General features: G+C 70.6%; 33 protein-coding genes and 1 pseudogene (1 of these 34 only partly in view). 7 read left to right on the top strand and 27 right to left on the bottom strand.

Going from position 1 to position 81,732, the window contains the following annotated elements:
* The 6 genes from ACFZCY_RS06615 to eccD all read right to left on the bottom strand — a co-directional run.
* Nucleotides 1–2,016, bottom strand: a 2,016-nt coding sequence (locus ACFZCY_RS06615; protein WP_391169927.1) for an AAWKG family protein, incomplete at its 3' end; no start/stop codon positions are given.
* 67 nt (nucleotides 2,017–2,083) lie between these two features.
* Entirely contained in the window at nucleotides 2,084–2,569 is a 486-nt protein-coding gene (locus ACFZCY_RS06610) for a type VII secretion system-associated protein (protein ID WP_391169926.1), read from the bottom strand.
* Between the two features lie 98 nt (nucleotides 2,570–2,667).
* Nucleotides 2,668–2,991, bottom strand: coding sequence for a WXG100 family type VII secretion target (locus ACFZCY_RS06605; RefSeq protein WP_391169925.1), 324 nt, complete (start codon nucleotides 2,989–2,991; stop codon nucleotides 2,668–2,670).
* A gap of 98 nt (nucleotides 2,992–3,089) precedes the next feature.
* Nucleotides 3,090–3,440, bottom strand: coding sequence for a hypothetical protein (locus ACFZCY_RS06600; RefSeq protein WP_391169924.1), 351 nt, complete (start codon nucleotides 3,438–3,440; stop codon nucleotides 3,090–3,092).
* A gap of 268 nt (nucleotides 3,441–3,708) precedes the next feature.
* Nucleotides 3,709–5,178 carry a type VII secretion protein EccB gene (eccB, locus tag ACFZCY_RS06595; protein WP_391169923.1) on the bottom strand — a complete coding sequence of 490 codons (1,470 nt, stop codon included), beginning with the start codon at nucleotides 5,176–5,178 and terminating at the stop codon, nucleotides 3,709–3,711.
* Nucleotides 5,179–5,203: 25 nt separating this feature from the next.
* Nucleotides 5,204–6,604 carry a type VII secretion integral membrane protein EccD gene (gene eccD, locus ACFZCY_RS06590; RefSeq protein ID WP_391169922.1) on the bottom strand — a complete coding sequence of 467 codons (1,401 nt, stop codon included), beginning with the start codon at nucleotides 6,602–6,604 and terminating at the stop codon, nucleotides 5,204–5,206.
* 279 nt (nucleotides 6,605–6,883) lie between these two features.
* Between eccD and eccCa the strand changes: the two genes are divergently transcribed.
* Nucleotides 6,884–10,852, top strand: a complete 3,969-nt coding sequence (gene eccCa, locus ACFZCY_RS06585; protein ID WP_391170388.1) for a type VII secretion protein EccCa — start codon at nucleotides 6,884–6,886, stop codon at nucleotides 10,850–10,852.
* A 283-nt stretch (nucleotides 10,853–11,135) separates the two neighbouring features.
* On the opposite strand, the gene ACFZCY_RS06580 is transcribed toward eccCa, so the two are convergent.
* On the bottom strand, nucleotides 11,136–12,344 hold the full coding sequence (locus ACFZCY_RS06580; protein WP_391169921.1) for a S8 family serine peptidase: 1,209 nt from the start codon (nucleotides 12,342–12,344) through the stop codon (nucleotides 11,136–11,138).
* A gap of 244 nt (nucleotides 12,345–12,588) precedes the next feature.
* On the opposite strand from ACFZCY_RS06580, the gene ACFZCY_RS06575 reads away from it, so the two are divergent.
* Nucleotides 12,589–15,900: a right-handed parallel beta-helix repeat-containing protein gene (locus ACFZCY_RS06575; protein ID WP_391169920.1), complete on the top strand. Its 3,312-nt coding sequence runs from the start codon at nucleotides 12,589–12,591 to the stop codon at nucleotides 15,898–15,900.
* A 12-nt stretch (nucleotides 15,901–15,912) separates the two neighbouring features.
* Here the strand turns inward: ACFZCY_RS06575 and ACFZCY_RS06570 are convergent, their stop codons facing one another.
* From ACFZCY_RS06570 to ACFZCY_RS06560, 3 genes are all read right to left on the bottom strand, one after another.
* The gene (locus tag ACFZCY_RS06570) at nucleotides 15,913–16,515 is read right to left on the bottom strand and encodes a YkgJ family cysteine cluster protein (protein ID WP_391169919.1); all 603 of its coding nucleotides are present in this window, start codon (nucleotides 16,513–16,515) and stop codon (nucleotides 15,913–15,915) included.
* On the bottom strand, nucleotides 16,512–17,081 hold the full coding sequence (locus tag ACFZCY_RS06565) for a hypothetical protein (RefSeq protein ID WP_391170386.1): 570 nt from the start codon (nucleotides 17,079–17,081) through the stop codon (nucleotides 16,512–16,514). The genes ACFZCY_RS06570 and ACFZCY_RS06565 overlap by 4 nt, the downstream gene beginning before the upstream one ends.
* 121 nt (nucleotides 17,082–17,202) lie before the next feature.
* Nucleotides 17,203–18,162: a WYL domain-containing protein gene (locus ACFZCY_RS06560; protein ID WP_391169918.1), complete on the bottom strand. Its 960-nt coding sequence runs from the start codon at nucleotides 18,160–18,162 to the stop codon at nucleotides 17,203–17,205.
* 61 nt (nucleotides 18,163–18,223) lie between these two features.
* Between ACFZCY_RS06560 and ACFZCY_RS06555 the strand changes: the two genes are divergently transcribed.
* Together ACFZCY_RS06555 and ACFZCY_RS06550 are read left to right on the top strand one after the other, a co-directional pair.
* Nucleotides 18,224–18,805, top strand: coding sequence for a DinB family protein (locus ACFZCY_RS06555; RefSeq protein ID WP_391169917.1), 582 nt, complete (start codon nucleotides 18,224–18,226; stop codon nucleotides 18,803–18,805).
* A 1-nt stretch (nucleotide 18,806) separates the two neighbouring features.
* Complete coding sequence (locus tag ACFZCY_RS06550) at nucleotides 18,807–19,244, top strand: VOC family protein (RefSeq protein ID WP_391169916.1); 438 nt, start codon at nucleotides 18,807–18,809, stop codon at nucleotides 19,242–19,244.
* A gap of 21 nt (nucleotides 19,245–19,265) precedes the next feature.
* Here ACFZCY_RS06550 and ACFZCY_RS06545 read toward each other — a convergent pair whose 3' ends face one another.
* Nucleotides 19,266–19,658 carry a MerR family transcriptional regulator gene (locus tag ACFZCY_RS06545; RefSeq protein ID WP_391169915.1) on the bottom strand — a complete coding sequence of 131 codons (393 nt, stop codon included), beginning with the start codon at nucleotides 19,656–19,658 and terminating at the stop codon, nucleotides 19,266–19,268.
* 62 nt (nucleotides 19,659–19,720) lie between these two features.
* Between ACFZCY_RS06545 and ACFZCY_RS06540 the strand changes: the two genes are divergently transcribed.
* Nucleotides 19,721–20,824, top strand: coding sequence for an alkene reductase (locus ACFZCY_RS06540; RefSeq protein ID WP_391169914.1), 1,104 nt, complete (start codon nucleotides 19,721–19,723; stop codon nucleotides 20,822–20,824).
* 214 nt (nucleotides 20,825–21,038) lie between these two features.
* Nucleotides 21,039–22,121, top strand: a complete 1,083-nt coding sequence (locus ACFZCY_RS06535) for a LysR family transcriptional regulator (RefSeq protein WP_391169913.1) — start codon at nucleotides 21,039–21,041, stop codon at nucleotides 22,119–22,121.
* Between the two features lie 8 nt (nucleotides 22,122–22,129).
* Here ACFZCY_RS06535 and ACFZCY_RS06530 read toward each other — a convergent pair whose 3' ends face one another.
* From ACFZCY_RS06530 to ACFZCY_RS06465, 14 genes and pseudogenes are all read right to left on the bottom strand, one after another.
* Entirely contained in the window at nucleotides 22,130–24,181 is a 2,052-nt protein-coding gene (locus tag ACFZCY_RS06530; protein WP_391169912.1) for an FAD-dependent oxidoreductase, read from the bottom strand.
* Nucleotides 24,178–24,969: an SDR family oxidoreductase gene (locus tag ACFZCY_RS06525; RefSeq protein ID WP_391169911.1), complete on the bottom strand. Its 792-nt coding sequence runs from the start codon at nucleotides 24,967–24,969 to the stop codon at nucleotides 24,178–24,180. Before ACFZCY_RS06525 ends, ACFZCY_RS06530 begins: the two co-directional genes overlap by 4 nt.
* Nucleotides 24,966–26,105, bottom strand: coding sequence for an acyl-CoA dehydrogenase family protein (locus tag ACFZCY_RS06520; RefSeq protein ID WP_391170384.1), 1,140 nt, complete (start codon nucleotides 26,103–26,105; stop codon nucleotides 24,966–24,968). The genes ACFZCY_RS06525 and ACFZCY_RS06520 overlap by 4 nt, the downstream gene beginning before the upstream one ends.
* 2 nt (nucleotides 26,106–26,107) lie before the next feature.
* Nucleotides 26,108–29,068: a 3-phosphoshikimate 1-carboxyvinyltransferase gene (aroA, locus tag ACFZCY_RS06515; protein WP_391169910.1), complete on the bottom strand. Its 2,961-nt coding sequence runs from the start codon at nucleotides 29,066–29,068 to the stop codon at nucleotides 26,108–26,110.
* Between the two features lie 212 nt (nucleotides 29,069–29,280).
* Complete coding sequence (locus ACFZCY_RS06510; protein ID WP_391169909.1) at nucleotides 29,281–30,234, bottom strand: LysR substrate-binding domain-containing protein; 954 nt, start codon at nucleotides 30,232–30,234, stop codon at nucleotides 29,281–29,283.
* Between the two features lie 32 nt (nucleotides 30,235–30,266).
* On the bottom strand, nucleotides 30,267–31,217 hold the full coding sequence (locus ACFZCY_RS06505) for a methyltransferase domain-containing protein (protein ID WP_391169908.1): 951 nt from the start codon (nucleotides 31,215–31,217) through the stop codon (nucleotides 30,267–30,269).
* Between the two features lie 22 nt (nucleotides 31,218–31,239).
* Nucleotides 31,240–32,838, bottom strand: a complete 1,599-nt coding sequence (locus ACFZCY_RS06500) for a bifunctional 3-(3-hydroxy-phenyl)propionate/3-hydroxycinnamic acid hydroxylase (protein WP_391169907.1) — start codon at nucleotides 32,836–32,838, stop codon at nucleotides 31,240–31,242.
* A gap of 24 nt (nucleotides 32,839–32,862) precedes the next feature.
* Nucleotides 32,863–33,639, bottom strand: a complete 777-nt coding sequence (locus ACFZCY_RS06495) for an arylamine N-acetyltransferase (protein ID WP_391169906.1) — start codon at nucleotides 33,637–33,639, stop codon at nucleotides 32,863–32,865.
* A 26-nt stretch (nucleotides 33,640–33,665) separates the two neighbouring features.
* Nucleotides 33,666–43,538, bottom strand: coding sequence for a type I polyketide synthase (locus ACFZCY_RS06490; protein ID WP_391169905.1), 9,873 nt, complete (start codon nucleotides 43,536–43,538; stop codon nucleotides 33,666–33,668).
* 34 nt (nucleotides 43,539–43,572) lie between these two features.
* A complete protein-coding gene (locus tag ACFZCY_RS06485) occupies nucleotides 43,573–53,820 on the bottom strand; it encodes an SDR family NAD(P)-dependent oxidoreductase (protein WP_391170382.1) in 10,248 nt (3,415 codons plus the stop codon).
* A 30-nt stretch (nucleotides 53,821–53,850) separates the two neighbouring features.
* A pseudogene (locus tag ACFZCY_RS06480) lies at nucleotides 53,851–53,904 on the bottom strand (polyketide synthase docking domain-containing protein); the annotation flags it as partial.
* Nucleotides 53,905–53,949: 45 nt separating this feature from the next.
* A complete protein-coding gene (locus tag ACFZCY_RS06475; protein ID WP_391169904.1) occupies nucleotides 53,950–63,828 on the bottom strand; it encodes a type I polyketide synthase in 9,879 nt (3,292 codons plus the stop codon).
* A 59-nt stretch (nucleotides 63,829–63,887) separates the two neighbouring features.
* On the bottom strand, nucleotides 63,888–69,569 hold the full coding sequence (locus ACFZCY_RS06470; RefSeq protein WP_391170380.1) for an SDR family NAD(P)-dependent oxidoreductase: 5,682 nt from the start codon (nucleotides 69,567–69,569) through the stop codon (nucleotides 63,888–63,890).
* Nucleotides 69,570–69,573: 4 nt separating this feature from the next.
* Complete coding sequence (locus tag ACFZCY_RS06465) at nucleotides 69,574–79,176, bottom strand: SDR family NAD(P)-dependent oxidoreductase (RefSeq protein ID WP_391169903.1); 9,603 nt, start codon at nucleotides 79,174–79,176, stop codon at nucleotides 69,574–69,576.
* A 238-nt stretch (nucleotides 79,177–79,414) separates the two neighbouring features.
* Here ACFZCY_RS06465 and ACFZCY_RS06460 point away from each other — a divergent pair, with 238 nt between their 5' ends.
* Nucleotides 79,415–80,467, top strand: coding sequence for an iron-containing alcohol dehydrogenase (locus ACFZCY_RS06460; protein WP_391169902.1), 1,053 nt, complete (start codon nucleotides 79,415–79,417; stop codon nucleotides 80,465–80,467).
* 11 nt (nucleotides 80,468–80,478) lie between these two features.
* On the opposite strand, the gene ACFZCY_RS06455 is transcribed toward ACFZCY_RS06460, so the two are convergent.
* Both ACFZCY_RS06455 and ACFZCY_RS06450 read right to left on the bottom strand, forming a co-directional pair.
* On the bottom strand, nucleotides 80,479–81,393 hold the full coding sequence (locus ACFZCY_RS06455; RefSeq protein ID WP_391169901.1) for an ROK family protein: 915 nt from the start codon (nucleotides 81,391–81,393) through the stop codon (nucleotides 80,479–80,481).
* Between the two features lie 34 nt (nucleotides 81,394–81,427).
* Nucleotides 81,428–81,732, bottom strand: partial view of a type II 3-dehydroquinate dehydratase gene (locus tag ACFZCY_RS06450; protein ID WP_391169900.1) — the 3' portion only. Its footprint extends 139 nt past the window's final position; only the last 305 of its 444 coding nucleotides appear in the window; its start codon lies off the right edge, out of view — the gene reads right to left on this strand; its stop codon occupies nucleotides 81,428–81,430.

Raw genomic sequence — 81,732 nt, 5'->3', positions numbered from 1 at the left:
CTTCTGCTGCTGCTCCGCCTGCTTCTGCTCGGCCTCCTTCTCCTTCTCCTCCTGCTTCTTCTCCTGCTCGGCCTGCTTCTGCTCCTGTTCCTGGCGGATCTGCTCCTGCTTGGCCTCTTGCTCCGCCTGCTTCTTCGCCTGCTCCTTGTCCCGCTTCTCCTGCTCCGCCTTCTGCTGATTAACCTGCTGGACCTGGAACGCCTGCGCCTGCTTCTGCGCCTCGTCCTGCTTGGCCTGCTGCTCGGCCTGCTTCTGCTCGGCCTCCTTCTCCTTCTGCTCCTGCTTGGCCTCCTGTTCCTGGCGGATCTGCTCCTGCTTGGCCTCTTGCTCCGCCTGCTTCTGCTCCGCCTCCTTCTCCTTCTGCTCCTGCTTGGCCTCCTGCTCCTTCTCCTTCTGTTCCTGCTTGGCCTGCTGCTCGGCCTGCTTCTGCTCGGCCTCCTTCTCCTTCTGCTCCTGCTTGGCCTCCTGCTCCTTCTCCTTCTTCTCCTGTTCCGCCTTCTCCTGGGCGGCCTTCTCTTCCGCCTCCTTCTTCTCCTTCGCGTACTTCTCCTCGGCCTCCTTCTTCTCCTTCGCGGCCTTGTCCTCCGCCTCCTTCTTCTCCTTCGCGTACTTCTCCTCGGCCTCCTTCTTCTCCTTCGCGGCCTTGTCCTCCGCCTCCTTCTTCTCCTTGGCGTACTTCTCCTCGGCCTCCTTCTTCTCCTTCGCGGCCTTGTCCTCCGCGTCCTTCTTCTCCTTGTACGCCTTGTCCTCGGTGTACTCTTCCTTAATGCCCTTGTCGCCCTTGGTCCGGATGGAGCCCAGATCGAAGTGCGACGATCCCCAGGCCGTGGCCAGATCCTTCAGCGCCTGCTCGGCGGGGTCGATCAGATTGGTCTTGACCGACGCCTCCCAGTCGGCGATCGCCTGATCGCCGACTTCCTTCCAGGTGCTCAGCTCCTTCATGTCGCCATAGGACCGCTGGGCACGACCGCCGGCCTTCCCGTTGTCCCAGGCGAGCTGCGTGAAGTCCGAGGTCGTGCTGTAGTCCCAGTAACCGGTGCCGCCATAAGCGCTGTAGCTGTACTGGTAGTCGGCGTCGACCTGGGTCAGATTGTTGTTCCAGGTCTGCGTGGCGATGTCCGACAACAGGTCGACGAGCCACCGCAGCGGGTTGCCCATGGCCACATTCCAGTAATCCCATTTGTTGTAGATCTTCTGGGCCTGCGTCCTGAGATCCGTCCCCGCCTGCCTGAGCGCCTTGCCCTGCTTGGACACGCTGCCGACTGCCTCCATGTCGTCGGCGTAGTGGCCGTATCGCCTGCCGAGTTCATGGATGAGGTCCCAGAAGACGCCGGCGGCCTGTCCCTTCCAGGCATCGTTCTCGTCCTTGCCCACCTTGTTCTGCCACTCGGTCATGGTGGCGTTGCTGTCCCAGAAGAATTTGGCCACCCGGTCGAAGGCATCCCCGGCCATGTCGAAGGAAGCCAGCCGCACGCCCTTGTCGAGCGGAATGGGAGGCTTCCCGCCCCAGGAGAACCCGAGGGTTCCATTGGGCTCTTCCAGCAGAGCCTTCAGCGCCTTACCCGTCCCATACGAGTAACTGGTCAGGTCGAAGGTGTTCCAGACCGTCCCGTTGTCGCTCGGCTTGAAGTGGCCACCCTCCAACTCCTTGCCGTACTTGCTCTTTCCCTCACCGCCGACGACCTCGCCACCCACCGGCTTGCCGTCCGCGATCTTGGCGCCGAGCAGCGTGAAACGAGCCTTGTAATAATCGACGTCGCCTCCGCTGTACGTATAGAACGGGATCACGAAGTCGGTGTTCTGGATGTCCCACCCGGCGTTCTCGACCATCCAGTTGAAGTCATCCGCGTCGATGGTTTCGACGCTGCCCTGCTTGGTGATCTCCACCTTCATCTGTTTGATGCCGGCGTTGCCGACGATCTGGTCGAACAGCGTGTTCCTCGCCGGCGCTTCATAGCCGGTGAAGAGCTTGACCGCTTTCCACCAGTAGTCGTCGTACTCTTTGTCATCGGCCATGGCGAGGCTCCATCAGAAGGGTCGGTTACTCAAGCAGGGAAAGACTCAACGACGTCGGTGACCGGGCTTATTTGTCGTCCCCGTCGCCCTCCTTCTCGTTCGCCGGCGTCGTCAGGTCGTCCTCCACATCCTCGAAGATGTCGACCAGCTTCTGACCCTCGACGGCATCAAGGCTCTCTCCCTGGGTCTTGAACAGGGAGTCAATGGTTTCCTCGATGGCGTCATCAATGTCATCGAAAAGTGTCACATGGCTCTTCAGAATCCCGTCGAGGAGCGTCACCATGTCCACCACGGCCTTGTTGATCGATTCCCCGTGCGTGCCCGGATCCGACGCCAGATTTCCGATCGCCAACGGAACGGGCGTGCCGAACGGAAGGTTGGGGACGCCGTCGTCGTCCCCCTTGAGCGCCTTCATCGAAGGAATCACAGGGTCCGTCTTGCCGTTCTCGGTTACCGTTTTGAGCGCCTTTTTGAAGTCCGCGAGATCGACTTTGCGGAAGTTCTCGAGCCACTCCTTGTTGAGCTGTGTCGTCGGCTGATTGGTCTCGGCCATGCTCTCGCCCTTTCTCTTACCTCACTGTCCGGATGACACAGCGGGCGGCCGCCCCACGTCTTTCCTTATGTGGAACGGCCGCCCGCACAGCGCTGAGGTCAGCCGCCAATCTTCACGTCCTGCCAGCTCTGCGTCTGGCTCTTCTCGTTCTGCGTGTACAGATCGCGGATGTGGTTCAGCGTCTGAGCATTGTCGCCGAGCCAATTGCCCATGTTGTCGACGGCCTGGTTCCAGGCGGTCTGCTTCTCGTCGTAGGCCAGGCGGTCGTCACCTTCCCAGGTGTTCTTCAGTGCCTGGAGTTCGTCATTGAGACTGCTGATGATCTTCGCGATCTCCTGAGTCTGCAGCCGCATGTCATCAACGGCGTTGTCGACGTGCGCGTAGCTGACGTAGATATATCCGTCAGTGAGGTTGTCGGACATCGGGGACCTCGTCTCGCTCTGGGGGTATGGGGGTGTGGAATGTGTTTCGACCCGTTGTCAGCCGATATCGGGCCGGTGCGACACCGGCCCGCTCCGGGTCACTTTCCGGCGGTGCTGCCCATCAGATTGTCGAAAATGGTCTGCGACTGAGAGAAGGCCTGGTTGACGGCCTCGTTCGACGACCCCTGAGTCATACCCTTGGAACGAAGCGTTTCGTTGAGCTGGTTGATCATGTCCTGCAGGTTCTTGGAGATGATTTCCGCGTGCTCGTCCCAGGAGTCCAGCAGCTTCTGGAAGGCGCCACCGTCACTGCCCTGGAGCGCCTGCATCATGCCCTGCTTGGTGCTCTCGACGTCCTGCCGACGGCTCTGGACACCCGAGAACGCCATCTCGAGGGCCTGGATGCCGTTCCGTGTCCCCTGTTCCTCTGACCGCTGCATGCCTGCCATGACGCTGCCCTTTCCGGTGGATTTCCGCCGCCAGGCCCGATGCGCTGGCGTGGCTTGCGCAACCGGATGCGGAAGCACCAACATCCAGTTGGTCCAGACAAGGATGGTAAGAGGCCGAACAAGCGATGAGCAATGCTTGCCGACAAGAAACGCCGCAACAGAAGGGTTTCAATAGTTTCCCTAGTTTTGCGCGACGCGCGCCGCTCCGACGCAAGCTCAAGCCATCCTCAAATGTCGATATGCCGATGGGGGAAGGCCCCAATTGCCCTCAGTGGCCCACCTTTTTCTTATCGTTGTCGCCGCACGGCGGCGCCGTCGCCTTGCCCCGGCCGGACACCGCGGCCGAGGGCGTCAGATCCGGGCCCGTCGGCACCATGGACAGCAGCGACGACGGCAGCCGCTGCGCCTGCCCCACGGTGTAGCCCAGCGCCTCCAGTGACTTGGCCGTCGGCACCCGGTACTTCACCCCGCTGTCCGTCACCAGATACACGGTGCTGCCGACGTTCGAGCCGTCCGCGCCGAGGGTGTGCACCAGGGCGCCGCCGCCGGGGGGCGTCACGATCCGGTTGACCGTCACACAGGCCGGGGTCAGCCCCTCGGGCGTCGCCTGCGCGGCCCGTCCGAGCTGGTCGCTCGCGGCCAGGGTCACGCTCACCCGCGTACCGTCGTCGCCGGACTGGATGCCCACGCACGGGGTCTCGCCCTCGCCGAGGTCCGCCGCCTTCGGCGGGCTCGGGGGCAGGTCCTCGGTGGTGTCGGCGTCCTCGGCGTCGGGCGCCAGGTGGCCGATCACCGCGTCGGCGCCCAGGGGGACGGCGCTGACCGCCCCGCCCCCGTACGCCTTCTGCCTGGTCTCCGGGTTGCCCATGAGCAGCGCGGCGACCGTGGCGTTGACGGGTGTCAGCCCCTCCTTGCGCAGCACGTAGTACCGGGCGTCGGCACCGGGCGCGGAGACCTGGAAGACCTGTCCGATCCGGGTCTGGCCGCCGCCCAGGGACGGCCCCCGGCCGCCGCGCAGGGGGATGTCGGGGGCGGTCAGATCGGGGCCGGTGGGCAGCGAGTTGAGCAGCGCCGCGGACACCTTCACCGAGGTACGGGAGGCGTAGCCGAGGGCTTCGCGGGCCCGGCCGGTGGTGTCCATCCGGAGCTTGCTGCCCTGCCACACCAGGTAGTCGGCCTTGTCGGGCCCGGTGACCAGCAGCCCCTCGGAGTCGCCGAGCCCGGTGCCGTCGATGTCCTGGCCGACGGCCAGGGCGGTGGCGGTGGAGCCGCCGGTGGTGCCCGAACACACCTGCCACGGGTCGGTGGTGAGGCTGTCGCCACTCGGCAGGTCGTCGGGGGCTCCGGTGATGCCGACCGGCGCGCCGTGCGGGGTGCCGCCGAGCGATGTGCTGCCGACGGAGGCGGTCTTCATCTTCGCGCCGAGGAGCAGCCGCGCCGAGGTGTAGTTGCGCACCGGGCGCAGCCGTCCGTCGAGGTAGAGGTACCGGCCGCCGGTCTCCTTGTTGACCACCAGGGTGTCCTGGGCCCGCCAAGAGTTCTTCGCACCGGGCTTGATCAGGCCGAAGACGAAGGATCCGGCGGCGATCAGGATCGCGATGATCACGCTGATGGCCACGCCCCGGTTGGTCCGGCCCTGGGGGCTCTCCGGGGCGTCGGGGTCGGCGCGCAGCATGCCCGAGGTGAGGCGCCCCATGATGAACATGTGCGCCTGGACCTGGTCGCGCTTGGACTGCACTGTGCGTTTCCTCCGGTTCGGACGGTCAGCCGTTCAGGCCGCGCAGGGCGCTGTACACCCCGAGCACCCACAGGGCCAGCGGCAGCAGGGCGATGGCGGCGGCGGTGTGCAGGATCTCCGCCGCCCGGCCCCAGTACGGCACGAGCCGTCGGCCGGGCACGGTCCACGAGGCGATGGCGATGCCCGCGGTGGCGGCGAGCAGGCTCGCGGCCAGCAGCAGCCGGCGGTCCGGCGAGTAGGACAGGGCGTTGAAGAGGACCAGGAGGAGGAAACCTCCGGCCCCGGGGAGGAAGAGGGAAAGCCGCTGCCATACGTTCCCCAGACCGCGTCCGTGCAGCAACAGCAGCAGGGAGAGCACGACGGCCATGATGACCTCGGGGAGTCCGCCGTCGTGGGTGAGCACGGCCAGGCAGACGGCGCAGGCGGCGCCCACGGCTCCGTAGAGCGAGCTCATCCAGCCGTCGGCGAGCACCGCGCGGGCGGCGACCACGGAGGTGGCGTGCGGCTCGATGCCCTCCTGGAGCTGCTGGGCGTTGGTCGGCAGTGGCGGCATGCGCATGCCGGACATCCGGAAGGACAGCGAGGGGACGAACGCGCCGAGGATGACGGCCACCAGGGCGAGGATGCCGGCCACATGGGCCGGTCCCAGGTCGGTGATGACCATCAGGGCCCCGGCGACGGTACCGAAGACCATGACCACGGCGAGACCGAGGTAGAGCGCGGCGAAGGAGGCCACGGCGGCGAGCGCGACGATCGCGCCGCCCGCGCCCGCGGCGCAGGCAGCCAGCATCCGGGCGCCCAGGACCTCGTGGCTGTGCGGGCCGTCGAAGTCGCCGCCGGGCAGCAGCCATCCGGCGAGTGCGAGGTACGGGCCGACCATGAAGCCGAGGACCGCGCCGGCTGCGGCGTCGCCGACCGCGCGGCTGGCCGAGCCCGCCCCGGCGAGCAGCAGCACTCCGGCCGCCGCCGCGCACAGGGCGCGCAGCCAGGGGGAGCCGCCGGGCAGGGCGAGCACGGCGAGTCCGGCCGCCAGGGCGGTCACCGCGAAGCCGCGCAGCAGCCGGGTGCTGGCCAGCGGGGACCAGCCGTGCGGCCGGTCCTGCATGGTGGTGGAGATGCCGTCGACCAGGTCGTCGAGGTGGACCTCGGGGAGGGCCTCGATACGCGGCCGGAGGTAGATCGTCTCGCCGTCGCGCAGGTCGTAGGAGTCGAGGGTGCGCTCCTCGTCCATCGGTTCGCCGCCGAGGCGTTGGAGCACCCAGCCGCCGTGGTCGATGCCGGTCTCCGCGAGGTCGTCGCCGCTGTAGCCGAGGACGGCGGGCAGCAGGTCGGCCACCGGGACGTCGGAGGGGACCGCGAGGTCGATGGTCTTCGCCGGCGCGCGTACGGTCAGGCGGCACAGACCGGCCACCTGGTTGTCAGTCATCGGGCTGGCTCACGCTTCTTCCGGGGGTCTGCGAGGGGGGTTCCCGGGTTTCCGTTGTGACGGAATGATGTGGGACGGATGATGCTGATGAGACACCAGCGTATGTGCGTGCCATATGTGTCTCCGGGAGGGTGCACATTACTGGCCCCGTCCCTGTACTGGTATACCGAGTTGCACAGTTGTTGTATTCCGGTTGTCTGTGCGGACGTGACGATACGCCACCGACCGAGAGCATTGCCCCCACCGTTGTCCCACCCGTGAGGAGACCATTCCTTGAGTGTGGTCCTGTTCCGCCGCCCGGCCCGTCGGCGCGGCCCCGAAATGCCCGACGGCGAGCTGAAGCTGCAGGAACCCCCCACGCTGCCCGAAGTGGTTCCGGACAGCTCCGCCATCTGGACCTATCTGCCCATGGCGCTCATGTCGGTCTCCATGATGCTGATGTTCATGAGACCGGGCATGAGCGGCGGCGGCAGCAGCCACTTCATGTACCTGGCCATGGGTCTGATGGTGCTGTCCTCGGCAGCCATGATGCTCGGTCAGATGATGCGCAAGACAAGCGAGCGCAAACAGCGTCTGAAGGGTGAGCGCCGCGACTACCTGCGCTATCTCACCCAGATCCGGCGCAAGGTCCGCACCGCCGTGACCGATCAGCAGAAGGCGTTGGCGTGGCGGCACCCGCCGCCCTCGGCCCTGTGGTCGCTGGCGGGCACCACCCGGCTGTGGGAACGCCGCCCGCAGGACGAGGACTTCGGCGAGATCCGGGTGGCCGTCGGGGAGCAGAAGCTGGGCCTGCGGCTGACGCCCACGGCGACCACCCCGGTCGAGGACCTGGAGCCGCTGACGGCGCACGCGCTGCGCAGCTTCATGCGGGCCTACTCCACCGTGCCCGAACAGCCCATCGCCATCTATCTGCGGGCCTGGGCGCGGGTGATGTTCCGGGGCGACGAGGAGCGGATACGTTCCCTCGCCCGCGCGATCATCGCCCAACTGGCCACCTTCCACGCCCCGGACGACGTGTGGGTGGCGGTGTGCGTGTCGGACGAGCGGCGCGCGGACTGGGAGTGGGTGAAGTGGCTCCCCCACAACCTCCACCCCCAGGAGAACGACGGCGCGGGAGCGGCCCGGATGTTCGTCTCCGCCCTCAACGAGCTGGAGGACCTGCTCGGCGCGGAATTCATGGAACGGCCCTCGTTCGACCCGGACGCCTCGACCGGGCGTGACGAGCCGTTCACCGTGATCGTGGTGGACGGCGGCGCCGTCCCCGGCCGGCACCGGCTGGACGGGGCGGGCTTCCGCAACTGCGTCGTGCTCGACCTGACCGGCGCGCTGACCTGGCGCCCGGGGCGGGTCACCCTGCGCTTCGACGTCAGCGAGGACTCCTTCGAGCTGGTCCGCACCGACCGCGAGCGCAAGGAGCAGACCACCCGGCTCGGCCGCCCCGACGCCTTCGGGCCGGTCGGCGCCACGGCCCTGGCCAAGCGCCTCGCCCCGTACCGGATGGGCATGGGCGGCGGCGACGCCGCCGAGCCGCTGTCCTCGGACGTCGAACTGACCACCCTGCTGGGCATCTCCGACCTGTACCGCCACGACCCGGACACCCTCTGGAAGCAGGCCACCGGGTCCAACCGGCTCAAGGTGCCGATCGCGGTCGGCCCCGACGGCACCCCGGTGGAGCTGGACATCAAGGAGTCCGCGCAGGGCGGCACCGGGCCGCACGGCATGCTCATCGGGGCCACCGGCTCCGGCAAGAGCGAGCTGCTGCGCACCCTGGTGCTGGCGCTCGCGCTGACCAACTCCTCCGAGACGCTCAACTTCGTCCTGGTGGACTTCAAGGGTGGCGCCACCTTCCTCGGCCTGGACGAACTGCCCCACACCTCCGCGGTGATCACCAACCTCGCCGGGGAGGCCGCGCTGGTGGGCCGCATGCAGGACGCCCTGCACGGTGAGCTGATCCGCCGCCAGGAGCTGCTGCGGTCCGCCGGCAACTACACCTCGGCCCTGGACTACGAGAAGGCGCGGGCCTCGGGCACCCCGCTGGAGCCGCTGCCCAGCCTGTTCGTGATCGTCGACGAGTTCAGTGAGCTGCTCGCCGCGCACCGCGAGTTCATGGAGCTGTTCGTGATGATCGGACGGCTCGGGCGCAGCCTCGGCGTCCATCTGCTGCTCGCCTCGCAGCGGCTGGACGAGGGGCGGATGCACCAGCTGGAGAGCCATCTGTCGTACCGCATCGGTCTGCGCACCTTCTCCGCCATGGAGAGCCGCGGTGTGCTGGGCGTGCCCGACGCCTACCAGCTGCCGCCGCAGCCCGGCAGCGGCTACCTCAAGTCGGGTGTGGAGGCGCTGACCCGGTTCCGCGCCGCGTACGTCTCCGGCCCGTACCAGCAGCGGCGCAGCCGGGTGAACCAGGCCCGGGTGGCCAGCCAGACGGTGCCGTGGACGGCGGCGTACGTGGTGCCCCGCCAGCTCCCCGACGTTCCCGAGCCCGAGCCGGAGCCGGAGGAGGAGACCAGCGACACCCTGCTGTCGGTGGCCGTGGACCGGCTGCTGGGCGCCGGACCCGCCGCCCACCAGGTGTGGCTGCCGCCGCTGGACCTGCCCGCGACACTGGACCAGGTGCTGCCGCCGCTGACGCCCGATCCGGAGCTGGGGCTGACCACGGTCGGCTCGCCGCTGCGCGGGCGGCTGACGGTGCCGATCGCCATCGTGGACAAGCCCTTCGAGCAGCTGCGCGACCTGCTGAGCATCGACCTGTCGGGGGTCGGCGGCCACGTCGCCATCGCGGGCGGTCCACAGAGCGGCAAGAGCACCATGGTGCGCACCATCCTGACCGCGCTGGCCCTCACCCACACCCCGCGCGAAGTGCAGTTCTACTGCCTGGACTTCGGGGGCGGCACGCTGGCGTCGCTGGCCGAGCTGCCGCACACCGCCGGGGTCGCGGCGCGGCTGGACTCCGAGCGGGTGGGCCGTACGATCTCCGAGGTCACCTCGCTGCTGGCGGACCGCGAGCGGTTCTTCCTGACCCACGGCATCGACTCGATGGCGACGTACCGCCGCCGCCGGGCCGCGGGCGAGTTCGCGGACCAGCCGCACGGCGATGTGTTCCTCGTGATCGACGGCTGGTCCACGGTGCGCCAGGACTACGACCGCAACATCCAGACGTTCGCCTCCATCGCCTCCCGCGGCCTGAACTACGGCATCCACCTCATCGTGACCACCGCCCGCTGGGTGGAGCTCACCGCGGCGGTGCGCGACCAGGCCGGCACCCATCTGGAGCTGCGGATGGGTGACGCCATGGACTCCGAGATCGACAACCGCCGCGCCTCCACCGTGCCGCGCATCCCGGGCCGCGGCCTCACCCGGGAGGGCAAGCTGCACTACCTCACCGCGCTCCCCCGCATCGACGGGATGGAGTCGGCCGAGGACCTGTCGGAAGGGGTTTCCGGTCTGGTGTCGGCGATCAAGGAGAGCTGGCCGGGCCCGGCGGCCCCGCGGGTGCGGATGCTGCCGACGGAGCTGCCCGCCAAGCAGCTTCCCCCGGCCGGGGGCGACTTCCGGGTGCCGATCGGCCTGGAGGAGGAGCGGCTGTCGGTCGTCTGGCACGACTTCAGCGAGAGCCCGCACATGGTCGTGGTGGGCGACACCGAGAGCGGCAAGACCAACCTGCTGCGGCTGATGGCCAAGTCCATCATGGACCGGTACACCCCCGCCGAGGCGCAGATCGTGCTCGTGGACTACCGCCGTGACCTGGTGGAAGCGGTGCCGGAGGAGTACCGGCTGGGCCACGCGGTGTCCATGGGCGCGCTGAAGGACATGATCGACGGGACCGCCCGCGCCGTACAGACCCGGGTGCCGGGCCCGGACATCGCCCCGGGCCGGATGAAGCAGGCCGACTGGTGGCCCGGGCCGCGGCTGTTCATCCTGATCGACGACTACGACATGCTGGGCGCCGGCATCGGCAACTCGCCGTTCGACCCGCTGCTCAACCACCTCGCGCTGGGCTGGGAGGTCGGGCTGCACATCATCGTCACCCGCTCCGCGTCCGGCGCCGGGCGCGGGCTGAACGAGATGCTCATGCGGCGGCTGCTGGAGGTCAACACGCCCGCCCTGCTGATGTCCTGCCCGCCCTCGGAGGGCTATCTGCTGGGCAACGTCAAGGGCCGGAGCCTGAACCCCGGGCGGGCCATCCGGGTCGCCCGCCGCAAGACCACTCAGGTCCAGACGGCGCTCGTGGACACGTCGGCCACGTAAGCCGGCCCAGAGGAGTAAAACCCGTAAATGGTTCCGCCCCCGGTGCTCGGCACCGGGGGCGGTTCCCGTTCTCGGCGAGGATTCCGGCGGAGATTCCGGCGGGGGCATCCGCCGGGGTATCCGCCCGGGGTTCCGGTCCGGGTATCCGGTCCGGGTATCCGGCCGGGGTGTCCGGTGGTCTTATCCGGTCGGGGTAACCGGCCGGCTCAGCGGAAAATCCGGTGCGAACATCTAGGGGATTCCCCAGAATTCGCGGCAGGGATCACGCGCGGTCCGGGCGTTCTCAGACCGCCGGCCGGTCCTCCTGGCCCGCCGGGCGCCAGCCCCGCGCCCGGCCGCGCGGGATCACCACCGCGGCGGCCGCCACGAGCAGCACCACGCCGCCGCCCGCGCCCGCGATCAGCAGCGCGCGGTGGCGCGGCTGCGGGGAGGCGGCCGGGGGAATCTTCGCGGGGGCCGGACGGGGTGTGGTGCCCTGCCGGTCGGTGAGGACGGTGGTCAGCGCCGCGTACGGGTCCAGCCGCGGCGGGACCGCCGGATAGGCCGCCGTGACCAGCTGGCGGGACACCTGGGCGGCGCTCATCCCCGGGTGCCGCGAACGCACCAGCGCCGCCGCCCCGGCGACGTTGGCCGCCGCCAGCGAGGAGCCGGAGCCGATGAAGTGCCCGGAGCCGCTCGGACCGACGCTGACCGCCACGTCCCCCGGCGCCGCCAGGTCCGCCCCGTCCATCTCCGGCGCGTTCTTCGGGCGGCTGCCGTCCGGGCCGTAGTCCATGACCGACAGCACCCCGGGCGCGGCCGCGGGCCAGTACCAGGGCGCGGGCTCGGCCGGTTCGTTGGTCTCCGGGTCGTCGGGCATCGCGTCCGGGGCGAACGGGGCGACGACGAGGGCGTCGTTCCGCGTCGCGTACGCCACGGCGGCGGTCAGCACGGACTTGCCGGTGGGCACCGCGCGCCCCACGTAGACGACCTTCGCGCCGCCGTCGACCGCGGCCCGTATCCCGCTCGCCAGCCGGTCCGCCGTGGGGTTGCCGCGGCTGTCCGTACCGCGCACCGCGAGGATCCGCGCCGCGGGCGCCGCGCCCGCCACGCCCGAGCCCTTGCCGGGCGCGGCGGCGATCAGGCCGGCGGCGAAACTGCCGTGCCCCACGCAGTCGGTGCCCGCGTCGCCGGCCGCAGTGACCCGGCCGGTCAGGGCGGGGATGTCCGTCCCCACACCGGTGTCCACCACCCCCACGGTCACGCCGTGGCCGTCCGCCAGCCGCCAGCTGCGGCTCAGGCCCAGCGCCTGCCGCGTCCACGGCTCGTCACGGGCCGTCTCGCCCGACGCCTTGGTGCACGGCGCGTCGGGGCCCAGAACGGCCGGGATGACGGGCAGTTCGACGGAGTCCGCGGCGGCGGGGGGAGCCTGGGCGGCCAGGGGTGCCGTGGCCAACAGGGCGGCGGCCACCGCCCGTGCCGCCGTACGGCGAGGAGAACGAGCACGTCGCATGGCGCGCACGATACGCGCAGGACATCACCACGAGGTAACGTGCACCGGGTACCAACTACCGTGGTGCGACCCGGGAGCGGGTCCACGGCCGGTCCTGCGGACCGGCGCCGGAGACACCTGGATGAGGGTGCCGCGGTTCCCGTAGCCTTTCCCCGCGTGGTCGTCCCTCCCTCCCCCGCTTCCAGCAAGCCCGGGCTTCGGGCACCGAGGGTCGGCAGCGGCATCACAACGAGGAGGTCCCAGCGTGTCACGGCAGTTGCTCACGGTCGGTCCGGACCAGCCGGAGGGCTTCCGGACGATCGGCGAGGCCCTGGAGAAGGCGCGCACAGGAGCGGTGATACGCGTCCGGCCCGGCCGTTACCGCGAGAACCTCACGGTCCGCACGCGCATCACCATCGCCGGTGACGGGGAGCGCGGCAGCGTGGAGATCTGCCCGCCCCGGGGCACCGCCGTGGTGCTCGTCGCGGACGCGGTGATGCTCACCGACCTGACCCTGCGCGGCGGCAACGAGGACCTGCCGGTGGTGGACGCGCCCCGGGGCCAGGTGGCCATGGACGGCTGCACCGTGGTGGGTTCGGGCTGGACGGCCGTCCTCGCCCGCGAGAACGGCTCGGTGGCCATCCGGGACTGCCGGATCTCCAACCCCGAGGGCGCCGGGGTCGTGGACACCGCGCCCACCGGCAGCGTGGTGGCCGACTCGGTCTTCGAGCACCTGGGCACCTCCGCCATCGTCCTCGGCGAGCAGGCCCGCACCACCGTCCGCGGCTGCCGGGTGCGGGACGCCCAGGGCAACGGCATCCTCGCCAACGGCGAGGCGCAGGGCCGGGTGGAGGACTGCGACGTGTCCGGCACCGAGAAGCCCTCCATCGCCCTCGAGGGCAAGTGCTCCACCCATGTGCTGCGCGCCCGCGTGCACGACACCTCGGTCGGCGTCTACATCACCAGCAGCTCCCGGCCCACCCTCGAAGAGGTCACGGTCACCGACACCTCCGGCCCCGGCATCGTCCTCTCCTCCGGTGCCGACCCGGAACTGCTGCGCTGTGTCACCTCCCGCACCAAGGGCAACGGACTCGCCGTCACCGAGCGCTCACGGGGCACCTTCCAGGACTGCGCGTTCGACGCCGCGACCGCCCCCGCGATCCGGGTGATCGGATCGAGCGCGCCGCTGCTCACCGGCACCACCGTGCGCGACTGCGCCGACAAGACCGCGTCCGTGCTGCTGGCCGAGGGGTGCTCGGCGGAGTTCGACCGGCTGGAGGTGGCCGACGCCGCCGGGGTCGGCATCTCCATCCGTACCAACGCCAATCCGCTGCTGAGCCGGGCGCGGGTGGCCGACGCCCGCGGCCACGGCCTGGAGGTGGCCGAGGACGGCCGCGGGCGTCTTGAGGTGTGCACGATCGAGAACGCGGAGGGCGTCGGCATCCGCATATCCGACGGCGGCGCCCCCGACATCCGCGACTGCGCGGTGCGCGGGACGGGCCAGGCCGGGATCGCGGTCGGCTCCGGGGGCCGCGGCACCCTCAGCGACTGCGAGGTCCGCTCCAGCGCCACCTCGGCCCTGCACGTGGAGGGCGGCGGCGAGGTGACCGCGCACCGCCTCCACCTGGCCGAGTCCGGCGCGCACGGCGTCCTGGTCGCCGAGGGCGCCCGGGCCACGCTGGAGGCATGCCAGGTCACCGGCAGCACCGGCGACGGCATCCGGGTCGACAGCGCCGAGAAGGTCACCCTCACCGGCTGCACCACCCGGGACAACCGTGGCGCGGGACTCAAGCAGTCCCGGCCCAGCGACCGGCTCACCGTCGAGGGGCTGGACAGCAGCGGCAACGTCGCCGAGGACGCCTGGGGCGAGACCGCCGGGGGCACCGGCGCCGAGACGGCCGCGGGCGGCGGGGCGAAGACGCCGGAGGGCCCGCTGGAGGAGCTGGAGTCGCTCATCGGCCTGGCCGACGTCAAACACCAGGTCCGCACCCTGATCAACCTCAACCAGCTCGCCCAGCGCCGCGCCAGCCTCGGCATGCCCGCCCCGCCGATGAGCCGCCACCTGGTGTTCTCCGGCCCGCCCGGCACCGGCAAGACCACCGTCGCCCGGCTCTACGGCGGCATCCTCGCCGACCTCGGCGTGCTGCGCTCCGGCCATCTGGTGGAGGTCTCCCGGGCCGACCTCGTCGCCCAGATCATCGGCGGTACGGCCATCAAGACCACCGAGGCGTTCAACGAGGCCCTGGGCGGGGTGCTGTTCATCGACGAGGCGTACACCCTGCTCTCCGACAGCAAGGGCTCCGGTGCCGACTTCGGCCAGGAGGCCATCGACACGCTGCTGAAGCTCATGGAGGACCACCGCGACGACGTGGTCGTCATCGCCGCCGGATACACCGACCAGATGACCACCTTCCTCAGCTCCAACCCCGGTCTGGCCTCCCGGTTCACCCGCACCATCGAGTTCGCCAACTACTCGGTGGACGAGCTGGTCACCATCACCGAGTCCATGTGCGGGACGCACCGGTACGAACTCGACCCGAGCACCCTGGACGCGCTCGCCCGCCTCTACGAGCGCATGCCGCGCGACTCCACGTTCGGCAACGGCCGTGCGGCACGCCGGGTGTTCGAGGAGATGGTGGACCGGCAGGCGTTCCGCCTCGGGTCGATGGCGAACCCGGCCGAGGCGGACCTCACGCTGCTGCTGCCCGAGGACGTCGCCGACGACGCGTCCGTCAGCGGCGCGGACAGCCCCCGTAACTCCAAGGACCTGCTGGCCGAGCTGGACGCGATGGTCGGCCTCAACGCCGTCAAGCACGAGGTGACCGACCTGGTCAACCTGCTGGAGGCCACCCGGCAGCGGCAGGCAGCGGGCCTGCCGACGCCGAAGATCAGCCACCATCTGATCTTCTCCGGCCCGCCCGGCACCGGTAAGACCACCGTCGCCCGGCTCTACGCGGACCTGCTGCACTCCCTCGGCGTGCTGAACACCGGTCAGCTGGTGGAAGTGGCCCGCGCCGATCTGGTCGGCCGCTACGTGGGACACACCGCGCAGCTCACCAAGGAGGTGTTCGAGCGCGCCTTCGGCGGGGTGCTGTTCATCGACGAGGCGTACACCCTCACCCCCGAGGGCGCGGGTTCCGACTTCGGTCAGGAGGCCGTCGACACCCTGCTGAAGCTCATGGAGGACCACCGGGACGAGGTGGTGGTCATCGCCGCCGGATACACCGAGGAGATGCGCCGCTTCTTGGCCTCCAACCCCGGTCTGGCCTCGCGCTTCAGCCGCACCGTCGAGTTCGAGCACTACAACTCGGAGGAGCTGGTCACCATCATGAGCGGCTACGCGGCCGCCTCCGGCTACGACTGCCCCGAGGAGACCCTGGCGGCGCTGCGCGCCTATGTGGACCTCATCCCGCGCGACCGTTCCTTCGGCAACGCGCGCACCGCCCGCCAGCTGCTGGAGGCGATGATGACGCGGCAGGCCCGGCGCATCGGCACCATGGCCGCGCCCGGTCTGGAGGACCTGCGGCTGCTGCTGCCCGGCGACCTGCCGGCGGGTTCCGCGCAACCCGCCGGCTGATCGGCGCCGCCGCTACGGGGAGGCCGTCTCCGCCGAGACGGCCTCCGTGTCCTCCCCGGGGGCGGTGGCCAGGATGAACTCGTACAGGTCCTCGTGCGTCAGCCCCAGCTCACCGCCGTCGATCCTGGCGTTCCACCGCTCCACCAGGTCCAGGTGCTCGCGCCAGGCCGCCCGGTTGCGCATGATGTCGCGCCGGTAGGTGACCAGGTCCATGGTGGCGAGGTTCCAGGAGTCCGGGCCGCCGCACAGGGTCTTCGCACGGATGCCCACCGAGCCCTGGTCGAGCGCGGCCGGGAAGGTGGCGCACACCATCGGGCGGTGGACGTACGCGCCGCACCGGGCCTTGCCGGGGGCGATCTCCATCAGGAACACGCACCCCTTGGTATCCGGCCGGTGCCGGAGGTGGAGGTCGTACAGCGGACCGCCGGGCCGGAAGCGGAAGTCGCTGTTGTCCTCCTCCTTGCCCTCCTTCAGGTAGACGAACTCCCTGGGGTGGACGGCCATTCCGGACGCCAGCCTGCGGACGTCCGCGACGGTCACATGGACGTTGTACTCCCGGCAGCACCTGCCCCCGCAGTCGGCGCAGCCCGCCAGGTTCGCTCCGCCGCCGTTCACGCGACCACGTCCTCGGGCCAGGGCGCACCGGCTTCGCGCGCGGCCTGCGCCTCCAGCAGATAGCGCTGGAAGTCCTCGGCGTCCGGCGGGGTTTCGGCCTTCCCGGCCAGCGTGTTCCAGCGGGCGACCAGCTCGAACCAGTGGTCCCGGTCGGCGGTCCACTGACGCTCGGCCTCGGCCAGCTCCTCCTCGTCGAGCCGGTGTCCGGGCCCGTCCGTGCGCTCGGCCTTCGCACCGGGCAGCGAGGGGAACATGCGGCAGGACACGGGCGCGAGTTCGCCCAGCCCGCAGCGGCCGGTGCCCTCCAGGGTGCGTATGTGGAAGACGCAGCCGTGGGCGGCGTTGGCCACCCGGACGTTCACCCGGCGCCGCGCGTTGTCCAGCACCACCCCGGTCGGATCGTTGGCGGCGGCCGGCGCGGTCTGCGTGAAGTGCCACGGCTCGAGTGCCAGGGTGCGGGCGATACGGACGAGGTCCGCACCGGTGACGTAACGGGGTCCGCGATAGCACAGCGCCTTCGCTCGGGAGGTCTGCCATTGGGCTTCGGGGCCCGCGAGGCTGTCCACAGTCAATCCATCGTCCCCTTCGAACAGGGCGAAACGAGAAGCTTTTTCAACGTAGTCGCCAGTGAGCGTAGTCGAACGGATCTGTGAATCTCCCTGGAAAACCTTGTACGGCGACGCGTCGTCAGGCAGGCCCGCCCATGGCCGCGATGCGGCGGGCGAGCCGGGCGGCGGCCTGCCGCAGCTCCGGAGGGTCCAGCACCTGCGCCTCGAAGCCCAGCCGGGCCACGTGGACGGCGAGCCAGTCCAGGTCGTCACCGCCGGCGACGAGCACGCACCAGCCGTCGCGGTCGTCCTCCACGCGGCCCACCTGGGGCGGGACCAGCTCGCGCACCCGGTCGGGCGGGGCGTGCAGCCGCACCCGGGCGAGGTAGCGGTACGGCGCGCCGGTCACGGACCGCTGTACGTAGGCGACGGGGTCCGGATGCTCCCGCGGCCGGAAGCGCCAGGTGGTGGCCACCGCCTCGCGCATCCGGTCCAGCCGGAAGGTGCGCCAGTCGTCGCGGTCGGTGTCCCAGGCCATCAGGTACCAGCGGCGGCCGGTGGTGACCATCCGCACCGGCTCGACCGTGCGCTCGCGCTCGTCGCCGCCTCGGGCGGCGTACCGGAAGCGCACCCGCACGGCGTCGCGGCAGGCCCGGGCGAGGGTCACCAGCAGCTCCGCGTCGATCTCGACGCCGGGGCCGACCAGGGTCTCGGTGGCGCCGTGCACCGCCCGCACCTCGGCGCGCAGCCGGGGCGGCATCACCTGGTCGAGCTTGGTGAGCGCCCGCAGCGCCGCCTCGCCCGCCCCGGCGACCGTGCCGCCGGACGCCAGCCGCAGCGAGACCGCCGTCGCGATCGCCTCCTCGTCGTCGAGGAGCAGCGGCGGCAGCCGGGTGCCCGCGCCGAGCTGGTAGCCGCCGCCGACGCCCGCCGTCGCGTGGACGGGGTAGCCGAGCGTCCGCAGCCGCTCCACGTCGCGGCGCACCGAGCGGTCGGTGACGCCCAGCTCGGCGGCGAGTTCGGCGGCGGTCCACGACGCCCGGCGCTGGAGCAGCGCCAGCAGCCGCAGCACCCGTTCGGTCGTGCCCTCGACGGTCATGCGCTCATCCTTCCACCGATCACGGAACGATCCTGTCCGCGATGTGCGCAAGGCTGCGCTCATGACCGACCAGATGTGGAACCCCCTGCTGCGGGACCAGCTCGCCTGGCACTGGACCCACCAGCTGCGCGACCGGCTCGACGGACTCACCGACGACGAGTACTTCTGGGAACCGGCCCCCGGCTGCTGGAACGTGCGCCCGCGCGGCACCGGCACCGCCCCGGTGCGGGCCGGGTCCGGCGCGATGACCATCGACTTCGCGATGCCGGAGCCCGACCCGCCGCCGTTCTCGACGATCGCCTGGCGCCTCGGCCATGTGATCGTCGGCGTCCTGGCGATGCGCAACGCCGCGCACTTCGGCCGTACGCCCACCGACTACCAGTCGTATCCCTACGCCGCGACCGCGGCCGAGGCGCTGGCCCAGCTCGACGCGGAGTACGCCACCTGGCAGGCCGGGGTCGAGGCCCTGGGCGAAGCCGGGCTCGCCCGCCCGTGCGGGGCGGCGGAGGGGCCGTACGCCGACCATCCGATGGCGGCGCTCGTGCTGCACATCAACCGCGAGATGATCCACCATCTGTCCGAGGTGTGCCTGCTGCGCGACCTCCATCTGCACACCCATCGGACCCCACGGGAGGCGAGCTGAGATGGCCCGCGACGTTCAGATCACCTTCGACTGCGCCGACCCGGCCGGGCTGGCCGCGTTCTGGGCCGAGGCCCTGGGCTACCGGGTGCAGGACCCGCCCGGGGGCTTCGAGTCCTGGGATCAGGCCCTGGAGGCGATGGGCGTGCCGCCCGGGAGACGCGGCGACGCCTCGGCGCTGCTCGACCCCGACGGCTCCGGGCCGCGGCTGTTCTTCCAGCGGGTGCCGGAGGGCAAGCGGGCCAAGAACCGGGTGCACCTCGACGTACGGGCCGCGCCCGGGCTGGAGGGCGACGCGCGGATGGCGGCGCTGGAGGCGGAGGCCGAACGGCTGATCTCCCACGGCGCCACCCGGCTGGAGCGCCATGAGCCCGCTCCCCCGCTCGGCACCGGGCACCTGGTGATGGCCGACCCCGAGGGCAACGAGTTCTGCCTCGACTGACCAGGGGGACTGCCGGGGCTGTCAGCCCCGGTCGGACGGCTCCGGGCGGGGCGTCGAGGCGTCCGCGGCCGCGTCGATGACCTCGCCCAGGGTCGCCCGGGAGCGCTGCAGGTCCCCGATCATCCGGTCGATGCGGTCGCGCTCCGCCAGCAGGTCGGTGACCAGCCGGGCGTCGGCGGTGGCGGAGGGTCCGCCGTCCGCGTCCCGCATGCAGGGCAGCAGCTGCGCGATCTTGGAGCTGCACAGCCCGGCCGCGTACAGCTCCTGGATGCGGACCACGCGGTCGACCGCGCCCTCGGTGTAGTCGCGGTGCCCGCCGGGGGTGCGCTCCGCCGTCAGCAGGCCCTGCTCCTCGTAGTAGCGCAGGGACCGCTCGCTCACCCCGGTACGCCTGGCCAGCTCACCGATCCGCATGACGCACCTCACTGCCTTCGCGGTTGAACCTGACACTGATGTTAACTCCTAGCTTGGCGGGCATGACGGACACACACCTGGCCCCGAACCTCTTCGCCCCCGCCCGCCTCGGCCCGCTGCGCCTCGCGAATCGCCTGGTCATGGCGCCGATGACACGCAACCGCGCCACCGCCGACGGCGTTCCGACGCCCCTCATGGCCACCTACTACGCCCAGCGCGCCTCCGCCGGGCTCATCATCGCCGAGGCCGCCACGCCCAGCGCGGTCGGCCAGACCTACCCGAACATCGCCGCCATCCACAACGCCGCGCAGGTGGCCGGATGGCGCCGAGTCACCGAAGCGGTGCGCGCCGCGGGCGGCGGGCAGATGTTCCTGCAGCTCCAGCACGGCGGCCGGAACGGCCACCCCGACACCAGCGGGCTCACCCCGATCGCGCCCTCTCCGATCCCGCTCCCCGAGGCGATCCACACCCCGGCCGGGAAGCAGCCCGCGGTCACCCCGCGCGAGATGACGGCCGACGACATCCGCACCACCGTGGCCGACTTCGCGACCGCCGCGCGCAACGCACTGGAGGCGGGCTTCGCCGGTGTCGAGGTGCACAGCGCCAACGGCCATCTCCTCCACCAGTTCCTCGCCCCGAACACCAACCGGCGCACCGACGCCTACGGCGGCCCGATCGACCACCGCGTCCGCTTCGCCGTCGAGGTCGCGGACGCGGTGGCCGCCGAAATCGGCGCCGAGCGGACGGGCTTGCGCATCTCCCCCGGCAACACCGTCAACGGCATCGAGGAGGGCGAGGAGACCGGCGACCTGTACGCGGCGCTCGTCTCGGCACTGGCCGACCGCGGTCTGGCGTATCTCCACATCGGCTTCGCCGACCCGGACTCCCCCGTCTACCAGGACATCCGCAAGCGGTGGCCGGGCACGCTCATGGCCAACCCCGTGCTGCCCGCCGACCGGATCCCCGCCGACGGCGGCAGGCACGCGGCCGAACGCCTGCTGGCCGCCGACGCCGACCTCATCGCCCTCGGCCGCCCGTTCCTCGCCAACCCCGACCTGGTCGAGCGGCTGCGCGACGGCAGCGCCGTCAACCCGGTCCGGGACCGGTACCTGATGTACGTGGGCGGGGAGACCGGCTACACCGACTACCCCGTCGCCGGCGCGTAGCGGGCACCGCTCGGATCAGCTCCAGGACCCGTACGCCGTACGCGTCCAGCCCGACCTCGGCGACGGGTTCGCCCGTCGCCGAGGTCGTGCGGTTCCCGTCGCCAGGCTGCCGCCGCGGCGGATGGCCCGGCGGAAGGAAAGTAAGGAACTTGCTAGGGACTGTGCCCGCTTAATGCTGTAGGGGGCAGCAGCTCGGGTTCACTTACGGAGAATGATGCGGCAGCACACGTTCGGGGCAAGCGAGAGTGGTTCCACGCCCTCCGCCGAGGAAGTGGTGTCGGGGGCGGAAGAGGCGTCTTCTCTGCTACGGCGCAAAATCGACATCAACCTCATGATTCCGCTGCACGCCCTGCTGACCGAAGCGAACGTCACACGCGCCGCCGAGCGGACCATGGTGGGCCAGCCGGCCATGAGCGCGTCGCTGGCGAAACTGCGCAAGCACTTCGGCGATCCCCTGCTCGTGCGCGATGGCCGCACGATGGCCCTGACCCCGCTGGGGGCGTCCCTTCGGGGGCCGGTGACCAGGGCGATCGAGTCCATCCACGCGGTCATGGACAGCACGTCCTGCTTCGACCCGGGCCTTCTGGACCGCACGTTCACCGTCGTCGCCAGCGACTACATATCCATCGTCCTGCTGAAGCCCTTTCTGCGGACGATCGCGGACGAAGCGCCGCGTCTGCGGCTGAACATCGTCGCGCCACGCGACGGCATGGTGCCGTTGGTGCGGCGTGCTCAGTGCGATCTGCTGGTGGCACCGGGCCCGCTCATGCCGAAGGAGATCCTCAGCTACCGGAACCGGGATCTGTTCACCGACGAGCTGCTGGTCATCGCCGACCAGGACAACGACCGCATCGGTGAGACCGTCGGCATCGACGAACTCCACCGGCTCGGATACCTGGAGGCGATTCCGCGGGTCCTCCAGGAGTCCGGTCCGGAAACCCCCGCCACGAGCGCCGGACGCATCCTCTCCGGGGGTTATTGCTCGGTGGCCATGCACGTGGTCGCCGGGACGCGGCTGGTGACCCTGGCGCAGGCCCGGCTGTTCTCGCTGATCGGGCCGGCGTGCGGGCTGCGTGCGGTGAGGCTGGACGCGGAGCTGCCGCCGTTGGTCCACACCATGTACTGGCATCACCGGCACACCGCCGACCCGGCGCACATCTGGCTGCGGGACAAGCTCGCCGAGGCCGCGGCGGCGCTGGAGCCGCTGGGGAGCGTACTGGCCGGGCTGCCGCACGTCCGGCGGCCCGGCGCCGCCCTCACACCCCGCCTCGCGCCCCCGGCCCTCGGCGGGATGTGAGCCCGTCCTCACGGCGGGCCCATGGCGTACTCGGACGCGACGGACAGGCCGTCCGCGGTGGCCAGCACGGCGTCCAGCCCCTTCGTGACGCGGGCGCCGCCGATCACCCGGTGGTCGATCCCGGCCCAGCGCAGGAGCCCGCCGAGGGCCGATTCGCGCTCCTGGCCCACCGCGATGACGACCGTGTCCGCCGCCACGACGGCTTCCTCCCCGGCGGCGTCGACCGTGTGCACGCCCTCGGCGGTGATCCGTGAGCAGTGCACCCCGAACACGGTGCGCACCCCCCTGCGGCGCAGCGCGTCGAGCGCCACCCATCGGCTGGAGCGTCCCAGCGCGGCTCCGAGACGCTCACCGCGGTGCAGGATCGTGACGCGCCGCTCGGGTGTCGGCACCTCCGGCGCCGCGCCCGGAACGAGCCCGTACTCGCGGCGGAACCGCTCCGCCGGGTCGGCCGGGTGTGCGGCCTGGCGAGCCGTACGGGCTTCGGTGTGGGCGGCGAAGTGGGCGAGGTCGACGGCGACCCCGCCGCCACCGATGATCGCCACCCGCTCGCCGAGCACACCGGGGGCGAACGCCTCCGGGTAGGGCAGGACATGGGGCAGGCCGGCCCCGGGGATCGGCGCCGTGCGCGGCCGGACGCCCGTGGCGATGAGCACCCCGTCGTAGGACCGCAAGAGGTCCAGGTCCGCCCCGGTGATGCGGCGGCCGAGGCGTACGGTGACGCCGAGCCGGCGCAGTTCCTCATCGAGGTGGCCGATCGCGGCCGCGTAGTCGGCCTTGCCGGGGACCCGGGAGGCCAGCCGGAACTGGCCGCCGAGCCGGGCTTCCGCCTCGTACAGGTCGACCCGGCACCCCGACTCGGCGAGGGTGCGCGCGGCCTGGAGACCGGCCGGTCCGCCGCCGACCACCGCCATCCGCCGCGGCCGGGGCCGGCGGACCCGCGGAAACTCCAGCTCCCGCGCGGCCCGCGGGTTGACCAGGCAGCTCACCTCGGCGTCGGACAGGGAGCGGTCGATGCACGCCTGGTTGCAGCCGATGCAGATGCCGCTCGACCGGTGGTCCCGGGCCCTGGCGATGAACTCCGGGTCGGCCAGGAACGGCCGGGACATCGAGACCAGCGCCACATGGCCCGCCGCGAGGATCGACTCGGCCTGCTCGACGCGGTTGACCCGGTTGCCCGTGATGACGGGCAGGGGAGCCACGGCATGCGCCAGGTCCTCGGCCATCGGCGTCCACACCCCGGGCGGCACCACGGCCTGCACGGTGGGCACCGGCGACTCGTGCCAGCCCACGCCGACGTTGAGCGCGTCGGCGCCCGCGGCGACCAGTTTCCGCGCGAACCGTTCGACGTCCTGCGGGCCGGTGCCGCCGTCGAGGAAGTCGGCCCCGGTGAACCGTACGATCACCGGGAAGTCCGGCCCCACCGCGGCGCGGACCCGGCTCGTCAGCTCCGCGCCGAACCGGGTCCGCCGCTCGGCGTCGCCGCCCCAGCCGTCGTCGCGGTGGTTGGTCAGCGGGGAGAGGAACTGGTCGACGAGATAGCCCTCCGACCCCATCACCTCGACCCCGTCGAACCCCAAGGCGCGGGCGTACGAGGCCCCTTCGGCGAAGTCGGCGAGCGTGGCCTCGATCTGCGCCTCGGTCAGCGCGTGCGGTGTGCACCGGGAGACCCGGCTGTACACCGCCGACGGCGCCACCGGGTGCGGCCCGACGGCGCTCGGGCTCGCGTACCGCCCGGCGTGGAACAGCTGCAGGGCGATCAGTCCGCCCGCCTCGTGGACCGCGTCGGCCACCCGGCCCAGACGGGACCGGAAGGCGGGGTCGGACAGCACCCCGTAACCGGCCCCGCCCGCGCCCACCCGGCTGACCGCGGCGCCACCGGTGACGATCAGCCCGGCGCCGCCCCGTACGCGCTCGGCGTAGAACGCGGCCAGCGCGGCGCCGCCGTCGTCACGGGCCTCCAGGCCCAGGTGCATGGGGCCCATGACGATGCGGTGCGGCAGGGTGAGCGTGCCGATCCGCGACGGCTGGAAGACATGGCGGAAGCGCTCGGTCGTCACGGTACGAGCGGCGGTGTCATGTCCTCCATGTACGGGGGCACCGCCACCGACAGGCCGCCGTCGACGACGATCGTCTGGCCGGTGATGTACTCCGCCCCCGGGGACAGCAGGAACGCCACCGTCTCCGCCATCTCCGCCACGGTGCCCGGCCGCCCCTTGGGGATCTTCGACAGCACCTTGGACATGGGGGCCATGCCGGGCACGTTGTAGAAGTAGTCGAGCGAGTCGGACTCGATGAGCCCCCCGCTGACCGCGTTGACGTTGATGCCCCGCCCGGCGAACTCGACGGCCATGGAGCGGACCAGGGCCTCGGTGGCCGCCTTGGCCGAGCCCAGCGCGGCGTACGTCATATAGGCGCGGGTGCTGCCGTAGCCCGACAGCGTGACGATCCGGCCGCCCTCGGGCATCAACGCCACCGCGCGCTGCGCCCCGAGCAGGAAGGCCCGGACGTTCATCGCGTAGGAGCGGTCGATGTGGTGCAGCTTCAGATCCATGATCGGCTTGAACGCGCTGGCCGCCGCGTTGTTCACGAAGTGGTCCAGGCGGCCGTACTCGTCGCGCGCGGCGTCGAAGAGCCGGTCGATGTCCTCGGGGATCTCGACGTCGGCGGCCACGGTGATCGCCCGCCCGCCCGCCTGCTCGACGAGCTTGCGGGTCTCCTCGGCCAGTTCGGCGTTCTTCTTGTAATTGACCACCACGCTGCCGCCGTCGCGCCCGAGGCGCACCGCCAGCTCGCGGCCGATGCCGCGCGAGGCTCCGGTGATCAGGGTGACTTTGCTGTCGCTCATCGAACCGCCCCCAGAACGTCCCGTGCGATCACGGTCTTCTGTATCTCGTTGGTGCCCTCTTCGAACCGCTGCGCCCGGGCGTCGCGGTACACGCGCTCGATCGGGCTGGACTCCCAGTAGCCGATGCCGCCGTGCACCTGGAGCGCCTTGTCGGTGACCCGGGTGAGCATGTCGACCGCGTTCAGCTTGGCCATCGAGGACAGCCCGGCGGCCGCCGGGTCCCCGGCCTGCCACTGCCGCGCCGCGTGGAGGGTGAGCTGGCGGGCGGCCTCGATGTCGGTGGCGTTCTCGGCGAGCGCGAAGGAGATCGCCTGCCGCGCGGCCAGCGGCTTGCCGAACGTCGTACGCCCCTTCGCGTGCTCGACGGCCAGCTCCTGGGCCCGGCGGGCGAGGCCGACGCACGTCATGGCGACCGAGATGCGGCTGGGCGTGAGGAAGCCGCCCAGCGCCACGTCCAGGCCCCGGCCCACCTCGCCGAGGCGGTTGGCGACCGGCACCGGCGCCCGGTCGAAGACCAGATGCGCGTGGTCGGTGCCGCGCACCCCCATGGTCTCCGACATGGGCTTGACGTCGACGCCGGGTACGTCGCGCGGCACCATCAGCGCGACCGTCCCGTCCTTGCCCGTGGTCCCCTCCAGCCGGGCGAACAGGAGCCAGTAGTCGCATTCGACACCGAAGGTGATGAGGTGCTTCTCCCCGGACAGGAAGTACGTGTCGCCCTCCTGTACGACGCTGCACCGCAGGTCGGCGCCGGTACCCGCGGTGGGCTCGGTGAGCGTGAACGCGACGGTGGCGTCGGCCGACACCTGGGGCAGCACGAACCGCTTGCGCTGCTCATCGGTGGCGAACTGGTCGATCGCCCGCCACACCCCGTTGTGGACGTGCACGATCATGCGCAGCGACGCGTGCGACATCGAGAACAGTTCCATCAGCTCCAGGAACCGGGGGAACTCGATGCCCAGGCCGCCGTACTCCTCGGGCGCGGCCAGCCGCAGATAGCCGCGGTCGCGCAGATCCTGCTTGAGCGCGGCGGGCACCTTGTGGGTGCGTTCGATCTCCTCCGCGTACCGCTCGCCGGGTCCGCGGACGAAATCCTCGATGTCCGCGGCCAGTTGCCGGAAGTCCTTCTCGTCCATGCTCACGCCCCGCTCCTCATCAGCTTCTGGATGTCTTCGCGCAGAAGGAACTTCTGCACCTTGCCCGCCGGGTTCCGGGGCAGCCGGTCCACCCGCACCAGCCGCTCGGGCCAGTACGGCTTGGCGACCTGCCGCTCGTCCAGGAAGCGCCGCATCTCCTGGAAGTCGAACTCCTCGCCCGCAACGACGTACGCGCAGGCCCGCTCCCCGAGCCGCGGATCGGGCATCGCCACGATCGCCACGTCGCGTACCGCGGGATGGGTGTGCAGCAGCTGCTCGATCTCCCCCACGGGCACCTTCTCGCCGCCGCGGTTGACGACGTCCTTCACCCGCCCGCTGATGCGCACGTATCCGGACTCGTCGATGACGGCGAGATCACCGCTGCGGAACCAGCCGTCGGCGGTCATCGCCTCGGCCGTCCACTCGGGACGGTCGTAGTACCCGAGGAACATGCACGGTCCGGAGACCTCGAAGTTGCCTTCCTGCCCGGCGGGCAGCACCTCGCCCGCGTCATCGGTGACGCGCAGCCGGATGCCCGCCAGCGCACGGCCGTCCGTGCCCCACATCTTCGCCGGTTCGTCGCCGGGCGCGGACAGCGAGCCCAGGCACGTCTCCGTCGTCCCCCACGCGCCGCACACCGACGTGCCCAGCACCTCGGTGGCCCGCTCGGCCAGTGCGCGCGGCACCGCCGCTCCGGTGGCGACGAAGATCCGCAGCGAGGTCGGGGCCTCCCCCGTCTCCTCGACCGCCTCGACGAGGTCGCCGAGGAACGGCGTCGCGGCCTGGACGAAGGTGCCCCCGTGATGGCGGAGCAGTCCGAGGGCGGTCTTGCCGTCCCACACCGGCTGCAGGATCAGCGGCACGCCCCGCAGGACCGCGAGCCACATGCCGTAGAGGAAGCCGGTCTGGTGCGCCAGCGGCGACGGGACGAAGACCCGGTCCTCGCCGGTCAGTCCGAGGTGGTGGATCTCCATGGCAGCGGCTCTGGTCAGCGCATCCATCCGGTGCAGCACACCCTTGGGCTCGCCGGAGGTGCCGGAGGTGAACAGCAGCTGGGCCGGGGCGTCGGGCTCCGGGCGGCGGGCGTCGAGCCGGCCGCGGTCCGGCACCCGGCGCACGGCGTCGGCGAAGTCGTGCCACGCCGGTCCCGCCGTGTCCGGCGGCAGCGTGTCCCCGCCGATGACCAGGACGTGTGCGAGGGCGGGCGGGTCGTCCACGCGCAGCAGCTCCGCCACTTCGGCCGGATAGTCGCGGCCGCGGAAACGTGCCGGGACCACCAGCACCCGGGCCCGTGACCGGCGCAGCATGAAGGCCGTCTCCCGCTGCCGCAGCATCGGCATCAGCGGGCAGCTCACGGCTCCGATACGGGCGACGGCCAGGGCGAGTGCGACGAACTCGGCCTGGTTCGGCAACTGGTAGGCGACGGGCTCGCCTGGCCGCACACCGAGGTCGAGCAGGAGCGTCGCGATCCGGTCGACCTGTTCGTCGAGGTCGCGCCACGTCCAGCTCAGGCCCGGTCCGCCGTCGGTGCCCGGGTCGAACACGGCGGGATCGTCGGGACGGGTGTCGGCGCATCGGCGCAGATGGTCCCCGATCGGGACGGTGGCGGCGCGGGCGGGCGCGGTGAACTCGGCGGGACGGGACGGCGCCGGACTGGTCCTACGGCTCTTCTCCACCGACAGCCCCAGCCCTATGCCGTTCATGTCGTCGAGGAAGCGCGGGTAGGAGATGCGGTACGCGTTCGGGTAGGTCAGCCGGGTCTCGCCGGCGGCCACCGTGCCCGCGGCGGCCAGCGACATGAGCACGCGGTGGTCGTTGTACGAGGAGAGATCCGCGCCGGTCAGCCGGTCGACACCGTGGCAGAGCAGCTGCTCGCCGCGCTGCTCGATCCGGGCGCCCATCTTGTTGAGCTGCGACATCGCCGCGACCCGGTCGGACTCCTTGAGCCGGACGTGGCCGATGTTGTCGAACACGGTGGTGCCGTCGGCCACCGCCCCGAGCACGGACAGCACGGGCAGCATGTCGGGTACGGACCGGCAGTCGACCCGGACGGGGTTCAGCCGCGTCCCCTCGTGGCGGACCCGGACCATGCCGGTCTCCGGATCGGGCGTCATCGTGAGGCCCATGTCGGCGAAGATCTGCAGAACGTCCGCCTCGGGGTGGTCCACCTCGTGCGCGGGTATCGCCGGCAGGCCCCGGAACAGCACGTCGGCCGGGTGCAGCGCCGCCGCGGCCAGGCCGAACGCCGCCGAACCGATGTCGGGGGGCAGGACCACGGTGGCCGGGCCGGGCTGCTGGTCCGGGGCGATCTCGAACCGGCGCCCGTCCTCGGAGACGTCGACGTACAGTCCGAACTGCTTCATCGTCCGGACCGTCAGGTCGACATAGGACCGCTCGTTGAAATCACCCTCCACCGTGATGGTGCTCGGCCCCGTCGCGAACGGCGCCACCAGCAGCAACCCGGAGATCCACTGCGAGAGGGTGCCCTGGATCCGTACGTGGCCGCCCTTCGGACGGCGCGGCCGCACGGAGATCGGCGGGCAGCCCGTGGGCGAGTCCAGGTCGACGCCGAGGTCGGACAGCGCGCGCAGCAGCGGGCCGATCGGGCGCCGCTGGAAGTACTTCTGTCCCACGACGGTCACCGGCGACTCCGCGAGGCAGGCGAGTCCGGCGAGGAAGTAGAGCGTCGTACCCGAACTGCCCACCGATATCTCGGTCCGCCGCGGACGGTACGGGCCGCCGTGCACGACGAACGCGTCGCCGTCCACCTCGATCCGGGTACCGAGGCTCCGCAGCGCGGCGAGGGTGTGCCGCACGTGGCCCGCGTCCGACAGGCCCACGATCCGGCTCACCCCGGGTGCGAGGGACGCCAGGATCAGGGCCCGGTGCGCATGATATTTCGAGGCAGGAACGACGAGCTGTCCCTTGACCTGATCGGACAACCGCTTCACCAATAACCGCAATTCCAGTCTCCCGATCCGCTGGTTCATAAGGGATGTGCATCGCGTCGGCAGAGAAAGGCTGCCCGCCCCGGATTCATCGATCAGGCGCCGAAGATAACGCTAGCGGGCGGGGCCCGAGCGTGAAAGCGACGACTTTCCCATACCTGCCATCACTGCCATCGATACTTCGTCACCGGCACTCGATCACGCGGTACTTGGTTACGCGGCACTTGTCACGCGGCCGCCGCTCGGGGCCGCGCCGTGCCGGACAATCCCGCGGCGATTCCCAGGATTGTCGAGCGAAGCCACTGCTGTGCGGGATCCGCCGAGGACTGGGGATGCCAGTACATCACTTCGGACACGGCGGTCGCCGGCATCTCGATCTCGGCCGCCCGGAGCCCGAGCGCCCGCCCGAATCGGTCGAACATCCGCCGCTGCGTGATCGTGAACATCCGCGTGCCGGACAGCATGTGCAGGGCAGAGGTCAAGGTCTCCGTGGTGGCGACCGCGTTCCCCGGCCCCGGCCGAATGTTCTTCACGAGATGCGTCTCGGCCAAGGCCATGGCGGATCCGCTCACCCGCACATAGGGCAGGCGTGAAAGGTGCTCGGCAAAGAGACGGCCGCCGACATCGGGGTGGTCCTCGGCCACCACCCCGACGAAATCGTCGGACAGCAGCACGGCGCTGGGGAACGCGGAGTCGTCGTCGGAAACCGCCGCCTGGTGCCGAAGTACCAGGTCGCACTTCTTCTGGCGCAGCATATCGAGCGACCCCGCCTGATGTGAGATCAGATTGATCCGCACCTGCGGCGCGAGGTCGGCCACCTCTTCCCACAGCGGGCCCATCATCAGGACCGCCGAGTAATCGTCGGCGACCACGGTGAAGGTCCGCCGGGCGGAGGCGGGGTCGAAACTCGCCGTACCGCCCAGCAAATACCCGATCCGTGACAGGACGTCTTCGAGCTGCTCCACCAGGGAATCCGCCAAGGGGCTCAGCACCCACCCACGGCCGTCTTTGAGTAACAACGGGTCGTCGAAGACGCGACGCAGCTTCGCCAGCGCGGTACTCATCGTCGGCTGCCCCACGGACAGCCGCTCCCCGGCCTTCGTGACGCTTCGCTCGACGAGGAGCGCGTGCAGGGGCACGAGCAGGTTGAGGTCCATGTTGACCAGATTCGGGTTCCGCATTTCCTCTCCCTCCTTCGTACCGTTGCCGCAGGTCAGCGCTTCTTGGCCACCAGGTGGCGGTAGCTGTCGACCGGCGGCATGAACTGCGACGGCAGGACGCCCATCTTCTTCAGCAGCTTGGTGGAACGGCTGTCGTAGTAGCCGGCGAAGGAACCGCCGACGGCCTCCGGCCCCACCCGCTTGGCCATATGGCGCTGCACCATTCCTATGCGCTGCTCGCGCAGCGCCTTGTGGAAGGAGCCCTCAGGAGCCAGCCGTCGGTGAATCGCGGCCCTGACCTCCGGCGAGATATCGCGCTCGTGCACCCATTCCAGACCGAGGTCCTTCGCCTTCAGCTCCGCCATCTCCGCATGCCGCTGCGTGGTGAACAGATCGACGTGCGAGAAGTAGCCGCCCGGCTTGAGCACCCGCGCGACCTCGGTCAGGAACGTTTCCAGGTTGGGGTAGTTGTGCGCGCTCTCGATGTTGATGACGACATCGAACTCCCCGTCCTCGAAGGGAAGCTTCTCGGCATCCCCCTGGACATAGCTCAGACCGTCTCTGCCCAGCGAGGCATTGGCCCGCTTGATGGCTTGCTCCGACAGATCGAGGCCCACCATTCCGGCCGCCTTGGTGACGCGCGAGAGGAAGTTCAGCCCCTCGCCCAGGCCGCAGCCGACTTCCAGCACGGACTTGTCCGCGAAGTCGTCCAGGTCGAAGGGTACCTGCTTGAGCGCGAAGAAGTAGAGTTCCTCGGAGAATCCATCGGTGTCGTAGTCCAGGAAATCCGGGATCCTCGCGTTGATCTCCTTGGCGATCTGGTCGTCATGAAATCCCCAGTTCCACAGGATTCCCTTCTTCGACATCTGTGCCTGCAGATCGTAACTGGTGGCGATGGACTTCTTGAGCTTCCCGTCCTTGGCGTCCCCCCGGTTCCGTTCGCCGGTGAGGTTGATCTCGTTGACGCTCGAGAACAGCCCGTACATATCCTCGCGTGTACCCATGGTCTTCCTCTCTTGCGGTTTTCTACTTGGTGGGTGCGGGCTCCGGGTCCCGGAGCCGGCGGCGCAGCTCGTCGACCAACGGGCCCAATTCTTCGGCCCGTTCCGCCGCGCCGAACGCGTTGAAGTCCGGGCGAATCAGAAGGGCCGTCGCACCGGCCTCGGCCAGATAGGGCAGATAACGGTCGTCGACATCGACCACGGTTCCGGCGTCCAGCCCTTCCGGCGCGGTGCCGGAGGGCAGCACATGGACGAACCGGGTGCCAAGGCCCTCCAGGAACTCCGTCTGCCCGGCGTCGAGGAAAGGCCTCGGGTCGACCGACGCCAGCAGCACGAAGCCCAGCCCGATCACCTCGTCGAACAGGCCGGTCCGCTCCCCGCTCGCCACCCGGGCCTGGGGGGTCAGGGCACCGGCCGGGCCGATCGGCGTGCCGTCCGCCGCGCAGTGCAGCAGCCCCTCGGACAGCGGTATCGGCGTCGACATGGGCAGGGCCGCCGCACCGGTGCGTTCCCGCCCCGCGAGCATGATCGCGTCACGGTCGGCCGCCGCGACGGGATCGGTGACACAGATGACCTTGCCCAGTTTCACCGACGTGCTGATGGCGTGCTGGACGTGCGCGCGCCGCTCGGCGGTGTACGTGTCCAGCAGCCGCTCATCCGCGAGTCCCCGCAGCACGAGGTCGAGTTTCCAGGACAGATTGGCCACGTCCCGGAGCCCCGAACACATTCCCTGCCCCGCGAACGGGGGCATGAGGTGGGCGGAGTCTCCGGCGAGCACGAGCCGTCCGGTGTGCCACTGCCCGGCCCAGCGCGCCTGGAAGGTGTACACGGCGTGGCGCTCCAGCGTCGCGTCCTCGGGGCCGATGTCGAACATCGCGAGCAAGCGCCAGAGGGTGTCCTCCTTCTCCAGCTCGTCGATGCTCTCGCCGGGCAGCCGCATGAACTCGAAGCGGCGGTGTCCGGGCCCGGCCGACACCGCGGTCCGGGGCCGGGCCGGGTCACAGATCTGCAGGTTGTTCGGCTGGTATTCGCGTGGTTCGTGGAGCACCACATCGCAGATCAGCCAGTCGTAGAAGAACCCCAGGTCGGTCAGCGAGGCGTCCATGCACTCCCGCACGAAGCTGTTCGCGCCGTCGCATCCGATGACCCAACGGGCGGTCAGGGTGTGCTCGTTCGCGTCGGTGTCCTCGGTGACGATCTCGACGTGGTCTCCGTGGTCCTCCAGTTCCACCGCCTCGCGGCCACGGATCACCTGGAGGTTCGGGAAGTCCTCGCCCCGGGTGATGAGCGTCGATTCCAGCCCGGGCTGATACATCGCCGTGGCTTGCGGCCAGCCGCAGTGGCCGTCCGCCGCGCTCTCCATGTAGACCAGCGTTTCGCCCGCCGCGTTGCGCCAGCCGTAGTCCCGGGAGTTCTCGCCCACCTGGCCCAGGAACTGCCCGATTCCCATGGTGGCGAGGATTCGGGCGGCCTCGTCGTCGAAGCCGACGGCGCGCGGCATGGGATAGGGCTCGGGCCAGCGCTCGATGACCATCACGCGCCATCCGCGCTGGGCCAGCATGATGGACAGCACCTGGCCGACCGGCCCGTAGCCGATGATGGCCACGTCGGATTCGGGTCGCATCGTCGTCTCCATTCGACCCGGACCTCAGCCGTTCCCGGCCAGGATGTCCTTGACGACGCTGTCGTACTCCGCCGGATCGATCAGGGTGCGGATCTTCTCGTAGCCGTCCTCCACCCGCAGCAGCCGCTTCCCGGTCAGCACCAGCTGGCCGTTGGGCAGGGCGCGTCCCCGTAGCGCGGTGCCCGCGAACAGCGAGTCGCCCACGACCTCGTCCACCCCCGTGCGCTCCGGGCTGTCCCACTCGGAGACCTCGCGGGGCCTGAGCTCGAACCGGTAGACGGGTCGCCATTCGCCGGCCCGGTCCTTGCGCTCCACGACGTGATAGGCGCCTTGTTCGCTCAGCCGGTAGTCGCATCCGTACTGACGGGTGACCTCGCCGGACACCCGCAGCGGCTCCAGGTAGGACGGTCCGGCGAAGCCCACGTCCACCAGCCAGATGTCGCCGTCGAGCCGCACACAGCCGAAGGTGTGCTCGAGGTCGGGGCCGAACCGGCCGTTCGGCCACCGCTGCGAGGCCGCCAGTATCGCGACGTCGTAGCCGAGTTCCGCCAGGAGCCGGCGGAAGAGGCCGTTGAGGTCGTGGCACACTCCGCCGTTTCCGTTCACGATGATGTCGGTGAACGCCTGGTCGAGGTCGATGTCGACCACGTTCCGGAAGCCGGTGAAACTGTTGATGAAGTGGCTGCTGTCGTAGGCCACCGACATGAGGTGTCCCTTGTGCAGCGCCCGTAAGGTCTCGACGGTGGGCTCGGGCTCCCCCGTGAATCCGATACGGCGCAGATAGGTGTCGACCTCGAACATGCGGTTTTCTCTTTTCTCCCGGATCGTCACGCGTTCACGTCGTCCCACTTGACCAACAGCTCGCGCAGTCGCGTGACCACGAGCTCGCGCGTCGTGTCGTCGTCCTGTGCGGCCCTCGACATGGCGGATTCCAGCTTGTCCAGCTCCTCCGCCACGGAAGCCGACGGCACGGCGAGACCGGGCAGCAGTGCTTCCAGCATCAGGTCGGCGATCATGCCCGCGGTGGGCTGGTCGAAGATCAACCCGGGCGGCAGCTCCAGCCCGGACAGCTCATTGAGCCGGTTACGGAGCTCCAGCCCGGTCAGCGAGTCGAACCCGATGTCCAGCAGGGCGACACCGTCGCGCACCAGGTCCTTCCCCGCGTGCCCCAGCACGCTCGCGGCCTCGCCGCACACCACGTCGACCAGGGCCCGGTGCTGTTCCGGCGCGGGCAGCCCCGTCAGGCGTGAGTGCAACTCCGCGGCATCCCGACCGCGTTCGTGCGCGCCGCCGGGCTCCGCGGCGGTGTTCTTGTTCGTGTTCTTGTTCTTACTCGCGGCGGTGAGCGCGGCCACCTCCGGCAGGCCGCGCAGCAGCGGCCGGTCCCGCGCGACCAGGTAGGAGGGCGCGAACCGGGCCCAGTCGATGCCCGCCACCACCAGGTGGCCTTCGTCCCGGTCCATCGCCTGGGCCAGCGCCGATACGGCCAGCCGGGGCTCCATGAGCACCACCCCGGCCTCGGCGAACTCGTCCGCCACGGAGGCGTCGACCATGCCCCCACCGGCCCAGCCGCCCCAGGCCACCGCGGTGGCGGGGCGCCCGGCGGCCCGTCGGCGCCGGACCAGCGCCTCCACGAAGGCGTTCGCGGCCGCGTAGGCACTCTGCCCCGCGGCACCCCAGGCGGCGGCGCCGGAGGAGAACACCACGAAGGCGTCGAGTTCCTGATCGAGTTCCTGATCGGCCAGCAGCTCGTCGAGGTGGATCGCACCGGCCACCTTCGCCAACCCCACCTCGGCGAACTGCTCGATGGTGCTGTCGGCGAGCTGCCGCGGCTCCTGAGCGACACCCGCCGTGTGGAACACGGCGGTCAGCGGATGGACCGTCGGCACATCGGCGATCAGCTTGGCCAGCGCCGCGCGGTCCGTCACGTCGCACGCTTCGATGGTGACGCGCGCACCGAGCGCGCTCAGCTCCGCCTCGAGTTCGGCGGCGCCCTCGGCATCCCGCCCACGGCGGCTGATCAGCAACAGATGGTCGGCGCCCCGACCGGCGGCCCAGCGGGCGATATGGGCGCCGATACCGCCCGTGCCACCGGTGATGAGGACCGTACCGCGCGGGGTCCATGGCGATGACACCGCGCCCGTACCCGCGTCCGCGCCGGCCCTGTCCCGTTCCATCCGGCGCGCGAACACGCCCTCCGGGCGGATCGCCACCTGGTCCTCGCCGTCCACCCCGGACAGCGTCGCGGCCAGGTGCCCCAGCGCCCGCTGGTCGGGCTCGGCGGGCAGATCGACGAGACCGCCCCACGTCCTGGGATGGTCGAGGGCCAGCACCGTGCCCACGCCCCACAGCATGTGCTGGAACAGGCTCGTCAGCTCGCCGTCCTCCCTGACGGCCCCCGCACCCGTCGTCACACACCACAGGGGTGCGGTGATGTCCCGGTCGCCCAGCGCCTGCACGAGCGTCACCGTCGCGGCCAGCCCGGCGGACAGGGTGGGGTACGGGTCATACGGGCGATCGTCCAGGGCCAGCAGGGACACCACCCCCGACAGCTCGCCTGCCGCCGTCTCCAGCCGCGCACCGATGAGGTCGGCCAGCGACCGACGGTTCTCTTGGTCCACCGTTACGCGCAGAACATGGCCGCCGCGCTCGGCCAGCGCGCCGTCGACCGACTCCACCAGCGGACCGTCGTACCCGGCGGGCACCACCAGCAACCAGGCGCCTTGGGCGGTGGTGTCGGCGGGCGCGTCGATCGGCTGCCACGCGATCCGATACCGCCACCCGTCGACCGTCGACCGTTCCTGCCGACGGCTGCGCCACGAGGACAGGGCGGGCAACACCTCATCCAGCGCCGTCGTCTCGACGCTGAGCGTCTGCGCCAGCGCATGGGTGTCGCCGCGCTCGACAACCTCCCAGAACTCGGCGTCGTAGTCGCTGACGAGAGGTTCGGTGTCGGCCTCGCCTTCGAGCCAGAAGCGCTGCCGCTGGAAGGCGTACGTCGGCAGGTCGACGCGCCGCGCGCCCGTCCCCGCGAACACCGCCTCCCAGTCGACTACTACACCGCGCACATGCAGCCGCCCCAGGGCCGTGAGCAACGCGCGCTGCTCGTCGCTCACATCACGGCGCAGGGTCGGTACGCCGTCCTGCCCCACCATCGCGGTCAGCACACCGTCCGGGCCCAGCTCCAGGAACGTCGCCACCCCCTGCGCCCGCAGGGCCCCCACCCCATCAGCGAAGCGAACCGTGCCACGGACGTGCTCAACCCAATACTCCGGCGAGCACAGCCGTGCGGGCTCAGCCAGCTCACCGGTCAGGTTCGATACCACCGGCAGCTGAGGCGCGGCGTAGGCCAACCCGGCCGCGACCTGGCGGAAGTCCTCCAGCATCCCGTCCATCAACGGCGAGTGGAAGGCATGCGAGACCCGCAGCCGCTTCACCCGACGCCCCCGTGACTGCAACTCGGCCGCAACGTGAAGCACCCCATCCTCACCGCCGGACACCACGAGGGACGTCGGTCCGTTGATGGCCGCGATACTGACGCCCTCGGTCAGCAGCGGGGTGACCTCGTCCTCGGTGGCCTCGACCGCCACCATCACCCCACCCGCCGGGAGGGCCTGCATCAGCTGGCCCCGGGCCACCACCAACGCCGCCGCATCCTCCAGCGACCACACACCCGCCACAAACGCAGCCACAACCTCACCAATCGAATGCCCCGAAACAAAGTCCGGCCGCACACCCCACGACTCCACCAGACGGAACAGCGCCACCTCCACCGCAAACAACGCAGGCTGCGCAAACCCCGTCTGATCCAGCAGCTCCGACTCCCCGAAGACAACCTCCTTCAACGACCGACCAAGGGGAACATCCACGGCCTCACAGACCTCGTCGAACGCCTCCGCGAACACCGGATACGCCGCGTACAGCTCACGCCCCATACCCAGCCGCTGCGACCCCTGACCGGTGAACACCACACCCAACCGACCGGAAACCACCTCCTCACCACGCACAGCCGCCAACGCATCCCCCGCCTGACCGGCAGACTCCGCCACCACCACCGCACGGTGATCAAAGTGCGCCCGCGATGTCGCCAACGAATACGCCACATCCACCAGACTCACCGCATCGCCGTGAGCCGCCAGATAGGACGCCAACTGCTCCGCCTGCGCGGACACCGCATCGGCCGACTTGCCCGACACCACCAGCGGCACCACACCACCGGACACCACACGCTCGGCAACGTCATCCTCGACGACGGCCTCCAGCACCACATGCGCATTCGTCCCGCTGATGCCGAACGAGGACACCGCCGCACGCCTCGGCCGATCCACCTCCGGCCACTCACGCGCCTCCGTCAACAACTCCACCGCACCCGCCGACCAATCCACCTTCGGCGACGGCGCATCCACATGCAGCGTCTTCGGCAACACACCCCGCCGCATCGCCTCCACCATCTTGATGATCCCGGCCACACCCGCGGCCGCCTGCGCATGCCCGATGTTCGACTTCAGGGACCCCAGCCACAGGGGACGATCCTCCGCACGCTCCTGCCCGTACGTGGCCAGCAGCGCCTGCGCCTCGATCGGGTCGCCCAACGACGTACCCGTCCCATGCGCCTCCACCACATCGACATCGGCGGACGACACACCCGCGTTCGCCAGCGCCTGCCGGATCACCCGCTGCTGCGACGGACCATTCGGCGCCGTAATGCCATTCGACGCACCGTCCTGATTCACCGCGACGCCTCGGACCACCGCCAGCACCTGGTGCCCATTCGCCCGCGCATCCGACAACCGCTCCAACAACAGCAACCCCGCACCCTCAGCCCACGCCGTCCCATCCGCACCAGCCGCGAACGACTTGCACCGACCATCCGGAGCAAGACCACGCTGCCGCGAAAACTCGACGAAACTCCCCGGCGTCGCCATTACCGCAACGCCACCGGCCAACGCCAGCGAACACTCACCCGACCGCAACGCCTGAACCGCCGAATGCAACGCCACCAACGACGACGAACACGCCGTATCCACCGTCACCGCCGGCCCCTCGAAGCCGAACGTATACGCCACCCGACCGGTGATGAAGCTGCCCGCGTTGCCGTTACCCAGGAAGCCTTCCAGCTCATCCGGTACGCGTTTCACCATGGTGCCGTAGTCGTGGTACATGGCTCCCGCGAAGACGCCGGTCCGGCTCCCGCGCAGCGAGGTCGGGTCGATACCCGCCCGCTCCAGCACCTCCCACGACACCTCCAGCAGCAACCGCTGCTGCGGATCCATCGCCAACGCCTCACGCGGACTGATCCCGAAAAACCCCGGATCGAACTCACCCGCATCATGCAAAAACCCACCATGACGCACCGACGACTTCCCCACCCGACCAGGATCCGGATCAAAAAGATTCGCCACATCCCAACCACGATCCTCAGGAAACAGCGAAATACCGTCCCGCCCCTCCACCACCAACCGCCACAAATCCTCCGGCGAACCCACCCCACCCGGCAAACGACACCCCATCGCCACAATCGCCACCGGATCATCCGACACCGACTCCACCACAGCCGAACCCACCACCGGCTCGACCGCAGCCTCCCCCACCAACTCCACCCGCAAAAACTCCGCCAACACCACCGGCGACGGATAATCAAAAATCAACGTCGCAGGCAACCGCAACCCCGACACCGCATTCAACCGATTACGCAACTCCACCGCCGTCAGCGAATCAAACCCCAAATCGCTGAACGCCTGCCGCTCCCCCACACTCCCGGCATTCGCATGCCCCAACACCACCGCCACCTCACCACACACCACATCCACCAACACCCGCCCCTGCTCCTCACGCGACAACCCCAACAACCGCCCCGCCAGCCCCTCGTGCTGCGGCGTGGCGGCAGTGGTCTGGGCCGTGCGTCGTGGCTGACGGACCAGCCCGCGCAGCATGGACGGAAGTCGGTCCGCCCGGGCCTGTGCCGTCAGGGCGGCGAAGTCGAACTTCACCGGTACCAACACCGAGTCGTCGGTACGCAGGCCGATGTCGAAGAGCGCCATGCCCTCATCGGAAGAGAGTGCTTGCACCCCGCCACGCCCCATGCGGGCCTGGTCGGATTCGCTCATCGCCTCGATCATTCCGCCGGACTGCGCCCAGAGCCCCCACCCCAGGGACACGGTGGGCAGCCCCTGCGCCCGACGCCACTGCGCGAAGGCGTCCAGGAACGCGTTGGCCGCCGAGTAGTTGCCCTGCCCCGGACCGCCGATCACTCCGGCCGCGGAGGAGAACACCACGAACGCCGAGAGGTCGAGGTCACGCGTCAGCTCATGCAGCATCAGCGCCGCGTCGACCTTCGGCCGGAACACCGCGCCCAGGCGGTCCTGGGTCAGGCTCGCGATCACACCGTCGTCGAGCACACCGGCCGTATGCACCACGGCCGTCAGCGGCGCATCCGCGGGGATGCCCGCCAGCAACTTCTTCGCCGCTCGACGCTTCGATACGTCACAGGCCACCACGGTGACATCCGCGCCGAGCCGCTCCAAGTCGGCCGTCAGCTCGTCGGCGCCCGCCGCCTCCGGGCCACGCCGGCTCACCAAGAGCAGCTTGTGAACGCCGTGCCTGGTGACGAGGTGGCGGGCCACCAGGCCGCCCAGCGTCCCGGTGCCGCCCGTGATCAGCACCGTGCCCTCGGGGTCCAGGCGCGGGGAGGGGTCGGCCTCGGCGGACGTACGTACCAGCCGTGGGATCCACACCGCCCCGCCGCGCACCGCCACCTGCGGTTCTTCTGCCGCGAGCACGCCCGCCAGCGCGTTGCGCGAGGCGTGGTGCTCGTCCACGTCCATCAACACGATGCGGCCCGGGTTCTCCGCCTGCGCCGAGCGCACCAGACCCCACACCGCGGCACCGGCCGGGTCGGTCACCTCCGCATCGTCGGACACGCCGACCGCGCCCCGCGTGACCACCACCAACCGGCTGGCGTCCAGCTCCGGAGCGGCCAGGAACGCCTGGATGATGCCCAGCACCCTGCCTGCCAGGCCCCGGGCCCGCTCAGCGGTCACCACGCCGTCGATCGCGTCGACGGCCAGCACATCCGGTAGCGCCGCACCGGAGCTGACCAGCTCCTCGACGTCCCAGGACATCGACACCGAGCGAGGAGCGAGGCCCCCCGCCGCGGCCTCGACCGGCAACTCCGTCCACTGGACACGGAACAGGGAGTCCACTCCGGGTGTCTGTCCGGCCGTCTTCATCTGGTCCGCGTCGACGGCGCGCAGCACCAGCGACTCGACCGATGCCACCGGGGCGCCGTCACTGTCAGCGATCTCGAGGGCGACAGATTCCGGGCCAGTCGGTGTCATACACACCCGCAGCGCCGACGCGCCGACCGCGTGCAGGGTCATTCCACTCCACGCAAACGGAAGGATGACCTTTCCTGCCTCGGCCTTCCGCTCAGTGAAGGCACCACAGTGCAACACCGAGTCGAGCAGTGCCGGATGCAGCCCGAACCCGGCCGCCGCCTCCGTCTCCTCCGCGGGCAGAGCGACCTCGGCGAAGATGGTCCCGTCGAGGGTCCAGAGGGACCTCAGTCCCTGGAACAACGGCCCGTAGTGGTACCCCGCCTCGATCTGCCCCTGGTAGAACCCCTTCAGATCGACGCCCTCCGCGCCCTCCGGGGGCCAGACGTCAAAGGAGCGGGCGAGGGCGGGTGCCTCGCTCGCGAGCTGGCCGCTGGCGTGGCGAGTCCACGGTGTCTCGGACGCCGCGTCGTCGGGCCGCGAGTACACCGCGACAGAACGCCCACCATCGGCCTGCTCCCCGCCGACCGTGACCTGCACCCGTACGGCACCCGTGTCCGGCACCACCAGCGGCGCCTCGATCACCAACTCCCGCAGCGACCCCGCGCCCACCTCGTCGCCGGCACGGATCGCCAACTCGACCAAACAGGTGCCGGGCAGCAGAACCACATCCGATACGACGTGATCGGCCAGCCAGGGCTGAGCTGTCAGGGAGAGACGACCGGTGCAGAGCACACCGCCGGTGTCCGGTATGGCCACGACGGTGCTGAGCAGCGGGTGCAATGCGCCATCGGCTGCCGCAACGCCAGACGTCAGCCAGTAGCGCTGCCGCTGGAAGGCGTACGTGGGCAGGTCGACGCGCCGCGCGCCGGTCCCCGCGAACACCGCCTCCCAGTCCACCGCGACACCGCGCACATGCAGCCGTCCTACGGCCGTGAGCAATGCCCGACGCTCATCGGTCACGTCACGGCGCAGGGTCGGTACGCCGTCCTGGCCCACCATCGCGGTCAGCACACCGTCCGGACCCAGCTCCAGGAACGTCGCCACCCCCTGCTTCCGCAGGGCCTCCACCCCATCGGCGAAGCGGACCGTGCCACGGACGTGCTCAACCCAATACTCCGGCGAGCACAGCCGGTCAGCATCGGCCAGCTCACCGGTCAGGTTCGACACCACCGGCAGCTGAGGCGCGGCGTAGGCCAGACCGGCGGCGACCTGGCGAAAGTCCTCCAGCATCCCGTCCATCAACGGCGAGTGGAAGGCGTGCGAGACCCGCAGCTGCTTCACCCGACGCCCCTCAAAGCGCCCGGCCACCGCCATGACCGCGTCCTCGACGCCGGAGAGCACCAGCGACGTCGGCCCATTGATGGCCGCGATGCTGACGCCCTCGGTCAGCAGCGGGGCTACCTCGTCCTCGGTGGCCTCGACCGCCACCATCACGCCGCCCTCGGGCAACGCCTGCATCAGCTGGCCCCGGGCCACCACCAACGCCGCCGCATCCTCCAGAGACCACACACCCGCCACAAACGCAGCCACAACCTCACCGATCGAATGCCCCGCCACAAAATCCGGCCGCACACCCCACGACTCCACCAGACGGAACAGCGCCACCTCCACCGCAAACAACGCAGGCTGCGCAAACCCCGTCTGATCCAGCAGCTCCGACTCCCCGAAGACAACCTCCTTCAACGACCGCCCAAGGGGAACGTCCACGGCCTCACAGACCTCGTCGAACGCCTCCGCAAACACCGGATACGCCGCGTACAGCGCACGCCCCATACCCAGCCGCTGCGACCCCTGACCGGTGAACACCACACCCAACCGACCGGAAACCACCTCCTCACCACGCACAGCCGCCAACGCATCCCCCGCCTGACCAGCAGACTCCGCCACCACCACCGCACGATGGCCAAAGTGCGCCCGCGACGTCGCCAACGAATACGCCACATCCACCAGACTCACCGCATCGCCGTGAGCCGCCAGATAGGCCGCCAGCCGCTCCGCCTGCGCGGCTACCGCGTCCGCCGACTTCCCCGACACGACCAACGGCACCGCACCACCGGAGACCACACGCTCGACGGCAGGCTCCTCCACCACCTGCTCCAGCACCACATGCGCATTCGTCCCGCTGATACCGAACGACGACACCGCCGCACGCCTCGGCCGATCCACCTCCGGCCACTCACGCGCCTCCGTCAGCAACTCCACCGCACCCGCCGACCAATCCACCTTCGGCGACGGCGCATCCACATGCAGCGTCTTCGGCAACACACCCCGCCGCATCGCCTCGACCATCTTGATGATCCCGGCCACACCCGCGGCCGCCTGCGCATGCCCGATGTTCGACTTCAGCGAGCCCAGCCACAGCGGACGATCCTCCGCACGCTCCTGGCCGTACGTCGCCAGCAGCGCCTGAGCCTCGATCGGGTCGCCCAACGACGTACCCGTCCCATGCGCCTCCACCGCATCCACATCCACCGCCGACAACCGCGCATTGGCCAGCGCCTGCCGGATCACCCGCTGCTGCGACGGACCATTCGGCGCCGTAATGCCATTCGACGCACCGTCCTGATTCACCGCACTGCCCCGCACCACAGCCAACACCTGGCGCCCATTCGCCCGCGCATCCGACAACCGCTCCAACAACAGCAACCCCACACCCTCAGCCCACGCCGTCCCATCCGCACCAGCCGCGAACGACTTGCACCGACCATCCGGAGCAAGACCACGCTGCCGCGAAAACTCAACAAAACTCCCCGGGGTGGCCATCACCGCAACGCCACCGGCCAACGCCAGCGAACACTCACCCGACCGCAACGCCTGAACCGCCGAATGCAACGCCACCAACGACGACGAACACGCCGTATCCACCGTCACCGCCGGCCCCTCGAAGCCGAACGTATACGCCACCCGACCCGATACGAGACTCCCTGCCGCTGCCGCCGCTTCGTAGTCGTGGTACATCAATCCGGTGAATACGCCGGTCCGGCTGCCCTTTAGCTCGCTGGGGTCGATACCGGCCCGCTCCAGCGCCTCCCACGACGCCTCCAGCAGCAATCGCTGCTGCGGATCCATCGCCAACGCCTCACGCGGACTGATCCCGAAGAACGCGGGGTCGAATTCGTCCGCGTCGTGCAGAAATCCACCTTCCCGCACATACGACTTGTCCGGCTGGCCAGGTGTGGGGTCGAAGACGTTGTCGATGTCCCAGCCACGGTTCACCGGAAACGAGGAGATGCCATCGCCGCCGTCGACCACTAACTGCCAGAGCTGCTCGGGTGAGGAGACGCCACCCGGCAGCCGACAGGCCATCGAAACGATCGCGATGGGCTCGGCCGAGGCCGCCAGGGCTTGGTCTCGCTCCTCCTTGAGCTGCTCGTTCTCCATGAGCGAGGCGCGCAAGGCGGTGATGAGCTTTTCCTCGGACACAGACATTTCAGTTCCTCCGTAGCCCGTGACGGGGTCAGTTGTTGGTGGTGCCCATCGCCCGTTCGATGAGGCTGTCGACGTCCATGTCTGCGATCAGATGCGACTGGCTCTCCCGAACCTGAGGTGCCGCCGCCCCGGAGTTCATCAGCTCCACCAGCTTTTCCAGCACGCCCAGATCCTGGAATCGCTGGAGCGGCACGGTCGCCAGCACACGGCGCAGTCCGGCCTCATCCACTTCTGAAATGTCACCTATACCCGCCTCCGGCACCAGTTCCGTTCGCAGGTGCTCGGTGAGAACCGCCGGCGAGGGATAGTCGAAGATGAGCGTGGCGGGCAGCCGAATTCCCGTCGTGTTTGCCAGGCGATTACGCAGCTCCACGGCGGTAAGCGAATCGAAGCCGAGTTCGCTGAATGCCTGCCCTGCCGCGATATTCGTCGCATCGGCATGGCCCAGCACCACGGCGATCTCTCCGCGCACCAACTCCAGCAACAGTGCCGTCTGTTCCTCAGCCGACAGCGCTATCAGTCGGTCCACCAGGGACACACTCGTCGTGGCACTGCCACCCGCGGCGCGGCGTGGCTGACGCACCAGTCCGCTCAAGATGGGCGGCAGATGTCCGGCCCGGGCCTGTTCCGCCAAGCCGATGAAGTCGAACTTCACCGGCACCAACACCGGCTCCTCGGCGTGCAGACCAGCGTCGAACAACGTCATTCCTTCTTCGGTCGGCAACGGCTGCACACCGCCACGGTTCATCCGGGCCTGGTCGGCCTGGTCGAGCGTGCTGGTCATACCGCTCGCCTTGCCCCACAGGCCCCACGCCAGGGACACCGCAGGCAACCCCTGCGCCCTACGCCACTGGGCGAAGGCGTCCAGGAACGCGTTCGCCGCCGAGTAGTTGCCCTGCCCCGGGCTGCCCAGCACTCCCGACGCGGAGGAGAACACCACAAAGACATCCAGCTCCAGATCCGCGGTCAGCTCATGCAACGCCCAAGCCGCATCGACCTTCGGCCGGAACACCGCACCCAGACGCTCCGGCGAAAGGCTCGAGATCACACCGTCATCGAGCACACCCGCCGTATGCACCACACCCGTCAGCGGCGCATCCACCGGAACCGACGCCAGCAGCTCGCGTAGGTCGGCACGATCGGCTACGTCGCAGGCGACGATGTCGACCCGGGCGCCAAGGGCCTCCAACTCGGCCCGCAGTTCCTGCGCGCCGTCCGCCGCCGGCCCCCGGCGGCTGGTCAGCACCAGGCTCCGCACATCATGTGCCGACACCACATGACGCGCGATCGATCGGCCCAGTGTTCCGGTTCCTCCGGTGATCAACACCGTGCCTTCGGAGGTGAAGGCGGGCGGCGATCCCGGCTGGGAAGAGGCGGAGGTCGCCACGAGTCGTGGCGCGTATGCGGTGCCGGCTCGGACCGCTGCCTGCGGCTCGCCCGAGGCAAGGACGCTCGCGATCAGCTCGTCGGACGGCTCGCCCTGGTCCGTATCCAGCAACACGATGCGGTGGGGGTTCTCCGCCTGCGCGGAACGTACCAATCCCCACACCGCCGCACCGGCCGGATCGCTCACCTCGGCGTCACCCTCGACGCCCACAGCGCCCTCGGTGACGACGACCAGGCGGCCGGAGTCGGCAGAGGCCAGGAAGGTCTGCAACGACCCCAAGACCTCGGCACACAGCCTGTGCACCCCCGCAGCGCCCTTCTCGCTGGATCGGGCCCGCACCACCGTGGCGGTGACCGGTCCCGGGTCGGCCTGGGCGCGTAGCGGCAGGCGCGACCACTCCACCCGGAACAGCGCGTCGTTCCCGGCCGCAGCCCTCAGCTGCTCATCGGAAACGGCCCGCATCACCAACGACTCCACCGACGCCACCGGCGCACCGGCGCCGTCAGCGATCTCCAACGACAGCGCCTCAGAGCCCGCAGAGGACAACCGCACCCGCAGCGCCGACGCTCCCGCCGCGTGCAACGTCACACCGTTCCACGCGAACGGCAACGACACCCCGTCGTCGTGGTCCGACTTTACGAACGCCCCCGCGTGCAGCGCCGCATCCAGCAACGCCGGATGCAACCCGAACCCCGACTCCGCCCCCGCAGCCTCCGCCCCCAAAGCGACCTCGGCGAACACCTCGCCACCACGCCGCCACACCGACCTCAACCCCTGGAACACCGGCCCATAGCCATAACCCCGCCCAGCCAGCTCCTCATACAGACCCGACACATCCACCGCCTCAGCCCCCACCGGCGGCCACACCTCAAAGGAGCCGACAGAGGCCGGTGCCTCGCTCACGACCTGACCGCTGGCGTGGCGAGTCCACGCTGTCCCGGACACCGCATCGTCGGACCGCGAATACACCGCGACCGAACGCCCACCATCGGCCTGCTCCCCGCCGACCGAGACCTGCACCCGTACCGCACCCGACTCCGGCACCACCAACGGCGCCTCGATCACCAACTCCCGCAGCGACCCGGCACCCACCTCATCCCCAGCACGGACCGCCAACTCCACCAACGCCGACCCCGGCAACAACACCACACCCGACACCGCATGATCAGCCAGCCACGGCTGCACAGCCAACGACAACCGACCACTGCACACCACACCACCGGAGTCGGGAACACTCACCACCGAGCTGAGCAACGGATGGCCCACCGACAGCGCAAGGTCGCCCGCAGACTCGTCCGGAATCAGCCAGTAGCGCTGGCGCTGGAAGGGGTACGTGGGCAGGTCGACGCGCCGTGCGCCCGTCCCCGCGAACACCGCCTCCCAGTCGACCTCAACCCCTCGGACATGCAGCCGCCCCAGGGCCGTGAGCAACGCGCGCTGCTCGTCGCTCACATCGCGGCGCAGGGTCGGTACGCCGTCCTGGCCCACCATCGCGGTCAGCACACCGTCCGGACCCAGCTCCAGGAACGTCGCCACCCCCTGCGACCGCAGGGCCTCCACCCCATCAGCGAAGCGAACCGTGCCACGGACGTGCTCAACCCAGTACTCCGGCGAGCACAGCCGTGCGGGCTCAGCCAGCTCACCGGTCAGGTTCGACACCACCGGAAGCTGCGGCTCGGCGTAGGCCAAACCGGCCGCGACCTGGCGGAATTCCTCCAGCATCCCGTCCATCAACGGCGAGTGGAAGGCATGCGAGACCCGCAGCCGCTTCACCCGACGACCTGCGAAACGTCCGGCCACCGCCATGACCGCGTCCTCGCCCCCGGAGAGCACCAGTGACGTCGGCCCGTTGATCGCAGCGATGTCCACGCCGTCGGTCAGCAGCGGGGTGACCTCGTCCTCGGTGGCCTCGACCGCCACCATCACCCCACCCGCCGGGAGGGCCTGCATCAGCTGGCCTCGGGCCACCACCAACGCCGCCGCATCCTCCAGCGACCACACACCCGCCACATGGGCGGCCACGACCTCACCGATCGAATGCCCTGCCACAAAATCCGGCCGCACACCCCACGACTCCACCAGACGGAACAGCGCCACCTCCACCGCAAACAACGCAGGCTGCGCAAACCCCGTCTGATCCAGCAGCTCCGACTCCCCGAAGACAACCTCCTTCAACGACCGCCCAAGGGGAACATCCACGGCCTCACAGACCTGGTCGAACGCCTCCGCGAACACCGGATACGCCGCGTACAGCACACGCCCCATACCCAGCCGCTGCGACCCCTGACCGGTGAACACCACACCCAACCGACCAGAAACCACCTCCTCACCACGCACCGCCGCCAACGCATCCCGCGCCTGGCCAGCAGATTCCGCCACCACCACCGCACGGTGATCAAAATGCACCCGCGACGTCGCCAACGAATAGGCCACATCGGCCAGGCTCACGTCATCGCGAGCCTTCAGAAAGGCCGCCAGTTGCTCCGCCTGCGCGGCCACAACGTCCGCCGACTTGCCCGACACGACCAACGGCACCACACCACCGGACACCACACGCTCGGCAACGTCATCCTCCATGACGGCCTCCAGTACCACATGCGCATTCGTCCCGCTGATGCCGAACGACGACACCGCCGCACGCCTCGGCCGATCCACCTCCGGCCACTCACGTGATTCCGTCAGCAACTCCACCGCACCCGCCGACCAATCCACCTTCGGCGACGGCGCATCCACATGCAGCGTCTTCGGCAGCACACCCCGCCGCATCGCCTCCACCATCTTGATGATCCCGGCCACACCCGCAGCCGCCTGCGCATGCCCGATGTTCGACTTCAGCGAGCCCAGCCACAGCGGACGATCCGCCGCACGCTCCTGCCCATACGTGGCCAGCAGCGCCTGAGCCTCGATCGGGTCGCCCAACGACGTACCCGTACCGTGCGCCTCCACCACGTCAATGTCCGTGCCCTTCAGTCCGGCATTGGCCAGCGCCTGCCGGATCACCCGCTGCTGCGACGGACCATTCGGCGCCGTAATGCCATTCGACGCACCGTCCTGATTCACCGCACTGCCCCGCACCACGGCCAGCACCTGGTGCCCATTCGCCCGCGCATCCGACAACCGCTCCAACAACAGCAACCCCGCACCCTCAGCCCACGCCGTCCCATCCGCACCAGCCGCGAACGACTTGCACCGACCATCCGGAGCAAGCCCACGCTGCCGCGAAAATTGAATGAAGGCGATGGGCGTTGACATGACGGCCACGCCGCCTGCCAATGCCAGTGAGCATTCCCCGGACTGCAATGCCTGGACCGCGGAATGCAATGCCACCAACGACGACGAACACGCCGTATCCACCGTCACAGAGGGACCTTCGAGTCCAAGGGCGTAGGAAACGCGGCCCGAGACCAGGCTGCCCGCAGCGACGGCCTCGGAATAGTCGTGGTACATGGCTCCCGCGAAGACACCGGTCCGGCTCCCGCGCAGCGAGGTCGGGTCAATACCCGCCCGCTCCAGCACCTCCCACGACACCTCCAGCAGCAACCGCTGCTGCGGATCCATCGCCAACGCCTCACGCGGACTGATCCCGAAAAACCCCGGATCGAACTCACCCGCGTCATGCAAAAACCCACCATGCCGCACCGACGACTTCCCCACCCGACCAGGATCCGGATCAAAAAGATTCGCCACATCCCAACCACGATCCTCAGGAAACAGCGAAATACCGTCCCGCCCCTCCACCACCAACCGCCACAAATCCTCCGGCGAACCCACCCCACCCGGCAAACGACACCCCATCGCCACAATCGCCACCGGATCATCCGACACCGACCCCACCACAGCCGAACCCACCACCGGCTCGACCGCAGCCTCCCCCACCAACTCCACCCGCAAAAACTCCGCCAACACCACCGGCGACGGATAATCAAAAATCAACGTCGCAGGCAACCGCAACCCCGACACCGCATTCAACCGATTACGCAACTCCACCGCCGTCAGCGAATCAAACCCCAAATCACTGAACGCCTGCCGCTCCCCCACACTCCCGGCATTCGCATGCCCCAACACCACCGCCACCTCACCACACACCACACCCACCAACACCCGCCCCTGCTCCTCACGCGACAACCCCAACAACCGCCCCGCCAAGGACTCACCGGTAGTGGTGTCGCCGGTGGCTGCGGTGCGGCGCCGAGGCACGCGTACGAGTCCGCGAAGCATCGCGGCCAGCTGGCCTGCCTCTGCCTGATGAGCCAAAGAGGTGAGGTCGAACTTCGCCGGCACCAACGCCGACTCGCCGGCGCCGAGGCCGATGTCGAACAACGCCATGCCCTCATCGGAGGACAACGGTTTGATGCCACTGCGGTTCATCCGGGCCTGGTCGGTCTGGTCGAGCGTGCTGGTCATACCGCTGGTCTCGCCCCACAGGCCCCACGCCAGGGACACCGCAGGCAACCCCTGCGCCCGACGCCACTGCACGAAGGCGTCCAGGAACGCATTGGCCGCCGAGTAGTTGCCCTGTCCCGGACCGCCCAGCACTCCCGACGCGGAGGAGAACACCACAAACGCATCCAGCTCCAGATCCGCGGTCAGCTCATGCAGCACCCAAGCCGCATCGACCTTCGGCCGGAACACGGCCCCCAGACGCTCCGGCGAAAGGCTCGAGATCACACCGTCATCGAGCACACCCGCCGTATGCACCACACCCGTCAGCGGCGCATCCACCGGAATCGACGCCAGCACATGGCTCAGATCCTCACGATCGGCCACATCGCATACGACCACGCGGACGTTCGCCCCGAGCTGCTCCAGCTCGGTGTTCAACTCCTCGACTCCGGCGGCGGCCATGCCCCGACGGCTGGCGAGCACCAGGTTGCGTACGCCGTGCTCCGATACGAGGTGGCGAGCGACCACAGCGCCCAATGTCCCCGTACCCCCGGTGATCAGGACCGTGCCCTCGGGGTTCAGCGGGGATGCGGACGTGGCCTTCTTCGCGGGCGTACGCACCAGCCGTGGTGCGTACACCGTGCCGGCTCGGACCGCCACCTGGGGCTCGTCCGAGGTCAGCACGGTCGCGATCAGCTCATCGGACGGCTCACCTCCGTCCGTATCGACCAGCACGACCCGGTCGGGGTTTTCCACCTGCGCGGAACGCACCAATCCCCACACCGCCGCACCTGCCGGATCGCTCACCTCGGCGTCATCCTCAACACCCACAGCGCCCTCGGTGACCACCACCAGGCGGCCGGAGTCCGCAGAGGCCAGGAAGGTCTGCAGCTGGTCCAGCACCTCGGCACACAGGCGATGAGCTTCCTCACTCCCCTGCCCCTCGGACCGCGCCCGCACCACCGTCGCAGCAACCGGCTCCGGGTCGGCCTGGGCGCGTAGCGGCAGACGCGACCACTCCACCCGGAACAGCGCGTCGTTCCCGGCCGCAGCCCTCAGCTGCTCATCGGAAACGGCCCGCATCACCAACGACTCCACCGACGCCACCGGCGCACCGGCGCCGTCAGCGATCTCCAACGACAGCGCCTCAGAACCCGCAGAGGACAACCGCACCCGCAGCGCCGACGCCCCCGCCGCGTGCAACGTCACGCCGTTCCACGCGAACGGCAGCAACACTCCATCCCCGGCAGTCCCACCCGACTCCACAAACGCCCCCGCGTGCAGCGCCGCATCCAGCAACGCCGGATGCAACCCGAACCCCGACTCTGCCCCCGCAGCCTCCGCCCCCAAAGCGACCTCGGCGAACACCTCGCCACCACGCCGCCACACCGACCTCAACCCCTGGAACACCGGCCCATAGCCATAACCCCGCCCAGCCAGCTCCTCATACAGACCCGACACATCCACCGCCTCAGCCCCCACCGGCGGCCACACCTCAAAGGAGCCGACAGAGGCCGGTGCCTCGCTCACGACCTGACCGCTGGCGTGCCGGGTCCAAGCCGTCTCAGACACCGCATCCTCAGGCCGCGAGTACACCGCGACAGAACGCCCACCATCGGCCTGCTCCCCGCCGACCGAGACCTGCACCCGTACGGCACCCGACTCCGGCACCACCAACGGCGCCTCGATCACCAACTCCCGCAGCGACCCCGCACCCACCTCATCCCCAGCACGGACCGCCAACTCCACCAACGCCGACCCCGGCAACAACACCACACCCGACACCGCGTGATCAGCCAGCCACGGCTGCACAGCCAACGACAACCGACCACTGCACACCACACCACCGGTATCCGGTACCGGCATGACAGTGCTGAGCAGCGGGTGCTCGGCCGCCAATGCCCCATCGGCTGCCGAGACGCCAGACGTCAGCCAGAAGCGCTGCCGCTGGAAGGCGTACGTCGGCAGGTCGACGCGCCGCGCGCCCGCCCCCGCGAACACCGCCTCCCAGTCCACCGCGACACCGCGCACATGCAGCCGCCCTACAGCAGTGAGCAACGCCCGACGCTCATCGGTCACATCGCGGCGCAGGGTCGGCACTCCGTCCTGCCCCACCATCGCGGTCAGCACACCGTCCGGGCCCAGCTCCAGGAACGTCGCCACCCCCTGCGCCCGCAGGGCCTCCACCCCATCGGCGAAGCGAACCGTGCCACGGACGTGCTCAACCCAATACTCCGGCGAGCACAGCCGTGCGGGGTCAGCCAACTCACCGGTCAGGTTCGACACCACCGGCAGCTGAGGCGCGGCGTAGGCCAGACCGGCGGCGACCTGGCGGAAGTCCTCCAGCATCCCGTCCATCGACGAGGAGTGGAAGGCGTGCGAGACCCGCAGCCGCTTCACCCGACGCCCCTCAAAGCGCCCGGCCACCGCCATGACCGCGTCCTCGGCTCCGGAGAGCACCAGCGACGTCGGCCCATTGATGGCCGCGATGCTCACACCGTCGGTCAGCAGCGGGGTGACCTCGTCCTCGGTGGCCTCGACCGCCACCATCACCCCACCCGCCGGGAGGGCCTGCATCAGCTGGCCTCGGGCCACCACCAACGCCGCCGCGTCCTCCAGCGACCACACACCCGCCACATGGGCGGCCACGACCTCACCGATCGAATGCCCTGCCACAAAATCCGGCCGCACACCCCACGACTCCACCAGACGGAACAGCGCCACCTCCACCGCAAACAACGCAGGCTGCGCAAACCCCGTCTGATCCAGCAGCTCCGACTCCCCGAAGACAACCTCCTTCAACGACCGACCAAGGGGAACATCCACGGCCTCACAGACCTGGTCGAACGCCTCCGCAAACACCGGATACGCCGCGTACAGCGCACGCCCCATACCCAGCCGCTGCGACCCCTGACCGGTGAACACCACACCCAACCGACCGGAAACCACCTCCTCACCACGCACAGCCGCCAACGCATCCCGCGCCTGACCAGCAGATTCCGCCACCACCACCGCACGATGGCCAAAGTGCGCCCGCGACGTCGCCAACGAATACGCCACATCCACCAGACTCACCGCATCGCCGTGAGCCGCCAGATAGGACGCCAACTGCTCCGCCTGCGCGGACACCGCATCGGCCGACTTGCCCGACACCACCAGCGGCACCACACCACCGGACACCACACGCTCGGCAACGTCATCCTCGACGACGGCCTCCAGCACCACATGCGCATTCGTCCCGCTGATGCCGAACGAGGACACCGCCGCACGCCTCGGCCGATCCACGTCCGGCCACTCACGCGCCTCCGTCAGCAACTCCACCGCACCCGCCGACCAATCCACCTTCGGCGACGGCGCATCCACATGCAGCGTCTTCGGCAACACACCCCGCCGCATCGCCTCCACCATCTTGATCACGCTGGCGGCTCCGGCCGTCGCCTGCGTGTGGCCGATGTTGGACTTCAACGAACCCAGCCACAGCGGGCGATCCGCGCTGCGCCCTTGGCCGTACGTGGCCAGCAGCGCCTGCGCCTCGATCGGGTCGCCCAACGACGTACCCGTACCGTGCGCCTCCACCGCATCGATGTCCGTGCCGATGAGACCGGCGTTGGCGAGGGCCTGCCGGATCACCCGCTGCTGCGCGGGACCATTCGGCGCGGTCAGGCCGTTCGACGCACCGTCCTGGTTCACCGCGCTGCCCCGCACCACGGCCAGCACCTGGTGCCCGTTCGCCCGCGCGTCCGACAACCGCTCCAGCAACAGCAACCCCACACCCTCAGCCCACGCCGTACCGTCCGCACCAGCCGCGAATGCCTTGCACCGGGCGTCCGGGGCGAGGCCGCGCTGCCGGGAGAACGCGACGAACGCGCCCGGGGTGGCCATCACCGCGACGCCACCGGCCAGCGCCAGCGAGCACTCGCCCGAGCGCAGCGCCTGCGCGGCCAGGTGGATGGCGACGAGCGCCGAGGAGCACGCCGTGTCGATGGTGACCGCAGGACCTTCGAAGCCGAAGCTGTAGGCCACGCGCCCCGAGGTGACGGCGCCCGCGCTGCCCGTGAGCGCATAGCCTTCGGCGCCCTCCTCGCCGCCCTCAAGGCTGGGGATGTAGTCCTGCGGCTTGGCTCCGGCGAATACGCCCACGTTGCGTCCGCGCAGGGTGGTCGGGTCGATACCCGCCCGTTCCAGCACCTCCCACGACGTCTCCAGCAGCAGCCGCTGCTGCGGGTCCATCGCCAGCGCCTCACGCGGGCTGATGCCGAAGAAGGCCGCGTCGAAGTCCGCGGCGCCGTCGATGAAGCCGCCTTCCCTGACGTACGACTTCCCGGCCCGCTCGGGGTCCGGATCGAAGACGCTCTCCAGGTCCCAGCCCCGGTCGGACGGGAAGGGGCTGATGCCATCGGTGCCACCGGCGACGAGCTCCCACAGGTCCTCGGGCGACGCCACCCCGCCCGGCAGACGGCAGCCCATGGCGACGACCGCGATCGGGTCCGTCTTCTCCGACTCGATCTCCCGCAGCCGCGTACGGGCCTGGGAAAGGTCGGCTAGGGCGCGCTTGAGGTAACCGCGGAGCTTGTCGTCGTTCGTCGTCATGGAAGGTCTCTCCCCATCAGGAGGTTCGGGCGGTGGGGCCGGCGGTCATGAGGAGCCGAGCTCGCTCTCGGCGAAGTCGAAGAGCTCGTCGTCGGAGGCGGAGTCGAAGTCGAACTCCTCGTCGGCCTCGAAGGCGCCACCGGACGACGCCCACCTGGTGGCCAGGGCCTGGAGGCGCTTGACCACCTGTGCTTTCACCGTGTCCTCCAGGTCCGTGGAGCCGAACGCCGCTTCCAGGCGGTCGAGTTCGGACAGCACGGACACCTCGGGGGCGACCAGTTGCCCCAACAAGTGCTCGGCGAGGGCCACGGGCGTCGGGTGGTCGAACACCGCGGAGGCGGGCAGTGCCAGCCCGGTGGCAGCCGTGAGCCGGTTGCGCAATTCCACGCCGGTGAGGGAGTCGAACCCGATGTCCTTGAAGGCACGGTCCGGCGCGATGACGTCCTTGCCCGGTCGGCCGAGGACGGTCGCCGCGTCACCGCGTACCAGCTCCACCAACGTGCGCCGCTGCTCCGGTTCCGGCATCGACGCCAGACGGTCGGTCAGGGAGACACCGGCCGCGGCGGGGACGCCGCCGGGCACGCCCGCGGTACGGCGGGGCCGACGCACCAGGCCCCGCAGCATCGACGGGAGGAGGTCGGCCCCTGCCTGTTCCGTCAAGGAGGCGAAGTCGAACTTCACCGGCGCCAGCACCGCCTGCTCACCACGCAGGCCGACGTCGAACAGGGCCATGCCCTCGTCCGAAGACAGCGGTTCGATACCGGCGCGACTCAACCGGGCCAGGTCCGTGTCGCCCAACTTCCCTGTCATGGCACTCGATTCGGCCCACTGACCCCATGCCAGGGACACCGCGGGCAGCGCCTGTGCCCTGCGCCACTGCGCGAAGGCGTCCAGGAAGGCATTCGCCGCCGCGTAGTTGCCCTGCCCCGGGCCGCCGATCATTCCGGACGCGGACGAGTACAGGACGAACGCGTCCAGGTCCAAGCCGGCGGTCAGCTCGTGCAGCACCAGCGCCGCATCGACCTTCGGCCGGAAGACCGCGCTCAGGCGGTCCGGGGTCAGGCTCGTGATCACACCGTCGTCGAGTACACCGGCGGTGTGCACCACACCGGTCAAGGGCCTGTCCTCGGGCACGGCTTCCAGCACCGTACACAGGGAATCCCGATCCGCCACGTCGCAGGCGACCAGCGCGACGCTCGCCCCGAGCCCTTCCAGCTCGGCCTTCAGTTCGTCCGCACCTGCCACCGCCGGTCCACGACGGCTGGCCAGCACCAGGTGGCGGACACCGTGGGCCGACACCAGATGACGGGCGACCACACCGCCGAGGGTTCCGGTGCCACCCGTGATCAGCACCGTGCCCTCGGGGTTCAGCGCCCGCTCCGCACCGGGCTGGGCGGATGTCGTGGCGTTCCTGGTCAGCCGTGGTGCGTAGACCTTCCCGGCCCGCACCGCCACCTGCGGCTCACCCGACTCCAGCACACCCGCCAGAACCTCATCGGAGGGCCGCTGACCGTGCTCGTCCACGTCCCCGTCCACATCCATCAGCACGATGCGGCCCGGGTTCTCCGCCTGCGCCGAGCGCACCAGGCCCCACACCGCGGCACCCGCGGGATCGGTCACCTCCGCGTCGCCGGACACCCCGACCGCGCCCCGCGTCACCACCACCAGACGGTGCGTGGCGGACGAAGCGAGGAATGCCTGCAGCTCGGTGAGGACACGCGCGACAAGCGCGTGCGCACCTGCGGCTCCGTCCTCGGCCGACATCGCTTCCAGCAACGCCGCATCTTCCGAAGCAGCAGACCCGGCGCTGCCGACAGGACCGCCCCCAGCCTGTGCCGCCACCTGCGACCACTCGACGCGGAACAGTGCGTCGTGTCCGGCCGTCGTCCTCAGATCCTCGTCCGCTATCGCCCGTAGTACGAGCGAGTCCACCGACGCGACCGGCGCACCTTGGCCGTCAGCGATCTCCATCGACATCGACGCGGGGCCCGTGGGCGAGAGCCGTACCCGCACCTCCGACGCGCCGGTGGCGTGCAGCGTCACGCCACGCCACTCGGCGGCCCGGCCCGGTAGCCCGGCAGCCCGTGCCGCGGCCTCCAGCAGCGCAGGGTGGACGCCGAAACGCCCGGCAGTGGCGGTGTGCTGCTCGCCGAGGCCGATGTCGGCGAAGACATCGGTACCGCGAGTCCACACCCGACGCAGCTCTCCGGGGAGGGCAGCGACCTGGGCGGGCTCCGCGCCGGCCGGGGGCCATACGTCCACGGTCGCCGGCGGGCTCGTCTCGGCGGCCGCCAGCGTCCCGGTCGCGTGACGGGTCCAGGGCGCATCGCCCTTCTCGGGCCTGGAATAGATGTCCACCGGTCGCCGACCCGTGCCGTCCGAGGCGCCCACCGAGACCTGCACCCGTACCGAGCCCGTTTCCGGCAGCACGAGCGGAGCTTCGCTCACCAGCTCCGACAAGGAGCCCGCGCCGACCTCGTCGCCCGCGCGGAGCGCCAGCTCGACCAGCGCCGACCCGGGTACGACGGGCACACCCGACACCACGTGATCGGCGAGCCATGGCTGTGCGGCCAACGACAATCGACCGGTGCAGAGCACACCGCCCGTGTCCGGAACGGCCACCACGGCGCTGAGCAGCGGATGATCCATCGATACGTCGCTCATGGCGGGTGTGGTCGCGGCGAGCCAGAACTTCTCCTGCTGGAAGGCGTACGTGGGCAGGTCGACGCGCCGCGCGCCGGTCCCCGCGAACACCTGCTCCCAGCCGACCTCGACCCCTCGGACGTGCAGTCGTCCTACGGCCGTGAGCAATGCCCGACGCTCATCGGCCACGTCACGGCGCAGGGTCGGTACGCCGTCCTGGCCCACCATCGCGGTCAGCACACCGTCCGGACCCAGCTCCAGGAACGTCGCCACCCCCTGCTTCCGCAGGGCCTCCACCCCATCAGCGAAGCGGACGGTGCCACGGACGTGCTCGACCCAGTACTCCGGCGAGCACAGCCGTGCGGGGTCAGCCAGCTCACCGGTCAGGTTCGACACCACCGGAAGCTGCGGCGCGGCGTAGGCCAAACCGGCGGCGACCTGGCGGAAGTCCTCCAGCATCCCGTCCATCAACGAGGAGTGGAAGGCGTGCGAGACCCGCAGCCGCTTGACGCGACGGCCCTCAAAGCGCTCCGTCACCGCGAGAACAGCGTCCTCGGCTCCGGAGAGCACCAGCGATGTCGGCCCGTTGATCGCGGCGATGCTCACACCGTCGGTCAGCAGCGGGGCTACCTCGTCCTCGGTGGCTTCGACCGCCACCATCACGCCGCCCTCGGGCAACGCCTGCATCAGCTGGCCCCGGGCCACCACCAACGCCGCCGCATCCTCCAGCGACCACACACCCGCCACATAGGCGGCCACGACCTCACCGATCGAATGCCCCGCCACAAAGTCCGGCCGCACACCCCACGACTCCACCAGACGGAACAGCGCCACCTCCACCGCAAACAACGCAGGCTGCGCAAACCCCGTCTGATCCAGCAGCTCCGACGCCCCGAAGACAACCTCCTTCAACGACCGACCAAGGGGAACATCCACGGCCTCACAGACCTCGTCGAACGCCTCCGCAAACACCGGATACGCCGCGTACAGCGCACGCCCCATACCCAGCCGCTGCGACCCCTGACCGGTGAACACCACACCCAACCGACCAGAAACCACCTCCTCACCACGCACCGCCGCCAACGCATCCCCCGCCTGGCCAGCAGACTCCGCCACCACCACCGCACGATGGCCAAACTGCGCCCGCGACGTCGCCAACGAATACGCCACATCCACCAGACTCACCGCATCGCCGTGAGCCGCCAGATAGGACGCCAGCCGCTCCGCCTGCGCGCTCACCGCCTCCGCCGACTTCCCTGACACCACCAGCGGCACCGCACCACCGGAGACCACACGCTCGACGGCAGGCTCCTCCTCGACGGCGGCCTCCAGCACCACATGCGCATTCGTCCCGCCGATGCCGAATGCCGACACACCCGCACGCCTCGGACGGTTCGCCTCCGGCCACTCACGCGCCTCCGTCAGCAACTCCACCGCACCCGCCGACCAATCCACCTTCGACGACGGCGCATCCACATGCAGCGTCTTCGGCAGCACGCCCCGCCGCATCGCCTCCACCATCTTGATCACACCGGCGACACCCGCCGTGGCCCCGGTGTGGCCGATGTTGGATTTCAGGGCTCCCAGCCACAGGGGGCGGTCGGCCGGGCGTTCCTGGCCGTACGTCGCCAGCAGCGCCTGCGCCTCGATCGGGTCGCCCAGCGACGTACCCGTACCGTGCGCCTCCACCGCATCGACGTCGGCGGGCGCCACACCCGCGTTGGCGAGAGCCTGCCGGATCACCCGCTGCTGCGCGGGACCATTCGGCGCCGTCAGGCCGTTCGACGCACCGTCCTGGTTCACCGCGCTGCCCCGCACCACGGCCAGCACCTGGTGCCCGTTCGCCCGCGCGTCCGACAACCGCTCCAGCAACAGCAACCCCACACCCTCGGACCACCCCGTGCCGTCGGCGCTGTCGGCGAACGCCTTGCAACGGCCGTCCGGGGCCAGGCCGCGCTGCCGGGAGAACTCCACGAACACACCCGGAGTGGACATCACGGCGACGCCTCCGGCCAGAGCCAGTGAGCACTCGCCACCGCGCAGGGCCTGGGTCGCGGAGTGCAACGCCACCAAGGACGACGAGCAGGCCGTGTCGATGGTGAGCGCGGGCCCTTCGAGTCCCAGCGTGTAGGAGATGCGCCCGGAGGCGACGCTCCCCGCGCTGCCGGTCAGCGCGTACCCCTCGGTGCCCTCGGCGCCGCCGCCGAGACGCGGGGTGTAGTCCTGCGATCCCATGCCGGTGAACACGCCGACGTCCTTGCCACGCAGGGACATCGGGTCGATGCCGGCCCGTTCGAAGACCTCCCACGACGTCTCCAGCAGCAGCCGCTGCTGCGGGTCCATCGCCAGCGCCTCACGCGGGTTGATGCCGAAGAACCCGGCGTCGAAGGCCGCGACGTCGTGCAGGAAGCCACCGCGGCGTACGTAGGACGTGCCCGCGGCGTCCGGGGCGTCGGAGAACAGGTTCTCCAGGTCCCAGCCCCGGTCGGTCGGGAAGTCGCAGACCGCTTCGCGCCCCTCGGACAGCAGGGTCCACAGCTCCTCCGGGGACCGTACCCCGCCGGGCAGCCGGCAGCTCATCGCCACGATCGCGATGGGGTCATGGGCGGGCGAACCCGGCTCGGCCCCCGCAGCGACACCGACGGCCGCGACGGCCGCGGTGGCCGCGGTGGCCACGACGGTGGTTCCCTGATCGCCGAGGAGTTCGGTGCGCAGGTAGTCCGCCAGCGCCACCGGGTTCGGGTAGTCGAAGACCAGGGTGGCCGGGAGCCGCAGTTGGGTGGCGGCGGCCAGGCGGTTCCGCAGCTCCACCGCCGTGACCGAGTCGAACCCGATCTCCTTGAACGCCCGCTCCGCCGCCACGGTCTCGCGGTCCGCGTGTCCCAGTACGGAACCCGCCTGCTCGCGCACCAGATCGGTCAGCGTCCGCCGCTGCTCGGCCTCGGTCAGTTCCAGCAGCCGGGCACGGAGAGCGGAGGCGACGACATCCGGGGCGTCCTCGCCGGTGGCGGCCAGCAGGTCGGTGACCTCCGGAAGGCCGCGCAGCAGCGGTCGTGGCCGCGCCATGGTGAACGTAGGGGCGAAGCGGCTCCAGTCCATTCCGGCGACGACCAGGTGGGTCCGGTCGTGCTCGACCGCCTGCACCAGGGCGGCAACGGCGAGGTGGGGGTCCATGAGGGTGACGCCGAGCCGGGTCATCTCGGCGGCCATCGCCTCGTCCACCATGCCACCGCCCGCCCAGGCGCCCCAGGCGATCGAGGTGGCGGCGCGGCCTCGGGCACGGCGGCGATGAGCCAGGGCGTCGAGGTAGGCGTTGGCGCCGGCGTACGAGGTGAGGCCGGAGCTGCCCCAGGCGGTGGCGCCGGAGGAGAAGAGCACGAACGCGTCCAGCTCACGATCGGCCAGCAGCTCGTCGAGATGGCGGGCCCCGGCGATCTTGGCGTTCCCCATCTCGACGAACTGCTCCACGTCGAGTTCGGACAGGGGCGCCTCGGTCTGGTTCGCCCCGGCGAGGTGCAGTACGGCGGTCAGGGGGTGTTCGTCGGGGATGAGGTCGAGCAGCCCGGCCACGGCGTCCCGGTCGGCGACGTCGCAGGCGGCGATGGTCACCTGCGCACCCCGTTCCTCCAGCTCGGCGCGGAGGTCGGCGGCGCCTGGGGCGTCGGCACCGCGACGGCTGGTCAGGATCAGGTGTTCGGCGCCCCGCTCGGCCAGCCACCGGGCCACATGCGCGCCGGTGCCGCCGGTGCCGCCGGTGATCAGGACGGTCCCGGATGGCGTCCAGGGAGTGGTGGGCGGGCCGTCCAGGGGCGCACGCAGCATGCGTCGGGCATAGAGGCCGTCGGTACGAATGGCGAGTTGGTCCTCACCATCCGCCGCCCCCAGCGCGGCGCAGAGCAGGCCGATCGCGTGGCCATCCGCTTCGCCGTCGGCGGGCAGGTCGACCAGCCCACCCCAGGTGTCCGGGTGGTCCAGCGCCAGTACGGTGCCGACACCCCACATCATGTGCTGCAGCTCGCTCGTCAGCTCGGCGGAATCGGCCACCGCGACACCGCCGGAGGTCACCGCCCAGAGGGGGGCGGTGATTCCCGCGTCGCCGAGTGCCTGCACCAGGGTGACGGAGTTGATCGCGCCCCGTGACCAGGTGGAGTGGACGGGGTGGGGGCGGTCGTCGAGAGCGAGGAGGGACAGGACACCGGTCACCGGCTCGTCGGGCAGCAGGTCGGCGAGGTGCTTGCGGTCGCGGTCGTCGGCCTCGACGCGGAGGACCCGTACGCCGCGCTCGGTGAGGCCGTCGAGGATCGCGTCGGTGAGTGTGCCCGGCTCGGCGCCGAGCGCCACCAGCCAGGTGCCGGAGGCCGTGTGGGGGCCGGGGTTCACCCGCTCCCAGTCGAGGCGGTATCGCCATCCGTCGACGACGGACTGTTCGTGGTGTCGCCGCCGCCAGGACGACAGCGCCGGCACCACCTGGTGCAGCACCGAGGCGTCCAGTTGCAGGTCCTCGGCGAGCGAGTCGGTGTTTCCGGAGTCGACGGCGGCCCAGAACGCCGCGTCGACCGGGTCGGCTGCCTGCACGGGCTTGTCACCCGCGTCCAGCCAGTAGCGCTGGTGCTGGAAGGGATACGTGGGCAGGGTGACGTGCCGGGTGTTGGCCTGGTCGAACGCGGCCGCCCAATCCACCTCCACACCCGCCATATACGCCTCACCCACCGACGACAAGAACCGCCGCAACCCACCCTCATCACGCCGCAGCGACCCCACTACGACGCCGTCGACGCCCGCCGCGTCCATCGACTCACCCAGCACGAACCCCAGCACCGGATGCGGGCTCATCTCAACAAACACCCGCTGGCCACGGTCCAGCAGCTGCCCGGTGACCTCGCCCAGCAGCACCGTCCGGCGCAGATTCCGGTACCAGTACGCGGCATCCAGACCAGCGGTGTCCATCACCTCACCGGTCACCGTCGAGTGGAACGGAATGGGCGAGGACACCGGACGCACCGAGCCCAGCACCTCCAGCAACTCCGCCTCGATCTGTTCCACCTGGGCCGAGTGCGAGGCGTAATCCACCGGCACCCGGCGAACCCGCACCCCCTCCGACTCCAGCGCCTCCGTCAGCGCGTCCAGCGCACCGACCTCACCGGCCACCACGGTCGACGACGGACCATTGACCGCCGCCACCGACAGCCCCTCGCCCAACCGACCCGTCACCACGTCCACCGGCAGCGCCACCGACGCCATACCCCCACCACCAGCCAACCGCGACGCAATCACCTGACTCCGCCGCGCCACCACCAACGCACCATCACCCAACGACAACCCACCCGCCACACACGCCGCCGCGATCTCCCCCTGCGAATGCCCCACCACACACCCCGGCACCACGCCGAACGAACGCCACAGCCCCGCCAGCGACACCATCACCGCCCACAGCACGGGCTGGACCACATCCACCCGTTCCAGCATGGCCTCATCGCCCAGCGCATCGCGGAGCGACCAGTCCACGAACGGCGCCAGCGCCTCTTCACACGCGGCCATGTGCTCCGCGAACACCTCGGACGACGCGATCAGTTCGCTGGCCATACCCACCCACTGCGCCCCCTGCCCCGGGAACACGAACACCACATCACCAGCACCCGCACCACCGCCGCTCACACCCGACAACCCCAGCAGCCCGGACACGGCGTCGCTACGAGAGCCCGCCACCACCACACCACGACACTCAAAACCCGAACGCCCCACCAGCGACGCGCCCACATCGCACAGCTCGACCTCGGGGTTGCTCCCCACGAAGGACGCCAGCCGCTCCGCCTGAGCGGTCAGCGCCTCCGGCGACTTCGCGGACAGCACCAGCGGCACCACACCCTCCGGCACCAGAGTCCGCTCCACAACCTCGGTCTCCGCCGATTCGAGAATCACATGCGCATTGGTGCCGCTCAGCCCGAAGGACGAGACGCCGACGCGGCGCGGCTCATCGCGCTGGGGCCACTCGCGGGCCTCGGTCAGCAGCTCCACGGCGCCCGCGGACCAGTCCACCTCCGGTGTCGGCATGTCCACGTGCAGCGTCTTGGGCAGCACACCGTGCCGCATCGCCTCGACCATCTTGATGACCCCGGCCACACCGGCCGCCGATTGGGCGTGACCGATGTTGGACTTCAGCGACCCCAGCCACAGCGGACGGTTCGCCGGACGCTCCTGCCCGTACGTCGCCAGCAGCGCCTGCGCCTCGATCGGGTCGCCCAGCGACGTACCCGTACCGTGCGCCTCCACCGCATCCACATCCACCGCAGACAACCGCGCATTCGCCAACGCCTGACGAATCACCCGCTGCTGCGCAGGACCATTCGGCGCCGTCAAACCATTCGACGCACCATCCTGATTCACCGCACTGCCCCGCACCACAGCCAGCACCTCATGACCATGACGCCGCGCATCCGACAACCGCTCCAACAGCAACAACCCGACACCCTCGGAGAAGCCGGTTCCGTTGGCTCCCGCCGCGAACGCCCTGCACCGGCCGTCCGGGGAGAGCCCGCGCTGGCGGGAGAACTCCACGAACATCTGGTTGTCGGACATGACGGCGGCGCCACCGGCGAGCGCCATCTCCGACTCGCCGGAGCGCAGCGACTGCACGGCGAGGTGGATCGCCACCAGCGACGACGAGCAGGCGGTGTCCACCGTCACCGACGGGCCCTCGAGGCCCAGGGTGTACGACACCCGGCCCGAGGCGAAGCTGCCCGCGCTGCCCCGCCCCAGGTAGGCCTCCAGGTCCTCGGGGACCTCGTGCACCCGGGGGGCGTAGTCGTGGTGCATCAGCCCGGTGTAGAAGCCGATGTTCCGGCCGCGCAGGGAGTTCGGGGCGATACCGGCCCGTTCGAAGACCTCCCACGAAGTTTCCAGCAGCAGCCGCTGCTGCGGGTCCATCGCCAGCGCCTCACGCGGGGAGAGTCCGAAGAACTCCGCGTCGAAGCCCGCCGCGTCCTCGATGAAGCCGCCCTCGCGCACGTAGGACTTCCCGGGCACGTCGGGGTCCGGGTCGTACATCCCCGCCACGTCCCAGCCACGGTCCGCGGGGAACTCCGTGATGGCGTCGACGCTTTCGGACACCAGCCGCCACAGGTCCTCGGGAGAGGTCACGCCGCCCGGCAGACGACAGGCCATGCCGACGATCGCGATGGGTTCCCACGCCTTTTCCTCGATCTCGCGCAGCCGCCGCGTGGCCTGACGCGCGGTGGCGACCGCCTTGTTGAGGTAGTCGCGGTACTTCGTGTTGTCCACCATGGAAGGTCAGCTCCTCGCGGGAATCCAGCAGGCCGGGGCGTCAGGAATCACTGAATTCGTCAGGAAATACTGAATTCGTTGTCGATGATGTCGAAGACCTCGTCGTCACTCACCGACGCGAGATCGTCGCCGCTCTCGCCCACGGCGGTGGAGTCCGGGCTCCACTTGGCCGCAAGGGCCTGCAGGATCGTCGTGACCCGGCCGCGCACGGCGGGGTCGTCTGCCACCGAGGCGAGCGAGGCCGCCAGCTTCTCCGCCTCGGTCACCGCGTGGTGGACGGCGGGACCGCTGTCCGGGACCAGCCCTTCCCGCAGATGTCGCACCAGGACTTCCGGAGTCGGGTGGTCGAAGAGCAGGGTGGCGGGCAGCCGCATCCCGGTGGCCGCGGACAGCTTGTTGCGCAGTTCGACGGCCGTGAGCGAGTCGAGCCCCAGCTCCTGGAAGGCCCGGCCCGGCTCGATGGCCTGCACACCGGTGTGTCCGAGCACCACCGCCGCCTCCGCCCGCACCAGCTCCAGCAGGATGTCCGCCTGCTCGTCCTCGGCGAGTCCGGCCAGTCGCCGGCGGAGCGAGTCGGCCGCGGCGAGATCGGTACGCCGGGCCCTGGCCTCGGCGGCAACGATGCGGCGGGCCTCGGGCAGGCCCTGCAGCAGCGCGCTCGGCCGGGCGGAGGTGAAGGCCGGGACGAACTTCTTCCAGTCGATGTTCGCGATGGTCATCGTGGTCTCGCCGCCGGTCAGCAGCTGGTCCAGCGCGGAGAGCATCGCCTCGGGCGGTACGGGGCCGATGCCCTGGCGGCGCAGCTGGGGCGCCGAGGTGGCGTCGACCATGCCACCGCCTGCCCAGGCGCCCCAGGCCACCGAGGTGGCGGGCTTGCCGAGGCTGCGCCGGTGCTGGGCCAGCGCGTCCAGAAAGGCGTTTCCGGCGGAGTAGGCGCTTTGGTTGCCGCTCCCCCACACCCCGGCGATCGAGGAGAACAGGACGAACGCTTCGAGGGAATCCCCCTCCAGCAGTTCGTCGAGGTGTGCGGCGCCGGCGACCTTCGCGGACACGATGTCGGCGAATTCCGCCACGGTGGTGTCGGCGAGGGCACCGAAGCCGTTGACTCCGGCGGCGTGCACCACTGCCCGGACCTGGTCGCCGTCGGCCCGCAGCTTCCGGAGGAGTTCCGCGAGCGCCTGCCGGTCCGCCACATCGCAGGCGGCGAGGGTCACACGGGCGCCCAGCCCGGTGAGTTCGGCCTCGAATTCGGTGGCACCGGTGCTGTTCCCGCCGCGGCGGCTGACGAGTACGAGGTGTTCGGCGCCCTTTTCCGCGAGCCACCTCGCGACATGGGCACCGAGTGCCCCCGTACCGCCGGTGATGAGGACCGTGCCCGAGGGCCGCCACGAGGGCTCGTCCGCCGAGCGGTCGGTCTGTGCCCGCTCCAGGCGGCGTACGAACACGCCGTCCTCGCGCAGCGCGAACTGGTCCTCGCCTTCGCAGCCCCCGCCCAGCACGGTGGCCAGCCGCGCACGGGCCGGGGCGTCGAGCTTCGCGGGGAGGTCGACGAGTCCGCCCCAGCGCGCGGGGTGTTCCAGGGCGGCCACCTGAGCGAGGCCCCAGTGCGCGGCCTGGGCCGGACACCGCACCGGGTCGGTGTCGCCGGTGGTCACCGCTCCCGTAGTCACCTCGCCAGTGGTCACCGCGCCGGTGGTAACCCTGCCCGTGGTCACCGCGCCCTGGGTGGCCGACCACAGCGGTGCGTCGATCGCGGCGTCGCCCAGCGCCTGGACGAGGCCGAGCGTCGCCGCGAGCCCTTGGGAGACGCCCGGACGGCCGGGAAACGCGGTCTCGTCCAGGGCGAGCAGCGACAGTACGCCCGCGATGTCCTGCCCCTCGGCCTCTTCCCCGATCCGCTGGGTGAGCGCGGCTCGGTCGGTGTCGGTCACCGGAAGCAGGAGGGGCCGCGCGCCGTGTTCGCTCAGCGCGGCGATGCTCGCCCGTACGACATCGCCGTCCGCGTGCGCGGCGGGAGCCGCGACCAGCCAGGTGCCGGTGAGCGAGGGCGCGTCGGGCAGGTCGACCGGTGCCCAGCCCGTCCGGTAGGCCAGGCTGTCGAGACCGGACGCCCGGTTCTGCAGCGTCAGCCGGGCTTCGGCGAGTTGTTCCTGTGTGACCTGGCGCCCTACGAGGGCGTCGATCCGTGCGACGGGCAGGCCGCTGTGGTCGGTGACGGTCACCTGCCACACGTCGTCGCCCTGAGGTACGAAATGCGCGCGCAGCCGTGCGGCGCCGTGCGCCCACAGCGTGACCCCGTTCCAGGAGAACGGCAGCCGGGGAAGCCCGGTGCCGTAGATCAGCGGGGCGTGCAGCGACGCGTCCAGGAGTGCGGGGTGCAGGGCGAACCGGGCCGCGTCCTCCCGCTGCTGCTCCGGCAGGGCCACCTCGGCGAAGATTTCGTCACCGCGGGTCCACACCGCGCGCAGCCCCTGGAACGCGGGCCCGTACTCGTATCCCCGCTCCGCCAGACGCTCGTACACCGTGTCGACGTCCAGCGGTACGGCGGTGGCCCCGGCCGGCGGCCAGGCCACCAGCGGCTCTGCGGGCTCCGGGCCCTCGGCCACCAGGGTGCCGCTGGCGTGGCAGGTCCACTCCGCGTGGGCGCCCTCCGCCGCCGTCCCGGGCTCGGGCCGGGAGTACACCGACACGGCCCGGCGGCCGGTCTCGTCCGGCCCGCCGACCTCGACGCGCACCTGGATGTCGCTGTCCTGCGGCAGGATCAGGGGCGCCTCGATCACCAGTTCCTCGATGACGCCGCAGTCGACCTCGTGGCCCGCGCTGAGGACCAGGTCCACGAAGCCGGTGCCGGGCAGGAGGGCCGTGCCCCACACGGCGTGATCGGCCAGCCAGGGGTGGGTGCGCATCGACCAACGGCCGGTCAGCACAAGGGCGTTGGAGCCGGGCAGTTCCACTGCCGCGCCCAGCAGGGGGTGGTCGGGTGCGGACAGTCCGGCCGTCGCCACATCGCCCGCCGAACGCTCGGCCCGCAGCCAGTAGCGCTGGTGCTGGAAGGGGTACGTGGGCAGGGTGACGTGGCGGGTGTTGGCCTGGTCGAACGCGGCCGCCCAATCCACCTCCACCCCCGCCACATACGCCTCACCCACCGACGACAAGAACCGCCGCAACCCACCCTCATCACGCCGCAGCGACCCCACGACCACACCGTCCACGCCCGCCGCGTCCATCGACTCACCCAGCACAAACCCCAACACCGGATGCGGACTCATCTCCGCGAATACCCGACGCCCGCTCTTCAACAGCGACCCGGTCACATCCCCCAGCAACACCGGCTGCCGCAAATTCCGATACCAATACCCCGCATCCAACGCAGCCGTATCGACCATCTCGCCTGTCACCGTCGAATAGAACGGAACCGACGACGACACCGGACGCACCGAACCCAAAACCTCCAGCAATTCGGCCTCGATCTGCTCCACCTGGACCGAATGCGACGCATAATCCACCGGAATCCGCCGAACCCGCACCCCCTCCGACTCCAACGCCCCCACCAAAGCCTCAAGCGCCTCGACCTCACCGGCCACCACGGTCGACGACGGGCCATTGACCGCCGCCACCGACAACCCCTCACCCAACCGCTCCCCCACCACATCCACCGGCAACGACACCGACACCATCCCCCCACCACCCGCCAACCGCGACGCAATCACCTGACTCCGCCGCGCCACCACCAACGCACCATCACCCAACGACAACCCACCCGCCACACACGCCGCCGCAATCTCCCCCTGCGAATGCCCCACCACACCCACCGGCTCCACACCAAACGACCGCCACAACCCCGCCAACGACACCATCACCGCCCACAAAACCGGCTGCACCACATCCACCCGCCCCAACGCAACCTCATCCCCCAACACATCAAACAAAGACCACCCCACAAACGGCGCCAACGCCTCACCACACCGCTCCATCCACCCCGCAAAAACCTCCGACTCCCCCAACAACTCCACCGCCATACCCACCCACTGCGCCCCCTGCCCAGGAAACACAAACACCACATCCCCCGAACCCACACCACCAGAACCCACTAACCCCGACAACCCACCCACAGCCTCACCACACGAACCCGCCACCACCACACCACGACACCCAAAACCCGAACGCCCCACCAACGACGCACCCACATCGAAAAGCTCAACAGCAGGGTTCTCACTCAAGAAAGACGCCAACCGCCCCGCCTGCGCACTCAACGCCTCCGGCGACTTCGCCGACAACACCAACGGCACCACACCCCCCGGCACCACCCGCTCGTCCTCCACCACCACCTCGGGCTGTTCGAGGATCACATGCGCATTGGTGCCGCTGATGCCGAACGAGGACACCCCTGCCCGGCGCGGACGGCCCATCTCCGGCCACTCACGCGCCTCCGTCAGCAACTCCACCGCACCCGCCGACCAGTCCACCGCCGACGTCGGCGCATCCACATGCAGCGTCTTCGGCAACACACCCCGCCGCATCGCCTCGACCATCTTGATGACCCCGGCCACGCCCGCAGCCGCCTGCGCATGCCCGATGTTCGACTTCAGCGACCCCAGCCACAGCGGACGATCCGCCGGACGCTCCTGTCCGTACGTCGCCAGCAGCGCCTGCGCCTCGATCGGGTCACCCAGCGACGTACCCGTACCGTGCGCCTCCACCGCATCCACGTCCACCGCAGACAACCGCGCATTCGCCAACGCCTGACGAATCACCCGCTGCTGCGCAGGACCATTCGGCGCCGTCAAACCATTCGACGCACCATCCTGATTCACCGCACTGCCCCGCACCACAGCCAACACCTCATGACCATGACGCCGCGCATCCGACAACCGCTCCAACAGCAACAACCCGACACCCTCGGACCACCCCGTGCCGTCGGCGGCCTCCGCGAACGCCTTGCACCGGCCGTCCACCGCCAGGCCGCGCTGCCGCGAGAACTCGATGAAGCTCCCCGGTGTGGACATCACGCACACGCCACCGGCCAGCGCCATCGCGCACTCACCCGAACGCAGCGCCTGCGCCGCCAGATGGATCGCCACCAGCGACGACGAACACGCGGTGTCCACCGTCACCGCCGGACCCTCGAAACCGAAGGTGTACGACACCCGGCCGGACACCACACTGCCCGCGCCACCGGTCAGCACATAGCCCTCGATCTCCTCGGATCCCGTGCCCATGCGGGGCGCGTACTCCTGGCCGGCCACGCCCGCGAACACTCCGACGCGTCGGTCGGGCAGTCCGGCGGGGTCGATCCCGGCCCGTTCGAAGACCTCCCACGAGGCTTCCAGCAGCAACCGCTGCTGCGGATCCATCGCCAGCACCTCACGCGGGCTGATCCCGAAGAATCCGGCGTCGAAACCGGCGACGTCGTCAAGGAAGCCGCCCTCCCGCACGTACGACGTCCCCGCCGCATCCGGATCCGGGTCGTACAGCCCCGCCAGGTCCCAGCCACGATCCGACGGGAACTCCGAGATCCCGTCCACACCCTCGGACACCAGCCGCCACAGGTCCTCGGGAGAGGCCACCCCGCCCGGCAGACGGCACCCCATCGCCACGATCGCGATGGGCTCCGTTTGTGCGTTCTCGGCCTCACGCAGCCGCTCGCGGGTCTTCTGCAGTTCGGTGGAGACCCGCTTGAGGTAAGCGAGGGACTTGTCGTCGTTCGTCATGGTTCCTCGTCTCGTGTGTCCGTAGGGCAGCGGGTCAGGCGAGCCCGAGTTCGTTGTCGATGAAGGCGTAGACGTCGTCCGCCGTGGCCGAGGCGAGCTGATCCACGTCGGTGCCGTTCGTCTCGACGGCGGCCTCGCTGAGCCGCGCGCCCAGGACGCGCAGACGGGTGCCGATCCGGGTGTCGGTGAGGTCCTGGGTGAGGAGGGCGGCCACCGCGGCGTCGAGCGAGTCCAGCGAATCCAGGGTGGACGTGACCGGGTCGGTGTCCTGGGACAGTTCCTGGTGCAGATAGCCGGCGAGCAGCGTGGGCGCCGGGTAGTCGAAGACGGCGGTCGCGGGCAGGCGCAGACCGGAGACGCGGCCGAGGCGGTTGCGCAGTTCCACCGCGGTCAACGAGTCGAATCCGGCGTCCTTGAACGCCCGGTCGGGCACGATCAGCTCCGGGTCCCGGTGGCCGAGGACGGTGGCGGCCTCCTTCCGCACCACGTCCAGCACCTGCTCCGGCCACTCCTCGGCGGGGAGGGTGGCCAGCCGCTCGGCGAGGGTGCGGCCGGTGGGCGTAGCCGCGCGTGCCGCACGCCGTGGGGGGCGTACGAGGCCGCGCAGCAGCGGATGCAGTTCGCCGTGTTCCGCCTGGCTGCGGAGCGCCGTCAGATCGAGCCTGGTGGGTACGACGGCCGCGTCACCGCCGAGGAGCGCCGCGTCGAACAGGGCCGTCCCCTCGTCCGCGGTCAGGCCCAGCATGCCGTCGCGCCGGGTGCGCTGGAGGTCGGCTTCGGTCAGCCCGCTGGTCATCTCGCTGGTCAGCGACCAGAAGCCCCAGGCGAGGGAGACGGCGGGCAGGCCCTGGGTGCGGCGCTGCCGTGCGAGGGCGTCGAGGAAGGCGTTCGCGGCGGCGTAGTTGGCCTGGCCGGGGTTGCCGAGGACGCCCGCGGCCGAGGAGAAGAGGACGAAGGCGGCGAGGTCCGCATCGCGGGTCAGCTCGTGCAGATGGAGCGCGGCGTCGGCCTTCGGCCGGAACACCCCGGCGATGCGCTCGGGTGAGAGCGCGGGGACCACGCCGTCGTCGACCACGCCCGCGGTGTGCACCACGCAGGTCAGCGGGGCTTCGGCGGGGACGGACGCCAGCAGGCGGGCCAGCGCGTCGCGGTCGCCGGCGTCGCACGCCTCGATGCGGACGGTGGCGCCGAGCCGGGTCAGTTCGGCGTGGAGTTCGGCCGCGCCGGGTGCGTCAGGGCCTCGCCTGCTGGTGAGCAGCAGGTTGCGGACTCCGTACGCGGTGACCAGGTGGCGGGCCAGCAGGGCACCCAGGGTGCCGGTGCCGCCGGTGATGAGCGCGGTGCCGTCGGGGTCCGGGCGGCGGGGCACGGTGAGGACCGCTTTGCCGGTGTGGCGTGCCTGGCTGAGGTGGCGGAAGGCGTCCGGGGCGTGCCGTACGTCCCACGCGGTCAGGGGAAGCGGGGTGAGGGTGCCGTTGTCGAAGAGTTCCACCAGCTCGGCGAGCAGCTGCTGGATGCGCTCGGATCCGGCTTCGGCGAGGTCGAAGGCGCGGTACGTGACGTCGGGGTGGTGCTCGGCGACGTCGGCGGCGTCCCGGATGTCGGTCTTGCCCATCTCCAGGAACCGGCCGCCGCGGGGCAGCAGGCGCAGGGAGGCGTCGACGAAGTCCCCCGCCAGGGCGTCGAGTACGACGTCCACGCCACGGCCCTGGGTGGCGGCGAGGAATTCCTGCTCGAACGCGAGGGTGCGGGAGTTGGCGATGTGGTGGTCGTCCAGTCCGCCGGCCCGTAGTGTCGGCCACTTGCCGGGGCTCGCCGTGCCGTACACCTCGGCTCCGAGGTGGCGGGCCACCTGGACGGCCGCCATGCCGACACCGCCGGCCGCGGCGTGGATGAGCACCGCTTCTCCGGGTTGGACTGCGGCCAGGTCGTGCAGGCCGTAGTAGGCGGTGAGGAAAGCGATGGGGGTGGCAGCGGCCTGCGGGAATGTCCAGCCCTTGGGGACGCGGACGAGGGTGCGGTGATCGGTGACCGCCTCGGGTCCGAAGGTGCCGCCGGGGAAGAGGCCCATCACGCGGTCGCCGGGGGCCAGTCCGGTCACCCCGGGCCCGGTCTCCAGGACGACTCCGGCGCCTTCGCCTCCGATGGCGGCGCTGCCGGGGTACATGCCGAGCGCGATGAGGACGTCCCGGAAGTTCATGCCCGCGGCGCGGATCGCCACGCGGACGTGGCCTTCGGGGAGGTCCGCCACCGGGTCGGCGGGCACGAGGGCCAGATGGTCGAGCGTGCCGGGCTCGGTGGTGTCCAAGTGCCAGGTGCGGGTGCCGGTGCCGGTGCCGGTGCCGGTGCCGGTGCCGGTGCCGGTGCCGGTGCCGGTGGGGATGGTGAGCCCGTCGGCGGTGGCCCTGACCAGCCTGGGCGTGGAGGCCGCGCCCTCGCGGACGGCGAGTTGGGGTTCGCCGGTGGCGAGCGCTCGGGAGAGCGCGGTGCGTGAGGCGGGGTCCTCGTCGAGGTCGGCGAGGACGATCCGGCCCGGGTTCTCGGACTGGGCGGAGCGCACCAGACCCCAGACGGCCGCCCCGGCCGGGTCCGCCGTCTCGCCGTCGCGTACGGCGACCGCGCCACGGGTGACCACGACCAGCCGGGCCGTGTCGTCCTCCGGTTTGGCGAGGAACGCCTGCAGTTCGGCGAGCACGCGCGAGGTCAGCGCGTGGGCATGGGCTGCGCCCGGCCCGTCGGCGACGGCCTCGGTGACCTGGGCCGCTTCCAGCCCGCCGGGCCGCGCTTCGGTGGGCTGCCCTGGGGCGGGCTGTGCCTCGGTGGGCCCTGCTTCGGTGGGCCCTGCCTCGGTGGGCAGTGGTGTCCACGCGGTGCGGAACAGCGCGCCGTGCAGGGGTGCCGCCGCCGGGCGCAGCCGTTCGGCCGCCACGGGGCGGAGCACGAGCGAGGCGACGGTGGCGACCGGGGCGCCGGTACGGTCGGCGATGCGCAGCGACACCGCGTCGTCGCCGACCGGTTCCAGATGGACGCGGAGGGCCGACGCGCCGGAGGCGTGCAGCCGTGTCCCCGTCCAGGCGAAGGGCAGCAGGCGCTCCTCGCCTTCCGGTTCGGCGATGGCGCCGAAGGCGCTGAGGTGCAGCGCGGCGTCGAAGAGGGCGGGGTGGAGGCCGAACAGGCGGGCGTCGTCGTGGTGTTCCTCGTCGAGGGCGACCTCGGCGAACACCTCCTTGCCCCGCGTCCACACCGCTCGTACGCCCTGGAAGACCGGGCCGTACTCGTACCCGGCCGCGAACCGTTCGGGGTAGAAGCCGGTCACCGGGTGGGTTTCGGCGTCCGCCGGGGGCCACTGGGTGAGGCCCGGCTCGGGGTCCGGTGCCGCCGCCATCAGCGCGCCGGTGGCGTGCCGGGTCCACGCGGCGTCCGTGGGGTCCGCGTCGGCGGGGCGGGAGTACACGCCCACCGGGCGGTCGCCGGTGTCGTCCGGGCCGCCGACGCAGACGCGTACGTCCACTGCGCCGGTGCCGGGCAGCGGCAGGGGCGCTTCCATGACCAGTTCGCGCAGGCAGTCCGTGCCGACCTCGTCACCCGCGCGTACGGCGAGTTCGACGAGCCCGGTGCCGGGCAGCAGGACGGTTCCCGAGACGGCGTGGTCGGCGAGCCAGGGGTGGGTGGCCAGGGACAGCCGCCCGGTGCACACCACACCGCCGGAGTCGGGGAGGTGGACGGTGGCGGTGAGCAACGGGTGCTCGGTGGGGCTGATGCCCGCCGCGCTCATGTCGCCCGCGAAGCCGCCGGTGTCCAGCCAGTAGCGCTGGTGGCGGAAGGCGTAGGTGGGCACGTCGACGCGGCGTGCGCCGGTGTCCGCGAACACCGCCCGCCAGTCCACCCGTGCGCCGCGTACGTAGGCCCGGGCGACGGCCGTGAGCAGGGCGTGGGGCTCCGGCCGGTCCTCGCGCAGGCTCGCCACGCACTCGGTCCCGGCGGGCAGGTACTCCTGGGCCATGGCGGTCAGCGCCGCGCCGGGGCCGAGTTCCAGGACGGTGGTCACGCCCTGCTCGCTCAGCGCGGCCATTCCGGCGGCGAAGCGTACGGTGGCGCGTACGTGGTCCACCCAGTACTCGGCGGTGCACAGCCGCTCGGGTTCGATGACGGTGCCGGTCAGGTTGGACACGACGGGCAGGGTGGGCGCGGTGTAGCGCAAGGCCCGGGCGATGTCGGCGAACGCGTCCAGCATGGGGTCCATCAGCGGCGAGTGGAACGCGTGGGACACCCGGAGCCGCTTGGTCTTGCGGCCGCGTGCCGCGAATCCGGCGGCGAGGTCGGTCACCGCCCGTTCGTCACCGGAGATGACCACGGAATCGGGCCCGTTGATGGCCGCGATGGCCACCTGGTCGGACAGTTCCGGTGTGATCTCGTCCTCGGTGGCCCGGATGGCCACCATGGCCCCGCCCGTGGGCAGTTCCTGCATCAGCGTGCCCCGGGCCACCACCAGCGTCGCGGCGTCCTCCAGGGACCACAGGCCCGCCACATGGGCGGCGGCCAGCTCGCCGATGGAGTGTCCGGCGACGAAGTCCGGTCGTACGCCCCAGGATTCGACCAGGCGGTAGAGGGCCACTTCGACGGCGAAGAGGGCCGCCTGGGTGAAACGCGTCCGGTCCAGCAGCGCGGCTTCGGGGGAGTCCGGCTCCGCGAACACCACGTCGCGCAGGGGCCGTCCGAGCCGGGCGTCCAGGGCGGCGCACACCTGGTCGAAGGCGTCGCCGAAGACGGGGTACGCGGCGTGGAGCCGCCGCCCCATGCCCACGCGCTGGGAGCCCTGGCCGGGGAAGACGACGGCCAGCCCACCACCGGGGGTGGCGGCGGAGTGCTCGTCGTGGAACGCGGCGAGGGCGGTCAGCGCTTCGGCCCGGGACGCGGCCACCGCCACGCCGCGGTGGTCGAATTCCGGGCGTGCGGCCAGCGACACTCCGACATCGGCCAGTTCGGCGGCGGGATGCTCCGTCAGGAAGGACGCCAGGCGCTCGGCCTGTGCGGTCAGCGCCTCCGGCGACTTCGCGGACAGCACCAGCGGCACCACACCCTGCGGCACCACACCCTGTGGCACCACCCGCTCGTCCTCCGCCGCTGCCTCGGGCTGTTCGAGGATCACGTGCGCGTTGGTGCCGCTGATGCCGAACGAGGACACCCCGGCCCGGCGCGGACGGCCCACCTCCGGCCACTCACGCGCCTCCGTCAGCAACTCCACCGCACCCGCCGACCAGTCCACCGCCGACGTCGGCGCATCCACATGCAGCGTCTTCGGCAACACACCCCGCCGCATCGCCTCGACCATCTTGATGACCCCGGCCACGCCCGCGGCCGCCTGCGCATGCCCGACGTTCGACTTCAACGACCCCAGCCACAGCGGACGATCCACCGGACGCTCCTGCCCGTACGTGGCCAGCAGGGCCTGCGCCTCGATCGGGTCGCCCAGCGACGTACCCGTACCGTGCGCCTCCACGGCGTCGACGTCGGCGGGGTCCAGACCGGCGTTGGCGAGCGCCTGCCGGATCACCCGCTGCTGAGAGGGGCCGTTCGGAGCCGTCAGCCCATTGGACGCACCGTCCTGGTTCAGCGCGGATCCCCGTACGACGGCCAGCACCTCGTGGCCGTGGCGCCGGGCGTCCGACAGCCGCTCCAGCAGCAGCAGCCCGACACCCTCGGACCACCCCGTGCCGTCGGCGGCCTCCGCGAACGCCTTGCACCGGCCGTCCACGGCGAGACCGCGCTGCCGCGAGAACTCGATGAAGCTCCGGGGCGTCGCCATCACCGCGACGCCACCGGCCAGCGCCATCGCGCACTCACCCGAACGCAGCGCCTGCGCCGCCAGGTGGATGGCCACCAGCGACGACGAACACGCGGTGTCCACCGTCACCGCCGGGCCCTCGAAACCGAAGGTGTACGACACCCGGCCGGACACCACGCTGCCCGCGCCGCCGACACCGAGGTAGCCCTCGATCTCCTTGGACGGCCGGCGCACGCCCGAGGTGTAGTCGTGGTACATCACCCCGGCGAACACACCGGTGTGGCTGCCGCGCAGCGTCGCGGGGTCGATTCCGGCCCGTTCGAAGACCTCCCACGAGGTTTCCAGCAGCAGCCGCTGCTGCGGGTCCATCGCCACTGCCTCGCGCGGGCTGATGCCGAAGAACTCCGCGTCGAAGCCCGCCGCGTCGTCGAGGAAGCCGCCCTCGCGCACGTACGACGTCCCGGCCGCGTCCGGATCCGGGTCGTACAGCCCCACCAGATCCCAGCCGCGATCCGACGGAAATTCCGAGATCCCGTCCACACCCTCGGACACCAGCCGCCACAGGTCCTCGGGAGAGGCCACCCCACCCGGCAGACGGCACCCCATCCCGACGATCGCGATGGGCTCGTCGGCGAGCGACGGGGCGGGCCGGGTGGCGGCCGGTGGCGCGGTGTGTTCGCCGAGCAGCTCGGCGCGCAGCCGGTGCGCCAGGGCGAGGGGGGTGGGGTGGTCGAAGGCGAGGGTGGCGGGCAGGCCGAGTCCGGTGGCCGTGCGCAGCCGGTCGCGCAGCCGGACGGCCGTGGCCGAGGTGAACCCCAGGTCGCTGAAGGCCCGTTCGGCGTCGATCCGGTCCGCCGCCGGGAGGCCGAGCACCGCGGCGGCTTCCGTGCGTACCGTCGTGAGCAGCGCGGTGGTCCGCTCGGGCTCGGGGAGCGCGGCGATCTGGTCGGCGAAGCCGGATCCGGCGGTGTCGCCGGGCGCGCCTGGCCGGGAGGGGGTGTCGATCAGGCCGCGCAGTACGGCGGGGACCGGGCCGTCGCGCAGCGCGGCGTGGTCGAGCTTCAGCGCGACGAACGCCGCTTCGTTCCTCGCGCAGGCGGCGTCGAACGCGACCAGCGCCTGCTGCTGCGCGAGCGCTCCCGCCCCGGGCGGTATGGCACCGCCCGTCGGCGCGCCCTGCCACGGCCCCCAGCCCAGGGACAGGGCGGGCAGGCCGTGTGCGCGGCGGTGGTGTGCCAGGGCGTCGAGCGTGGCGCTCGTGGCGGCGTCCTGGTGGTTTCCGGTGGCGCCGAGGGTGCCGGTGGCGGAGGAGAACGTGACGAACAGGGACAGTTCGCGGTCGCGGGTCAGCTCGTGCAGGGCGAGCGCACCGGCCACGGTGGCCTCGGGTCCGGCGTCCCCCGCCGTGTGCACCACGGCGGTCAGGGGTGGTCGCGCGGCGTTCAGGACGGTGTGCAGGGCGGTGCGGTCCGTCGGGTCGCAGACGGCGACGGCCACGTGGGCGCCGTGGCCGGTCAGCTCGGCGCGGAGGTTTTCGGCCGCCTCGTGCCCGGGTCCGGGGGCGGTGACGAGCAGCAGGTGGCGCGCTCCGTGCGCGGCCGCCAGGTGGCGGGCGACGGCGGCACCCGGTGCGGTGTCCGGCCCGCTGATGACCACGGTGCCCTCGGGGTCGAGGGGCGGTGCGGACAGCTCGTCGGGGTCGAGGGACACCCGGGCGAGCCGGGGCAGCAGGAGGACTCCGGAGCGTACGGCGAGCTGCGGTTCGCCGCAGGTCACGGCGGCCGCGAGCGAGGCCGCGCCCGTCGGGTCGTCCGTGTCGAGGTCGATCAGTGCGATGCGGCCGGGGTGGCTGTTCTGCAGCGAGCGGACCAGTCCCCACAGGGGTGCGGCCGCGAGGTCGGTGACGTCCTCGTGTCCGCCGGTGGCCACCGCGTGGCGGGTGACGACGACCAGCCGCACCGAGGCGAGCCGGTCGTCGGCGAGCCATGACTCCAGGCCGGCGGCGGCTTCGGCGGCGCGTCGCGGGTGGTCGGGGCCGCCGGTCATGTCCAGCAGCAGCACCTCGGGCAGCGTGCCGTCCGCCGCCTGCGCCACCGCGGTGCGCGCGGCCGCCAGGTCGGGGTGGACGTCGTGCGGCACGCCCTCGGCGTCCAGATGCGCGGCCAGGCCCAAGGGCTGTCCGCCGAGCGGTTCCGGTCCCCCGGCCAGGGCCCAGCGGTGCGGCGGTTCCGCCGTGGGCGACAGGGGGGTGCGCGGGATCCAGTCGAGGCGGAACAGGTTGTCGTGGTGGCCGCTGCTGGACGCGCGCAGCCGGGCGCGGACCTCCAGCAGCTTATGGCGGGTGATCTTGCCCGACGCGGTCCGGGGGATCGCGTCGATCTCGTACAGCTCCTCGGGCACCTTGAAGTACGACAGCCGGTCGCGCCACGCGGTGAACAGCCGCTGGGTGTCGATGCCCTGGGGCCCGGGCACCACGAACGCCACCGGGACCTCGCCGAGCAGATCGTGCGGCTTCCCGACGACCGCGATGTCGGCCACGCCCGGGATGGCCCGTACCGCCTCCTCCACCTCACCGGGGTGGATGTTCTCGCCCGCGCGGATGATGAGTTCCTTGATGCGGCCGGTGATGGTGAAGTATCCGGCCTCGTCGCGGCGGGCCAGGTCGCCGGTGTGGTACCAGCCGTCCTTCAGTGCGGCGGCGGTGGCCTCGGGCTGGTTGTGGTAGCCCGCCATGACGCTCGGGCCGCGCACCCACACCTCGCCCTCCGCGCCGTCGGCGACGTCCACGCCGCGCTCGGGATCGACGAGCCGTACGCCGAGGCCGGGCACCGGAAGCCCGCAGGAGCCCTCCACCCGGGCGCCGACGGGCCAGTTGACGGTGATCGAGCCGCAGGTCTCGGTGGATCCGTAGGCGTCGATCAGCGGGACACCGAAGACCGCCTCGAACGAGCGGCGGAGCGCGGCGGTGGTCACGGCGCCGCCGACCAGCGCCACCCGCAGATCGGGCGCGGTGAAGCCGTGGTCGCGCGCGGCGTCGAGCAGATAGTGCAGCAGGGTGGGGACCCCGGCGAGGAGGGTGGCCCGCTCCTCGTTCAGGGCGCGCAGGACGTCCTCGGCGGAGAGCCCGTCGACGATGCGGGCGGTGGCGCCGACGGAGGCCACCGAGAGCACACAGGCGATGTGGGACAGGCTGTGGAACAGGGGCAGCGGCCACACCACGCGGTCCTCGGGGCCGAGCCCCGGCACGGGCACGTAGCAGGCGGCCACCGACCACAGGCAGTTGCGCTGGGTGGACAGCACGCCCTTGGGCTTGCCGGTGGTCCCGGAGGTGTAGAGCATCCATGCCAGATCGTCCAGGCCGAGGTCGTCCCGGGCGGGGGTGGCGGGGTCGGTGGTCACGAAGGTGCCGTAGGGCAGGAAGCCGGCCGGTACGGGGGCGGCCTCGTCGTGGACCATCACCACCGTCAGATGCGGCCGCCGGGGCAGCAGCCGGCCGAGCTGCCCGGCGTGGGCGAGGTCGGTGATGATCACTCGGGCGCCGCTGTCGTCGAGCAGATGGGCCAGCTCGGCGTCGGTGCTGCGGGGGTTGACCGGTACGCCGACCGCGCCGGCCCTGGCGATCGCGTAGTAGCTCTCCACCGTCTCGACCCGGTTGCCGAGGCATATCGCGGCCCGGTCGCCGGGCTGGAGGCGCAGTTCGGCGAGGTGTCCGGCCAGCCGTCGGGTGCGCAGCTCCAATTCCCGGTAGCTCACGCTGGTTCGGGCATCCCGGTAGGCGGGTTTGTCGCCGAAGCGCCGGGCCTGTGTAACGAGCAGCTCGTGCAGCGGGCGGATCAGCTCCGTGCGCAACATGTCGTTATCCCTCCGGACGGATAAGAGACGGGCACGCCGCGGTGGCAGAAGGTCGCCTCACCCGCCCCAGTCTCGCCACGGCGGGCCCCGAATTACCCCCTGAACACCCCCCTATGTCATCCCTAACTTGATGAGTGATGGAGGCAATGCCGGGGGTTCTTGGATGGTGCCGGTGTACCGGCGCTAGATTCGGCGACGGGGAATTTCCGGTCATCGCTCATGAAGGGACTGACAGCGCATGACGACATCCGATCGTCCGCATACCCGTGTCATGGTGGAACTCGGTGACCGTTCCTATCCCGTTGATATAGGGCCGGGTGTCCGGAATTCGCTGGCGGAGGTGATCGCGGGGCTCGGCGCGCAGCGCGTGGCGGTGGTCTCCGCCCGGCCGGAGGACTGGCTGCCCGATCCCGGGGTGCCCTCGGTGGTGCTGCGGGCCCGCGACGGCGAGACGGACAAGACGCTGTCGACGGTGGAAGAACTGTGCCGCGAGTTCGTCCGTTTCGGCCTGACCCGGTCGGATGCGGTTGTCTCGTGCGGTGGCGGGACCACGACCGATGTCGTCGGACTGGCCGCGGCCCTGTATCACCGGGGCGTTCCGGTGGTGCATCTGCCGACCTCGCTGCTGGCCCAGGTGGACGCCAGCGTCGGCGGGAAGACGGCGGTGAACCTCCCCGAGGGGAAGAATCTGGCGGGCGCCTACTGGCAGCCCGCGGCCGTGCTGTGCGACACCGACTATCTGGAGACGCTACCGGCTGCCGAAATGCTCAACGGCTACGGGGAGATCGCCCGCTGTCACTTCATCGGCGCCGGTGACTTGCGCGGGCTCACGCTGCCGGAGCAAATTGCGGCGAGTGTGGCGCTCAAGGCGTCGGTGGTTTCCGCGGACGAGCGGGACTCCGGGCTGCGTCATGTGCTCAATTACGGCCACACCCTGGGCCATGCGCTGGAAATCGTCACGAATTTCAGGCTGCGGCACGGTGAGGGGGTGGCGATCGGCACGGTTTTCGCGGGCCGTCTCGCCCTGGCCCTGGGCCGGATCGACCAGGCGCGGGCGGCGGAGCACCTGGAGGTGGTACGGGGCTACGGACTGCCGTACGCCCTGCCCGCCGACGTCGACCCGGGGCGGCTGATCGACGTGATGCGGCTGGACAAGAAGGCGACGGACGGGCTCACCTTCGTCCTGGACGGGCCCGGTGGCCCCGAGTTGGTCTCCGGGCTCGCCGAGGAGACGGTCGCCGCGGCGCTCGCCACCATGGACCGGGACACCGCGGACCGGGACACCGCGTGAGGCGGAGGGGGTCAGCCCGGTAGTCCCCTGGCCAGCAGGACGGCGCCGTGCAGCGAGGACAGCCCGCCGAGCCGCGCCGGACGGACCGGTGGCAGCGGATGCCCCGGCCGCTCCAGGGCCGCCGTCCGCTCGGCCACCATCGTCACCAGGTCCGGCATGGCCGCCGCGAAGCCTCCGCCGATCAGCACCAGTGCGGGCTGGAGCAGCTCCGATACGCCGGTCACGGCGGCCGCCAGCGCCGCGCAGCTCTCCCCCAGCGTCGCCACGGCCCACCGCTCCCGTCGCTCCACGGCCTCGCGCAGCCCGGCGAACGTCACCTCCCCGCCCCGCCGTCGGCCCGCCCGGCGCAGAGTGGCCGGGCCCGAGGCCACGGCCTGGACGCAGCCGCGCCGACCGCAGTCGCACAGCGGCCCGTCCCGGTCCACGACCATGTGGCCGACCTCGCAGGAGCCGCGGCCCACGCCGGGCAGGGGGGTGCCGTTCACCACGATGCCGCCGCCGATACCGGTGCCCACCCCGAGGTAGAGCAGATCGGGGCAGCCCGCTTCGTGTGCTTCGGCGAGCGCGGCCAGGTCACCGTCGTCGGCGCAGCCCACCTCGACGTCGTCGCCGAACAGCGTGGCCAGCGCGCCCCGCAGGTCCAGCCCGGCCCACGCGGGGCGGCCGGGCCAGGCGAGGACCGTGCCGGTGGCATCGAGGGTGGCGGGCATGGCGACCCCGACGCCGGTCAGCCGCTCGGGGTGACCGGTCGCCAGCTCCTTGACGTGGTGCGCCAGCACGTCCAGATCATGGCCCGCGTCACCAGGGTCACCGGGAGGCGTGCCCGGTTCGGGCCAGCGGAAGGTGGACTCGGCGATGCTCAGGTCGTCGTGTTCGAGGCGCAGCGCCACCTTGGTGCCGCCGACGTCGATTCCCAGGTAACTCATGGCAACTCCAGGGCCGGCGCGTCCGGGGCGGCGGTCACGGACGCTCGTCCGGCACCTTTTCCAGCAGGGCTCGTGCGGCGAGCCGGTATCCGAGTGCGCCGAGCCCGAAGATGACGCCCGCGGCCAGCGGACCCGTCACCGACTCGTGCCGGAACTGCTCGCGCGCCCAGACGTTCGACAGATGCACTTCGATCCAGGGCCGGGGATAGTTGGCGAGTGCGTCCCTGAGGCCCCATCCGGCCATCATCAGGGCGGCCGGATTGATGATGGCGCCGACCGTGTCGTAGTTCTCCTGAATGGTTCGGATGGTCTCGGCTTCGCCGTCGAACTGGAAAGAAT

This window comes from Streptomyces sp. NPDC007983 (assembly GCF_042958345.1).
GTDB lineage: Bacteria > Actinomycetota > Actinomycetes > Streptomycetales > Streptomycetaceae > Streptomyces.
This window is presented reverse-complemented; position numbering and strand designations above follow the sequence as displayed.

Coding starts and splice junctions, on each gene's coding strand:
- ACFZCY_RS06525 (WP_391169911.1), bottom strand. CDS start 24,969: ATGAGCGACAGCAAAGTCACCCTGATCACCGGAGCCTCGCGCGGCATC.
- ACFZCY_RS06560 (WP_391169918.1), bottom strand. CDS start 18,162: ATGACCGTCGAGGGCACGACCGAACGGGTGCTGCGGCTGCTGGCGCTG.
- ACFZCY_RS06505 (WP_391169908.1), bottom strand. CDS start 31,217: ATGGGTACACGCGAGGATATGTACGGGCTGTTCTCGAGCGTCAACGAG.
- ACFZCY_RS06500 (WP_391169907.1), bottom strand. CDS start 32,838: ATGCGACCCGAATCCGACGTGGCCATCATCGGCTACGGGCCGGTCGGC.
- ACFZCY_RS06455 (WP_391169901.1), bottom strand. CDS start 81,393: ATGAGTTACCTGGGAATCGACGTCGGCGGCACCAAGGTGGCGCTGCGC.
- ACFZCY_RS06540 (WP_391169914.1), top strand. CDS start 19,721: ATGACGGACACACACCTGGCCCCGAACCTCTTCGCCCCCGCCCGCCTC.
- ACFZCY_RS06460 (WP_391169902.1), top strand. CDS start 79,415: ATGACGACATCCGATCGTCCGCATACCCGTGTCATGGTGGAACTCGGT.
- ACFZCY_RS06520 (WP_391170384.1), bottom strand. CDS start 26,105: ATGGACGAGAAGGACTTCCGGCAACTGGCCGCGGACATCGAGGATTTC.
- eccD (WP_391169922.1), bottom strand. CDS start 6,604: ATGACTGACAACCAGGTGGCCGGTCTGTGCCGCCTGACCGTACGCGCG.
- ACFZCY_RS06600 (WP_391169924.1), bottom strand. CDS start 3,440: ATGGCAGGCATGCAGCGGTCAGAGGAACAGGGGACACGGAACGGCATC.
- ACFZCY_RS06475 (WP_391169904.1), bottom strand. CDS start 63,828: ATGGTGGACAACACGAAGTACCGCGACTACCTCAACAAGGCGGTCGCC.
- ACFZCY_RS06550 (WP_391169916.1), top strand. CDS start 18,807: ATGGCCCGCGACGTTCAGATCACCTTCGACTGCGCCGACCCGGCCGGG.
- ACFZCY_RS06495 (WP_391169906.1), bottom strand. CDS start 33,639: ATGTTCGAGGTCGACACCTATCTGCGCCGTATCGGATTCACGGGGGAG.
- ACFZCY_RS06580 (WP_391169921.1), bottom strand. CDS start 12,344: ATGCGACGTGCTCGTTCTCCTCGCCGTACGGCGGCACGGGCGGTGGCC.
- ACFZCY_RS06535 (WP_391169913.1), top strand. CDS start 21,039: ATGCGGCAGCACACGTTCGGGGCAAGCGAGAGTGGTTCCACGCCCTCC.
- ACFZCY_RS06510 (WP_391169909.1), bottom strand. CDS start 30,234: ATGCGGAACCCGAATCTGGTCAACATGGACCTCAACCTGCTCGTGCCC.
- ACFZCY_RS06610 (WP_391169926.1), bottom strand. CDS start 2,569: ATGGCCGAGACCAATCAGCCGACGACACAGCTCAACAAGGAGTGGCTC.
- ACFZCY_RS06545 (WP_391169915.1), bottom strand. CDS start 19,658: ATGCGGATCGGTGAGCTGGCCAGGCGTACCGGGGTGAGCGAGCGGTCC.
- ACFZCY_RS06605 (WP_391169925.1), bottom strand. CDS start 2,991: ATGTCCGACAACCTCACTGACGGATATATCTACGTCAGCTACGCGCAC.
- ACFZCY_RS06555 (WP_391169917.1), top strand. CDS start 18,224: ATGACCGACCAGATGTGGAACCCCCTGCTGCGGGACCAGCTCGCCTGG.
- ACFZCY_RS06465 (WP_391169903.1), bottom strand. CDS start 79,176: ATGTTGCGCACGGAGCTGATCCGCCCGCTGCACGAGCTGCTCGTTACA.